This window comes from Bacillus sp. E214, assembly GCF_008087365.1.
GTDB lineage: Bacteria > Bacillota > Bacilli > Bacillales > Pradoshiaceae > Pradoshia.
The window spans coordinates 1-82,216 of the sequence record NZ_VENN01000008.1 but is presented as its reverse complement, the minus strand read 5'-3'; the positions used below and the strand labels follow the sequence as shown (position 1 = coordinate 82,216).

The window sequence follows — 82,216 nt, the reverse complement described above, 5'->3', positions numbered from 1 at the left end:
AGATTCGCTCGACTTGCATGTATTAGGCACGCCGCCAGCGTTCGTCCTGAGCCAGGATCAAACTCTCCGAAAGATGTTTGATCTAGCTAAATTTTAAAGCAAATTGACGAGATTTTAAAAATCTCTTTTTTTTAGACTTGCTTGGCGTTTCGTTTTGTTTAGTTTTCAAAGAACAATCTGTCGTGTTAGCGACTCTTACATTATATCAAGATAACTTGTTGTTGTCAAGCGTTTCTTTTAATATATTTAACTAACAATCTTTCATTTGGTTCGCGTTGCAAAAGCAACTTTATTATCATAGCACCTACATTTTCGAAAGTCAACATTTTTTTGATATTGTTTCGTTCCTGTCTGGTGCTTACTTATAGTAGCACGCTATTAAAGCATACGTCAACCATTAAATTAAAATAAAAATACTCAGACATTCAATTTCATTGTGCTAGATTAACAACAAGACGACTTTGTTATTAATTTTTATAGTATATTAATACTATTGTCGAATACCATCAGTTCTCATCTATATTCAAAGATGACTCCTTCATATACGCTTTTCCTTCTATATAATAACTTCTAACCTTGATCGCTAAGTTTCAACTTAACGCTCCCTACGTGAATCAAGATTTATCCCATTGTCTAACAGCATACAATCGGGAATACCTTAATTATTTGCCATTCAACAGCGAAGCAAATACTTAATCTATAGAAGCTATTGCAAAAATAGGCTCCCGTTGTTCTTCCAGAGAAAGCTTGATCTGGTACGCAATAATTGAAACAAGTCACCCATATCGTCGTTTAACAATACCGTTTTCTTAATTCCTAAGGACTAATTCTCCAATTTGCTGCTGATTCTTTGCACCAATAACTACCGTCTTCGCCAAACCTAGAATATATTCATTTCAGGTTGAACGTTCTCATAATAAGCGTCGGAGATTGTTGAATTTCGTTACCAACTCCAAGATACTATGAGAAAATATTAAGAGTCCTCAAAAGAACATCTCTTATTAAACATTCTTTTCTTTCATATATATTAATGAAAAGCTCGCAACCCTTTCCAGTATAGATAGAGTTGCGAGTTATTATTTACATGATATCAACTATGTGTACTTCTCCTAATTTTACTTTGCCTTGTTTAACCAACTTAATTCCTTCTCCTGCCAGCAGGTTTGTAAAAACAATCGGTGTAATAATGGATGTCGCATTTGACTTAATGAAATTTAAATCAAATTCCATTAATATCTGGCCCTGCGTAATCTTATCGCCATCTTTAACCTTTGTTTCAAATCCTTTACCATTCAACTTTACCGTATCAATGCCAACATGAATTAATAGTTCATGACCACTGTCAGATTTTATAGCAAGAGCATGTTTAGTCGGGAAAATACTTATAATCTCTCCATCAACCGGAGAAGCAACGATTCCTTCACTTGGGATCATCGCAAATCCATCACCCATCATTTTCTCAGCGAACACTTGGTCAGGAACCTCCGAAATCGGAATCAGCTGACCCTCAAGTGGTGCAGCGAATTCTCCCTTTGAGAAATCTGTTTTTAACGCATCCGGATTTACCTCTTCTATTTGTTGTTGTATCTCAGCTTCAACATTATCTGAGGCTGCTTTGGTAGGACGCGGCTTATTCCCTGCCATTATATCCTTCATCTGAGATTTAATCGTTTCGGAACGCGGGCCAAAGATTGCCTGAATATTGTTCCCCACCTCTAGCACACCAGCAGCTCCGAGTGCTTTCAGTTTATCTTTATCAACTTTCGCAATATCGTTAACCTCAACACGCAAACGGGTAATACAAGCATCTAAATGTGCTATATTTTCTTTTTTCCCCATTGCCTCAAGAATATCATACGGAAGCTCATCGACTGAACCACCCTTACCCTGAGCACTTTCATCATCTTCATCTTCCCTTCCCGGCGTTCGAAGATTCCAAGTACGGATTGCAAATCTGAAACCGAAATAATAAATGACTGCGATTACCAAGCCGACCGGAATAACAAGCCACCAGGCTGTTCGATTTGGTACTATCCCAAATAAAATAAAATCTATAACTCCACCGGAAAAGGTCATCCCTATTTTGACGTTCAACAGTTGCATAGTCATAAAGGAGAGACCTGCAAAAATAGCATGGATTCCAAAAAGAACAGGCGCAACGAACAAAAACGAAAATTCCATTGGTTCTGTAATACCTGTTAAGAAGGAAGTTAGGGCTGCTGATCCCATGATCCCGGCTACCAATGTTTTTTTCTCAGGCTTCGCTTCGTGATAAATGGCCAAAGCAGCTGCAGGTAATCCAAACATCATAAACGGATATTTCCCTGTCATAAAAGTACCTGCTGTCAATTTAACCCCATCTTTAATCTGCGCAAAAAAGATTGCCTGATCACCACGAACAATTTCTCCAGCTTTATTTGTGTACTGTCCAAATTCATACCAAAATGGTGAATAGAATATGTGATGAAGACCAAATGGAATAAGCGATCGTTCAATCACCCCAAATATAAATGCCGCTAATGTTAAGTTTGTATCTATCATATTTTGAGATAATGTATTTAATCCGTGTTGAATTGGCGGCCATATCAGTGTCATTAATAGACCTAGAATCAATGCGGAAGCAGCTGTAATAATAGGGACAAATCGCTTACCCGCGAAAAAGCCTAAATAGGAGGGTAACTCAATTCGGAAAAACCGATTATACATATAAGCTGCCAGCAGTCCAACAATAATCCCCCCAAATACTCCGGTTTGCAAAGTGTTAATGCCTAAAACATTAGCATAGGATGGATCATTGGCAGCCATGTCAGCCGTCACATTCAAAACAACCCCCATGGTCACATTCATAATTAGATAACCAATGATAGCAGCCAGGCCGGCGACCCCTTCCCCTCCAGCAAGTCCAACTGCTACACCTACCGCAAATAATAATGAAAGATTGCTAAAGACAATTTGACCAGAATCCTCCATCACAGTTGCAACCTTTTGAATCCACCCAGCATCTAAAAATGGCATTAGGTCCAACAGATTCGGATTATGAATGGCATTTCCAAGAGCTAAAAGAATCCCAGCCGCAGGTAATATAGCGACGGGAAGCATTAAAGCTTTCCCAATTTTCTGCAGGACACCGAATACTTTCTTGAACATAGTACGTCCTCCTTAGACTTATTAACAAAATAAAAGCGACTGATTATTTTCTGCTATCCATAACCAATCTGAATAATTACTTGTTAATATGCCCAAAAGGCACTCAAATACCAAGAAAACATGAATATTATGGAGGCCCTATCCAAAGATGGGATTGCAAACATGTTTCCTATCCATAAAAAAATAGCTGCCGAACTCAGCCGGCAGCCTTTAGAGAACATATTTATGAAAGGAAAATAAAGTAACAAACAAATATAACAAACATTCCATACATGATTGGGTGGATCTCTTTAATACGTCCAGCCACAATCATCGTAATTGGATAGAAGATAAATCCACAGGCAATCCCAGCCGCAATGCTTCCGGATAATGGCATCATGATGATTGTAAGAAATGCAGGCACTGCAATTTCTAATTTTGACCAATTGATATCACCGAGTGAGGAGCACATTAACACCCCGACAATAATCAAGGCCGGTGCTGTAACCGGTGATGTAATAACAGATAAAAGCGGATATAAGAATAGTGATAATAGGAACAACAGTCCAGTTACAACTGCTGCGAATCCAGTTCTAGCCCCTGCTGCGACACCTGCTGTTGATTCAATGTATGATGTCGTTGTAGATGTCCCAAACAATGCCCCTGTCATCGTTGCCAGGGAGTCTGCAAATAAAGCCTTGCCTGCTCTTGGCAATTTATTATCTTTGGTTAATCCTGCCTGGTTGGCAACCGCCATTAGTGTACCGGCTGTATCGAAAAAATCGATAAATAAGAATGTCAGTACAACAACCAGAAATTGGATAGTGAATAAATCTGATTGAATTGGATTGAAATACGGTTCAATCGCAACACCAAAAGTAGGAGCCACACTTGGAATTGCACCGAATATACTGTCAGGAATCTCAATAAGGTTTGCTAACATCCCAATGATGGCAGTAATAATCATTCCATAGAAAATGCCACCTTTAACGCCTTTAACTAAAAAGATAACTGTAATTAATAAGCCTACGATTGCCAATAATGTATTTCCATCCGTGAAATCACCGATTCCAATAAGAGTAGCATCATTATTGACGATAATTCCTGCATTTTTCATACCAACAAAGGTAATAAACAACCCAATACCTGCACCAACAGCATATTTTAATTCTGCAGGAATCGCATTAATAATGGTCTCTCTTAATCCAGTCAACGTTAATATAGCAAAAATAAAACCGGAAGCTAAAACGCCTGCTAAAGCTGTTTGCCAAGGAATACCAAACGTTAGAATTACTGTATAAGCGAAGAAAGCATTCAGCCCCATACCCGGAGCAAGCGCAATCGGATACTTTGCAATTAGCCCCATAAAAATTGAACCAACTGCAGCAGCAAGTGCAGTAGCAACGAATACAGCACCATGATCCATTCTCATTGAATCCGGAAGGTCTGGTACATCTGCCAAAGATAATTGCAATGGATTAACAACTAAAATATACGCCATTGCCAGAAAAGTTGTAATCCCGCCAATAATCTCTCGTTTGTAATTGGTGCCAAGTTCGTCAAACTGAAAGTACTTTTTCAACCTACTTCCTCTCCTTCTTTTCATACGCTTTCGTATAAGTTCCGGATAACCAAAAAACCTCGAACGAATCCGTTCGAGGCTGACTCAAATACAAAGAATAACCTATAAATAGGCAGTATCATTCATATCCGTAGTCAAGCTATTAACGGTAGCTCGGTAGAAACTTATGGGCCATATCCCCATGATTATACGAATTTATATATTTATTAAATTATTAGGTCTTTTGTATTATATCAAGAGAATGGTACTAGGTCAAATAAAAAGCGAACATTATCTAGAGGTTAAGAAGGGTTTGTTCGCATTTACTCCTGATGCTCGATTATATAGTCAGTCCCAGAAACAATCCCATACCTTTCAGGATTTATACTCACTTCCATTCATGATCATACACAAATAACATCCTCTCCATTTTATAGATTATGTTGTAAGTAACCATTAAAGCCTACACAATTGGTATATATTACAACAAGAAGCCTGAATATTGTTGTTGAATTCAGCAGATATTAAAGTATAATCATAATAATATTTGAATTTCAGATTAGTATGTTCGCCAAGCTAGCCTTTCAACTCTATGATATTTATGCAGAAATACTGGTTTTATACTTTACTAAATGTGAATTAAGAAATGGACGCACTTTGAATACACTGACATATTCACCAAAGATTTTGATAAACTGAGGAAATAACTATGGATACCCAAAATTTTATAAATGTGAAAATAGATAAAGAACAATTAGAGTATGCAAAGAATCTACAAAATTTATTATGTAAAAGATTAGATACCAAACAGCCTGTAGAATATGAAATCCCTGATATTATTGCTGAACAGGCGTTGTTTCTGTATATAGATACAATGGAACGATATTATCGTTTAGAGGGTAAAGATTGGGAGGATTTTTACAACAACTTTAGCGGTGTCACAAACGTACCAAGAAAAATAGAAGATTTCAGAGAACAAAATATCAAACCATACAAAAAATAAGGGGATAACCAGTTGGCTATCCTCTTATTTTGGATTTATAACCTACTTCATAATGGAATAAGGACTTTTCGACCTTGGAAGAATTAACAAAAAGCCCTATATGCTCGGTCAATCAAAACAAGGACTTATACAAAATAGGAAAAATAAAGATAGGTCGCCTTCCACCTATACTACAGGCTACTCTACCCTATGTGAGTAATTCTTTCTCAGTTTATAAAATCCTCTTCCGCAATACACAAAAATCACCAAATATATTAAAAACAAAATAGACCAAAATATAATAAATCCCCTATTCCATGAACTCTCAATCCCGCCTAAAGCGATACTCATGGCCGAACAAACTATAAATAATAGAAAAATCCCCAGAAGAGGTACTAATTTTTTCATAAAAATCCGCTTTAGCATGTCCAGTTTTGATTGATCATCACTGAAAATATTTGTATCTCCTTCATCTGTGTTACCTGCTGATTTTCTAAAATAGCTGTATTCATTTATATCCTGCATATATTCCCAGCCATAATCTGCATACATCTGCAAATAACTTTGCTTGTCTTCTGATGTCTGCGGATTGAAATCCAATTTGTAGACTACATCTTCTGGCTCACATAATTCAAAATAATAAAACCCTGGCAGTTTAACTTTCACCAATTTATACCCTTTATTATGCATCTCACGCAAAAATGTCTCTTCTTTCTCGTAATCTGTTAACATAAACCAGCGAAATTCTCTTTTCATATCATTTTCCATCATATAACCCTCCTCTACTATTTTGATATAGTCTCTCAATACGCCTTATTTCAATATTAAGAATTTGCTTGCCTAGTTCAGTGATCATATAGAACTTCCTTTTATTTTCTTCACGAACAAACATAATTAACCCGTCTTTCTCCATTTTTGACAGGCTCCCATACATAGTTCCCGGACTGATTATTATCTCGCCGCCTGTCATTTCCTTCACCTTTTTAGCAATGTTGTAACCATGCATTTCTTCCTGCATGCAAAATAGTATATAAAACCCTGTTTCTGTCATAGGTATGTAAATTCTTTTAATCCGCTCTTCCATACTTCCTCCAATTTATAGCTCTATTTCACATCTACTATATCGTGGTTCGATACATAAAGTATATCGCACTACAATATATTCATCAACCATCTCTTACCAAAAGTGGTTGGTTTTAATTATCCCTTTAGACTTATTTTTGACATAAAAAAAGATCCCCTTTCCCACCCAAATCTCAGGTAAAAAAGAGAGTCACATTTTATTTTTATTCTTATATGCGGGCAAGCTGATGAAAATACAAATCAACTCTGCTCCATCCAACGTTGTGGCTATAACTACAGAACTAAAAATGAAAAATAGAATCTATCTCACTTATAACCTGAAAGTTTTATTCGTTTGCATTGAGCCATTCCTTTAAAAGAGCGATGTATTTTTCTGTGTCTTCTACGAAACATGAATGTCTGCAGTCGCGGAAGAGTTCCCAACGAGAGTTTGGAATATGGTCATACATATATTTTGCGATGTAAGGAGTGCAAAGATCACTACCTCCATTAATTACAAGTGCTGGCTCTTGAATGTCTTTTAGTTGCGCTGTAACATCATAATCTTTTAATGTGCCGAGTGGAGTAAATTCATTTGGTCCCCAACCGACTACATATGCTTCATTTCCTATTTTTCTAGGACGCTTCATACATTCTGGTGAATCTTCTGTGACAGGTCCTCCAGCGTGGCGAATCATGTATTCTTCTTCTGCCGCCAAATAGGCTGGGGCATCGTAGTTACCAGTGCTTGTTGCAATGGCAATGGCTTCTTGCATATCTTTTGGCATGAATTTAATCATACGTTGCTGTTCTTCTCCCCACATCCAAGAAGCTGGAAGAGTGCTAGAAAGGATGATGCTTTTGATTCCGTTTGGTTTGTAATTGCAAACATAATTCAAAAGAAGCATGCCTCCCCATGATTGACCCAGAAGATGGCATTCTTCTAAGCCAAGGTGCTTGCGAAGTGCAATGAGTTCTTCTGTCCAAACTTCTGCGTTCCAGAGGTTAGGGCGATTTTCTACATAAGATTCCCCACAACCGATTTGATCGTACATAATTAATTGGCGTCCATCTTCCTCAACAAATTGATCGAGTACTTCAAAATAGTTGTGAGTGGAGCCTGGTCCGCCATGAAGTAAAATGAGTGGTTTTTTATTACCGGTATTTTCTCCAACGATGCGGTAATACGTTTTAAAATCTAAATATGGCATAAATCCTTCAGTAATTTTCATAGATATCCTCCTAGTGTTATATATCCAATAATTGATCCTTCACAAAATGGAATTTGCTTTACTATTACCAAATAAACGGTATCAAGCGATATTTGACTTTTTGCTTATACTCACGATAACCATCGAGTTCTTTTTCAAGAAGTTTTTCTTCATTTTTAATCCTTTTGGCAATTATAAAGGGATATACAAGAAAAATAAAAAACGAATATATTGAACCTAACACAATCGGCATCGACAAAAACAAAAGTAATGTCACACTATACATTGGATGTCTGACAATACCGTATAGCCCCGTATCGATAACTTTCTGATTTTCCTGTACCTCAATAGTACGACTAAGATATGTATTCTCCCTGAGTACCTCTGCATAAAGAATATATGCTACAAGAAATACCACCGCAGCACAAATTACAACACTCTTTGGTAAGGTGTACCAATCAAAACGAAAACCTAATCCCGCAACAATAAAACCTGCTAAAAACATAAGTCCGCTAAGCTTTACCACAAGACATTGTTCATCTTGCTTCTCTTTTACATTGAGTCGCTTTTTTAACAGTTCTGGGTTTTTGAACATCATCACAATTCCTGCAAGGAACATTGGCACAAATAAAATCCCCATAAATAACCAACCATACGCAAATAATAAAGTACCCGCAGGTAAGAATATCAATAGACCAACTAAAACAACCCCCAATAAAAATTTAGTTAGTGCTTGAATGAATAATTTTGTTGTCATAATAACTCTCCCACAATTCTAATTTACCTCTTCAGTGGAAACTATTGCATACATTGTAACGACTATTCAAAGTTATTTTAATATAATCCCCACAATCTACCAACTCATTTCACTTTCCTGCTTTCTCTCAAAATCGCTCATAGCTTCATTATCTTTTTCTCGAACACTTATAATTGCTTTTTCTACCTGGAAACAGATGTGCAAATCGATAGGTAATTTTTTCTGCTTCGTGGTTCTACACGGGCTCCGGTTGCAAGAGCTAAAAGCTCATGTTTACGAGGAGCTCTGATAAGATCTCGTAATGGAAAGTGTATTCGGGCAACCTATTTTCATTGTTTTTGAATATCTTTTTAGAAACCACGAAAAAAAGGTCTACCTGAAATGATTTATTCAGATAGACCTTTTCGTCTCGTTTATATATCTGCTATCAATTTTCTATCAATCAGCCCAGCCTAAAACCACTTCAAAAACTCAGTGTTTTCAATGGTTCTATCGATTTCCAATTCTATTCCCACTCAATCGTCGCAGGTGGCTTGGACGTGATGTCATACACAACACGGTTGATATGATTCACTTCATTGACAATTCGCACAGATATTTTTTCAAGTACATCCCATGGGATTCTTGCCCAGTCAGATGTCATACCGTCAATAGATGTTACCGCACGGATTCCTATTGTGTAATCATATGTGCGGGCATCTCCCATCACACCTACACTGCGAATATCCGGAAGGACGGTGAAGTATTGCCAAATATCACGATCTAGACCGGCATTTTTAATTTCTTCACGAAGAATCGCGTCTGATTCCCTTACGATTTCCAGTTTGTCTTCCGTTATTTCTCCCAATACACGGATTCCCAGACCTGGTCCTGGGAAAGGCTGTCTCCAAACGATCTCATCCGGAATACCCAGTTCTGAACCAAGTGCACGCACTTCATCCTTGAAGAGTGTATTTAAAGGCTCGATAAGTTGGAATTGCATATCTTCCGGTAATCCACCTACATTATGGTGAGATTTAATGGTTTGCGCAGTAGCCGTTCCACTTTCAATAATATCAGTATAAAGCGTACCTTGAGCGAGATAGTCAATTCCTTCGAGCTTGGTCGCTTCATCATCAAATACGTAAATAAATTCATTTCCAATGATCTTACGTTTTTGCTCTGGGTCACTTACTCCAGCTAATTTCTTCATGAATCGCTCTTTGGCATCTACTTTAATTACATTCATATTGAAGCCTTCACTGAATGTTTTCATGACACCTTCCGCTTCACCTTTTCTAAGTAAACCGTGATCCACGAAGATACATGTCAATTGATCCCCGATGGCTTTATGAATCAATACCGCTACAACTGAGGAGTCTACTCCGCCGCTCAATGCACATAGTACTTGTTTGTCTCCAACTGTTTTGCGGATTTTATCCATTTCCATTTCAATGAAATTAGCCATGGACCAATCGCCTTTACATTTACATGCTCCAAATACGAAGTTTTTCAATAGGTCGTTACCATATACAGAATGTCTTACTTCTGGATGGAATTGAACAGCATATAATTGACGGCTATGATCACTCATTGCCGCGATTGGGCATGATGGATTCGTCGCATCAACTTGGAAGCCCTCAGGAGCTGTAACAACATGGTCACCATGACTCATCCATACCGTTTGTTCAGTAGGGAGCCCATTAAATAATAAACTTTCATGGTTCAGCTTAATTTCGGCTTTTCCATATTCGCGTTTGCTTGCACGTTCCACTTTTCCGCCAAAATGCTGAGTCATTAGCTGCATACCATAGCAAATTCCCATAACTGGAATGCCCATATCAAAAATCCGCTCATCACATGTAAAAGCTGTAGCATCATATACGCTGTTTGGTCCGCCGGAGAAAATAATCCCCTTTGGATTTAGCTTCTGAATTTCTTCCACCGTAATTGTATGGGGATGAAGTTCACTGTAAACTCCAAATTCACGAATTCTCCTTGTGATTAATTGATTATATTGACTTCCAAAATCAAGAACGACAATCATTTCTTGAATCGGGAGATCAGTTGTTTCTATCATCACTTTCACCTCGTCTGATATTTTCGGTTAATTGAGCAACTTCATCCAAAGAGATATTTATCTCTCTTCCCCATATGCTTATAAAGAAATACCAGGTATCAACCTATTAGAATCCTTATCCTTTATGTACTAGCTATTCCACAATTTAGGATTATTCATTCGAATAAAGAAAAACTAGAATCCCTATTTACAATTCAGAGTTCTAGTTAACATTTATATAATTCCTCCATAGTCAAATCATTTTCCGGTGATTTGGTAGGAACTTCCGAACCTTATTTTCGAAATTATATGAAGGGTAGATTGCTTTTTATTAACCGCCATAATTGTAACTTGAGAGAAAAGTGTGGTCAAGCAATAGTTCTTAAAATCATCTTCTCCCATTGTTCTTGAAAATTTCGCCAATCCATTTCAATTTTTTCTCCAGAATAAATGTGTTTTTCATATGCATGCGTTAGCCTATTCATATCTGATGATCCGAAGAAACGATCCACGTAAATCGCATACTCTCTCAGGGTCTGTCCAGGCTTTCTTTTTATTCCATACCGATTTAATTCTCTAAGCAATTGCATATAGGCATTTGAATAATTCGGCTTTTTCATAAGCCTCTTATAATAAAACACCCAAATGTGCGGCATCCATTTTCCTCTGATTCTATATAACAAAACAGCCGCTCCACCTAATACCAAAATCACCACTAGAGCTTTCTTCCAATGTTCCGCTACTTTATCTTTGATTGTTCCAAACGTAAACTGGGAAGCTGTATCCTTTGTTTCGACCGGCTTTTCTGGCTCCTTGTTTTCTGGTTGATTCGTTTCTGGGGTAACCTGCGTTTCCTCCTGATCATTGCTAACTTCCTGAGAAACTGTAAACCGTACTTCAGAACTAAATCCTCTCGTTGGTTCAAAAGGAACCCAACCTACACTGGGAAAATAAACTTCCGGCCAGGAGTGTGCATTATTATTCGTGATCACGTAGCGAGACTCGCCCAACTGCTGATCATAAACTAAATCACCTGCCGTATATCCCTTTACCCAACGCGCCGGGATTCCGAGTGAGCGAACCAATACAACCATGGCACTTGAAAAGTTATCACAGTATCCTATTTGTGTTTCAAATAAAAATTGATCTACATAATCCTGGCTTTCCTCAGGATAAGGAACATCTTCTTTACTATAAGTAAATTGTTCACCTTTTAAATAATCCTCAATCGCTTTGACTTGATCGTACATACTGTTGGATCCTGTCTTTTCTGCAAGCTCTATTGCTAAGCTTGAGACACGCTCCGGAACATAATCAGGAAGACCTAGCGATTGGCTTATTAGTAAATCCATTTCCATTTCATACAAATCATTTATTTCATCCTGTTGGAGTACATCCAGATAATAGGTTGGGCTTCTAAATTGCATGCCCACCTTTTTTAATTCGTTTTTATTCGTATCCTCCTCATATATCGGAGTAATCTCAGAAGAGTCACCTGAATACAATACACTAGAAAAAACTGACTCATCCTCAGGATTCAGGTTATAAATTTGCTCGATAGCCATGGGGCTTGGATAAGGAATATGGCCATGGTCTATCTCAAATTCCAGTTCTGCCGTTGACACTGTATTCGTATTTTCCCCCCTGTAATCGTATAGCATAGTTGGTTCTGATTCTAATATCGTTTGACCCATACCATAATCTGCACCAGTTTCCCATCCTTTGCCCGTATAAACATTTTTATTTTCAATTTTCCAATACGTACGGACAGATGAGGAAGCCCGAAACACTACCCCATCATCGCCAACAAAATCGCCACCTAATTTGCTGTCATCCTTGTCATACCCTATCCTTTTTTGAGTAGATCCAAATTTCTCTGAGGTTGATTTAATAAAGGAAATAGGATCAGGCCATATTGCCTGTGGCTTTGGAGCAAAGAAACCAATGACTACCGCAAATACAATCATGCTGGATAAAGGAATAAGCCAACGGATAGCAGTTCGATTGGTATAATGGATGTTCTCCCCAATTAGCAAACGTACTAACGCGAGCATGCCAAGGATTGCAAATCCAATAACGACTACTCGTACAATCGCTTGATTACTATCATAGGTTGTAAAGGTATCTAGAACTGTTACATAGATAAATGTCATAAACAAAAACAGGAACAATCGCTGTTTCACTTGTACCCAATAATGAATTAAATAGGTAAACATCCATATTAAAATGAAGAAAAGAAACGTTCTGAATTCAGGACTTAACCCTTGCCAATCCGTTGAAAATACAGAGAACAATCCCTCTTTTATATCGATGAAGAAAGCGCGTATCCAACTGTCTTCTGTCAAATAGAATTCAGGACGATAAAAAATCAGATAAAGACTCATACCTATATAAACGGATAAAGCAGGAGTCATGATTTTCCAGGACACTCTGAATGCATACATCACCAATGAAACGGCTGCAAAAATAATAAAATACTTAATTTGGCTTGTGTTTGTCACTTCTCCAACTGGTCTCATCCACTCTATTAGCATAATAAAAGCAAACAGGAATAACAGAAGACGTATACCGGGATGCAGGTTATTCGTTTTCATTTTCATCTGCCGCCCCTCTCTTCAAAAACTCCCCAATCCTCTCGATTTCGAATAATAGACATTTTCGCTCCATGATTTATTCCAAAGGTATAGGCCTCTTGTTCAGCCTTATTGAGTACATGGGAAGATTCACAGAAAAATAGAATATATAAGGAATGGATTCCTCCAGCAAGGTTGGTATATGCTTTTACGAATGGTAAATGTAAAACAGAAGTAACAACAATAAGAGATGCATTTGGCGGTATAAATCTTGTCTGAGGTGTATAAAATCTTGGGGAACTTACATCAATTTTTGGCGAAGCTTTTATTTTAGCCATAAAATTCAAGGCTTTATGAACATATCCTTTTCCTTCCTTTACTTCTAATAGGTTATCCAGTCCACCTCCACCAGCCCAGAGACCCAATTTCATCCCCTTAGTCAAACCAATTTCAGCGATTGATGCACTAAAGGTCACCATTTCTTCAAAAACAGAGTGGTCACTCTCACAATTTATTAAAAGAAAGAAGTCACTGCTGTGTTTTTCTTCAAAGTTTTTAGTTTTGAGCCCGACGCCCCTTGCACTTGATTTCCAGTCAATGACGGTCATACGATCACCCGGAGCATAATCTCGAATACCAGAAACCATCGCTGTTTCATTTCTGATTTTATAGGAATTTGTGCGCTTGCCTTGTTCATAATCACCGAGAACCTGTCTTAATGGCAAAGGAACCGTTGCAGGAAGTACAAGGATTTTTTTATCGGAATCTATCATTCTACTCTTCTCAATTAACCCGAGAATATCTCCTGTTCTTATTTCAAGCTTATTAAAGGTATGCTCTCCTCTTGGCATACTCTTAATGTTATAGGACAATTCTATTCTTTTTCTGAATCCCGGAAAAACGATAGAACTGATTTTTTCCCTTCCGAGTAGGATTTCCAGCCTTTCCGGTAATAGTTCATGAATGAGCAGGTAGGCAATCGGAACCGGCATATTCCTTTTAATAATAATTTTCATAACTACTGGGTCACCGGCCGTTAATTCCTGATCACCTAAGACCCGCTCTACTGTAAAATCACTTAATGGATAGACAAAAATCATTAGAGCATACAAGGCGAACGGAAGAAAACTATAAAAAAGGAACCAGCTGACAAACCCTCCCTGGAACATGGCATATGTGAACGTCATAATTAGTAAAAGCAGGAGAATGACAAATTTCCACCACTTTTCCCATTTATTTAACGTCATTCTTATAAATTTCATTTTTAATTCACTTGCCTTTGTACCGGTACAGGCGTCCTTGCTAAAATTTCATCGAGAATAACTTGAGCATTGAATCCATCATAAACCGATTCAGCCTTCACGATCATACGATGATTAAATACATATGGAAGTAGAAATTGTACATCATCTGGTATACAGTAATCACGATTATGCATAAAAGCCCAAGCCTGCGAAGCCTTCATAAGAGCAACCGTTCCACGTGGGCTTACGCCTAAATAAACTCGATTATCGTTCCTCGTTTTCACAGCCAGTTCTACAATATACCGCGCAATCATATCATCCACATATACAGATTGGATTTCCTCCTGCAGCTTCACCATTTCATCAACAGTAATTACAGGATTTAAATCTTCAACAGAAGCAAGCATTTTTGCATTTGTCAAAATCGCCAATTCATCAGCCATCTCCGGATAACCCATTTTCATTTTAAGTAAAAATCGGTCCAGCTGCGCTTCTGGTAAAGAATAGGTACCTTCATATTCAATTGGGTTTTGGGTGGCCATAACAAAGAATGGATTGGCCAATTTGTGTGTCACGCCATCAACGGTAACTCTATGTTCCTCCATTGCTTCCAGCAAGGATGACTGTGTTTTGGGAGATGTTCGATTGATTTCATCAGCCAATATGATATTCCCCATAATAGGCCCGGGACGAAAGATAAATTCATGCTCTTTCGGATTATAGATGGAAATACCGGTTACATCAGATGGCAATAAATCCGGTGTAAACTGAATACGCTTATAATCAGCCTGAATTGATTTGGCAATAGACTTAACTAACATAGTCTTCCCAACACCGGGTACATCCTCAAGCAATACATGTCCTTTTGCCAAAAGGGCTGTAATGCTTAACTTAGCAACGTCTCTTTTACCGATAATCACTTTCTCTATATTTTGGATAATCTTATCTATCATAGGATTTAGTTTTTCATTCACGCCATATTCCCCCTCTACTTATAACCTTATTGTTATAATATTCTGTATTAACAGTCAATAACTTTATTGTAAATATTTTGTAGAAAAGGGGTTTAATCATTCAAGAAAGAGCGAAATAAGACCCAAAATAAAAAAAGGAGAGATTTTCCCCCCTTTTAATAAAGATAAGCTTTAGTTTTACTACTGATGAGTTTCTACTCAAGTTATGTTTTATGAAGTCTCTTGAATGTAAACCTACCAAATAACATCTTGATTTTTAAACATAAAAACGATTAACAGACTAATTCCGCAACATTTCTTTAGCTTGCAGAACCAGTTCCCTATCCCGCTCATAGTAGAGCTCCAACAAATCTTGATATAGTTCTCTATTATGAACGCTGTTCAAATCTGCTTTAATTGAATCCCACTGGTCTCCGAATGTCGATTTTGAAGCGATCAAGTTTTGGTACATATTCTCCTTCGTATATATGGAGAGGATCTTTTTTATTTTCCTATATTTAAAGAACGATAGCTTATTACGAGATTTCTTCAATTTGTCTAATAGAACCTTATTATTATTAAATTCATCCAATTGGTTTTTGATTTGAAGAAATAGGAGTAAATCCATCATAGCTCCAATAGAGTACATACTTTCTTTATCGTCGATTCTGTCCCCCCGGTATGGCGGAGGCAAACAGTCCAGCATTAAAAACCGTTTCACCAATTTTGGAAAAGGTATCAGCTCCTGCTGAAACTTTCACACTTGTCTCTGCATTACTATTAAATGTATCAGCTGTCTCAATTAGAGAATCTACTGCATTAACCGCTGAAAAGCTGTACTTATCCCGGCTGTCGCGATATTCAACTTTGATAATATCCCCAATGTTGATGCACCAGTACTGCCCGTATTAAGAACGGTTGGAATAATATCGGTAGCTGCATCAGCAGCTGAGGTTGCTCTGGTAGCTAATGTGTATGCCTCAGCAGTATCATAAATCCCAAATCCCATATCAACAGCAGTATTCATATCTTCAACATAATCAAACCAAGTGCCATCTCCAACTCCTAATTTAATTCCATTTACCAGGATGTTTGTTAGATAGTTTGGTCTCCCAAATACACTGCTTGGTTTAAATTGATCACCTTGCTGCAGTACATCTACTGTAAAACTGACTTGCCCATTTATTATAGTATTCCCTACAAAGTCAATGGTTTTCCACGTATCTGGTTCATTACCCTCTATTCCTTCACTCCCACCACTAGGAGCATTGCTGTTTATTGGACCAGGAGAAAGCGAAGAGCCTGGTAATAGTCCGCCCGGATGAGTTGAATTGGAGTCACCACCTATCTTACTGCCAGGTAATATTACGCCTGGATAGGTAGGATTGCCATTTCCATCTGTTCTATTATGATTATGGCCAGGTAAATAATCCGGTACTTTATAAGGCGGTTGGACAGGGCCTATTCCTGGCAGGCCGTTTTCCATATCTGGGATATTTCCCGATTGGCCATTAGGAGAGCCGGACTGCGGCTCTCCACCCGTTCCTATATCTCCATGCCAAGATTTATTCTCCCAAGATTCCCCCTCCCATGGTTCCCCTCTCCATGGTGTTCCGGACCATGCTGCTGAACTGAATGGGATAATGAAAGATTGAAAGAGTATAAAAGCAATCGCCATCAATATGAATACCTTTTGAATAAATAATGACTTATTCAATGATAAACCTCCTAGTTATGAGGAAGCTGATAAGTCCTTAATGTATACACATTCCCATTATTTCAGTTATAAATAAAACCTCCACTTGATGCAAAAGCGGAGGTTACAAGTCTAGTTGAATATTTGATGTAAGGATTATCCACCCTTTGCTCTAATAATATTTAGGTGATTTGTCCTCATCGCTGGAAGAGCAAGTCCAACAATTAGGATCTCATAAGGGAAACCTCCACCAGCAAAGAAGTCAAAAATCGCAATAGGTACAAGAAGGACATAAAAGAAAATCATAAAATATTTATAAAATTTACTCCATCGTTTTTCCTTCTTACTCACCTATAATCATCTCCCATACTTTTATTTGATAAATCAGTAGTTCCCTAAGATATAGATAAAGATGGAATAGAAATTCATTAGCTCCTGATTAAAACTTTACGTTCCTCTAACTCTTTCATTTCATGGTTTTTGTACCTTTGAATGGAGGAATCAAGAAGATTGTAAAATGTTTCTTTAGTTGCTGGATATTGACTCCAATTTAATTCACCTTCATCAAAGATTGATTGAAAGTCTTTTTCAGCATCAGGCCCACAATATTTATAAAGTTTTTCTTTTATATATAAATAATCCTTTGATTTAAATCTTGATTTTGTTTGTTTAACCGTTTTTAATAAATGTCTGTTGGCTTCTAATTGTTCATACTGACGTTTTACTTGCAGATACATAATCAAATCCATTTTAGGCAACAGGTCTAATAGCTGAACTCGATCCTCTACTGTAAATGAACGTTCCTTATCAACTCTCTTACCAAGATCAGTAAATGTCTCATAAAAGTTGTTCTTCATCTCCTGGCACCACAGAATGTATTCAGAAAACCCCTTAAAACTGGTTAATAGTTTCTTTTCCTCTTCATTTTCTGCCCAAATTTCCAATACATTGTTCATTTGTTCCAATGTATTATGAATGGCGTCTGTCGCATTAATCCTCGGCCTAACAATATCTTGGATTTTTAAAACTCCTCCAATAAAGGACAGGTAATGATCAAGCACAAACACCTTCTCATCATAGGAACTTTCCACGCTTGATATAATGACGTAGCCACTTCTTTTTTTACCCGGGAATTTTTTGTATTCTGCAAGCCACCAATTTTTAGATTGATAATTAAAACAATAATTAATAACGGTACATTTCTCTAATAACTTTTTATGTTTTTTTGCGATCTCTTCAGCTTCTGATTTAATCATTTGGATCCCCCTAATTTGTATACAAAAAGCGATGAGTATATAGAGCAAATTCTATCTAAGAAAATACACCTTTAATAGAATTAAACATTGATCCTATTTTTTCCCCGACCTTCTTAACTCCTTTTTTAATTGAGCCATCTGCTATACCTTTAACCAGCTTCGATGCTCCCCATAATACTGCACCACCTGCAACCATATATGCTCCTACTAACTGCCCCCCGGGGATAGCACCTGCCACGACGCCAGAGTTCATTAATACTTCTCCAATTGATGCCGTAGTATCTGCTCCAGCAGCCACCGTTTTAGCAGAACGCCAACCATTTTCCTTTACTGAATCATAGGTACTAATACCATTTTTAACGGTGTCTATCGTGGAAAAGACTGTACTTATTCCTGCAGCACCAACATTAAGTTTAGACAACATTCCAAAAGACGCGGATGGTGGTGGGTTAGTAGAAGAACCAAATATAGAATCAAATGTAGACAAATCTTGCCCGCTTTGAATTAAGTTCCTATATTTCCTTGCATCTGTAATACCATCTATGCCCGTATACACTTTATCAGCGATCTCATATCCACCATGTAAATAATTGTAACCCGATGAATCTCCAACCCCTAATTTTATGCCATTGAGCAAAATGCCAGCAAAACTATTGGGTTTCAATAAACTAAACTTACCGCTTTCTATTTCATATGCTCCTTTTACTTGTCCACCAATAACATCATTCATTATAAATTTTGTCGCTTCATAGGGGTCTATGTCAATTTTATCCTGTCCATTCCCTTCAATCGCAGGTGAACTCCCTTGAATTCCTTCATTCGACCAAGGCTTGCCCGTTTCTGGGTTAATTCCATTGGTTTCACCATTAGTCCATGGCTTGCCTGTCGCCGGATTGATTCCACTAATATCATCACCAGTCCATGGCTTGCCCGTCGCTGGATTAATTCCACTAATATCGTCACCAGTCCATGGCTTACCTGTCGCAGGGTTGATTCCACTAATATCATCACCGGTCCATGGCTTTCCCGTTGCCGGATTAATTCCACTGATGTCGTCACCAGTCCACGGTTTGCCTGTGGCTGGATTTATTCCGTTTATCTTATCACCGGTCCACGGCTTGCCCGTCGCCGGGTCTATCGGACTGACACCATCACCTGTCCATCCATCCTGGTTCCAATTATCCTGATCCCAGCCCTCTTGAGTCCATCCATCACGCTCCCAGCCATCCTGCACCCAGCCTTTTTGCTTCCATGAATCTCCTTTCCAAGTTTCTCCTTCCCATTGCAAATCGTTGCCATTCCATGCGTCGCCTTTCCAAGCATCACCCTTCCATGCATCACCTGTCCAACTGGCTGCTGCTAACGGAATAGAAATTGATTGGAGCAGGACAAAAAATATAGCAAATACAACAAAGAGCTTTTTTACCAACTTATTCCGCATCACCTTATCCCCCTCATTCAATCAGGAAGTGTTGTTTGTTTACGCAAGGTGACTGTTCTTTTCCTATTACTGTGTATTTTGATTGTATTTTTCTAGTCTCTACTTCTTAAAAACCTCAAAAGTTTCCTTATTGCAAGCTGTTTCCCCCATCTGAAGGGAGTTAAGAACTGTACAACCACTCACTGACCCCATATCACTCCATTATCGACTTCATTCGATAGCTGGATCGTTTCATCATTTATCCCATCAAGGTAGGATAAAAAACCGATTTCCGGACCTGCTCCGGTTTGAAATAGCTTTTCTTTAAAGCCATCAAACAACTTCCCTTGTCCTTCAAATTCATTTGCCGCTCTGACATAAATACGATTATCTTTAAAAAGCCGTATTTGTGCCTTTTCCAATTTCCCATCATTAGCGAGAATAACTTCCTTAGCCTTTGCTACTGTACCGGCCTTTATGGAGTGTTCATAGTTATCAATTAGTATCTCTTTCAGCCTTTTTTTGCCCAAGCCACTACTAAGCTCTTCACTCAGAACTTCATCAATCGCCATTATATGAACTTCATTTGTGCTTTTTTCTGGATAGCTGTTAGCCAGTTCAGTTTTTTTTCGTTCAACCATCTCTTTGATCTTTAGTTTAGTAATCGGATTTACCTCAAGAGCATCTTCCGAATCCGGGTCAGGCTGCGGAAGATTTTCTTCATCAGTTCCATCAAACTCTGCCACAAGATTCCACACTCTATCGTAAAACTCTGCTGTTGCCGCCAAACTTGCCTGTTGTGAACTTGTAAACGCTTGTTCTTTGACAGCATAAACTTTGGCATAGTTATACAGAACAATGAACATAATCATCATTACGCTTAACATACCGAGAATAAAAAGTGTCGTACTTCCATCCTCATTCAATCGTTTCCTCATTCAATCACCTTACCGCTCGCTTCACTGGAGAATGCCAGGGAAGGAGCGCCATTTGGAAATAATTTATCCGGGAAGAAGATTAGTTCTATATTTACTGAAACTTTAGCTGTAAATGTATCTGAACTTGTCACTGATGTTTGCGCACTATTAAAGGTAAGATATTTAGCCCCCGTCTGGACTGTTTTCTCCGCTGCAGCTCTTGCCTGATCCCATTCACCTGTTATGGAGTATACCTTAGCAGCCTCATTGACAGCTGACTGTGTGACAATAACTCCATGGACTCCGACAACGAATTGCCAAATAATCAGCATTAGCATAAAAACAAGAGGTACCATACCCAAAAATTCGAGAGTAGCAGAACCATTCTCACGCTGGATTAGAGCCTTCCATTTCATTAAGCCCACTCCTCCTTAGCTGATCGATTTGCCTCCAATGTATAGATTTCTTCTCTCCATTTGATAATAAAACCTGTGATGATAAGTGTGATGATTGGGAAGAAGACCAAATTTAATAGAATATGAGAAAGAATTTGTGCAGCAAAAGAAGTAGTTAATGAGAGAATTAATAGTGTAATTCCTCCAGAAATCATCAATTCAATTAAAGACATCCCTAGAATTAAGAGAAAAAGTTTAAAGAAATGCTTTTTACCTAGCCTAATTCCTGATTTCCAACTCTTCCATATACTTTTATTATCCATTGCAGCTACAAAAGGAATCGGATATAAAAGAGTTAAAATAATCAACCCCGGTAAAAGAAATAGAATAATTCCAACGGTCGTTAAAAAACTAGCAAGAATAGCAAAAACAAAAAATTGAAATCCATTAGCAAAAAAAACAAAATAAGCATTTTTCAAGCTTCCTTCATGTCCCTGGTATTCATTAAACATATATCTTATTAACGGAACTTGAGCGAAGAGCATTAAGAGAACAGTTAGAAATGTGTAGTAAATATCAGATATTATTGTCGTTCCCAACACAGTCGGTGTAACCGCATATATATAGTTTGATAACAAAGCGTGGCCTAGTAGCAGGGGAAGTATAATTGTTACTCCCAACAAGAGTATATGTTCAAATCTGCTGGTGAAAAGAGCAAATGCTTCACGAAAAGGCTTGTCCATTAATCTCCATCCCATCATATTCATTATTTATAATTCCATAATAGAAATTCTTATCTATTAAAATTTTCAATCATAACTAATTCCTTAATAAACGCACCATTTCTTGCAACTTACGCTTATCAATATTTTTATATTTTTGATGTGATGATTCCTTCAATCTTTCAAAACTGTCTATGGTAGCTATTACATCTTTCCAAATCAGCTCATCTTCATTAAACAAGGACTTTTCAAAGTCTTTTTGTGCATTTGAATCACAATATTTTTTTAAATTGGTAACAATATAATAGTAATCTTTTTTATCAAGATTATTTCTATGATTTTTCAAATGGCTCAACAATTCCCGATTCTTATGCAGTTGATCATATTGAGACTTAACTTGCAGATAAATAATTAAGTCCAGCTTACTTCCTATTAGAACTAATTGCTCCCTTTGTTCAACTGTAAACAGATGATTTTCATCAATTTTTTTTGCTATTTTGGAAAATTCATTGTTATATTCATTGGTCTTTTCTTGGCACCATAATATAAAATCAGTAAACTCATTAAACTGATCTTTCAACTTAATTTCTTCTTCACTCTTCACCCACAAATTTAAGATATCGTTCATTTTATTAAGCGTATTATTTATCTCCTCTGTCACTGCAATTCGAGGATGAACGATGGATTGTATTCCTATACAAGTACGGATAAAAGAACCGATATGATCAAGGGCAATTTCCTTTTCGTTGACACTTGAATCGCCTTCTGTAAACACTGCATATCCTTTAGGGGTATTATTAAAGCTATACTCCGCTAACCACCACTTTCTTTTATTATAAGAAAGAACAAAATGAATAATGGTAACTTTCTCAAGAAGCTTTTTATACTTTTTGGCGTATTTCTCCACTGTGGTTCTTTCCATACTTGGAACCTCTCTCTTAGCTATTTTCATATTATGTCTAAAAAAGAATGGGAGGAGGGGTAAAAGTTTTCCTCCCATTTTGAAGATGGTTTATGAAAACGCACCCCTTAATGATTTAAACCAACCTCCGACTTTCTTCTTAGCATTATTAACCCCGCTTTTTATAGAATTCCAATGCTTTGCAGCATATTTAACACCTTTTGAAACGCCCCAAATGCCTGCCCCAACAAGGACCATTGTTGCTCCAACTGCTTGTACACCTGGAAGAGCACTCGCCACAGCACCACTAGACATTAACAAAGAACCAAAGCTTTCTGTTGCACTGGCTACTGCAGTTGTTTTCTCTGTTCCTGATGCTGAACTTTTTAATACATTGATTGCTTTCGAAGTATTTTTAGCAGTATCAATCGTTGAAAAAACTGTTCCTACTACTCCTGCCGCTGCATTAAATTTTGCCAATGTACCAAATTTTGCAGCTGAATTCGCAAGAGAGGCATTCCTGTAGGCTGAGGTAAGTCCCCCCAACCCGGAATTAGCAGCATTCTGAATGGGAGAATAGGTTCTCAGCGTAGTAATTGCATCGTTAACGCTGTTTATATTATCAGCCCATAAATATGATTCATATGCCATATTAAAGGATGAGTTCGATTCACCAAGCCCCAGCCTGAATCCATTCATCATAAGTCCATATATACTATTTGGCTTAGTCAAACTAAACTTCCCATTTTCAATTACATTTACAAATTTGACTTGCCCCGCAATTACATCTTTAGCAATATATTTAGTAAGACCATAAAGGTCAATGTTACCTTCTGAATCTGTACCATTTACCTCATCAACTGAAATACGTCCTGGAGCGTATAAATAAGGAAATCCGGTCTGTGGATTTATAAAACCATTATTTCCACCTGTGATTGAGTTAGCGCCATTGGAAGCATCCGATGACCAAGGCTTTCCTGTTGCCGGATTGATTCCACTGATATCATCGCTACTCCATGGCTTTCCGGTAGCCGGATTAATTCCGTTAATCTCATCACCAGTCCATGGTTTTCCCGTAGCCGGAATAATTCCGTTAATCTCATCGCCGGTCCACGGCTTTCCGGTAGCTGGATTAATTCCGTTGATCTCATCGCCAATCCACGGCTTTCCGGTAGCTGGATTGATTCCGTTGATCTCATCACCGGTCCATGGTTTTCCGGTGGCCGGATTAATTTCGCTGATTTTATCCCCCGTCCATGGTTCTCCTGTCGCAGGGTCTATCGGGCTGACGCCATCACCAGCCCAACCATCTTGACTCCACTTATCCTGATTCCATCCCTCTTGGGTCCAACCATCTCGCTCCCAGCCATCCTGCACCCAGCCTTTTTGCTTCCAAGAATCCCCTTTCCACTTCAAATCGGAGCCATTCCAAGCATCACCCTTCCAGGCATCCCCGGTCCAGCTGGCCGCCGCAAGAGGAATAGAGATGGAATGGAACAGGACAAATAATATGGCAAACATGACAAGGAGCTTTCTTACCAACCTATTTCGCTTCACCTTAACCTCCTTACTCATATCAGGAAGTAGTGTTTAATCAAGGTGTATGACTTTTCCTATTATTGCGTATTTTGATTGTATTTCTCTTCGATTTGTTTTTTGGTATCTTCGAGAGTTTTCGCATTTAAATTCTCGAGATCTTCTCTTATTGTCTTTCTGGCTTCATCCATTTCTTTTGCTAATTCGGATTTTCTTGAAGTTAAGTATTCTTTCTGTTCAGATGTTATAAGGTCTTTGTTTCTCAATCCATTAATAATAAAAACCATATTATTCTGTTGCTTTTGGATATTATTAGAATACTCATTATTCAAACTGTTAGTATCCAAATATCTTTTATTACGGTCTACCTTGGCATCATAATTAGCATTTTCCTTCCATTGTTTCCATTTCTCTAAAGCATTTTTAGCCTTATCAAATTCCGACTTTAGTTGATTACTGTTATGAACATTTGTATAAGTTCCATTCGATGCAGTTGCCATTTCTTTCAATTGTTTCTGTCCTTCTGAATCGACACCAAAACCAATAATATTAATGACAGGTTGCAAATCAGACTCTCCAAGTTTTTTAGCAGCTTCTACAGGGTTCCCATCACAGGTTTCAATTCCATCACTAACCACGTATATCATGTTCGTATTTTTATCACTCTTAAACTCTTTTAAATCATTCTGAGCATCCATCAACGACTGAGCCAAAGGAGTCCAACCAGCAGGTTCAAAGGAACTCAATGCTTGGTTAAACTCTTTTTCCTTGTAGGATCCAAACTTATAAACTAACTCACTGCTATCACAAGATAATTTTTTATCACTGTCCTTACTTGTTCCTTTATGACCATATACTCGAAGGGCAACATTGGCTTTTTCAGGCGCACTCATTAAGAATTGCTGAATCGCTTCCTTCGCTACAACCATTCTTGTTTTACCATTAGTTATATTAGCCATACTCCCACTAGAATCTAAGATAACCTCAATATTGTAATTTTCCTTAAATTGATATCGACTATCTTCTATTTCAGGATCACCAAAGGAACTCACCTTCCAACTATCTATAACCGTTTGTGGGTCTGTAACATCTACAGAAACCTGACTTACTATATAGTTAAACACTTTGTCTAATTCCTCTTCCGTAGCATTCTCTGGAATACCTTCCATCACCTTCAAAAATTCTTGATAGGATTCTGGATTCGAATCGTAGCTGATATCTGCATAAGGTCCTTGAGGTTGGTTAGCTAAATATTCCGGACTCATCTTTACTTCTGGAGCAGCTTCAAATTTTTCAATCCATGAAGTTTCTTCAACTGAGACATTTTCTTTTGGTATAGCATTCTCCGGATCTGTTTCTTCTACACTGTTCACTTCTTCAGTACTATTTTCTTTAGGCTTCTCATTTACTTCTGTTTCTTTTTCTTGATCAGTGCATCCTGATATAAACAAAGCAGCAACTGCTATTAGCACCCATTTTTTCAAGACCCCATACCTCCTAGTTTTTGTTGTATAATTATCAATCAGCAACCATTTTATCTAGAAGGCTAGTAAACTTAGTTTTAACAGTTTCACCAAGGTCTCCCCCAGCAAACGCTGTCGAAATAACCCCAACCAAAATAACAATAACCGCTGCAATCCCAATCCATTCCAAAGTCTGAGATCCTCTTTCGTTTTTCACCAATCCACCTAGCTTAGTTGTTGCCTTTACGTACATTCCTGTTAAATAATTCATTTCCATTCCTCCTATTATTCTTATAATTTTTATTATTTTAAACTCCCTTTGGGAGGGGGTTACTTAAATAAACTTCCAATGCTGTTTTCACCATAAATCATATTTAAGACCATTAATCCTGCAATGATCATAAGTGATACAGGTGCTACTACAAAGGTGGTTACCATTGTTACTTTTGGAGAAGCCTTGGCTGCGAGTTCTTTAATTTTCTCTTCGCGGAATTGCCTCATGTCCTCGGCTTGTACTTTAAATGTCGTTGCGATTGGCACTCCCAGCTTTAATCCTTGTATCAGAGATTTTATTAATCCCTGGAATTCCTTATTATCATTTCTCTCCAACAGACCTCTGTATGCCATCTCACGAGGAACACCTAAATCAATCTCATGGTTAAAACGGGAGAATTCCTCGTGTAGCGGTCCTTCAAAATAACGGATAACCTCACGTAAGGTTTGATCCAGACTGACACCAGCCTGCAAACTGGTACTCACTGTATCTAGGAAGTCAGGTAAATCATGTCTTAATGCTTCCTGACGTTTTCTAGCTGCCTGCTTCAACAGAATAATAGGAGCCATATACCCAATTAGCGGCATAAAGATCGGACCAAATTGAGCCAACGGAAATCCTAGAATTAAAAAGATCAAAGAACCAAAGAAAAGCGTAACAGCCAACCAAATTTTCAGACCCTGGAATCTGTCCAGTGTTAAATTATAGGGACGTCCTGATTTTCTGAGCAAGTCTTCAATATCTTTATTTTCACTAAAGAAGTTTATCCGTTTCCCTAGTTCAGCAAAATCATCCGAATAACTGAGAAGTTTATCAGTAAGTTTTGAGTTCTTTTTCTTCTTTTTAGGAACACCCAAATACCCTTCATGGACCGTTTCTGCAATATGGCCAATGAGTCCCCTTTTCTCATTTAAATAGCGGGAATAATGACGGATCGTTAATGTAAAAAACAACCAAAATAACAGCACACATAAAATAATTAGAGCATCCATAATTTACACCTTTATATTCGTGATTTTTCGAATCAAGAAAAACGAAAGTACAACACCCGCTGCAAACAAAACAAGTAATACAATTCCCGGTCCAGTCCATAGCGGATCTACAAAGCCATCCACTGAAGCGTTCATAATCAAGACGAGAAACACAGGCATTGCCGGAACAATAAATGAAATATATTTTTGCTCGGCTGTCATGGTTTTAATAGATTGATTAAGGATTTTGCGATCCTCAAGTGTGTTGGACATGGATTCTAGGATCGCTGCCAAGTTACCACCAGTTTTCTTCTGAATGAGCAACGTCGCTATAAACAGTTGGAAATCCCGTGATTTATTTTGTTTTTGAATAGAACGCAGGGCGTATTCCAATGGGACCCCCAATTTCAACTCCTGCGAAATTCTTTTAAATTCTTTTCCTGCCGGTGCGGGTGTTTCTTTCGCCACCAAATCGATTCCCTGAGTTAGTGTCATACCCGATCTGGCCGCATTTCCGAGCAAACGACAGATATCTGCCAGTTGGTCATTAAAGCGTTCTTCATATTTATTTTTCCGGACCATGAATAAACCGGAATGGGCACCTAGTAAAATCAATATAGGTATGATTACACTAAGAGGGAAGGGGATTTTAAACATATTTGTAAAGACCAAAACTAGTCCCAGGAATCCAAGCAGATGAAAGCCAAGATATTCAGATGGGGTTAATATAAGATTTGCATTATGTAATTTCTCTGCTAAAACTTTAGCCCGATCTGTTTTGTCGTATTTATCACCCAAACCGACAATAAAGCTTTTACGTTTTTCTTCTGGATACCAGGTTGCCAGCTTCTGTTTCCATTCACGTTTTTGGGCACGGTAGCCAAGATAAAAATAAATGCCAACTATAAAAGCCAACATAGCCACACCAGCAGTGAGAGGGATGTAAAGCATTTCATTCATACACCAATTCCTCCTCCTTTGGCCTAAAGATTACTTCATCCAAGTGAATACCGAATATACGAAGTCTCTCGAGTGCTTTAGGAACTAAGCCTGTTGCAGTATGGTATCCCAATACCTCTCCATTCGCTCCCATACCTGTACGTTTAAAATGAAAGATATCTCTGATTTGAACTTTATTTTGTTCATCAACGCTTACTTCAGATATATGGGTGATTTTCCTTTTCCCATCTGATAAACGCTCAGCTTGAATGATATAATCCAAAGCCCCTACAATATACTCCCTTACAATATGTGACGGTAAATCCATTCCCGCCATAATTACCATTCCTTCAACCCTGCTCAGTGCATCTGATGGGGAATTGGCATGCACAGTCGTCAACGATCCTTCATGACCGGTATTCATAGCCTGCAGCATATCAAATGCTTCCGATCCCCGTACCTCTCCGACAATAATCCTGTCAGGACGCATCCGTAGGGCATTTTTTACTAATTGTCGGATCGTAATTTCCCCACGTCCCTCAACATTTGCAGGTCTTGCCTCCAGTCCGACTACAGATCCCCGATTTAATCGTAGTTCAGCTGAATCTTCTATTGTAATAACTCGTTCATGAATCGGTATGGACTTTGCAACAGCATTCAGAAAAGTAGTTTTCCCACTTCCTGTTCCTCCAGAAATCAGCACATTCATTTTTGCTTCAACTATGGCCTGAAGGAAGGTCGCCATAGTTTCATCTAGAGAATCAAAATTCAATAAATCCTGCATCTCAAATGGTGTTTTACGAAATTTACGGATAGAAACCAATGTCCCGTTTAAACTGATTGGCGGGATAACAGCGTTTACACGGCTGCCATCCGGAAGACGAGCATCGACCATTGGAGAACTTTCATCTATCCTTCTCCCAAGAGGAGCAACCACTCGGTCAATAATATGTCTAACATGGGCTTCGTCTCTAAAATTGACATCTGATCGTTGCAATCTTCCCTTTTTTTCAATAAAAACTTCAGCGGGGCCATTAATGAGTATTTCTGTAATTGAATCATCATTGAGCAACGGCTCTAATGGACCAAAACCCACTGATTCGTCGATAAGCCTAGCTAACATCGTCTCTTTATCGTACCGCGGGATCACAACTTTTTCTTCAGACATAAATGCGCTGATTAAGCGTTCGATTGTGAGCCGCTTTTCGCCTTCAGATAATGCTGTTAGCGTATCTAAATTGGTTTCAGTTAGAAGTCTGGTTTTGTAATGTTCAACCAATTCATCGATAAAGGGATTTGATTGCAAGGAATTATACGTAACCTCTTTTTCAATTGTTACGTCCCTTTTTTTATTAAAAAGTGCCATAATCTGCTCTCCTTCCAAATCGCCATTCGATTATTTCAATAAGCCGGCAACCCATTTTTGAACATCCTTCGCTACTGCAGGGAGCCGCTTTTCCTTAGCTTCTTTTCGAATAGGTTCACCTTTATTAATGGAATGAAGAACACCCTTTATATCCTTTTTAATTTCTGCGGCAATCGGATATTGAATGAATCTACTTAAATCTTTGCCATTTAATTCGCTATCTTTTCCTGTTTTATTGATAATGATTTCCATACGTTCATCTAAATGAATTCCCAGGCGTTTGAAGAGTTCCTCTACACTTTTAAACACACGTATGGAAGGAGTATCAGGTGTAATAACATAGAAGATTTTATCTGCTTCTTCAATTGCAGCAAATGAGGCAATATCAATGTAGCTAGGTATGTCAATAATGACAAAATCAAAACTTCTCTTGCAAGCTCTGATTAGACGTTGAACATAGTCTTCATCTATGGACTCTGCAACTTCTGTGTCTCTTGGACTCAATAAGACTTCAAGTCTCGAAAACTTCTCTTTCTCCGTCACGTTTCGAATATGGCTGTCATTAATCTCTTGTATGACAGGTTTCAAATCGGCAAGTGAACGGTTCGTTTCAATCCCAAGATAAGTTTCAATTCCTCCGTACTGCAAATTTAAATCCAGTAAGATTACTTCCGCAGTTGAATCGAGCTTCAAGGTTTGAGCAAAGGCGGAACTAATGAAGGTCGTACCGCTTCCCCCTTTTCCACTATAAAAAGCCAAAACTTCTCCTCGTCCCCTTGAAAAGATAGACGAATTTACAGCCCCGCTCGCTTTGTTAGTTTTGGTCATTTCTTTTAACGTTTGAAGCCTTTCTGATAATAAATTAATTTCATCGGGGATAACTAAATAATCCAATGCGCCCGCACGCAAAACTTCTCTCACTAATTGAAAATCCTGAATGGAATTCAAAAACATAACCAGCGTTTCAGGACTTGTCCTTTTAATCTTTTGTATGACCTCTATTACTGGCGCTTCCTGTCGATTGAGAACTAAAGCAATATCTATGTGCTCGCCATCTTCTAACTGCTGGATAACACGGCTGGTTGATACCAGTGTAAATTTGGGATACTCAGACAAAATATCCTTTATAGCTGTATAAATACTATTATCTTCATCTCCTATTACCAGCAATGATAATTCTTCATTCATAAAACCTTCCCCCGCCATCTCTAGAAAATAGGTACAAACTAATTTGTTTTTTATTCTTTCTCTTTATCCTTAGATGTATCTTTTCCAGGATCTTCTTCCTTATTTTTTTCATCTTCTTCAGTCTTTTTTACCTCTGGCTCCTTCTTTTCTACCGGTTTTTGCTCAACTACTGCCTCTTCTGTTACCACCGGTTCATTTTTCTTTGCGGCTTCAGGAGTCTCCGTAGCCTGACCTACATTTGATTTAATAATCCGGACACTGTCTGCGTAATTCTGCATATGTATTAATTCCGGAGCCTTGTCCAATGGAATCTCCAGTTGAACACCCTGAAACTTATTATCTTTTTTGGCTATACGGGCTACTTTTACGTCTTTCATAAATATTTTAGTTTGAGCCTTATTCCCTTCCAATTTATCTGAAACGATAATATCTACACGATCCAATGCTTCCAATGCCTCATCGAATAGGACTCTTTCATCCGACATCATCGAAATCAATCGATTATTTTCTTCTAATACTACAGAGGCTTGTTTAAGAATATTCTTAGAGATGACGTCCCCTTTACTTAGCGGAACGACTAATACCTTATTTTCTAAATCACTGACATTTGTAATATGGTATTCCTCCAAATACTTCTTTGGAATATCTTTTGTCGTAATCATAGTAGGCTTTAATTCCTGTCTTGAAGAAATATCTTCATTAGCTGCATAAACGGATACAACTGTCCCTAAATCATTGTTTAAAGCCTTTACCTTCTGCAATACAAAGAATCCGGCCAAAATAGCTAAAAATAAAGATAATAGCATGAATATAATAGCTTTCCTTTTTGACTCTAACATCGGTTCCCCTCAACCCCTCTTTCCTTTACATAAAATCACAAAATATTCACTTTAATAGAAATTATTATAACTTTTTACATAAATTGCAAATAATTTAATAGAATAAGATGTTAATTGGTAAAAAAGTAATATATGACCCCCTCTTTCATATTTTTAAACCTAAATTTGATAATTTTGTGACATTTTTCGTTAAGATATTTTTAAATACCCTTACATTAATTGGATAAACTAGTGCATTTTTACTATTTATTAAAAATAGCATTTGTTTTTTATAGTTATTAAAGTCTAAAAAATTAGGGATTGAATTGTAAATATATTGGGGATTTAATAGCAATCACTTGAAGAGGAGAGCAGAGATATAAAGGTCGTTTACTAATAAAAATAAACAATTTTACCCTTTAATTTTTATATTCGAAAAATAAAACTAGATATGTTGACTCAATAATTTTAACTCAAACTTATTTTCAGCCAGGACTATAGAAGAATCAAAAAAAAGACGTGTCCAACCTGGACACATCTTCCTTTATTTACCTTGAATAGCTTGATCAGCAAGAAGGAGTGAGCCAACTACGCCTGCATTGTCACCCAATCCGGGAGAAACGATATAAGAATCGATGGCTGTATCCAGTTCAGGTAATACAACATATTGATTAAGTAATTTTTTTAAATGGTTATAGATAATCGGGAATACATGCTTTTGCTTCATAACCCCGCCGCCTAAAATAATCTTCTTTGGAGATAGGATTAAAATATATTGCATAAGGGCTTGAGCGATATAAAACCCTTCCATCTCCCAAACTTCTTCCCGCCCTTCCAGGTTAACCGCTTTTTGGCCCCAGCGTGCTTCAATCGCGGGTCCCGCTGCTAATCCTTCAAGGCAGTCTTGATGGTATGGACATTTCCCTTCGTAGGTGTCCATTTCATGGCGTCGAACTAGGATATGCCCCATCTCCGGATGAGATAACCCCTGTAGTAACTTTCCGTGCACAACTGCTCCTGCACCAATTCCGGTACCCACCGTAATATACAAACAGCTGTCCAGTCCTTTGGCAGCACCTAAGGTGGCCTCCGCCAGTGCAGCAGCATTTACATCCGTATTAAAACCAATTGGAACAGATAACCGCTGCCTTAATTCCTTAACAATCGGATAATCTCTCCAGGCAAGTTTCGGTGTTGCGGTAATGGAGCCGTATGTAGGACTATCGATATTTACATCAATTGGACCAAAAGAACCTACACCAATTGCATTTAGCTCATACTTTTCAAAAAAAGCGAATACCCGAGGCATTGTTTCCTCAGGTGTAGTGGTAGGAATCGTTATACGTTCCAGAATAGTTCCTGCCGAGTCTCCTACAGCACAAACAAATTTTGTACCACCCGCTTCAATCCCACCTAATAACATGTGAGCACCTCCCATAATTATCTTACTGCTACTGATATGAATGTAAAACGGTCATAGCGATGCCTGGAAAACGAATACTCGAATGGAATACCAATATCTAGATGACCAATTTGTTCTACTTCTAGTATTGGATCATGTTCACCACAATGGAGATATTTTTGATCCAACTCATTAGATTTAGAGGCTCTTATCTTCCTGTGAGCTCCACCTATCTTTAAATTCAACTTATTTTCAATGTGATGATAAATAGAATCATGCAGTACTTCTTCATTGATATCAGGAATCAAGTTGGAGGGCATATACGTTTCTTCAAGCACATACGGCTCATCCTCCACTATTCGTAAACGGATAATATGATAAACAGGTGTATTCATGCTGACTGAAAGGTTTTTGGCGATTTCTTCAGAGGGGAACTGGATATTAAACTCAATTACTTTACTGACTATTTTTCGATCCTTCATTAAATTGGATAACCCAACAGTCTCATCACTGAGGACATTTACATTGTGATTCTGCATAGAAGATTGGATGATAAATGTACCGTGGCCACGTTTCCGATAAATCATCCCTCCCTGTGCCAAGATATCTAATGCTCTTTTCATTGTCATTCTGCTGCAATTAAATTCGCGGCATAAACTATGCTCATCCGGCATCATTTTATCAACCGGATAATATCCACTTTTAATTCGCTCTCTAATTTCATCTGATATAGTAATATACTTGGACATGCTACACCCTTCTTTTTCTAAACTTGTCTTTTTATAACATTCTCTCTTTCATTATAAAAAGAAGAAGATAGCCAAACAAGACTATCTTCAACTATCTTACTTAAAAACCATTATTTTTAGCTACCTCTTTATACCAATATCCACTTTTCTTAATGGTTCTTTCACCATCTTTATCTAAGTTTACGGAAACAAAACCATAACGATTTTTATAGGCATTTGACCAGGACCAGTTATCCATGAACGTCCATAAATGATATCCTTTTACATTGGAGCCTTCCTGGATTGCAGCATGAACCCATTGAAGATGGCCCTTGATAAAATCAATTCGGTAATCATCCTCAATCATTCCGTCAGCATTACGGAATTTTTCTTCTCCCTCTACACCCATTCCATTTTCAGAAATGAAGCATTCGATATTACCGTAGTTATCTTTCAAATTAATTAGAATATCGTATATTCCTTTTTCATAGATTTCCCATCCACGATGAGGATTCATTTTACGTCCAGGCATAACATAATTATCAAAATAGTGATCCGGCATAAATGGACCATCAGGATTCGGCATATGTTCTTTTGCCTTCACACGGCGCGGCTGATAGTAATTGACTCCAAGCAAGGATACTGTATTATTCTTAATTAACTCCAAATCCCCTTCTTCAATGACTGGCATGAAATCTTTTTCCTTCAGAATTTCAACCAACTCTGCAGGGAATTCACCTTTAACTGTTGGTTCAAGGAATGACCGGTTAAAGAATGCGTCACAAATAACAGAAGCTTTTACATCTGCTGGATGCTGACTTCTCGGATAGGATGGGGTCAAATTCAAAACGATCCCAACTTTTCCATCCAGACCAAGCTTCTTATAGGCTGCAATTGCTTTGGCATTTGAAAGAATGGTATGATATGCGACTTGTACAGCATTTCGAAAATTCACTTCATTAGGATAGTGGAAATCATACAGGTATCCGCCTTCTACAGGTACGATCGGCTCGTTATGCGTAAACCATTTCTTAACGCGATCACCAAATGTTTCGAAACAAGTAATTGCATATTGTTCATAAGCATCAACTACTTTCCGATTTGTCCATCCGCCAATCTCCTGCATAGCCATTGGCATATCAAAATGGAATAGCCCAACAAATGGCTCAATATCATTTGCAATCAGTTCATTAATAACATTGTTATAAAATTCTACTGCTTTTTCATTTACTTGGCCTGTCCCATTCGGAAACATTCGTGACCAGGAAATAGACATCCGGAAGGAGTTGTGCCCAATTTCTTTCATTAATGCGATATCTTCCTTATATTTATAATAAAATTGGGATGTCTTTTCAGGTCCAACTCCATTAAAGAAGCGATTTGGCTCAACTTCATACCAATGGTCCCAAATATTTTTACCTTTTCCATCTACATCAGCCGCACCTTCAGTTTGAGTAGCAGAAGCAGCTGACCCCCACCAGAATCCTTCAGGAAATTGATAGTCTATTTGATCGTTAGTAGTTTTCAAAAAAATCCATCCTCTCGTCTCAAAGTTGATTCGTCTGTGTAGCTTAATGAGTAAGGAGACTAGCAGTAAAAGATATCTCCCTTCACTACTAGTCTTCTATTCAATGATATTTTTTATTTTTGTGCAGATGCTGCCGCTTCCGCTTCTGCCTCTTGTTCTTTTTTCACGTTAACGCGGTCAATGACTTTCAGGAATGGAAGCCATATCGCAAATACAATAGCGAAGTTTACTAGCTGTAAAATAGAACCCGCAATCGAGTTAGTTGCTAAATATCCGCTGAATCCAATTGGTACAGTCCATGGAACCGTTACGCCTGTCGGCGGTGGTACAAGACCAGTACTCATGGCAAAATAGGTAACAGCTGTCACAATCATTGGTGCAAGAACCCAAGGGATTAAGATCAATGGATTCATAACAATTGGAAGACCGAAGATAATTGGTTCATTGACATTGAATACACCAGGCAAACCGCCTAATTTAGCTACCTGTTTCATTTGTTTGGATTTAACAAAGACGAGAATGGCCAATACTACTGCCAAGGTCATACCTGTTCCGCCCATCCCTACTGTAAACGTATCCATAAATGGCTTCGAAATAATATGTGGTAACTCTTTACCTGCATTAAATGCAGCTACATTCTCTAAAGCCAATGTATTCCAGATAGGATCCATGACGGAGTTCATGATAATTTGACCGTGGAGCCCAAAGAACCAAAGGATTTGAATAAAGAATACAACAACTAGGGTTGGAATAATGCCACTGCCTAAGCCAGTAAGTGGTTCTTGAATAATCTTATAAATAACATCATGAAGATTTGTATTAAATGCTAAAGTTACGATTCCTTGTATCGCTAGGAAGAAAGTTAATGTAATAAGTGCTGGAATCAATGCCGCAAAAGATTTGGCTACTGCCGGTGGTACACCTGCTGGCATTTTAATCGTAATATCTTTTTGAACAGCTTTTCGGTAAATTTCACCTGCTACAAAAGCAGAAATCATACCAAGGAACATTCCTTTTGCTCCAAGACGATCTAGTGAGAGAACGCCTGTAATTGTTTCTCCCCCTTGTGTTTCAACCACAAACGGAGTCAGGAATAAAAAGGATGCAAGAGCAACTACTCCTCCAAATACAGCCTCAACATCATAGCTTTTTGATAGATAATATCCGATACCGAATACAACAAACACAGACATAATATTCATGGTTGCACTGCTTGCCACACCAAAAGTATCGCGGAGTGTTGTAATCGTGCCGTCACTTAAAAATGAATCCAAGAATGGTAGGTTTAATAGAACGACTACGATGGAACCGAACACGGTCAGTGGAAACGCTAACATAAAAGCGTCACGTAGGACACCTAAGTACCGGTTGTTATTCAGTTTACCTGCGATTGGCATAAGAAATTGACTAATTTTTTCAAACACGGGTCTTCCCCCTCAATTTAGGAATAATAGTAATAACCTAAAACTTTTTAGCCTTTAGCCTTAAAAATTTCCAGTATTTCTTTTACTAACTCTTTCATCGTTAAAGTAGACATCAAATGATCTTCCGCATGCATTAACAGCATAGAGAATTTCGTTTTTTCTCCTGATGCTTCCTTTTGGACCATTTGAAAATGAATATCATGAGAGATACTAAGATCTGCCTCAGCCTGCTTTAATAAGTCATCCGCTTCTTCAACATTACCTTCCCGGTAAACCCTTAACGACTGAATAATCTTACTCCTTGCATTACCGCTGTGTAAGATAAGCTGAAAGCTAACCTGTTCTTCTGTTAGTTGTTCAATTTGCAATTTTTCCATTACTTATCACCTATAAGGGAAATCGCTTGTTCATATGCTTTTTTACCATCTGCCATTCCATACGCCATCATATCGATTACATCCACTCTAATGCCATGTTTGTCTGCTTCTTTTTGCAGGTCAGCTTTAAGGAAACTCATTTGAGGGCCAATTAATACGACGTCTGCATCTGCCATTTCAGCTTTTGCCTTATCCTGACCTACTGCCCAAATTTTTGCATCCTCACCAATTGATTTGGCATGCTGCTCCATTTTAGTAACCAGTAAACTAGTTGACATACCTGAACTGCAAGCTAATAAAATTTTTCTCATATTTAAAACTCCCTTTATAGTAATATGGTAAAACCGCTTACATTTACTATTATAGACAGTTAGATTTAAATGTCTAGTCATTTGATAAAAAATGAATAAATTTTATGAAATTTCTATACTACTAAATTCACAGAATGTTCACTCTGAATGATATAAGATGAGCTATTAATGAGTGAAAGTACCTGAATTAAAGTGCATATTGTTGAACAGCAATCTAATAAAATAACGAACATCGCCTTTAAGATTCCTTTACAATTATCCAAGAAAAAAGGTATAGAAAAAGGGCATACCTACTTTAGGCATGCCCTTTTTCTATGCAATATTTAGTATTTTCTATTTTAATTCAATTGTTTCATTTATATTCTCTGTATCTGATTCATTCTTTGTTAGCTTCTTATATAAATTAACAATGTTTTTAGTGAGATTTCCGGTTTCCCAATATTCTGCTGCTTCTGCTTCTACCTTAATTAAAATGATATTTGGGTCATCCACACTTGTTTCCAGTAGCTTTTCATAGGCTGCATTCCAGAGTTCTTTTTTCTTGTTAATGTCATTTACAATTTCAGCTTTACCTCGAATAGAAACATAGGATCTACCGGCATACGCTACATTGACTTCCGGACGTTCCAGCACCTCTTTATATTTATCTGTTTCTTTCTTTGTAAAAAACCATAGATCCCCATCAAATTCGACTTCCTGAGTTTTCATTGGACGAGAAATCAATCCTTCACTAGTCTGTGTGGTGAGCATTGCAGTATCTACATCTTTAATTAACTCTCTTAATTTCTCCAACTCTTGTTTGTTCTCATTTTGAACATTTGACATGAAATCACCTCTTTGGATTTTATAGGTATTTTACCCTTCCACTAACCTTTTAATCGTGATATTGGTATTTAACCTGTAATTTACCACCTATTAATGACTCTGGGTTTCAAATAGTTGATGGCAGGGCAATACATCATATCCTATAGAGGACTTACATTAAAAAATCCGAATCTGTGGAACTATGCTCAAGACCCAAGATTTATCTATGTTAAATTACTTTATTTTAAAGCGATATTTTCTTCATCATACTTTAAAAGAACCGAATTTATAATATGAATGGAATCCCATTCTCCTTGTGAAAATTTCGTAATAGGATAGTTTCTTGGGAACAGGGATTCTTTGATTTGATATGGTGTTTTCCCCTCTTTATACTGTGTAATCACTTTTTCCTGAATCTCCAACAAATAATCCAGTTTTCTTTGTAATGCGATACGCCCTTTCTTTAAAAAGCCTGAGTGACAGCAATACACCTCTTCAAAATCATAGGTTAAGACATGCTTTAATGAATGAATGATAGCCGGTACACTTTCCTCCCGTAACACAACCTTTGTCCGAGGCTGACAATATAAATCCCCTGTAAACAACTGTCCGGTTTGCCGATTTAAAAAAGATAGGTGATCCTTTGAATGGCCTGGAGTCTCAATCACGTCCCATATAGCATGACGAGAGGCAAATGTTTTACCGATTTCCGTACCCTCAAATGGTTTTCGTCTGCCCCAAAAAAGTTTGCGATACAATGGATAATCTGCTTTTTTGCGGCAATAATCAATCATCATCTTATTCATAAGAATGGGTACTTGATACTTCTGCTGTAAAAAAGCTGCACAACCTGTATGGTCTTCATGATAATGTGTTACAACAACCTGATCTATCTCCAAATCATTAAAAAATGGCCAAAATTCCTTTTCAATTGATTGAGCACCCGTATCAATTAAAACTCCATCCACACAAAAAACATACACATTCATATGTACATTAAGTAACGAAATGGTTCCATTCCCCGTCTGCACTCCATTTACCATCTCTGTTGTAAAGCTCTTTTTAGCTATCATCCCACTCCTCCTTACCGCGATTATTCGTTAAATATTATCACATAATGAATCATTATTCATTATGTGATTTACATGTGAGGAAAAATGTTTATTAATTTTAGGATTCTATCTTCTGGCATAGGTGTAGGACAGCCATTGAATAGCTGCTTTCCTACTCCTCTAACTTCCCTGTCGTACATCTATGGCTTGATCAAATTATAAATTCTCATTGATAATGAGAATTATTATCAATATAATGTACTTAACTACTAGTTCCATCTTTTGTAATAAAGGAGGGTTTTTAATGCCGGATATTTATGATGTAACGATTGTTGGCGGAGGACCAGCGGGTTTGTACAGTGCGTTTTACAGCGGTTTACGAACCATGAAAACAAAGATTATTGAATCTCAGACAATGCTGGGAGGAAAAGTTAATATCTATCCTGAAAAGATGATTTGGGATGTCGGGGGATTGCGTCCTATGCGTGGGGAGGAATTCGTTAAGGATTTGATATCACAAGGATTAACCTTTGAACCTACCGTATGTTTGAATACTAAAGTTGAATATATTACTAAAGAAAATGGATTATTTACTCTTATAACAGATAATGGCGAGAAGCATATATCAAAAACCGTTATTATGGCAAATGGCGGAGGAATTATCTCTCCACAAAAGCTGGATATAGAAGGTGCATCAAAGTACGAGCTTACTAATTTACACTACACCGTTCAGCGAATAGAGCGTTTTAAGGATAAGCATGTCTTAATTTCCGGTGGAGGAAATGCTGCTATTGATTGGGCTGCAGAATTACTGCATGTCGCAGAGAGTGTGACGGTTATTTACCGTAAAGATGAACTGACTGCACACGAGGCTCAAATCAAAAACTTGCAGGAGAACCATGTAGAAATCATCCTCAATGCTACCATTACTTCTTTAGTAGCAAATAAGGAAAACCATGCGATTGATCAAGTGATTGTAGAGATTAATGGTGATAATAGAGCGATTGCTGTTGATGAAGTTTTAATTAATCATGGCTATAATCGCGAAGCTTCTCTCGAATTTGAAGATGGCTTGCAGCCGGAGATGAAGGATGATTACTATTATATCGGTACACCCAAAGGCGTTCTTTCTACAGAAGGAATCTTTGCAGCTGGGGATATTATATCTTACGAAGGAAAAGTAAATTTATTGGTCGGTGCCTTCCAGGATGCTCTCAATGCTGTCAACAGTGCCAAAGTTTTTATTGAACCTTCAGCATACGATACTGCAATGGTCTCATCGCATAATGAAGTATTCAAAGAACGGAACGAATTATTATTAAAAGAAGAGCTTGGAATTTAATACAGAATCTATTCTGGAATTTAACATTTAACCATACATAAAGCTGGTAAATACGTAATTTTATCGGCTTTATTTAGACTTTTATCAATATCCCCACCTAAAATGAGGATGACAATAGCCATCCCTTTTTTGAAACTAAATCATTGTATCAATTTTACATATATTCACTAAAGGCACAACAACACATCTATTTTTAGACATCATAATGATCGTTTCTGAATCAACTTCCGTAATTAAAACAGTAATGAGAGTAAATGTTCATTTGCTTTACATCCTACCAGTTCTTCTGACGAGTTAAACATCCAGTTAGTAGAGGAAAAGGGCATTTGGAATAACCAAATAAAAAGAAGCAAGAATGCCGTTAATTAGCATTCTTGATTCTTTTTGCTACAGGGAACAGTAGCTTTATTTTCTGAATTAATATTTACACACAGTTAATGAACGCTATCATTTCCATCCCGATAACAAAACAGTAGAAACCTTTGATAATAAGCAGATTCCCAAGGGATATTCGCTTATTTTTTCAATAATAAATACATAAAATAAGGGGCACCGATAAGGGCAACCATAATACCTGCCGGGAGTCCGTTAGGCTCAATTAGATTTCGGCCGATTGTATCAGCGAATAATAATAACCATCCCCCAATCAAAATGGCAAGTGGGATAAATAATTGGTTTCGTGGTCCTACTAGAGTTTTGGCTATATGCGGTGCCATTAAACCGATGAAGGAGATCCCCCCTGTAACCGAGACAGCGGAGGCAGCCAGGGCAACAGCTGTGATCAGTAAAATGATTCTTTCCTTCTCAATCGACACACCTACACTAATAGCTGCAGGTTCACTAATCCCGAGAAGGTTTAAACGATTGGCTTTGAATAAAGTAAACGGAATAAGGATGACTAACCAAGGGAGCAACGCCCAAATAAAAGGCCAATCTGTTCCCCATATATTCCCTGCTAACCATTGAGCAATAAAATCTACTTTTTCTCGTTCTGCCGATGAAATAAGGACAATCATGGCACCGGAGAGGGCCATCGAAAAACCTATGCCTACTAACACGAGCCTTACCGGCTCCAACCCTGAGTTTTTCGTATATGAAAATAAATAGATGAAACATACGGTGAGGATCGCACCGAAAAACGCGACAAGAGGCAGCATATAAACAAATGAACCTGGTTCAATCGAAAAAAATAGAAAGAAGATAGCTACAGCCACACCCGCTCCAGAATTAATCCCAATAATGCCAGGATCCGCTAAATCATTCCGTGTAATACCTTGTAAAATAGCACCCGATAATGCAAGCGCCATTCCAGCCAACACTGTAATCAGTATTCTTGGTAAACGAATCGAAAATAAAACAAACTCTTCTTTAAACGTGCCCTCTCCAAGTAGTGTTGGAATGAGCCGGTCATAAGATAAAGCAGCTGCTCCCATCCCCATGCTGACAACCGCTGTAGCAATAATGAGAGTCAATAAAACAACAAGAAATAGTCGTTGTTTTTTTAGTAAAGGAGGATGAATCATGAGAATGCTTTCCCTCCTTTACGAACAATTATCAAGAAAAATGGCAACCCTATTGTAGCTACAATAGCTGCTACCGGAGTTTCAAATGGTGCATTTATGGTCCGTCCAAGCGTATCCGCAAAAAGCATAAAAACAGCTCCTGCAATGGCAGACATTGGGATAATAAATCGGTAATCCGTTCCGACGATGGCCCGTACAATATGCGGGATCATTAAGCCAATAAAGGTCATATTCCCGACAAGGGCAACAGATGCACCCGCCAGAAGGATAATGACAACATAAAGGATGAATTTTACTTGTGCCGTGTTTTGCCCCAAGCCAACAGCAACTTCTTCATTTAAACTAAGAATCGTCAGCTGTCTTGCTAAAATGAGCGCCACTAGAATGCCAACTATAATAAAAGGAACAATGATCTGGAGCTGGTCCCAACTAGTTCCAACTAACCCTCCTGAAGTCCATGCTGAAACATTTTTAGATACCTTAAAGTAAATACTTACCCCATCCGCAACCGCATAAAGGAAAGCAGATACAGCAGCACCTGCTAATACGATTCGAAGCGGAGAAAACCCTCCTTTTTTCATAAACCCCATACTAAATACCATGATTGTACCAACAGCTGCTCCAATAAAACAGCCAATCATCAACCCAAAATAATTAATAGATGGGAAAACAACCAGCGTAATTGCCAGCGCCGCATTTGCGCCGGCAGTCAATCCTAGTAAACCTGGATCAGCAAGCGGATTTCTCGTCAACCCTTGCATAATAGCGCCGGCAACAGCTAAAGCTGCTCCTACAAAAATGGCTGCAACTTCTCTTGGAAAACGAATCTCTCGCAAAACAAGAGTTTCATCCGTTTTCACGTTAGAGGTAAGAGCGAGCCATACATCTTTGACAGTCGTATCTGCAGCACCAAAAACCATGGCCGCCACAAACATCCCAGCAAGAACAAGCAAACTGGCAATCATTTTATAGACAAAGGGGACAGAACGTTTCATTTCTTTTGTCATCAGTTACTCATCTTCTCTTTCGTCAGAATAGGGGAAAAGGGATTCCAATTAGAATCCCTCCACCCGAAAATTATTCACCAAGAAATGATTTCTTGAAAAAAGCTAAATGCTTCTCTAATGTAACTGGGTCACTAAAGGAAGCACCGTCTCCTTCCATTTCATATACATGTCCATTTTTAACGGCAGGTATATTTTTATAGGTTTCAGTTTCCTGGAATGATACATCAGCAGCTGCGTATTTACTTAAAATCACATAATCTCCTGCGTATTCAGAGAGTACTTCCGTAGAAAGAGTATAGTATCCATCCTTAGATGTCATCTCTTTTACTTTATCAGGCATTTTCAATTTCATAGCTTGGTAAAGGATTTCTGTTCCGCGTGCCCAATTATCACCGTATACATATAAATTTTTATCAAAAGCTTCTATTACAGATACTGTTGCATCCTCACCGATTTTGGCGCGAATCTCTTCTCCGGCTTCCGCAGCACGTGTTTGGAAGTCATCAACCCAGTCCTCTGCTTCTTTCTCTTTACCTAATAGTTTTCCAATTTCCACATGCTGAGCTAAGTAATCCAATTTGCCCCAAGTATAGGTTACAGTAGGAGCAATCTCCTTTAATTTATCAACGTTTTTAACAGTAGATAACGCAATAATGAGATCAGGATTCAATTCAATGATTTTTTCTAGATTATCCTCTGAAACTTCGGCAACATCCTTTAATTCCTTTTCAAAGGTAGGGTTTGTTTTAGACCAAACGTCAACACCAACTAAATTCACATCCAGTTCAATCACGTTCCCAGTGAATCCTGATAGCATGACAACACGCTGCGGATCTGTTGGTACTTCGACTGGCCCTGTTTCTGATTCATATGTAAATGTTTTTGGCGCTTCTTCTTTTTTTGTATCATTTTCCTTCTCTGTAGATGAACTATTGCTGCATGCACTAATAATTAACACTGAGAGCAGCATAAACGGGAATATCCATTTTTTCATGTTTGGGTTCTCCTTTTAATAAGTTATAAGTAAGGCACATTGGTTTATTTGTTCGTGGATCTCTCCCTATTTGGGCATCAATATGGAATACTTTTCTGAGTACAGCGGGAGTAATCACTTCCTCGCAGGACCCGGCTTTTACAACTCGGCCATCTTTTAAGGCAATCATATAATCAGCAAAACGTGCTGCCTGGTTTAAATCATGCAAGACCATCACAATGGTACGTGCTTGTTCTTGATTCAGTTTTTGTAAAAGCTCTAAGACCTCTAACTGATGAGCCATGTCTAAATAGGTGGTTGGCTCGTCGAGAAAGATGATTTCTGTCTCCTGGGCTAGTGCCATGGCAATCCAAACACGTTGGCGCTGACCGCCTGATAGGGCATCTACCGGACGAAACTTGTAATCTATCGTTCCAGTAACCTCAAGTGCCCAGTCAATTACCTCATAATCTTTTTTAGTTAAACGACCAAATCCCTTTTGATAAGGAAACCTTCCATAGGAAACTAGTTCACCTACTGTAAGTCCGCTTGCACTTTCTGGTGACTGAGGAAGGATGGCCATTTTTTGTGCAAGAATCTTTGTATTATTACTTAAGATACTTTTCCCATCCAAAACGACGTCGCCTGATTGATGAGATATAATGCGTGTAATGGCTTTCAATAAAGTTGATTTCCCACACCCATTAGAGCCAATGATTGTCGTTATTTTCCGGTCAGGTATTTCTACACTGAGATCCTTTACAATTAATTCTTCCCCGTACCCAATGTTCAAACGATCTGTATAGAGGCGATTCATAGTAAACCTCCTTAAAAGGATATATAGCCCAATTTAATTGATAATGATTATCAATACGTAGTTAAATATAATTTCTTTTCCTACTTTTGTCAATCTATTTTTTCAGAAATTACCGAATTATTATTTACCTCGAGAAACACCGACTACATCTTATTGATAAAAAAAGACTGCTCCCTTTTTTACAGGAAACAATCTTTTAAATTCACCTTTTTATGTATGTATGAACTTTTTATAGAATATAGGGCTGTTAAACCGTCAATTCTAAAAGATTACCTTATAATCCAGGCAGTCGTGTTAGAAAGCTTATGTGACTGCTGATTATACTGAACATTAACTTTGGACTCTCTTATTGTATGGTAATAAAATAATTCCTTGCGAAAGGTAATAAAAGTTAAACAGTACACTATTACTATTAATTTTATGCTTTTTTCTCGAAAATCCCCTTAGCACAGTATTCTATGATTTCTCTTCTTCTAATAATTCCAATAAAAATGCCTGCGTCATCAATAACAGGGACAAAATTCTGCTCCATTGCCCTTAAAAGAATACTTTCCATATCAGCATCAATATGAATCGGTTCATTATAACGCTTTGGTCTTATGTCCTTCAGTTTCGTTTTATGGGTGTTTTCAAATGATAAGTCAGGGGTGTTTTTCATTTTCCAGAGTAAGTCCCCCTCTGTTAAGGTACCAACATATCTCCCTTGGTTATCGATAATGGGAACTGCAGAGTATTTGTGAAACTCCATTTTTTCCAACGCTTGTCTCATCGTGGACTCATATTTAACGAAGGCTACTTCTCTTTTTGGGATTAGAAAAAAGGCTATATTCACCGCTTACCCCCTCATCAGTTATTCATACTTCCTGCTCTGCTTTAGAATGCCCGACCGATTAGTTTATATGCTTTTCTAAATTTGGCGGTTAACTTAGTCCATCTTTTTATCAGGTTTTTGATCTGCAATGATTAATACATCTAAATGACGGACTAAACGCAATAGCTTTTGGACAACCGAACCTCTTACGATCTCTTCCATTCTTGTCCGTGTCGATTGTCCTATAAACACTTGAGTTGCCTCTTTGTCATTTAATCGTTCTACCAATTCTTCAACAACTTTTCTTCGATGGGATGTTTCGTATAGTTCAAAAAGCCCGCCCAGTCTTTCGGTTAAAAACTGCAAGTTCTTTATTTTGGACTGTTCTTCGTCTGTTAGAACAGAATGCTCCTTTACATAACCCACATACCAGTTAGCCTTCAACCGATAAGCAGTTCGAAAACCACGTCGAATTAAACGCTCACTGTTCCCGCGTAAATTTACACAAACAAAGATAACCTCTTGTTTTCGCCACGGTCCTCTTAAAGTACGGTTACGTTCCAATAATTCTAGTCTCTCATCAACATCATCAGCGACTTCACGAAGGGCGAGTTCTCTTAATGCGATTAAATTATACGTTTTAAAAAAATGATTCAGTGCCTGTTCTACTTTTTCCTTTGCGTATATATTCCCCTCCAGCATACGTTGCTGCAACTCCTTTGGAGAAATATCAATAAGCTCAATCTCATCTGCCATTCGGAGAACTTGATCGGGTACTGTTTCCCGTACCCGCACTCCTGTAATTTGTTCAATACTGTCATTTAAACTTTCTAAATGCTGAATGTTCATGGTTGAGATGACCGAAATCCCTGATTTTATAATCTCTTCAACATCTTCATAACGTTTTTTATGATTGCTGCCTGGTACGTTGGTATGAGCCAATTCATCAACTAGTACCACCTCGGGATTTCTCTTTATAATGGCATCTACATCCATTTCTTCAATCACAACATTTTTATAGTTAATTTTCATTCGTGGCATCATTTCCAAGCTTCCGACTTGATCAAGTGTTTCTTTCCTACCATGTGTTTCAAGCAAACCAATTACGACATCTATTCCGTTTTTCTTCAACTCGTTAGCCTCACGCAGCATCGTATACGTCTTCCCGACACCTGGAGCTGCCCCAATATAAACCTTTAATTGTCCACGCTTCATTTTTCCAATCCGCTCTTCCACTTCTCGATTTGATAAGCGACGGTATGGATTGATTTTATTGTCGTCTCCCAACTTAGCAGGTATTACTCTTTTCCCACTTTTATCTGTTCGGTCAGCTACAACCAAGATATCTATGTTTTGCGTACTTCGCAGAATTTTATTAATGACCGAGCCGTTTATGATTTCTTCCAGGCGGCTTCTTTTAGAATGGCCTATTACAATTTTGGTGATTTTCTTGTCAGTTGCATAGGTGACGATTTCCTCGGCTGCATCCGTTCGAGTAATAGAAAATTCTTCAAATTTACCTCCAACTTTATGAACTAACTTTTTAATGGACCTTCTAAAAGTTTGCTCTTCCTTTGAAAGCTTTCTATCCGGTGAAAGGAAACATACGACTAATAGCTCACCACCCAAACGTTTTGCAACTTGTTGTCCTCTACGTACTAAAATTGAGCCATTCCAGTGATATTGAACGGTAACAAGAATTCTCTCCGATGCTCCGGATGGTCCTATCAGCCCTTGCTGTTCTCGATATTCATCCAGTTCGTCATTTACTTCACCTGCTAAATGGCGTAAGGCAAGCTCGCGTAATACTGCCAAATTTGCTCGTTTAAACAATTTCTCTTCTAATACCCGGTCTATGTTGCCATCCTGTAAACGATTAAGAATTTGGTCAGGTGTTACATCCAAAAGCTTAACCTCATCTGCCATCGCAAGGGTGTCATTCGGTACACAATGATCCACCTGTACTTTAATGCCTAACAGTTTTTCAACAATCTCTCTAACTCCATTTAATTCGTAAATGTTCATCGTTGTAATTACACTAATATTGTGGTTCATTAGCTCTATTACATCTTCAAGTCTTGTCTTATGCGGTGCATCTAAGCGATTGCGATGTGACAAGATATCAACAAGAACAACTTCTGGATTCCTTTCTTTAATGGCTTCAATATCTAAATCCTGTTTAACTATTCCGTTCTCCACCCATTCAATTGGTCGAATCGTCTCCAAATCCCCGATTTGTTCATTTGTTTTAGGACGATTGGATGGACTGATTATTCCAATCACAACATCAATCGATCTCTTCTTCAATACATTCCCATCCAATAACATATGATAGGTCTTTCCCGATCCAGAAACCGCCCCGAGAATAATTTTCAGCCTTCCTCGTTTCACTTCATAAATCGATTGTAAAAATTCTTCGGGAGTTTTTCTGCGAAATTCGACCATGCTTTCACCCCTATCTTTCTACAGACAAGAAAAGGAGAGCTGGTATACGATACTCTCCCTTTCTCCTTCTTCCTTATTTCAATCTATCAAGCTCCATATTTAGCTGTAATACATTTACCCGCGGTTCTCCTAATATCCCATATTGCCTTCCATCCGTATTTTTTATAATAAGGGACACTAATTGCTCTTCATCCATGTCCCTGACATCAGCAATTCTCGGTACTTGAATCTTCGCTGCCATCGGTGAAATATGCGGATCCAAACCTGAACCTGAATTTGTTAAAAGATCTGCCGGAATATCTTCTTTTTGCACATCAGGGTTATTTTCTAAAAATGCCTTTATATCGTTTTTAGTCCGCTCAATCATATCCTCATTAGATGGTGCATAATTTCCTGACCCTGATCCAGAAGCATTATATTCAATAGAAGATACACGGCTCATGAAGTATTTCGCATCCTTAAAACTCTGCCCAATCAATTCAGAACCTACCACATCCCCGTCTTTAGCTTCGATCACACTGCCATCGGCTTTAGCTGGGAAAATCAGCTGTGATACCCCTGTCATCGCCAAAGGATACATGATCCCGCATATAAGAAGTAGTACCAGACTTACCCTCAAATTTTTCAACATGTATACGTCACCTTTACTTTATTAGTTATTTTTAAACAAAATTCATGACCATAAGCAGAGAATCGATTACCTTAATACCGATAAACGGAACAATGACTCCCCCGAATCCAAAAATCGTGAGGTTACGATTTAATAGTTTTGTAGAACTCATCGGCACATATTTAACACCCTTCATTGCCAGTGGTATAAGCAATGGGATGATAATTGCGTTAAAGATGAGAGCGGATAGAATCGCGCTTTGTGGTGTATTTAGATTCATAATATTTAGTGCCCCTATTTGCGGGATTGCTACCATAAACATAGCTGGGATAATCGCAAAGTATTTCGCAACATCATTAGCAATACTGAACGTAGTCAAAGCACCTCTTGTCATTAACAGTTGCTTACCGATGGCTACTACTTCAATGATCTTCGTTGGGTCAGAATCTAAGTCAACCATGTTCGCCGCCTCTTTTGCCGCAATCGTTCCGCTATTCATCGCAAGGCCAACATCAGCCTGCGCGAGTGCCGGTGCATCATTCGTTCCGTCTCCTGTCATCGCTACCAGCTTTCCTTCGGCTTGTTCCTTTTTAATAACGGAAATCTTATCTTCGGGTTTTGCCTCAGAGATAAAATCATCCACCCCCGCCTCACGAGCGATCGTTGCGGCGGTCAGTGGGTTATCCCCTGTACACATGACCGTTTTTATCCCCATTTTTCGTAATTCATCAAACCGTTCCTTCATTCCCGGTTTGACGGTATCTTTTAAATATATTAAGCCTAGAATTTTATTACCTTCTGCTACTGCAAGCGGTGTGCCACCTTCCATTGCGATTGTTTTTGTTTTACTATCAAGATCCTTTGGCACAGTCCCTCCCTGAGCGGTCACATACTCTTTAATAGCATCTACGGCCCCTTTTCTAATTCTCCGTCCATCTGCAAAGTCTGTTCCGCTCATTCGTGTTTCCGCTTTAAATTCAACACCTTCGGAATCAATTTCATGGCCCACAGTTTCTAAAACACCTGATTTTTTTGCCAGCTCAATGATCGAGCGTCCCTCAGGAGTCTCATCATGAAGAGAGCTAGCTTGTGCGGCTTTATTCAGCTCTATTTGATCTGCTTTTCCAACGGACACAAATGCTGTAGCCATCCGGTTCCCATAGGTTATCGTTCCTGTTTTATCGAGAATTATCGTATTAATATCCCCAGCCGCCTCCACTGCTTTACCTGACATAGCAATTACATTAAATTGAGTAACTCGGTCCATCCCGGCGACTCCAATCGCTGAAAGCAGTCCCCCAATCGTCGTAGGAATCAAACAAACAAGTAAGGCTACCAAAGTTGCGATTGGTATAGTCACTCCAACATAGGAGGCGATTGGAACCAGGGTCGTACAAACAATTAAGAATATCAACGTTAAGCTGACGAGCAATGTATTTAATGCAATTTCATTCGGTGTTTTTTGGCGCTTAGCTCCTTCAACCAAATGAATCATACGATCAAGGAAGGATTCACCTGGATCCGTCGTCACTCGAATCTTTAGCCTGTCACTAATTACTCGTGTACCGCCGGTGACTGAGCTGAAATCTCCACCAGATTCTTTAATAACCGGTGCAGATTCACCTGTTATTGCTGATTCATCAACAGAGGCTACCCCTTCTACAATTTCCCCATCGCCAGGAATCAATTCAGTTGCTTTGACAACAACTATATCCCCTTTTCTCAATTCAGTTGATTGGACCATTTTGGTTGATCCATCTTTCAAAAGCAATCTGGCACTTGTATCTTGTTTTGTCTTTTTCAAGCTTTCAGCTTGTGCCTTACCTCTTCCTTCTGCTAAAGATTCCGCAAAGTTAGCGAATAGAATGGTAAGAAGTAAGATTGCACTTACACTCCCGTTGTAAATTGAACTCGCTCCCCCTCCAAATAGGGTGGGGAAAATGGTCAGGATTAGGGTGATAACAAACCCAACCTCTACTACAAACATGACTGGATTTTTAGCCATCAGACGCGGGTCCAGCTTTTTAAAAGCATCTATTAAAGCACGCTTGACTATAGCGTTATTAATCGCCGCTTTACGCTTTGTGTTCATTAGAATACTCCTTTACCTTCTTTTTTCTTTATTAGCGAATCGATAAATACTCCGCAATTGGTCCGAGCGTGATAACTGGGAAGAATGTTAATGCCCCTACGATTAAAACCGTAGTCACCAGAAGAACGATGAATGTGATGTTATCTGATTTAAACGTACCAATCGTTTCCGGAACAGGTTTTTTATTTAGTAACGATCCAGCTACTGCAAGCATGGCAATCATGGAGAAATAGCGGCCAAATAACATCACTAACCCTGTTGATATATTCCAAAATGGTGTATTATCACCTAAGCCTTCAAATCCTGATCCATTGTTCGCCGCAGATGAAGTAAATTCATAGACGACTTGAGTAATTCCATGGAACCCTGAATTCGAAATCGCTGATGACCCCATTTCTGTTGCCAGCGCAATGGCCGATGGAGCCAGAATAATTAGCGGATGTATTAAAATGGTAATGGCGATTAACTTCATTTCTTTCGCTTCGATTTTACGCCCTAAAAATTCAGGTGTTCGCCCAACCATTAATCCTGCTAAGAAAACAGCTAGAATGGCATACATTAAAATATTTACGGTTCCAACACCGTCCCCACCAAATACACAATTCAACATCATTTCCCCCAATGGAACCAACCCTCCAAGCGGGGTTAACGTGTCATGCATATTGTTTACTGTGCCTGTGGTTGCAGCTGTTGTAACTGTTGTAAATAGGGCACTTTGGGCAATTCCAAACCGCACTTCCTTCCCTTCCATACTTCCATCTGATTGAGAAAGGCCGATTTCTCGAAGCGCAGGATTTCCATTTGCTTCACTAAAATAGGCTAATGATAAGAACGCAAGAAACATAATTCCCATCGCACTGAATAAAATCCAACCTTGCTTACGGCTTCTAGCCATATGTCCAAAAGCGATTGGCAGTGAAGCTGGTAGTAAAAACATGGATAAGATTTCAATAACGTTCGTGAGTGGTGTTGGATTCTCAAATGGATGTGCAGAGTTTACACCGAAAAATCCCCCGCCATTAGTCCCTAAATGCTTAATAGATTCCAAAGCTGCAACAGGTCCACGCGCAATCTGCTGTTCGGCACCCTCCAGGGTCGTAGCTGTAATCGTCGGCCCTATTGTTTGCGGAACTCCCTGACCTACTAGCACGATTCCAACCAGGATGGAAAGCGGGATCAGAATACGTGTATGGGCACGGATTAAATCCACATAAAAGTTACCTATGCTTTTTTGCCCTGTCAGGCCTCTCATAAAGGCGATACATAGAGCAATTCCTGTCGCTGGTGTTGTAAACATCAGAAAGATAATAACCATCATTTGTGATAAATAAGATAAACCTGATTCTCCGCTATAGTGTTGTAAATTAGTATTGGTTAAAAAACTTGCTACTGTATTAAAAGATAAGAACGGATCCATTGAAGCAATCCCACTTGGATTTCCCGGTAAAACACCTTGTAGACGAACGATTATATAACATATAGCAAACATTGCTATATTACTGACCAATAAAGCCTTTGCGTATTGCTTCCACTTCATATTCCCCTGCGAAATTCCTGACAGCTTATAAATTATTTTCTCTATTCCGCCAAATACTCGATCAAGCCTTGTCTCTTCCAAAGAGAAAGCACGGGCTATATAACGCCCCATAGGAATAGCAAGCAATAAAAGAACCGCTAATACCAATGCTATTTGTATAAAATCCATTATTCTTTCCCCCATAGTGTTTTAATAAATTAATATCTCTCTGGATGAATTAAGGCATCAACTAAGTAAATCGCAAGTCCACCTACAACGATTCCTATAAAAATCATTTTTCTACCCCTCGTTCCTCAATCACATTGTCACAAAATTTGATAAATCCCCAAAATAGTAGAAATGATCCTACTGCTAATCCAATTGAAATAAGATCCACAAGAATCTTCCTTTCATAAAATTGATTTTTTAATCCACAGCTAAAAGGTTAAAGGTGATTGGTTAACCAACTATATGAGCTGCTTCCAGGTTTACTTATATAAACAAGTTTGGCGCCGAGCTTCTTGTAAAGCTGATAATCCCTGCTGCATTGTGTCGCAACAATGATTTTTCTCGTACCCAATTTAGAAAAGAAGGTAGTCAATTCAAACCCTTCATTGATGGAATCTGAAATAATATAAACCTTGTTATATACCAAAAATTCCTTTTCCATTTCAATTTGGTTATCTATTCTCCTGTTTCCATTTTCCGTGTTGTAAAGAGATTTAAAATATTGCTTATAAGGCAATACATCAAATGCCCTTGTTCTGAAGCTATTACTAGAAATCACTGACGTATAAAGATTGCCTTTGCCGATAATCAGCACGTTTCCCACTTTTAAATCCCCCTTAATCTCATAGAAGGATAAAGCTGCCCTTTCTATATCCCATATATGTTGATCGAATGATAGAAAGGACACCCCTTATTGTCCTTTTATCTAACTTTAGAGAAACCATTCGGATAATATGAAATATTCATCTGGTTATTCTGGTAAACGATTGAACTAGCTCTTCTTGCATTCTCATATCCAGATAACTCATACGAAACATTTGGTTGGTTCCTCCTTATTTTTGTTAAAATTCACCATTCAAAAAGCACAAAAAAGCCCTCTGTATTACACAGTGGGCTTTAAACCAAAGGTAATACCTTCTCTCTTAACGCTTACGAGGTTAGCTGTCGGATTCGGGCCAAAAGAGTAGCCCTACCTTGTTAAGGATTCACCCCAAGTGACAAGAGTCACAAAAGTGGTTCCCCCGCTCTTTAAAAAGACTCAGCGATTTAAGATATTAACGTATTAAATTGTTAAAATTCAAAAAAGACCACAGAGGTCTACCCTGTGGTCGAAATAACTTCTTCGACTCCCCAGTTACACCATCCTCTCCCTTAACGCTTACGAGGTTAGCTGTCGGATTCGGGCCAAAAGAGTAGCCCTACCTTGATTAAGGATTCACCCCAAGTGACAAGAGTCACAAAAGTGGTTCCCCCGCTCTTTAAAGATTCAGCGATTAAGAATGATTTAATTATGAGAGTAATACTACTCCGGTATTTTCCAGTTGTAAAGAGTATGAGTAGCTCATATTCATCCTAAAATACAGAAAAACAGTTAAATATAACCACTTTGATAGCCAAATGATATGAAATCTTTAAATTACTCAGTTATTTACTGTTTTATTTAGAATTAAATTTTATTTTTCTTGATTTTAACAAGATAAAAAGGTGTTTCCTTATGACTCGTTGTCTGGCCCGAACCCATTTTATTATAAATCGAATACTTTAATTTAATAAAAAATAACGATCTATCCAGTACACCCAGGAAAAAGTGTCTAAAGATATTAAAACGGGTAAATAAGTCATATTAAAGAAAATTGGGAGGTATAGAATGGGAGATTATGTGATTAACGTATATGAAAACGAGCAACAAGCAGCAGATGCTATTGAGGAGTTTAAAAAGGAAGGCTATACGACTGATGAAATTTCCGTGATTGCTAACCAGGCAAATGATTTATCCAAGATGTCACAGGAAGTAAAAATATCTACTATGGATGGAGCTATTGCAGGAGCTGCTACCGGAGGGGCACTCGGCATTGCCGGCGCACTCGCAGGATTACCGGCTGTATTGGTCCCAGGTTTAGGGGCAATTTTGGCTGCAGGTCCTGTTTTAACTATGCTCGGCGGTGCGCTAGTTGGAGCCCGATCCAGTGAAGGAGGATTATTAAACTCTCTGATGAATATCGGACTTTCTGAAGAGGACGCTCAACGTTACTCTAATGAAGTCCAGGATGGAAAATTCCTCGTCATACTTCATGCTAAATCTTCCTGATAATAAAAACGGCTTGATGATTCCTACTTGAATCAAGCCGTTTTATATTACCTTAGGAAGTTTAGATCTCTCAGAAACTTTATTTATATTAAAAACTTTTTACTATTTTCGATATAATTTTATTCAACTGATTTTGGTCTTTTTGCCTGTTGAAAATCAAACTGCCTCTAATCGTCCATTCTTAATAGATAGCTGTGTTTTGTAGCTTTCTTTTGGAAATATAAATGTCCATGGCATACTCACTTCATTTGGAATCACAAGCTTAGGTAAGGTAAATTCATTTTCCGCAATAACCTCTCCCTGAATTTTGTATCGTAATCTTGTGTTATTAAATGTAAGCGGCTGATCCGTGAAATTATGGACTAATACGGTCACAAGCAGTGCCTCTTTGTGGTTGATGGCTTCCCGGATAGGAGAGAAAATTACACCTGTGCCGTTTAGATGCTTTGTCTCTACAAATACTTTTTCTATATAGCTTCGGTCCTGGGCAGATAACGCTTTATCCCACGATTTTTCGAACTGCAAATGTTGCATGATTAAACACTCCTATTAGCTCATTGCTCCAAAATCCCACTATAACGAGGGATAAGTTAACCTTAACATAAAAATCCCACCTGTGTTTAACAGATGGGATTATATCATTATCCTCTAAGCATATTACGTCCGCCATTAACCGCGATGATTTGTCCGTTAATATAGCCTGAAATCCTTTTCGTGATTTCCCACTCTTATTTTCTGCCTATGGAAGATGATGTTAATTGGTTTGGTCCGAACCTCGCTTAAAAAGGATGCTAGGCCTAATTGACCTCGCACTCTCTTTCTGTCATTACACCATAATGCTTACGCCTGTAAACACTAAGTACAATTCCTATTAAAAACGCATTCAAAATCGTCGACATCCAGCCATAGCTGATAAACGGTAAGTAGATTGTCATAATCGGGACAAACCCGAATATCATCGCAATATTATAGAAAAATTGTAAAGAAAACAGGGCCAGAGCTCCGATAACAAGTAACTTTCCATATCTATTGCGTGCTCCTATCGCAATATACCCCATTCGAATCACAAATAATAGGAGAATAATCAGAACTGCCACGGTGACAACATACCCGAAATGAGAGGTCAGACCCGCCAATGCATAATCGGAATATGTTCCTGGAAGAACATTACCCTGGCCAGCAGAGCTTCCATACCATTTTGCTTCGGTCATCAGCTCCCTTAGTTGCACATACATATACCCTGAACCATCTGCATACTTCTCGGGATTTATATAGGCTGCTATCCGCTCATTCTGATAACCTTTTAAAGAAGGCAAAACGGCTACCAACCCAATTATGAATGCTGTAATCGTACTTGCGGTTATAAATAATGCAGTTTTCTTACTTAAATGGCTCCACCATAACATAATCAAAACTGTCATTCCATAGATAAATGAGATTGCTAGGTCTGGAACCATTAAGAAAAGATAAAAGGAGTAGATAAACAAAAGAAAAAGCTGCCAAACTTTCAATTTCTTATTCTGAAAAAATTGAGCCCAAGCCAGGAAAAAGAACGGCAATGCAATCCAACAATTGAATGAACCAAGCATTGGTATACCAAAATAAGGTTCCCCATTGATTGTATAAGACGGAATTAGCCGTAACCCATAGAGTATAGCTACACCAACCAGATAAAAGGCCCAACCCCATCTTTGCAGCTTCCGATAGTCAAAGTACATAATCCCAATTGCCAGCGCTATGCCTAGCAGACCAAAAATCACTCTATTCCGCATAAATGAATCCTGTATTTCCACTTGTGACGAATCCATTGATAAAATCGGGAGAAATCCAAGCATTATCACTGCTGCTAACAGGGAAAGAAGCAGCCAATCCACTTTCGGTCGGTATAGCTTGTTCATCTTCTCACCAAGCTTATACGGATCTCCCATTTGCTTAATCGCCTTCTCCTGTGCCTCCGTAGCCGACAGCCCTTTCCCCAGCCAATATTCCTTTGCTTCCTTAAGATGATAATTCAATTCTTTTTCAACACTTACCTTCGCTTCCTTTGAGCGAATTTGCCCGATAACTTCTCCCAAAAAGCGTTCTCTATCATTGACCATTCTGATCACCTCTCCGCCTGTCCTCTCAAGGTAAGACTAGCTAGCCATACTCGTTCATCAGACTTTTCAAGCGCACGTCTCCCCTTGTCGGTCAGCTGATACTTTTTTTCTCCTGATGATCCCCATGAAGCCGTAATGATTCCCGCTAGCTCCTGTTCATGCAAAAACGCATATATAGAACCTTCCTGGTCCTCATACTTTCTTATGCCTCTTACTGCAAGAAGCCTTGTTAATTCAAAGCCTGTCCTTTCCTTTAAAAGAAGCTGGAGGAGGTTAATGAACATATCCTGCTCGCTGAATGATTCTTTTGCGATGGACTTATGAATGCGCTTTTTCATAGTTTCTGAGAAATCTAGCTCCCGCATGCAAGTTTCCTTCATAGCCTTTTTAAGACCCTTCAACCGTTCTTCCATTCGCTATATCCCTCCCAACTATCCTTTAAAAGTGTCTTCGCCCTGCGGAGTCTCGTTTTCACTGTATTGTTATTAATATATAGTACCTGCGCCATTTCACGAATGGGCATCTCCTCAAAATAATGAAGATAGATGACTTCCCGATATTTAATCGGCAGATGCATAACAGAATGCACCAGACGTTCTTCTTCATCTTGCCGAATAACCGCTTGTTCAGTGCTATGCCCACTTTCACCAGAATAAATGTATTCATCACTTGAGAGGAAGACATGGTTTTTGTACCAGCTTTTCAAATAATCCTTGCAATGATTAATAGCTATTCTCCACAACCATGTCCTAATTTTTGATTTACCCTTATATGTATGAAGGGATTGATAGCATTTTACAAAGATATCTTGGGTAAGGTCCTCAGCAAGTTCACGATTCTTCACATAAGAATAGGAGAGTTGTAAAATTTCTTGCCCATATTGGTCCATCAGTTCGTCGATGATGATCTCCTTTTCCTCAATAACGAGGCGTTCCATTGTTATTTCATCCACTATTTCTCCCCCTTCCTAAATATTGACGAGGCTATTCCGTTTCCGGTTTTAATTTTTTAAAATAAAGTTTCTTTCAGTTACTCAGGTTTCGGAGAGTCTGTCGGTCTCATTAATAATTTTGAGATAAATCCGTTTACAAAACCAATAGCAATACTGATTACTTGTCAATAATTAATAGAAATTACAGATATATAGATTTCAAATACTATATACATATATTACCACCTATAATAAATGTCTTTGGGAGATTAGTAACATTTTTATTGTTCATATAAATGGTTCCAAATTGCTCTGGTATATTAATTGTCATAAAATTAAGTATACTTATAAAAATTGGGGTGAATGAGATGAAAGCAGGAGTTTATCATGGCTTAAATGATGTACGAGTTGAAGAGTTACCAATGCCAACAATCGGACCGAAGGATGTATTATTGCGTACATTGCGTTGTGGTATTTGCGGTACAGATATAAATATTGTAAAAGCTGGTGCCGGAAATATGGGCATCCGTTATGAAAAAGAATTTGGGCATGAATTTTTCGGTGAAGTCGCAGAGGTTGGTTCAGAGGTAAAGGACATTCAAGTTGGAATGCGCGTTGGGGTGAATCCGATTACCGCTAAACGAGTTGGTAAGGCACTTTCTTGTGAAGCAGGCGGATTTTCTCAATTTGTGGTCATCGAAGATGCAGCCTTAAATCATAACTTATACACTTTCTCAGATGAAGTAACACCTGAAGAAGCGGCATTAATGGAGCCTATGAGCGTTGGTTTTCATGGTGCTTTCTCAACTAACCCTAAACCAGGTGAACATATCGTAGTACTTGGTGCCGGTCCGATCGGATTATCAGCTGCTGCCGGCTTGATCGGAGAAGGTATTAAAGATGTGGTTGTAGTAGATATCAATGATTGGCGTTTAGCTAAAGCTCAAGAATTAGGTGCGAAAACAATCAATACCACTAAACAGGATCTAGCCACAACACTTGTTGAATATTTCGGCACAGCTGAATACTATGGTTTTCCACTTCCAAATGTGGATGCTTTTATTGATGCTGCCGGTGCTCCTCCATTATTTGAACAAGCATTCAAAATGGCAAAACCTGATGCTCGTTTTGCCATTGTTGCCGTGTACAAACAAGACGTACCAGTAAGTTTCTCGGATATTATGAGTAAAGAAGTAAAAATTATTGGTGCAAGTGGGTATACACATGAAGATATCGTACGTGTCGTCGATCATATTGAGAAGAAAAAAACACCAATCGCAACAATGGTAACGCAAGTCTATAAATTAGACGACCTTTCAAAGGCTTTTGAAACAGCTATCGCTGCCAATGAAACGATTAAAGTTGTTGTAGATCTTACTGATTAATAATTCATCGTGCATTAAAGACACTAAAGACTCTTTAATATTATAAAAATTAAAATCGACATTTTTATGTTAATAACTTAAAAAGAAGTCTCTTAAAAGTGCGTAGCTTTTGAGAGGCTTCTTTGTAATTTTTATTACGTTAACGTAAGCTCATGTTGTAGCCATGAATATTTTGCGCTCATTCTTCTCGCAGATTTCTTCTTTATACCTTCTCCAATAATCTAGTGGTTTGAATATATGTTTTTTAAGGGTATCTTCCACTCGTTCCATCTCTTTATTCTCAATTATAGAAAGTATATTTCTATGTTCAGCAATCATCTGTTCAAAATGATGTTGGCTAAAGTTAATCATTCGGTGATAATCCATATTCATACGTGAAATTGCTTTCCAAGTATTATCCCTATGATGACCTCGGAAGATAATGGAATGAAAGCTATCATCTAATTCATTAAATTGTCTAGTCATCTTTTTTGGACTCAGTATGTTTTGTTGAATCAACAGCATTTCTTGAAGATCAAGATTTCTCCTTAACTGATCAACATTCTCTTCAGAAAAATAATTACATGCTGATTTTAAATATTTCTTTTCTAAGTCAAACCACATAAACGATGCTTCTTCAACCAATTCCAAATTTATTCTTGAAACATATGACCCAACTTGTGGAATAACATCTACAAGATGCTCTTGATGAAGTTTCCATAACGCACTTTTTATAGGCGTACTTGATACTTTTAATACCTCAGTCAGTTCTCCAACACTCAATAACTGTCCAGGCAGTAATTCTAATGATAATATCCCTTCTTTAATTGCTCTATACGAGTAGTTATTATTATTCTCACCTGGTAACCTTGATAACATTTTCATCATACTTAGTCTCACTCCTATTAGAGAAAACACTGCTAGTCTCTGTTCAAAGCTTATATAAGTAAAGAAGATAGTTAAATTCCGTCTAACTATCTTCTTACCTACGGCAGAAATGAAATGATGATTTAAATTACATAATCTAAAAACCTATTATTTATATAAACACTTCATTAAATTCTTGTATCGATAAATCCACAAAATGCATCGACAGGGCTTACACCTTTAAATTCTGAACGTCCTAACAATTTATCAACTATTGCAGATAATGTATGTTCATGACTATCATAGGCATTTATGTATGTCTTAACTTGCGGTACATCTGCTAAATGGAATGGACATTGTAAAGATATAAATATTGTCGGTACTTCATTTACATAGAACGGTATATCTGGAGTTCCCTTTGAAGGATTCCATTGAATACGCTGATCTGTGCTTGGTGGTACGTCTGCTATGTTTATGATTAAATCATAATTACTTGTTAAATCAGATATTGGACGTTTTTGAGCATATACGTTCATGACTGCACCTAACATTTCTTGTGGTGGAAGTTTTAATATCTTATCTATTGCAGATTCATATATTTCAACTTCAAAACCTGCTTTTTCAAGTAATTCCTTCATTAATTCGATTGGCTTTTTCTTACCAACCGACATAGCAGCCATGATTTTACCATAAGCAGATTCTGGTCCTTTTACATCAACAAGTAAAACCCTCTTATTCTTTTCTGGATTGATTGGTAATAATTCCTGCTTATTCTTCACTAATGTGATCGCTTTATCTGATATTTCTGGTGCAACAGCCTTATTTGCTTCTGTTCCGATTTTAGCCATGGCTTCTTCTTTTGGCTGTAAAATTTCAGTTTTAGCTTTTGTGTGTAATCCTAAAGATGCTTTCAATCCTAATATACGAGTTAATGCCTCTTCAAGTCTTTCTTCAGTGATGATTCCTTTTTTATAGCCTTCCATCATCCAGTTGAAGTCTTCCTCCGGGTCATTGAAGAATAAGAATAAGTCACAGCCAGCAGCTATAGCTGTAGGTAACATCTCACTGCGCTTCATAGCAGATGTCATCGCTACCATGTGAGAAGCATCCGTTACGATTACACCATTAAAGTTCAATTTATCTCTTAATAGATTTTGTAAGACGATATTACTTAAACTTGATGGCGTTGCTAACTCTTCAATCGTTGCATCTGGTTTAAAGTGACGTACATATTCCGGTAAAGCGATGTGCCCTGACATGATAGAAGGTAATCCCGCTTCTATTAATCCTCCATATACTTTTCCGAATGTATTATCCCACTCTTCTACTGTTAACGTGTTTGGAGCAAATGATAAGTGATGATCCCTTTCATCTACGCCATCTCCAGGGAAGTGCTTAGCAGCTGGAGCTATACCACTTTCCATTATTCCTCTCATATATTCTAAAGAGTATTCTAAAACTTGCTCTGCTTTATTGGAGTAGCAACGAGTAGATATTACTGGGTTTCTCCAGTTCATATCGATATCAACAACTGGTGCAAAGCTCCAGTTACACCCGATAGCAGCAGCTTCCTCTCCGGATACTCTCCCCATTTCATAAGCATACTTAGGATCATTTGTAGCACCTATTTTTACCTGATGACCTACATATGTACCATCTATACAAGCACCATTTCCACCGCACTCTGTATTTGCAGCTATTAATAGAGGAACCTTACTATTTTCTTGTAAGATTTTATTTTGGTCATATACTTGTTCAGCTGTAGCTGGATTGTAACGAACGGCACCGATATGATAAGTATCTAACATTCCTTTTAAGTACTCTTCATCACGGCTGGCTCCCATGTTTACGAATAACTGACCGATTTTTTCCTCGATTGTCATCTCTGCAATTGTATCTTCTACCCATTTAATATCTTTATCTGTTAAATTAAACGGTTTTGCTTTTAAATCTACCATCATTGTTTTTTCCTTTAAGTCGATCATTAACTAAATCCTCCACCGTAAAATATCTAGAATTGGCTCTAATGATTATTCATACCAATTATTAGAGCCAATAATTCAACCTTAATTCTTCAATTCATTAACTATTTGCATTACGTTTTGCTTCTAATTCTTTACTTAATTCAATTGTTTTTTGCTTGTTTAAAGGATACATGAATAAAACGACTGCAATGATTCCGTATAATACACCTGGCACTAATGTACCTAGCATGTAAATACCATCTAATACTTCTTGTGGTTGCGTACCTAATGTAGCATTATAACCAACAGCGGCGATTGCCACCCCACCGATACCACCAGCTACTGCTTGTCCTATTTTTCTAGACATAGAAACAATAGAATAAACCGTTGCATCTTCTCGTAATGATGTTAGGTATTCATGATAGTCAATAACATCTGAAATGAATGCATAAGTAATAAAACTATAGAAACTCATGCCCATCATAGCTAGTGCTACAATAGCGATAAACGGCATTGTTTCAATACCTTTTAAGAAGAATAGCGCAATGTATATAACACTTGCAAATGCCATTCCGACAATTGAGATTTCCTTTTTACCAAACTTTGCAACTAGTGGCTTAACTAATGGAACTGTAATGAACATTGACGCCATTTGAACAAGTCCAATTATACTTAGCGCTGCTGCATTACCGAAATAATCTTTGAACAAGTACGTATTAACTGCCATAACAATAAAAGATGTTAACATAGTCATGAGTGATGCTGTTAGTACCCATAGGAATGGTTTATTTTTCACTAAGCTTTTCAAAGAACGCAGGAAATCACCCTTCTTCACTTCTTTTGCTGGTGCCTCAATACGTTCTGTTGAAAGTTTGTAGCAACCAATATAACAAGCAATTGCTAACACACCGAAGATACAAGCTGTCATGAACATGCGATCTGCACTAATTTTGTTATCAATAAATACAATCATTGGTCCAAGAACATTAATAATAAGACCTGCTAAGCTAGCACCTACTGTACGCCATGTAGACAATGTTGTTCTTTCAACTGGATCAGCTGTAATAACAGAAGCCATTGATCCATAAGGAATATTAACTGTACTGTATAATGTACCCCAAACAATATATGTCACAAATGCCCATGCTAGATAGAATCCATCTGACATTCCAGGAATGGTTGTGAACATTAAAACACCTGTAAATACTAATGGGAATGACATACGTAATATCCAAGGCTTAAACTTTCCATTTTTTGTTGTTGGTCGTGTATCAATAAAACGTCCCCAAGCTACATCAGCAAATGCGTCCCATAGTCGAGCGACCATAAATAATACCCCTACTGTTGCAGCACTAATATGGAAAATATCTGTATAAAATACCATTAAAAATGTACTAGTTAATAAGAAAAAGAAATCGTTTCCAAAGTCACCTAGTAAATAGCCTACTTTATCTCGTAAGCCGAATGGTCTTACCGCACTAGAGTTAAGTTGTTCCTCCTGCTGGAGTACTGGTTCTCTCATGCTCATTTAGTTATCCTCCTTAATCTATCCAACAAATATAATTTGCTCAGTATTGAGCATAATTAACTAAACATATACCTTCTTTTTCTTAAGATAGAAGGGTGTTTACTCTTATGAACGGAACAGCCTTACATTTGCTCAATATTGAGCATAATTTATTAAAGTTTTATTTATAATTTGGTATGTATATTGTGTTCTTCTTTCTTTGTTACATAAATCGAGATATTGCTCAATATTGAGCATATTCAATCACAGTTACTTATAAATTGGTATGAGTGTTGTTTTCTAACTTTTTTGATATAGAAAATTTAGATTGCTCAGTACTGAGCATAATTAACCAAAAGTTTGTCTTCCTTTCATTTTCCGATAACTAGTTGGTGTCATCCCAATTCTCTCTTTAAAAAAGCGACTGAAGTGGGCGGCACTTCCAAAACCCGTCGAGCGGAATATGTCTTCCAGTGATTGATCAAGCTTCATTTCCAATAAATACTTTACCTGAATCAGTCTGCATTCCATTACATATTCCATGACCGTATAGCCAGTAACCTCTTTAAAGACATGGGATACATAGTATTTATTTAGATTAAACTCTTTTGCAATACGTTCTAAGCTGATTTTTTCGCAATAGTGCTGATTAATCCATGAGAGAATATTCTCAGCATGCTGTTTCTTTTCTGTCTTCTTTTGTTCGACATGCAGCTGTGAACATTGGCTCATTTTATAAATCTTCATCAATAGTTGGAGAAATTCTATTTTCAGTTCTGTTTCTAATATCGAATTTATTTTACCTGTAGATTGAAACTCCTGATCGATTATCTCCAGTTGCTTTGCGAACCATTTAATTTTCTCTGCAACATATTTACCCGAAGCATCAAATCCAGTTCGCAAAATACAGTTATTCAGCTTTTGAAAAGGGTCCAAAAGATTTGGCATGCCCAAAACAGGAAATAACCTCCCTAACCAAGCTGGTGAAAAATGAATGGTACTCCTTACATAGGTATCAGGAGAAACAGTATTTGTCTTATGTAAAGTAAATCTGTCCAAAAGAATGATATCTCCTGGTTGTAAGTCATACATTTTATTATGAATAAAATAATTACACTGCCCCTCTTCAAAGACATAAATCTCATATGTACCGTGTGTTTCAAATTGATTAAATCCAGTCACATCTGTATTTAATCCTTGAAGACGATAAGAAGCCAAAATAGATCCATCTAAAACTTTAGGTTGATAAATATCCTTTGCCCATTTATTCACTACTTTTCACACTCCCGGAAGTCAGCGTTCTTAAAGGGCATTCTTTAGAACACCTACTTATTATACTAGTATATCAATAAATAAAATTCATTACATGAAAGTGCTTACTTTTTTAAGTTTTTTGATTTATTTTGCTAATACGTATTGAGACCTAAAATTATATTGATATAGGAAATATTTATTTTACACAATCCCGTTAAAGGTTAGACATTGAAACATAGACTTGATTGTATAATCTAAGCATGTTGGAAAACCCATCAAATATAAAAAGAGTTACCGTCAGGAAATATTCTTCTGGCAACTCTTTTTATTGGTTAGATTAACCTTTCGAAACTTTTGGGTAGCTTCAACATGATTAAATCGATATATCATCCATTTATATTTGGATATCTTTGTTTTGAGGCTTTTTCAGTTGTGTAATGCTTTCTTTCTCATTTCACTAACACTTTTCTAACATACTTCCTCTTTATATACATTTCTCCAATCATCTATTGGTTGGAATATATGTTTCTTAAGAAAATTTTCCACTCGTTCTATCTCTTTATTTTCAATTATAGAGATGATTTCCTTATGTTCGGCGACCAGATGTTCAAAAGGATGGTTGCTAAAGCTAATCATTCGGTGATAATCCAAGGTCATATGTGAAATTGCTTTCCATGTATTATTTCTTTGGTGACCCTGAAAGATAATAGAATAAAGTGATCATCCAATTCATTAAATTTTCTCGCCAGTTCTTTTTGATTCATTATGTCCTTTTGAGCTAACAGCGTCTCTTGAAGAATAAGATTTTTCTTCAATTGATTCACATGATCTTCAAAAAAAGAACGACACGCTGATTTTAAGTATTCTTTTTCTAAGTCGAACCACATATAGGATGCTTCTTCGACTATTTCCAGATTAATTCTTGAAACATAGGATCCTACTTGAGGGATTACATCTACAAGATGTTCTTGCTGCAGCTTCCATAGGGCAATTTTTATAGGTGTGCTTGAAACGTTAAGAACCTCTGTTAATTCTCCTAAACTCAGTAATTGTCCAGGCAGTAATTCCAACGATTTAATTCCTTCTTTAATTGCTCTATATGCATAGCTATTATTATTCTCACCCGGTAACCTAGATACCATTTTCACCATGGCTAATTCTCACTCCTATTGGAGAGAACATTGTTAACTCTCCATTCAAACCTTTATATAAGTAAAGAAGATAGTTAAGTTCAGTTCAGTTAACCTCACTCTAACTACCTTCTTATTTACTATCATTTTAGATTATGATTCGTATCCCATAATCAACGAATCTTTCATCTAAAAACTCTAATTAAATTTGAGTATCAATAAATCCACAGAATGCATCAACAGGGCTGACACCTTTGAATTCTGAACGTCCTAATAATTTATCAACGATAGCAGTCACCGTATGATCATGACTATCATATGCATTGATGTATGTCTTAACTTGCGGTACATCCGCTAAGTGGAACGGACATTGTAAAGAAATAAAGATAGTCGGTACTTCATTTACATAGAACGGTATATCTGGAGTTCCTTTCAAAGGAGCCCATTGTATACGTTGGTCTGTAGTCGGTGCTACATCTGCTATGTTGATGATTAAGTCATAATTATTTGTCAATTCAGCAAGTGGGCGTTTTTGAGCGTATACGTTCATGATTGCACCCATCATTTCTTGTGGAGGAAGTTTCATCAACTTATCGATTGGTGATTCGTAGATTTCATCCTCGAATCCTGCTTTCTCAAGCAATTCTTTCATTAATTCGATTGGCTTTTTCTTACCAGCAGTCATAGCAGCCATCAACTTACCATAAGCAGATTCCGGTCCTTTTACTTCAACAAGTAAAACTTTCTTATGTTTTTCTGGATTGATTGATAATAATTCCTGTTTATTCTTCACCAATGTGATCGCTTTATCTGGGTCTTGTCAGCTTCGCTTATAGCTATGTTAGTACAATACCTAAGTTTATAACAACCGAAATAACATGCAATTGCCAAAACGCCAAACACAGCCGCTGCCATAAACATACGGTTTGCATCAATTTTATTGTCTACAAACACAATCACTGGTCCAAGAACATTGATAATTAAACCTGCCAAGCTGGCACCTACTGTACGCCATGTTGATAATGATGTACGTTCCACTGAATCAGCTGTCATAACGGATGCCATTGATCCATATGGAATACTAACGGTAGCATACAATGTTCCCCATACGATGTAAGTCACGAAAGCCCATGCTAAGTAGAAACCATCAGTCATACCAGGTATTTTCGGGAACATTAACACTCCTGTGAATACTAATGGGAAAGACTGCGCAAAATCCATGGTTTATACTTACCATGTTTAGTCGCTGGTCTTGTATCAATGAATCGGCCCCAAGCCACGTCTGCAAATGCATCCCATAATCGGGCAACCATAAATAATACCCCGACTGTAGCAGCATTAATATGAAAAATATCTGTATAAAAAACCATTAAGAATGTACTGGCAAGCAAGAAAAAGAAGTCGTTTCCAAAATCACCTAGCAAATAACCCACTTTATCTCGTAATCCGAATGGTCTTACTGAATTAGATCCAACTTGTTCCTCCTGTTGGAGTGCTGGTTCTCTCATACTCATTTGTTTTCCTCCTTAATCCATTAAAGTTTGCTCATCGTTGAGCATATTTAGTGAAAATTTCCCTATTTTTATAGTACTTATATTGTATCGATGTTTCTCTCAAAATCATTACTTTGTTCTTCTAATCTAACATTAATCTTTGCTCAAAACTGAGCAAGATTAATCAAACGTTTGGCTTCTCTTCATTTTCCGAAAACTGGTTGGTGTCATCCCGATTCTTTCCTTAAAAAAGCGGCTGAAGTGTGCAGCACTTTCAAACCCAGTTGATAGAAAAATGTCTTCCATAGTTTGATCAGGTTTCATTTCCAATAAATACTTTACCTGAATCAGCCTGCATTCCATTACATATTGCATGACTGTATAACCGGTAACCTCTTTAAAAACATGGGAAACGTAGTACTTATTTAAATTCAACTCTTTAGCAATACGTTCCAAGCTGACTTTTTCACAGTAGTGTTGATTAATCCACGAGGCAATATTTTCAGCATGTCGCTTTTTTTCCGTTTTCTTCTGTACGACTCGGAGTTGTTGACATTCGCTCATTTTATAAATTTTTATCAACAGTTGAAGAAATTCAACCTTCAGTTCAGTTTCCAATAGGACATTGATTTTACCTGTACATTTATATTCCTCGTCTATAGCCTCTAACTGCTTTTCAAGCCACTTAATTTTCTCAGCCACATACTGACCTGAGGCATCAAATCCTGTCCGCAGTATACAGTTATTCAGCTTTTGAAAAGGATCCAAAAGATTTGGCATTCCTAATACAGACAACATACTCTCCAATTGCCAAAAGATAACGAAAAATAATAATTTTATAAGGCCAGCAAAGATAAATATTAAAAAAAGTAAAAAACACAAGCTCTTTGGACTTGTGTTTTTCTTCACTCTTTCACTTTATTAAATAAATCCATAATATGGGCTTTGGCTATTTGCATAATGTGCCCAGTTAATGAGTGTAATAAAATCATACACAGGCAGCTGCACTGCTTGCTGGATATCAAATGCATAGGGAGGCAGGTCACTGCATTCTAATAAGATGGCTCCGACTTCAGGATGCTTTTCCTTTATCTCAATTGCTTTTTTAACAACCTCATCCCTCAGCTTTTCATTATTAAACGTACCTGCTCCATTCGAAATGGATGAAAACTCTTCTCCCTGGCTCAAATCACCAATGATCAAATTAGATCTGTTTGTAACTCCGCACGTTTTCAAAAGGGAATCCGTCAATCCTTTTTCATAGGCTGTTAATATACCAATTTTTTGTCCTGGCTTTAATCCAACCTGAATCATAGACAGTTGAACAAGGCTAGACAGATAGACAGGAATTTCTAATGCATTTGCTATTTGCTTATGAAAGTTTCCAAAGAACCCACACGCACTTGAAATAACTTTTGCTCCTTCACTTTGAAGTTGCATAGCTGCATCAATAATCCCTTTTTCCAGTGTTCGATCATTATTTAAAAGACGCTGACCCGTACAGCCCGGAACCAGTTTATAATGGACGGGAAAAGGGTAGGTTGAATAATTTGCGACATTGCCGGGAATAACCGGATAGGAATCTTCATCTAGGTATAAAATCCCCACAGAAAATCCTGTTATATAGCGTCCTTTTTTTTGTACGAGCTGGCCAGAGTGTGTACCAGGACCAATATATCCATAATGCATTCAATCTTCTCCCCTTTCTTATCAGAATTAGTCTTTTACAGAAATATGGATTTATGCAAAAAAGACAGCAGAAGAAGCCCGGAAATTTTCACCTTGACCCAATTTAAATTATCCAAAGACTAAGAACAGCGGAAAATAAATTAGGTTTTTGAGATGGCCAATAATCCAAATAAAAAAAAGTTGCCGACAAGACATCATCCTGTGGCAACTCTTTTATTAAAATCAAGCCTTTAATCCGTAATAATTTTTTTTTGCAAACAATAGATCCATAATAACAAGGATAAAACGAGGAAAATCAGCATTGTCATGCTCAAGCCATTAATATAATCTCCCCACTGGAGTGACCCAACCATCATCCCTACACTGCCGATCACTGTAAAGCCAAAGTTCATTAGACTTGAAGCTGCTCCGACATTTGACTTTTGCATAGATAATAGCGTATTTGACACCATCGGTCTGAGATATGTCGTGATAACCGTGAAGGGCACATAGCATACAAGAAATACAAATGGGCTGATGGAACCTACTAAGAAGAGCAGGCAGATAGATATTGTGACAATTACAAAGGCGATATTGATCGATTTTTTTATCGAACCGCCACCAACACGCATATAAAGAAATGGTCCAATCAAACCTATACAAGCTGCACCGGCAAAGTAAAGGCTGAAGGCAGATTCCGAGATGCCAAATCCATCTATATAAATGTATGAAGCGAGTGTTAGATATGCCATAAACGGTGCCATTAAGAGAGCAACAACAAGCAATAGGCTGGTAAACTTCTTATCCTTCACAATACTTGTAAGCCCTAAGATAGATTTAAATGTACTGCCAGATACTCGCTTTTCCTGCGGCAAAGTTTCTTCTAAAAGAAATCCTCCTATAAGTGATACTAGGAATAGAGCAGCTAGAGCAACAAATGTCATCTTCCAGCTGAAAAAGGCTAAAATAACCGCGCCCAAAATAGGCGCTAGCATTGGAGCAAGCAGAACGATCGCCTGCGTGATTGACAAAACATTAGACATCTCTTTTCCTTCGAAGCTGTCTTTAATCAAAGCTGTAGAGATGGCAACCATCCCTCCTGCACCAAATGCCTGAATTGCCCGGGCTGCAATCAAGATCCAAATCGACGGTGAAATTGCACAGATGATACTAAAGGTCAGTGCCACAAGGATACTGCCCAACAGGACTGGCTTTCGTCCGTACTTATCACTCATCGGGCCAAGAATGAGGATACCAATTGCCATAAAAATAAAGAATATCGTCATTGTATAGCTTGTAACTGACGAGGTTGTTTGATAATAGTTTGTCATTTCAGGCAACGAAGGCATATATAAGTCTGTTGCCAGAGGAGGCGTCATCGATAATAGCGCGATGAAAGCAATAAGCCCGCCCTTTTTTAAATATTTTTGTTCCATTGACATCTTCCTATCTTCCTAATGATTACATGGATTATTAAGATTAAATGAAAAAATAATTCAATAAACGCCGTCGTTAGTTTGTTAACGAAAATAATCCACATTATCTTAGGGTAACAGGAAACTGCTGAGCTGGGCGATATGTAAAATATAGAAATATTGAGGAGTAACCCAGAGGACTGTTTCAACTTAATAGGTAATACAACTTGAACCTAATAGTCATCTCTAAATAAAGGAGGACTCTAGTCGAAAATACTTTTATCATAACTATTAAAGATTGCTTGTACTGCATCCTTTTTTATAATTAAAAATTCAAAAAACAACCACAACTCTGGAAAATAACAAAGACTTTTCGCATCCTAACAAGGCTGTTAGATATAAAAAATCGATAAAAATTTGGTGTATACTCCGTTATAGTTAATTAATAGTTTATGAGGTGTTACCATGAATACAATCAAAATTGACAATAAAACTAAATCACAACTTAACATAGAATATATGAACGCTGTATACGCTGTTAGCAGTGCTAAGCATCCAGCTGAATATCTATACAAAGTTACTCAATATAAGAAAGCAAAGCATTATAAACAACTATTAGAAGGCCATTTAAACCAACATCAATGTTCTTAATATTTTTAATATACGTAATGTATATAAAGAAAAAGAAGCGTACCTAGTGTATTGGATCCGTAAGTTAGGACTGCATCGCTACACTAGGAGCGCTTTTTTTATATCATCCTATTCTACTATTTAACGAACGTCGGATTCTAAACATCATAATGGCCGCCCTAAGAATGAAATTGTGTAAAATCTTTAATGAAGTGCGCGAAAAGTACCTTCTATTGAGGTTTCGCTATATTTGAGGTACAACATCTTTAACGGTGATTTTCAGTATTGTATGGGATTACGTTAGCAAAAACTATATCATTACAAGATTTATAATAATTTTAAATGACCAGTTACGTCATCCACTTTCCCTCTCTCGCCAAGTATAGCAAGACACGTATCTGTTTTAACACCGTTGAACATGGTCAATCCGTTATCGGTGATAAGTCTTACAGGTAATTCTTTTTCTTTCGCAAGGTGATAAATCGAATATAATTCATCCAAACTTTCTACATAAACAGTCACTTTTACAAATGTTTCATTAAACCATTTGTTTAAAATTTGTTTGTGATTTTCAGTTCCATTATATTCAATCCACTTCACAACCCCTAAAGAAGCATGACTTCCTTGGGCTACATATTTCCCTTTTGTCATTTGTAAATCTTTTCTCATCACAATAACCATCTTTGTTGTACTTGACTTCTTTTCCAAGTTGATAGCTCCTTTTCGCAAAGAATATGTTGAAATTGTTTACTCAACTCCATTTTATTTTTTTATATACCTATTGGTGCCTAAGTGGAGAAAATTCGATGATTAATAGTTAATGGAAAGTTCTTGAATTCATCCTTTATAAAAGGGACTACAATATTCATTGTTAGTTTCTAAGATATCGTCGCTAATGCTGTTTGCTATAGTGCAGGTTAACTTATGTATTTTTAAATGGTGTCTGTACATCCTTTTTTCACCATTAAAAACCAAAAAAAGAAGCATCCCGCAAGTTTTTCAACTTGTAGGATACTTCTTTAAATGGGGGAAGCAGATTACATCATGCCGCCCATTCCGCCCATACCACCCATGTCAGGCATTCCGCCGCCTGCACCAGCTGGCTCTGGCTTGTCAGCAACAACTGCTTCAGTTGTTAAGAACATAGCTGCAACAGAAGCTGCGTTTTGAAGTGCAGAACGAGTTACTTTAGTAGGATCCACGATACCGGATTCGATCATGTTTACCCATTGGCCATTAGCTGCATTGAAGCCAATGCCGATTTCTTCTTTTTTAAGACGTTCTACAACTACAGAACCTTCAAGGCCTGCGTTGTGAGCGATTTGGCGAACTGGCTCTTCAAGAGCACGAAGTACGATGTTAACACCAGTTTGTGCATCGCCTTCAAGTTCCACAGCAGCCACTTTATTGTACACACTTACAAGTGCAGTACCACCACCGGCTACGATACCTTCTTCAACAGCAGCACGAGTGGAGTTTAGAGCATCTTCAATGCGAAGTTTGCGCTCTTTCAATTCTGTTTCAGTTGCTGCACCTACTTTGATAACGGCTACGCCGCCAGCAAGTTTAGCAAGACGCTCTTGTAATTTTTCTTTATCAAATTCAGAAGTAGTTTCTTCTAATTGGGAACGAATTTGATTGATACGTGCACCGATTTCGCTAGTTTCTCCAGCACCTTCAACGATTGTAGTTGTTTCTTTTGTAACAACAACTTTCGCAGCGCGTCCAAGAGAAGTTAATGTAGCAGATTTAAGGTCACGGCCTAGTTCTTCAGTGATTACTTCACCGCCAGTTAATGCAGCGATGTCTTCAAGCATAGCTTTACGACGGTCACCGAATCCAGGAGCTTTAACAGCTACTGCATTGAATGTTCCGCGAAGTTTGTTCACAACTAGAGTTGCTTGTGCTTCACCTTCAACATCCTCAGCAATTAGCAATAAAGGTTTACCTTGTTGAACAACTTGTTCAAGGACAGGAAGTACTTCCTGGATGTTAGAGATTTTCTTATCTGTGATCAAGATGTATGGATTTTCTAGTACAGCTTCCATTTTATCGGAATCTGTTACCATGTATGGAGAAGAATATCCACGGTCGAATTGCATACCTTCTACTACATCTAGTTCAGTTGTAAATCCTTTGGATTCTTCGATTGTGATAACTCCGTCGTTACCAACGCGTTCCATTGCTTCAGCAATTAGAGCGCCAACTTCTTCGTCAGCAGAAGAAATCGCAGCAACTTGTGCAATGGATTCTTTGCCTTCGATTGGTTTGGAGATTGCTTGTAATTCTTCAATTGCAACAGAAACAGCTTTTTCAATCCCTTTACGTACGCCCATTGGGTTAGCGCCAGCTGTTACGTTTTTCAATCCTTCACGAATCATAGCTTGGGCAAGAACTGTTGCAGTAGTTGTACCGTCACCAGCAATTTCATTTGTTTTGCTTGCTACTTCTGCAACCAATTTAGCACCCATGTTTTCAAACGCGTCTTCAAGCTCGATTTCTTTTGCGATTGTTACACCATCATTTGTGATAAGTGGGGAACCGAATTTCTTTTCAAGAACAACGTTACGTCCTTTTGGTCCAAGTGTAACTTTTACTGTATCAGCTAATGCATCTACCCCACGTAACATAGCGCGGCGAGCTTCTTCACTAAATTTAATATCTTTTGCCATACGTAAATTACCTCCTCGATTTTTTTGTTATGTCTTATTTTTTAATCGACATTTTCGTTAAGCAATAACGGCCAAAATGTCGCTTTCACGTAAAATTAAGTATTCTTTACCTTCGTATTTAATTTCTGTACCTGAATATTTAGAGAAGATAATATGATCGCCTTCAGATACTTCCAATCCTACTCGCTCACCATTCTCAAGGACACGGCCTGTTCCTACCGCTACAATTTTGCCTTCAGATGGTTTTTCTTTGGCAGTGTCTGGTAACACGATGCCGCTTGCAGTTTTTTCCTCTTGTGCGACAAGTTCAATCACAACGCGATCTCCTAGTGGCTTTAACAAGTAAAACTACCTCCTTAAAGTTATCTCCATTTTTATTAGCACTCATCATCGTTGAGTGCTAACACAATTTATAGTTTAAATAAAGAACCAATGATTTGCAAGTAATATTAGTTAAAATTTTTAAATTTTATCACCATTTATTTATCTTACCCAAATAAGGTCTAAATATCCTTTTTATTTCAGTTTGGTAGATGAAGAGAAGGAAAATGTTTCGCAATTGTAACTATGAGGTAAAAACGGTTAAAATTAAAGATATACGCAATCTAATATCTATATAAAAGATTAAGGGAGTTTTTCTATTTGAAAAAATATTACTGGTCAATTCTCATTACCTATATTGCCATGCAATTTTCTTCTATTCTTGGTATCCCAATTATGCTGGTTTTCTTATCGAACACGAATATCCCCGCGGAACGGATAGAAGTATTGGCTGCAGGGTATTGGATTGTTATAAGCTTTATTCTGGCTTCTATCATTACTCTAGTCCTACTGAGATATGAAAAAAATAATAGAAGCTTAGGCGATCAGGCAAGTGTGGGAGCTTCGATCGGCTGGGCAATTGGCGGAGTATTTCTTGCTTTGTTTTCACAATCTATAGCTGGTAATATCGAACGAATTATTGGTATTCCTACCGGGTCTGAAAATACACAGAATATACTCGGTCTCATTGAGGCAGTACCGCTTGTTATGGTAGTCAGTTCTGTACTTGGGCCATTTTTAGAAGAGATTGTCTTTAGGAAAATTATCTTTGGCACATTACACAAGCGATTGAATTTCTTCCTGAGCGCGTTAATCAGTTCACTGATCTTTGCCGTTGCTCACATGGAATTTGTACATATCCTGCTTTATACAGCAATGGGATTCACATTTGCTTATTTATATGTTAAAACAAAGAGAATCCTTGTTCCTATTTTTGCCCACATTACTATGAATACATTAGTTGTAATCGTACAATCACTTTACAAAGATGATATATTAAAAAATATGGAAGAGCTTAATAAAGTTCAAAGCTTTATCGGAGGTTTGTTATGAGACGTTCACCGTTGTATATGGCAACGACTTACTTAATTTTAGGTGCTATTTTTATATTTTTTGCTGTTCAAAATGTATCACGCAGCGGTTGGGATTTCTTTACCTATTTCCTGATCATACTGGCTACACTTGATGTTGGTTCAGGAATCCGCTTGGTGATGATTCATAAGCAAATAAAGAAAATGAAAAGTGAAAAACCAAAAGAATAACAAAAAAAATCTCGGAGGGAAAACCTTCGAGATTTTTTATTCTGTATCTTCCGTATTTCCGGATGGATAATGTTTAAGAAAATATACTAATGATTGCAATTCGACTGCAAGGTCAATATGATGGACACGAATGCTGTCTGGCACATTCAGACGTGCCGGCGTAAAGTTTAAAATAGCCTTAATGTTCGCAGCCACTAAACGATCTGTAATAGATTGGGCAACCTGTGATGGAACTGTTAAAATAGCTACACTAATATCTTGCTTTTCAAGTTTTTTCTCCAGTTCATCCATATGATAGAGCGGAACATCCCCTATAAGGGTTCCTACTTTATCAGGAGAAACATCAAACGCCATTTCAATCTTTGTATTATTATTTTTCATAAAATTATAATTTAAGAAAGCTGTACCTAGATTCCCGACTCCAATTAGAGCTACCTTTGTAATCTCATCTTGATCGAGAGTTTTTCTAAAGAAGGATAATAGATAATTAACATTGTAATCATACCCTTTTTTACCTAAAGCACCAAAGTACGAGAAATCTCTTCGTATAGTAGCTGAATCTACTTTAACAGCTTCACTTAGTTCTGCGGAAGAAACTCGTAGTTTTCCTGACGCGTGTAGATTTTGTATAAAACGATAATATAATGGAAGTCGTTTGGCTGTAGCCTGCGGTATTTTAGTATTTTCCTGCAAAATTAATTCCCTTCTCCCTATTCTTTCTTGTCAATCGTTACTCCATATATCAAAACTGCCTTTGATAATCCCTACTGGTTTTACCCCCCGGTTTTCCAATGAAAATAGTTTCCTTCAATAACCATTGATTTTTCGATTGCTTTGCACATAACATATAAGGTTAATCAAGTATTGCTGAAACAGCTGTTATTTCTTACTTTCGTTTTTAAGATTATACGAATAATTAATCTATTCATATTTTCAGCTTTTTTCCATATAAAATCAATATCTAATCCTTGGAGTGCCCGGGTACCACATAGAAATTATATCAGAAGTTTTCTTCACTACCATAATTCTAACTATCTTAGCTATGTATAATACGCCGCTTTTTTATCAATGATTCGTTAATTTTATATTCGAGCAAAATACTAGGACTAGCGGTTCTGATCGTTTCCAGGTTACCTCCGCGATACCAATCATATGGGATCTTTCCTGATTAATAAAGCACGTAAATTCACTGAAAGTTTATTCTCCTATTCCTATTCTATAATATTTCTATCATTTTTGGTAATTTTTGTGTGAGTATTCACAAATTTTCTATTAAGTTGCGGTGCTTATCAAGAGTAGGCTACACTTAAGGTATGTACTTCTTGAGGTGAGAATATGATTATTTTACAAGTTAATAATGTATCCAAATATTATGGAGCTGAAGCAATTTTATCTACTATTAAGCTCGAAGTTCAAACGAAAGACCGTATAGCACTTGTTGGCAGAAACGGTGCAGGAAAATCCACCCTGCTTAAGATCATTGCAGGTCACCTTTCACATGACAGTGGGGAGATCTATAAGCCAAAAGATGTTTCGATTGGATATTTGGCTCAAAATACCGGTCTCCAATCAGACCGCTCTATTTGGGATGAAATGATCTCTGTTTTTGAAGGCTTACAAAAACAAGAAGATGAATTGAGATTATTGGAAAAATCTATGGCTGATCCTTCTGTCTACAATGATGAACAAAAATATAACCGGGTATTAAAAGATTACGATCGTCTCCAGGAGCAATTTAAAAATTCTGGTGGTTACCAAATGGAAGCAGATGTACGTTCTGTCTTACACGGTCTGCGTTTCTCGGATTATGATTATACTACATCTATTAATTCCTTAAGCGGCGGCCAAAAAACCAGGCTTGCACTAGGTAAATTATTATTAACGAAACCTGATTTACTGATTCTAGACGAGCCGACCAACCATCTTGATATCGATACATTAAGCTGGCTCGAAGGCTATCTTCAATCTTACCCTGGCGCTATCCTAATTGTTTCCCATGATCGTTATTTCCTTGATAAGGTTGTCCATCAAGTAATGGAGCTTTCCCGAACATCAATTAAGAAATATACAGGGAATTACAGCAGATACTTAGAGCAAAAGGCAGAGGAATACGAACGTAATGCAAAGCTTTATGAAAAACAGCAGGATGAGATTGCAAAATTAAAAGATTTTGTCCAAAGAAACATGGCCAGAGCATCTACAACTAAACGAGCCCAGAGCCGGCAAAAGGCCCTGCAGCGTATGGAAGTAATGGATCGGCCCTTGGGCGATGAAAAATCAGCTAATTTTACCTTTGAGATTGAAAAGCAAAGTGGTAATGAAGTTCTTCAGGCAAATGATTTGTCTATTGGATATGAAGCACCTGTTGCCAGCCACTTGAACTTTAGAATCACTAGAGGAGAAAGCATTGCACTGATTGGTCCTAATGGGGTAGGGAAATCTACTTTATTAAAAACATTGATTAACAGAATTCCGGCTTTGCATGGAGATTTTCAGCTCGGTGCCAATGTGACACTCGGATATTATGATCAAGAGCAGGCTAATCTATCGTCCAACAAAACTGTGCTAAATGAGTTATGGGATGACTTCCCTAACCAACCTGAAAAGGATATCCGATCCATATTAGGAAACTTTCTATTCAGCGGAGACGATGTAATGAAAACTGTCTCTACCTTGAGCGGTGGTGAAAAAGCACGGCTGGCTCTTTCAAAATTAATGATGCAAAAAGCCAACCTTTTAATTTTAGATGAGCCGACCAACCACTTGGATTTGGACAGTAAATTAGTGCTTGAAAATGCACTGGTTGATTATTCAGGCACTCTCCTCTTTGTATCCCATGACCGTTACTTTATCAATCGAATTGCCGATAAAGTATTGGAAATGAAAGCAGATGGTACAAATGAATACTTGGGAGATTATGACTACTATATTCAGAAAAAACAAGAACAAGCGGAACTCGCTGAACTGGAAAAACCAGCGGATTCTATCTCCAACAATCGCCCTGTTTCAGATAAAACTACTTATCAGGAGGACAAGGAGCTTAAAAAGAAAGAGCGCCAACGCCAAAGACGTATCGCAGAAATTGAAACTACCATTGAAGAACTTGATACACGGATATCCGATTTAAATACACAATTATGTGATCCGGAAATCTATCAGGACCATGAGAAATCATTGGAAATCCAGACAACTCTTACAGCAACTGAAGAAGAATTGGAAGCATTAATGGAAGAGTGGACTTCTCTACAAGACGAATAAATCAAGATAAAAAACCAAGTTAGGGATGGCTTGGTTTTTATCAACATTTTTATCCACATTAAAAAAGTTATAAAATAAGGTTTATTTTGATTTTTCCACATTATCCACAGATTTCAAATCTTTTATCCACAGAATCTGTTGATAACACGTAGTTATCCACAATTATTCGAGTGCTTTTACTTTTCAATCAATTTTTTTACCAATAAAATAAGGCTGGGACAAAAGGTTTCCAGCAACTAAAAAAGCCGAACTATTATAAAGTGCAGTTTAAGCATTATTAATAATAGTTCGGCTTTTTCTATTTAGTTTAATAAAAATTCAATACATCGTTCGGTTTTGGACACAGCAAATTTAGTTATGTCCCAGCCTCATTTTTTATTCCAATATCAATCCTGGATTTGCATTTAAGTCCATGGCAGCTCGTTTGCCTTTTTCAAATGCAATACTACCTGCTGCAGCAATCATTGCTGCATTATCTGTACATAAATAAAGTGGAGGTATAATCAATTCTACTTCCTTTTTGTCTATAAAAGCTTTTTCTAATTTAGTTCTTAATCCTTTATTGGCAGCAACCCCGCCGGCTAACAGTACTTGTTTCACCTTGAACTCCTCTGCTGCTTTTACGGTTTTAGTTACTAAGACATCAATTACACTTTCCTGAAAGCTGCAAGCCAGATCCTCAGGAGCTAACACTTCACCTTTTTGGTTGGCATTATGCAATGTATTTATAACAGCCGATTTTAATCCGCTGAAACTGAAATCATATGAATCCTCTTCTAGCCATGCACGAGGCAGTTTAACTGTTGGCTGACCTTCATGCGCCAGTCGATCAATATGAGGGCCGCCCGGATAAGGTAGCTTTAGCGTACGAGCTACTTTATCATATGCTTCACCGGCTGCATCATCTCTTGTTTCCCCTATAACGTCAAAAGCTCCATGCTCCTTCATCAACACCAGCTCCGTATGGCCACCGGATACAACCAATGCAAGGAGGGGAAAGGAAAACTCAGTGAGAATTCTGTTTGCATATATATGTCCAGCGATATGATGTACATTAATAAGTGGAATTCCATGAGCAAAAGCCAATGCTTTTGCCGCATTTACGCCTATTAAGAGAGCTCCCACTAACCCAGGACCTTCAGTAACCGCAATTCCATCAAGATCATCCCAAGAGATTTCTGCTTTCTCCAATGCCTCTTCAACTACAAGGGTAATTGCTTCAACATGATGCCTTGAAGCAATTTCAGGAACGACTCCACCAAAACGTTTATGGCTCTCGATTTGAGAAGCTACAACATTTGAAAGAATTTCTCGGCCATTTTTTATTACTGCTGCTGCGGTTTCATCACAGCTGGTTTCTATACCTAATATGATTTGATTTTCTTTATTCACCATAATTCCACCCACATTACTAATGCATCTTCCATATTGTCTGTATAATAAAACTTTCTTATGCCACCGTCTTTAAAGCCCAATTTTCGATAGAGACTTTGAGCAGTTTGGTTTCCGATCCGTACCTCGAGAGTCATTCTTTTCACTCCCATGCTTTGTGCCTTGCCCAACATACGTACCATTAATTCTTCCCCGATTTTTTTGCCTCTCCATTCCGGCAATACGGCAATATTCGTGATATGGCCCTCATCGAGGATGAACCAAGTACCGCAATAACCAATTACTTTCCCCTGGTCCTCTGCTACCAAATAATACGCATATTGATTGTTCATCAGCTCATTATAAAAAGCTTCTTTGCTCCATGGCAAAGTAAAAGAAGCATGCTCTACCTCAATCACACTATCAAGATCCTCTATAGTCATCTTACGAAATGTAATCGTCTGATTCATTACTCTTCCCTCTGTTTCTCTTGAGCCTCTAACCATTTCGCCTCAGCTTCTGCTAAACGTACGTAATTGGGGACAAAGGTGTGGATATCATCATCAGGTAGATTCATGCCATGCATTGCTAATTCACCCGGTCTAGCCTGCTGCAATGATAATGGTGCCATAATAGCCTTATCTCCAAGAATTTCTGTTAGGGCCTCAATATGAATAGGAACATCATTGCCTATGAATAGTATAGGTTGATTGAGTGATTTTAAATGCTCAGCCCACTCAATGGCCAACACATTCTGGTCTTCCTCCAATCTAACCAACTCTCCATTATCCCATTTAAAAAGACTTGTATAAATCTGTCCCCTTCTTGCATCAAACAGTGGACATACCAAACCATTGAAATATCTGCCATTCAGGGCAAGCGCCTCTAAACTTGATACGCCTGATAATTGAATGCCTAGACTCCAGGCCAAAGACTTGGCAATCGTTACGCCAATTCTTACGCCAGTATAAGAGCCAGGACCCTTTGCCACCACTATTTTATCAAGGTCTCCTGGTTTAAGCCCACATTCCTTCAAAATTGCTTCTATGGAAGGCATCGCCCGTACTGAATGGTTTCGTTTTGTAAATGTTATTTGCTCTCCGATAATCCCTTTTTCATTAGCAACAGCCACTCCCAGGACATTCGTAGATGTATCAATTGCTAATACATTCATTAAAATATCTCCTCACATAGCTTTTCATAAAATTCACCTTTTGGTTCAGCTACAATTCTCCGTCTATCATTCCCATCATGATATAAATATAAGGTCAAAAGCTCTTCCGGCAATTGTCCTTTTATCAGATGAGCCCACTCGACGATCGTAATTCCTTCACCTTCAAAATATTCTTCAAACCCGAAATCTTCCTCTTCATTTTCAATTCGATAAACATCCATGTGATAAAGTGGAAATTTCCCTTTATATTCTTTCATAATGGTAAAGGTCGGGCTATTTACATTTCTTGTTACACCAATTGCTTTAGCAATTCCCTTGCTAAATGTTGTTTTGCCTGCACCAAGGTCTCCCTCAAGCGCAATTACAGATCCGGGAATCAGGCGACTTCCAATTTCCTCTGCCAGCTTCCTGGTCTCTTCTTCACTATTACAAATTCTCATATATTCGGTCACAGTCATTCACCATGCTTTATATTTTATTATTAAAGTTTACATTATTTTAGTGTGTAAATCCAATTTCGTTTTTTTAGGTTAGCGCAAGGTTAGAAATATGAATTTGGTAATGGAATATCTGACTCTTTACGTATAGATTTATTGCTTGAGATGAGGTCTTGGCTACTACAGATTTGCTGTATACTTCGCATAGCTTTAATACAGTGTGACACGGCTTCGGTACGACTACGCCGACCTTTAAGGTCCTTGCCTTGGGATAGATCACCGCGGGGCATAGGTCGGGCATAGGTGCCTCATAGGCGGAGCATAGTTGCTTTGCTACACACTTCACCCACCTTTCAACAACCTTTACCTCTGGTATACGTCGGGCATAGGTGTTCCATAGGTGGAACATAGCTGCTTCCCTCCATACTTCACCCACCTTTCAACCACCTTTACCCCCGTATAGGTCGGGCATAGGTGCCTCATAGGTGGAGCATAGCTGCTTTCCTACACACTTCACCTACCTTTTAACCACCTTTGCCCGGGTATAGGTCGGGCATAGGTGTCCCATAGGTGGAACATAGCTGCTTTCCTCCACACTTCGCCTACCTTTCAACCAATCTTTGCCCGGGCTAAGTGCAGTATAGGTGATGGTAGACCCAGAATAGCGCACCTTTCCCATACCTTATTCACGTCTTTAAGATATTCCATTGACTGTGGATTGATCCCGACTCCTCACTCCTCCAGCTCCAACAAGTATCTAAAATCCTCCTTGCTCCCTAAAAAACCGCACAAAAAAACCAGCTCATCAACTGAACTGGTTTCTGATTGCCCGGCAACGTCCTACTCTCACAGGGACTCGCGTCCCAACTACCATCGGCGCTGAAGAGCTTAACTTCCGTGTTCGGAATGGGAACGGGTGTGGCCTCTTCGCCATCATTACCGGACTATTTG

The 82,216-nt window shown here is 37.9% G+C and carries 78 protein-coding genes, 2 rRNA genes and 4 riboswitches; of the genes, 8 read left to right on the top strand and 72 right to left on the bottom strand.

Annotated elements, in window-relative coordinates; translation table 11 throughout:
• The 3 genes from FHY47_RS17725 to FHY47_RS17715 form a co-directional block, all read right to left on the bottom strand.
• Window positions 1-73 (bottom strand): 16S ribosomal RNA (locus FHY47_RS17725); the annotation flags it as partial.
• A 1,007-nt stretch (window positions 74-1,080) separates the two neighbouring features.
• On the bottom strand, window positions 1,081-3,147 hold the full coding sequence (ptsG, locus tag FHY47_RS17720; RefSeq protein WP_066109793.1) for a glucose-specific PTS transporter subunit IIBC: 2,067 nt from the start codon (window positions 3,145-3,147) through the stop codon (window positions 1,081-1,083).
• A gap of 223 nt (window positions 3,148-3,370) precedes the next feature.
• A complete protein-coding gene (locus tag FHY47_RS17715; protein WP_066109795.1) occupies window positions 3,371-4,708 on the bottom strand; it encodes an NCS2 family permease in 1,338 nt (445 codons plus the stop codon).
• 111 nt (window positions 4,709-4,819) lie between these two features.
• Window positions 4,820-4,921: riboswitch (purine riboswitch) on the bottom strand.
• Window positions 4,922-5,396: 475 nt separating this feature from the next.
• Here FHY47_RS17715 and FHY47_RS17710 point away from each other — a divergent pair.
• Window positions 5,397-5,690 carry a hypothetical protein gene (locus tag FHY47_RS17710; RefSeq protein WP_066109798.1) on the top strand — a complete coding sequence of 98 codons (294 nt, stop codon included), beginning with the start codon at window positions 5,397-5,399 and terminating at the stop codon, window positions 5,688-5,690.
• A gap of 177 nt (window positions 5,691-5,867) precedes the next feature.
• On the opposite strand, the gene FHY47_RS17705 is transcribed toward FHY47_RS17710, so the two are convergent.
• From FHY47_RS17705 to FHY47_RS17545, 33 genes are all read right to left on the bottom strand, one after another.
• Window positions 5,868-6,437, bottom strand: coding sequence for a DUF2812 domain-containing protein (locus FHY47_RS17705; protein ID WP_066109802.1), 570 nt, complete (start codon window positions 6,435-6,437; stop codon window positions 5,868-5,870).
• Entirely contained in the window at window positions 6,427-6,753 is a 327-nt protein-coding gene (locus tag FHY47_RS17700) for a PadR family transcriptional regulator (RefSeq protein ID WP_066109805.1), read from the bottom strand. Before FHY47_RS17700 ends, FHY47_RS17705 begins: the two co-directional genes overlap by 11 nt.
• Window positions 6,754-7,078: 325 nt before the next feature.
• A complete protein-coding gene (pepI, locus tag FHY47_RS17695; RefSeq protein ID WP_066109808.1) occupies window positions 7,079-7,963 on the bottom strand; it encodes a proline iminopeptidase in 885 nt (294 codons plus the stop codon).
• Between the two features lie 64 nt (window positions 7,964-8,027).
• Window positions 8,028-8,699, bottom strand: coding sequence for a methyltransferase family protein (locus FHY47_RS17690; RefSeq protein WP_140462281.1), 672 nt, complete (start codon window positions 8,697-8,699; stop codon window positions 8,028-8,030).
• Window positions 8,700-9,204: 505 nt separating this feature from the next.
• Window positions 9,205-10,758 (bottom strand): glutamine-hydrolyzing GMP synthase, encoded by a 1,554-nt coding sequence (gene guaA, locus FHY47_RS17685; RefSeq protein WP_148631306.1) that lies wholly within the window; start codon window positions 10,756-10,758, stop codon window positions 9,205-9,207.
• Window positions 10,759-10,967: 209 nt separating this feature from the next.
• Window positions 10,968-11,070, bottom strand: a riboswitch (purine riboswitch).
• 35 nt (window positions 11,071-11,105) lie between these two features.
• Window positions 11,106-13,337: a transglutaminase domain-containing protein gene (locus FHY47_RS17680; protein ID WP_148631302.1), complete on the bottom strand. Its 2,232-nt coding sequence runs from the start codon at window positions 13,335-13,337 to the stop codon at window positions 11,106-11,108.
• A complete protein-coding gene (locus tag FHY47_RS17675; protein ID WP_187393511.1) occupies window positions 13,334-14,557 on the bottom strand; it encodes a DUF58 domain-containing protein in 1,224 nt (407 codons plus the stop codon). Before FHY47_RS17675 ends, FHY47_RS17680 begins: the two co-directional genes overlap by 4 nt.
• A 17-nt stretch (window positions 14,558-14,574) precedes the next feature.
• The gene (locus FHY47_RS17670; RefSeq protein ID WP_148631312.1) at window positions 14,575-15,507 is read right to left on the bottom strand and encodes an AAA family ATPase; all 933 of its coding nucleotides are present in this window, start codon (window positions 15,505-15,507) and stop codon (window positions 14,575-14,577) included.
• 301 nt (window positions 15,508-15,808) lie between these two features.
• Window positions 15,809-16,228, bottom strand: a complete 420-nt coding sequence (locus FHY47_RS17665) for a hypothetical protein (RefSeq protein WP_187393510.1) — start codon at window positions 16,226-16,228, stop codon at window positions 15,809-15,811.
• 90 nt (window positions 16,229-16,318) lie between these two features.
• Complete coding sequence (locus FHY47_RS17660) at window positions 16,319-17,224, bottom strand: hypothetical protein (RefSeq protein ID WP_148631297.1); 906 nt, start codon at window positions 17,222-17,224, stop codon at window positions 16,319-16,321.
• A gap of 135 nt (window positions 17,225-17,359) precedes the next feature.
• Complete coding sequence (locus FHY47_RS17655) at window positions 17,360-17,554, bottom strand: hypothetical protein (protein WP_066109823.1); 195 nt, start codon at window positions 17,552-17,554, stop codon at window positions 17,360-17,362.
• Between the two features lie 77 nt (window positions 17,555-17,631).
• Window positions 17,632-18,459: a hypothetical protein gene (locus FHY47_RS17650; protein WP_066109826.1), complete on the bottom strand. Its 828-nt coding sequence runs from the start codon at window positions 18,457-18,459 to the stop codon at window positions 17,632-17,634.
• A 55-nt stretch (window positions 18,460-18,514) separates the two neighbouring features.
• Window positions 18,515-19,900 carry a hypothetical protein gene (locus tag FHY47_RS17645; protein ID WP_148631295.1) on the bottom strand — a complete coding sequence of 462 codons (1,386 nt, stop codon included), beginning with the start codon at window positions 19,898-19,900 and terminating at the stop codon, window positions 18,515-18,517.
• A gap of 179 nt (window positions 19,901-20,079) precedes the next feature.
• Window positions 20,080-20,817 (bottom strand): Tad domain-containing protein, encoded by a 738-nt coding sequence (locus FHY47_RS17640; RefSeq protein WP_066109828.1) that lies wholly within the window; start codon window positions 20,815-20,817, stop codon window positions 20,080-20,082.
• Window positions 20,814-21,212: a TadE family protein gene (locus FHY47_RS17635; RefSeq protein ID WP_140462279.1), complete on the bottom strand. Its 399-nt coding sequence runs from the start codon at window positions 21,210-21,212 to the stop codon at window positions 20,814-20,816. The genes FHY47_RS17640 and FHY47_RS17635 overlap by 4 nt, the downstream gene beginning before the upstream one ends.
• The gene (locus FHY47_RS17630) at window positions 21,212-21,934 is read right to left on the bottom strand and encodes a hypothetical protein (protein ID WP_066109834.1); all 723 of its coding nucleotides are present in this window, start codon (window positions 21,932-21,934) and stop codon (window positions 21,212-21,214) included. Before FHY47_RS17630 ends, FHY47_RS17635 begins: the two co-directional genes overlap by 1 nt.
• 76 nt (window positions 21,935-22,010) lie before the next feature.
• The gene (locus FHY47_RS17625) at window positions 22,011-22,835 is read right to left on the bottom strand and encodes a hypothetical protein (RefSeq protein ID WP_066109837.1); all 825 of its coding nucleotides are present in this window, start codon (window positions 22,833-22,835) and stop codon (window positions 22,011-22,013) included.
• A gap of 90 nt (window positions 22,836-22,925) precedes the next feature.
• Window positions 22,926-24,371 (bottom strand): hypothetical protein, encoded by a 1,446-nt coding sequence (locus FHY47_RS17620; RefSeq protein ID WP_140462278.1) that lies wholly within the window; start codon window positions 24,369-24,371, stop codon window positions 22,926-22,928.
• Between the two features lie 59 nt (window positions 24,372-24,430).
• The gene (locus FHY47_RS17615) at window positions 24,431-25,834 is read right to left on the bottom strand and encodes a VWA domain-containing protein (protein WP_066109843.1); all 1,404 of its coding nucleotides are present in this window, start codon (window positions 25,832-25,834) and stop codon (window positions 24,431-24,433) included.
• 34 nt (window positions 25,835-25,868) lie between these two features.
• Entirely contained in the window at window positions 25,869-26,084 is a 216-nt protein-coding gene (locus FHY47_RS17610; protein ID WP_066109846.1) for a hypothetical protein, read from the bottom strand.
• Window positions 26,085-26,143: 59 nt separating this feature from the next.
• The gene (locus tag FHY47_RS17605) at window positions 26,144-27,079 is read right to left on the bottom strand and encodes a type II secretion system F family protein (protein ID WP_066109849.1); all 936 of its coding nucleotides are present in this window, start codon (window positions 27,077-27,079) and stop codon (window positions 26,144-26,146) included.
• 3 nt (window positions 27,080-27,082) lie between these two features.
• The gene (locus tag FHY47_RS17600) at window positions 27,083-28,018 is read right to left on the bottom strand and encodes a type II secretion system F family protein (protein ID WP_077248199.1); all 936 of its coding nucleotides are present in this window, start codon (window positions 28,016-28,018) and stop codon (window positions 27,083-27,085) included.
• Window positions 28,011-29,363 (bottom strand): TadA family conjugal transfer-associated ATPase, encoded by a 1,353-nt coding sequence (locus tag FHY47_RS17595; RefSeq protein WP_148631290.1) that lies wholly within the window; start codon window positions 29,361-29,363, stop codon window positions 28,011-28,013. Before FHY47_RS17595 ends, FHY47_RS17600 begins: the two co-directional genes overlap by 8 nt.
• 30 nt (window positions 29,364-29,393) lie before the next feature.
• Window positions 29,394-30,551, bottom strand: coding sequence for a CpaE/TadZ family protein (locus tag FHY47_RS17590; RefSeq protein ID WP_066109856.1), 1,158 nt, complete (start codon window positions 30,549-30,551; stop codon window positions 29,394-29,396).
• Window positions 30,552-30,601: 50 nt separating this feature from the next.
• Window positions 30,602-31,390, bottom strand: a complete 789-nt coding sequence (cpaB, locus tag FHY47_RS17585; protein ID WP_187393509.1) for a Flp pilus assembly protein CpaB — start codon at window positions 31,388-31,390, stop codon at window positions 30,602-30,604.
• A gap of 523 nt (window positions 31,391-31,913) precedes the next feature.
• Window positions 31,914-32,792: an ROK family protein gene (locus FHY47_RS17580; protein WP_140462275.1), complete on the bottom strand. Its 879-nt coding sequence runs from the start codon at window positions 32,790-32,792 to the stop codon at window positions 31,914-31,916.
• A 17-nt stretch (window positions 32,793-32,809) separates the two neighbouring features.
• The gene (locus FHY47_RS17575; protein WP_066109866.1) at window positions 32,810-33,520 is read right to left on the bottom strand and encodes a GntR family transcriptional regulator; all 711 of its coding nucleotides are present in this window, start codon (window positions 33,518-33,520) and stop codon (window positions 32,810-32,812) included.
• 100 nt (window positions 33,521-33,620) lie between these two features.
• On the bottom strand, window positions 33,621-35,006 hold the full coding sequence (locus FHY47_RS17570) for a glycoside hydrolase family 1 protein (protein WP_148631310.1): 1,386 nt from the start codon (window positions 35,004-35,006) through the stop codon (window positions 33,621-33,623).
• A gap of 134 nt (window positions 35,007-35,140) precedes the next feature.
• Window positions 35,141-36,451, bottom strand: a complete 1,311-nt coding sequence (gene celB, locus FHY47_RS17565; RefSeq protein WP_066109871.1) for a PTS cellobiose transporter subunit IIC — start codon at window positions 36,449-36,451, stop codon at window positions 35,141-35,143.
• Window positions 36,452-36,498: 47 nt separating this feature from the next.
• Window positions 36,499-36,828, bottom strand: coding sequence for a PTS sugar transporter subunit IIA (locus tag FHY47_RS17560; protein ID WP_066109874.1), 330 nt, complete (start codon window positions 36,826-36,828; stop codon window positions 36,499-36,501).
• Complete coding sequence (locus FHY47_RS17555; RefSeq protein WP_066109877.1) at window positions 36,828-37,139, bottom strand: PTS sugar transporter subunit IIB; 312 nt, start codon at window positions 37,137-37,139, stop codon at window positions 36,828-36,830. The genes FHY47_RS17560 and FHY47_RS17555 overlap by 1 nt, the downstream gene beginning before the upstream one ends.
• A 333-nt stretch (window positions 37,140-37,472) precedes the next feature.
• Complete coding sequence (locus tag FHY47_RS17550; protein WP_140462274.1) at window positions 37,473-37,964, bottom strand: pyridoxamine 5'-phosphate oxidase family protein; 492 nt, start codon at window positions 37,962-37,964, stop codon at window positions 37,473-37,475.
• Window positions 37,965-38,182: 218 nt separating this feature from the next.
• On the bottom strand, window positions 38,183-39,016 hold the full coding sequence (locus FHY47_RS17545) for an MBL fold metallo-hydrolase (RefSeq protein ID WP_140462273.1): 834 nt from the start codon (window positions 39,014-39,016) through the stop codon (window positions 38,183-38,185).
• Between the two features lie 283 nt (window positions 39,017-39,299).
• Between FHY47_RS17545 and FHY47_RS17540 the strand changes: the two genes are divergently transcribed.
• The gene (locus tag FHY47_RS17540; protein WP_148631288.1) at window positions 39,300-40,337 is read left to right on the top strand and encodes an NAD(P)/FAD-dependent oxidoreductase; all 1,038 of its coding nucleotides are present in this window, start codon (window positions 39,300-39,302) and stop codon (window positions 40,335-40,337) included.
• A 515-nt stretch (window positions 40,338-40,852) separates the two neighbouring features.
• On the opposite strand, the gene FHY47_RS17535 is transcribed toward FHY47_RS17540, so the two are convergent.
• The 11 genes from FHY47_RS17535 to FHY47_RS17485 form a co-directional block, all read right to left on the bottom strand.
• Window positions 40,853-41,860, bottom strand: coding sequence for a FecCD family ABC transporter permease (locus tag FHY47_RS17535; RefSeq protein WP_148631286.1), 1,008 nt, complete (start codon window positions 41,858-41,860; stop codon window positions 40,853-40,855).
• The gene (locus FHY47_RS17530; RefSeq protein ID WP_140462271.1) at window positions 41,857-42,867 is read right to left on the bottom strand and encodes a FecCD family ABC transporter permease; all 1,011 of its coding nucleotides are present in this window, start codon (window positions 42,865-42,867) and stop codon (window positions 41,857-41,859) included. Before FHY47_RS17530 ends, FHY47_RS17535 begins: the two co-directional genes overlap by 4 nt.
• A gap of 70 nt (window positions 42,868-42,937) precedes the next feature.
• Window positions 42,938-43,861, bottom strand: coding sequence for an iron-hydroxamate ABC transporter substrate-binding protein (locus tag FHY47_RS17525; protein ID WP_066109895.1), 924 nt, complete (start codon window positions 43,859-43,861; stop codon window positions 42,938-42,940).
• A complete protein-coding gene (locus tag FHY47_RS17520; protein WP_066109900.1) occupies window positions 43,812-44,657 on the bottom strand; it encodes an ABC transporter ATP-binding protein in 846 nt (281 codons plus the stop codon). The genes FHY47_RS17525 and FHY47_RS17520 overlap by 50 nt, the downstream gene beginning before the upstream one ends.
• 418 nt (window positions 44,658-45,075) lie before the next feature.
• Complete coding sequence (locus FHY47_RS17515) at window positions 45,076-45,489, bottom strand: CBS domain-containing protein (protein WP_148631284.1); 414 nt, start codon at window positions 45,487-45,489, stop codon at window positions 45,076-45,078.
• Window positions 45,490-45,582: 93 nt separating this feature from the next.
• Window positions 45,583-47,913, bottom strand: coding sequence for a universal stress protein (locus FHY47_RS17510; protein WP_148631282.1), 2,331 nt, complete (start codon window positions 47,911-47,913; stop codon window positions 45,583-45,585).
• 73 nt (window positions 47,914-47,986) lie between these two features.
• Window positions 47,987-48,544 carry a potassium-transporting ATPase subunit KdpC gene (gene kdpC, locus FHY47_RS17505; RefSeq protein WP_148631280.1) on the bottom strand — a complete coding sequence of 186 codons (558 nt, stop codon included), beginning with the start codon at window positions 48,542-48,544 and terminating at the stop codon, window positions 47,987-47,989.
• Between the two features lie 31 nt (window positions 48,545-48,575).
• A complete protein-coding gene (gene kdpB / locus FHY47_RS17500; RefSeq protein ID WP_148631278.1) occupies window positions 48,576-50,615 on the bottom strand; it encodes a potassium-transporting ATPase subunit KdpB in 2,040 nt (679 codons plus the stop codon).
• A gap of 31 nt (window positions 50,616-50,646) precedes the next feature.
• Window positions 50,647-52,320 (bottom strand): potassium-transporting ATPase subunit KdpA, encoded by a 1,674-nt coding sequence (gene kdpA, locus FHY47_RS17495; RefSeq protein ID WP_148631275.1) that lies wholly within the window; start codon window positions 52,318-52,320, stop codon window positions 50,647-50,649.
• Window positions 52,321-52,349: 29 nt separating this feature from the next.
• Window positions 52,350-52,427 carry a potassium-transporting ATPase subunit F gene (locus FHY47_RS19545; protein WP_077248205.1) on the bottom strand — a complete coding sequence of 26 codons (78 nt, stop codon included), beginning with the start codon at window positions 52,425-52,427 and terminating at the stop codon, window positions 52,350-52,352.
• A gap of 149 nt (window positions 52,428-52,576) precedes the next feature.
• Window positions 52,577-52,963 (bottom strand): hypothetical protein, encoded by a 387-nt coding sequence (locus FHY47_RS17485; RefSeq protein WP_148631273.1) that lies wholly within the window; start codon window positions 52,961-52,963, stop codon window positions 52,577-52,579.
• 309 nt (window positions 52,964-53,272) lie between these two features.
• Window positions 53,273-53,414: riboswitch (cyclic di-AMP (ydaO/yuaA leader) on the bottom strand.
• Window positions 53,415-53,499: 85 nt separating this feature from the next.
• Window positions 53,500-53,642, bottom strand: a riboswitch (cyclic di-AMP (ydaO/yuaA leader).
• A 365-nt stretch (window positions 53,643-54,007) separates the two neighbouring features.
• On the opposite strand from FHY47_RS17485, the gene FHY47_RS17480 reads away from it, so the two are divergent.
• Window positions 54,008-54,448: a general stress protein gene (locus FHY47_RS17480; RefSeq protein WP_148631271.1), complete on the top strand. Its 441-nt coding sequence runs from the start codon at window positions 54,008-54,010 to the stop codon at window positions 54,446-54,448.
• A gap of 156 nt (window positions 54,449-54,604) precedes the next feature.
• On the opposite strand, the gene FHY47_RS17475 is transcribed toward FHY47_RS17480, so the two are convergent.
• The 4 genes from FHY47_RS17475 to FHY47_RS17460 all read right to left on the bottom strand — a co-directional run bounded on the left by FHY47_RS17475 (window position 54,605) and on the right by FHY47_RS17460 (window position 57,499).
• Entirely contained in the window at window positions 54,605-54,982 is a 378-nt protein-coding gene (locus FHY47_RS17475) for an SLAP domain-containing protein (protein WP_148631268.1), read from the bottom strand.
• 263 nt (window positions 54,983-55,245) lie between these two features.
• On the bottom strand, window positions 55,246-56,547 hold the full coding sequence (locus FHY47_RS17470) for an FtsW/RodA/SpoVE family cell cycle protein (protein ID WP_148631266.1): 1,302 nt from the start codon (window positions 56,545-56,547) through the stop codon (window positions 55,246-55,248).
• 5 nt (window positions 56,548-56,552) lie between these two features.
• On the bottom strand, window positions 56,553-56,960 hold the full coding sequence (locus FHY47_RS17465) for a PadR family transcriptional regulator (protein ID WP_140462264.1): 408 nt from the start codon (window positions 56,958-56,960) through the stop codon (window positions 56,553-56,555).
• Window positions 56,945-57,499: a sigma-70 family RNA polymerase sigma factor gene (locus FHY47_RS17460; RefSeq protein WP_148631264.1), complete on the bottom strand. Its 555-nt coding sequence runs from the start codon at window positions 57,497-57,499 to the stop codon at window positions 56,945-56,947. Before FHY47_RS17460 ends, FHY47_RS17465 begins: the two co-directional genes overlap by 16 nt.
• A gap of 347 nt (window positions 57,500-57,846) precedes the next feature.
• Here FHY47_RS17460 and FHY47_RS17455 point away from each other — a divergent pair, with 347 nt between their 5' ends.
• Complete coding sequence (locus tag FHY47_RS17455) at window positions 57,847-58,863, top strand: zinc-dependent alcohol dehydrogenase (RefSeq protein WP_148631262.1); 1,017 nt, start codon at window positions 57,847-57,849, stop codon at window positions 58,861-58,863.
• A gap of 150 nt (window positions 58,864-59,013) precedes the next feature.
• Here FHY47_RS17455 and FHY47_RS17450 read toward each other — a convergent pair whose 3' ends face one another.
• The 12 genes from FHY47_RS17450 to FHY47_RS17405 all read right to left on the bottom strand — a co-directional run bounded on the left by FHY47_RS17450 (window position 59,014) and on the right by FHY47_RS17405 (window position 70,161).
• The gene (locus FHY47_RS17450) at window positions 59,014-59,730 is read right to left on the bottom strand and encodes a GntR family transcriptional regulator (RefSeq protein WP_148631259.1); all 717 of its coding nucleotides are present in this window, start codon (window positions 59,728-59,730) and stop codon (window positions 59,014-59,016) included.
• A 167-nt stretch (window positions 59,731-59,897) separates the two neighbouring features.
• Entirely contained in the window at window positions 59,898-61,694 is a 1,797-nt protein-coding gene (locus FHY47_RS17445; protein WP_222861907.1) for a glycoside hydrolase family 3 protein, read from the bottom strand.
• 97 nt (window positions 61,695-61,791) lie between these two features.
• The gene (locus FHY47_RS17440) at window positions 61,792-63,201 is read right to left on the bottom strand and encodes an MFS transporter (RefSeq protein WP_148631257.1); all 1,410 of its coding nucleotides are present in this window, start codon (window positions 63,199-63,201) and stop codon (window positions 61,792-61,794) included.
• A 327-nt stretch (window positions 63,202-63,528) separates the two neighbouring features.
• Window positions 63,529-64,452 (bottom strand): AraC family transcriptional regulator, encoded by a 924-nt coding sequence (locus tag FHY47_RS17435; protein WP_066109945.1) that lies wholly within the window; start codon window positions 64,450-64,452, stop codon window positions 63,529-63,531.
• 450 nt (window positions 64,453-64,902) lie between these two features.
• Complete coding sequence (locus FHY47_RS19060) at window positions 64,903-65,070, bottom strand: hypothetical protein (protein ID WP_187393508.1); 168 nt, start codon at window positions 65,068-65,070, stop codon at window positions 64,903-64,905.
• Between the two features lie 17 nt (window positions 65,071-65,087).
• Window positions 65,088-65,585, bottom strand: a complete 498-nt coding sequence (locus FHY47_RS17430; RefSeq protein ID WP_148631255.1) for a GntR family transcriptional regulator — start codon at window positions 65,583-65,585, stop codon at window positions 65,088-65,090.
• 181 nt (window positions 65,586-65,766) lie between these two features.
• Window positions 65,767-66,357: a hypothetical protein gene (locus FHY47_RS17425; RefSeq protein ID WP_148631253.1), complete on the bottom strand. Its 591-nt coding sequence runs from the start codon at window positions 66,355-66,357 to the stop codon at window positions 65,767-65,769.
• A complete protein-coding gene (locus FHY47_RS19365) occupies window positions 66,354-66,785 on the bottom strand; it encodes an MFS transporter (RefSeq protein ID WP_262366040.1) in 432 nt (143 codons plus the stop codon). Before FHY47_RS19365 ends, FHY47_RS17425 begins: the two co-directional genes overlap by 4 nt.
• Window positions 66,758-67,078 (bottom strand): MFS transporter, encoded by a 321-nt coding sequence (locus FHY47_RS19360; protein WP_262366039.1) that lies wholly within the window; start codon window positions 67,076-67,078, stop codon window positions 66,758-66,760. The genes FHY47_RS19365 and FHY47_RS19360 overlap by 28 nt, the downstream gene beginning before the upstream one ends.
• 159 nt (window positions 67,079-67,237) lie before the next feature.
• Window positions 67,238-67,852, bottom strand: coding sequence for a helix-turn-helix domain-containing protein (locus tag FHY47_RS17415; RefSeq protein WP_187393507.1), 615 nt, complete (start codon window positions 67,850-67,852; stop codon window positions 67,238-67,240).
• Window positions 67,853-67,978: 126 nt separating this feature from the next.
• The gene (locus tag FHY47_RS17410) at window positions 67,979-68,746 is read right to left on the bottom strand and encodes an aspartate/glutamate racemase family protein (protein ID WP_140462261.1); all 768 of its coding nucleotides are present in this window, start codon (window positions 68,744-68,746) and stop codon (window positions 67,979-67,981) included.
• A 230-nt stretch (window positions 68,747-68,976) separates the two neighbouring features.
• The gene (locus FHY47_RS17405) at window positions 68,977-70,161 is read right to left on the bottom strand and encodes a Bcr/CflA family efflux MFS transporter (RefSeq protein ID WP_181162054.1); all 1,185 of its coding nucleotides are present in this window, start codon (window positions 70,159-70,161) and stop codon (window positions 68,977-68,979) included.
• Between the two features lie 444 nt (window positions 70,162-70,605).
• On the opposite strand from FHY47_RS17405, the gene FHY47_RS17400 reads away from it, so the two are divergent.
• A complete protein-coding gene (locus FHY47_RS17400) occupies window positions 70,606-70,791 on the top strand; it encodes a hypothetical protein (protein WP_066109956.1) in 186 nt (61 codons plus the stop codon).
• A gap of 306 nt (window positions 70,792-71,097) precedes the next feature.
• Here FHY47_RS17400 and pth2 read toward each other — a convergent pair whose 3' ends face one another.
• The 3 genes from pth2 to groES all read right to left on the bottom strand — a co-directional run bounded on the left by pth2 (window position 71,098) and on the right by groES (window position 73,784).
• Window positions 71,098-71,478 carry an aminoacyl-tRNA hydrolase gene (gene pth2, locus FHY47_RS17395; RefSeq protein ID WP_217491090.1) on the bottom strand — a complete coding sequence of 127 codons (381 nt, stop codon included), beginning with the start codon at window positions 71,476-71,478 and terminating at the stop codon, window positions 71,098-71,100.
• 329 nt (window positions 71,479-71,807) lie between these two features.
• Window positions 71,808-73,442, bottom strand: coding sequence for a chaperonin GroEL (gene groL, locus FHY47_RS17390; RefSeq protein ID WP_066109987.1), 1,635 nt, complete (start codon window positions 73,440-73,442; stop codon window positions 71,808-71,810).
• Between the two features lie 57 nt (window positions 73,443-73,499).
• Complete coding sequence (gene groES / locus FHY47_RS17385; RefSeq protein WP_066109990.1) at window positions 73,500-73,784, bottom strand: co-chaperone GroES; 285 nt, start codon at window positions 73,782-73,784, stop codon at window positions 73,500-73,502.
• A 300-nt stretch (window positions 73,785-74,084) separates the two neighbouring features.
• On the opposite strand from groES, the gene FHY47_RS17380 reads away from it, so the two are divergent.
• Window positions 74,085-74,816 (top strand): CPBP family intramembrane glutamic endopeptidase, encoded by a 732-nt coding sequence (locus FHY47_RS17380; RefSeq protein WP_066109993.1) that lies wholly within the window; start codon window positions 74,085-74,087, stop codon window positions 74,814-74,816.
• Window positions 74,813-75,025, top strand: coding sequence for a YdiK family protein (locus FHY47_RS17375; RefSeq protein ID WP_066109994.1), 213 nt, complete (start codon window positions 74,813-74,815; stop codon window positions 75,023-75,025). Before FHY47_RS17380 ends, FHY47_RS17375 begins: the two co-directional genes overlap by 4 nt.
• Window positions 75,026-75,061: 36 nt before the next feature.
• Here the strand turns inward: FHY47_RS17375 and FHY47_RS17370 are convergent, their stop codons facing one another.
• On the bottom strand, window positions 75,062-75,721 hold the full coding sequence (locus FHY47_RS17370) for a redox-sensing transcriptional repressor Rex (RefSeq protein WP_148631248.1): 660 nt from the start codon (window positions 75,719-75,721) through the stop codon (window positions 75,062-75,064).
• A gap of 639 nt (window positions 75,722-76,360) precedes the next feature.
• On the opposite strand from FHY47_RS17370, the gene FHY47_RS17365 reads away from it, so the two are divergent.
• Complete coding sequence (locus tag FHY47_RS17365) at window positions 76,361-78,283, top strand: ABC-F family ATP-binding cassette domain-containing protein (RefSeq protein ID WP_148631246.1); 1,923 nt, start codon at window positions 76,361-76,363, stop codon at window positions 78,281-78,283.
• A 375-nt stretch (window positions 78,284-78,658) separates the two neighbouring features.
• Here the strand turns inward: FHY47_RS17365 and tsaD are convergent, their stop codons facing one another.
• From tsaD to rrf, 5 genes are all read right to left on the bottom strand, one after another.
• Complete coding sequence (tsaD, locus tag FHY47_RS17360; protein WP_262366038.1) at window positions 78,659-79,675, bottom strand: tRNA (adenosine(37)-N6)-threonylcarbamoyltransferase complex transferase subunit TsaD; 1,017 nt, start codon at window positions 79,673-79,675, stop codon at window positions 78,659-78,661.
• Window positions 79,672-80,124 carry a ribosomal protein S18-alanine N-acetyltransferase gene (gene rimI, locus FHY47_RS17355; RefSeq protein ID WP_140462253.1) on the bottom strand — a complete coding sequence of 151 codons (453 nt, stop codon included), beginning with the start codon at window positions 80,122-80,124 and terminating at the stop codon, window positions 79,672-79,674. The genes tsaD and rimI overlap by 4 nt, the downstream gene beginning before the upstream one ends.
• Window positions 80,124-80,828, bottom strand: a complete 705-nt coding sequence (gene tsaB / locus FHY47_RS17350) for a tRNA (adenosine(37)-N6)-threonylcarbamoyltransferase complex dimerization subunit type 1 TsaB (protein WP_140462252.1) — start codon at window positions 80,826-80,828, stop codon at window positions 80,124-80,126. Before tsaB ends, rimI begins: the two co-directional genes overlap by 1 nt.
• Window positions 80,828-81,286, bottom strand: coding sequence for a tRNA (adenosine(37)-N6)-threonylcarbamoyltransferase complex ATPase subunit type 1 TsaE (gene tsaE, locus FHY47_RS17345; protein WP_066110012.1), 459 nt, complete (start codon window positions 81,284-81,286; stop codon window positions 80,828-80,830). Before tsaE ends, tsaB begins: the two co-directional genes overlap by 1 nt.
• Before the next feature lie 806 nt (window positions 81,287-82,092).
• A 5S ribosomal RNA gene (gene rrf, locus FHY47_RS17340) occupies window positions 82,093-82,209 on the bottom strand.
• Between the last annotated feature and the right edge of the window lie 7 nt (window positions 82,210-82,216).

Excerpts from the sequence above, each read along its gene's own strand:
- ptsG (WP_066109793.1), bottom strand. The coding sequence starts at position 3,147 with ATGTTCAAGAAAGTATTCGGTGTCCTGCAGAAAATTGGGAAAGCTTTA.
- FHY47_RS17710 (WP_066109798.1), top strand. The coding sequence starts at position 5,397 with ATGGATACCCAAAATTTTATAAATGTGAAAATAGATAAAGAACAATTA.
- FHY47_RS17705 (WP_066109802.1), bottom strand. The coding sequence starts at position 6,437 with ATGGAAAATGATATGAAAAGAGAATTTCGCTGGTTTATGTTAACAGAT.
- FHY47_RS17700 (WP_066109805.1), bottom strand. The coding sequence starts at position 6,753 with ATGGAAGAGCGGATTAAAAGAATTTACATACCTATGACAGAAACAGGG.
- pepI (WP_066109808.1), bottom strand. The coding sequence starts at position 7,963 with ATGAAAATTACTGAAGGATTTATGCCATATTTAGATTTTAAAACGTAT.
- FHY47_RS17690 (WP_140462281.1), bottom strand. The coding sequence starts at position 8,699 with ATGACAACAAAATTATTCATTCAAGCACTAACTAAATTTTTATTGGGG.
- guaA (WP_148631306.1), bottom strand. The coding sequence starts at position 10,758 with ATGATAGAAACAACTGATCTCCCGATTCAAGAAATGATTGTCGTTCTT.
- FHY47_RS17680 (WP_148631302.1), bottom strand. The coding sequence starts at position 13,337 with ATGAAAATGAAAACGAATAACCTGCATCCCGGTATACGTCTTCTGTTA.
- FHY47_RS17675 (WP_187393511.1), bottom strand. The coding sequence starts at position 14,557 with ATGACGTTAAATAAATGGGAAAAGTGGTGGAAATTTGTCATTCTCCTG.
- FHY47_RS17670 (WP_148631312.1), bottom strand. The coding sequence starts at position 15,507 with ATGATAGATAAGATTATCCAAAATATAGAGAAAGTGATTATCGGTAAA.
- FHY47_RS17650 (WP_066109826.1), bottom strand. The coding sequence starts at position 18,459 with ATGATTAAATCAGAAGCTGAAGAGATCGCAAAAAAACATAAAAAGTTA.
- FHY47_RS17645 (WP_148631295.1), bottom strand. The coding sequence starts at position 19,900 with ATGCGGAATAAGTTGGTAAAAAAGCTCTTTGTTGTATTTGCTATATTT.
- FHY47_RS17640 (WP_066109828.1), bottom strand. The coding sequence starts at position 20,817 with ATGAGGAAACGATTGAATGAGGATGGAAGTACGACACTTTTTATTCTC.
- FHY47_RS17635 (WP_140462279.1), bottom strand. The coding sequence starts at position 21,212 with ATGAAATGGAAGGCTCTAATCCAGCGTGAGAATGGTTCTGCTACTCTC.
- FHY47_RS17630 (WP_066109834.1), bottom strand. The coding sequence starts at position 21,934 with ATGGACAAGCCTTTTCGTGAAGCATTTGCTCTTTTCACCAGCAGATTT.
- FHY47_RS17625 (WP_066109837.1), bottom strand. The coding sequence starts at position 22,835 with ATGGAAAGAACCACAGTGGAGAAATACGCCAAAAAGTATAAAAAGCTT.
- FHY47_RS17610 (WP_066109846.1), bottom strand. The coding sequence starts at position 26,084 with ATGAATTATTTAACAGGAATGTACGTAAAGGCAACAACTAAGCTAGGT.
- FHY47_RS17605 (WP_066109849.1), bottom strand. The coding sequence starts at position 27,079 with ATGGATGCTCTAATTATTTTATGTGTGCTGTTATTTTGGTTGTTTTTT.
- FHY47_RS17600 (WP_077248199.1), bottom strand. The coding sequence starts at position 28,018 with ATGAATGAAATGCTTTACATCCCTCTCACTGCTGGTGTGGCTATGTTG.
- FHY47_RS17595 (WP_148631290.1), bottom strand. The coding sequence starts at position 29,363 with ATGGCACTTTTTAATAAAAAAAGGGACGTAACAATTGAAAAAGAGGTT.
- FHY47_RS17590 (WP_066109856.1), bottom strand. The coding sequence starts at position 30,551 with ATGAATGAAGAATTATCATTGCTGGTAATAGGAGATGAAGATAATAGT.
- cpaB (WP_187393509.1), bottom strand. The coding sequence starts at position 31,390 with ATGTTAGAGTCAAAAAGGAAAGCTATTATATTCATGCTATTATCTTTA.
- FHY47_RS17580 (WP_140462275.1), bottom strand. The coding sequence starts at position 32,792 with ATGTTATTAGGTGGGATTGAAGCGGGTGGTACAAAATTTGTTTGTGCT.
- FHY47_RS17575 (WP_066109866.1), bottom strand. The coding sequence starts at position 33,520 with ATGTCCAAGTATATTACTATATCAGATGAAATTAGAGAGCGAATTAAA.
- FHY47_RS17560 (WP_066109874.1), bottom strand. The coding sequence starts at position 36,828 with ATGGAAAAATTGCAAATTGAACAACTAACAGAAGAACAGGTTAGCTTT.
- FHY47_RS17555 (WP_066109877.1), bottom strand. The coding sequence starts at position 37,139 with ATGAGAAAAATTTTATTAGCTTGCAGTTCAGGTATGTCAACTAGTTTA.
- FHY47_RS17550 (WP_140462274.1), bottom strand. The coding sequence starts at position 37,964 with ATGTCAAATGTTCAAAATGAGAACAAACAAGAGTTGGAGAAATTAAGA.
- FHY47_RS17545 (WP_140462273.1), bottom strand. The coding sequence starts at position 39,016 with ATGATAGCTAAAAAGAGCTTTACAACAGAGATGGTAAATGGAGTGCAG.
- FHY47_RS17540 (WP_148631288.1), top strand. The coding sequence starts at position 39,300 with ATGCCGGATATTTATGATGTAACGATTGTTGGCGGAGGACCAGCGGGT.
- FHY47_RS17535 (WP_148631286.1), bottom strand. The coding sequence starts at position 41,860 with ATGATTCATCCTCCTTTACTAAAAAAACAACGACTATTTCTTGTTGTT.
- FHY47_RS17530 (WP_140462271.1), bottom strand. The coding sequence starts at position 42,867 with ATGACAAAAGAAATGAAACGTTCTGTCCCCTTTGTCTATAAAATGATT.
- FHY47_RS17525 (WP_066109895.1), bottom strand. The coding sequence starts at position 43,861 with ATGAAAAAATGGATATTCCCGTTTATGCTGCTCTCAGTGTTAATTATT.
- FHY47_RS17520 (WP_066109900.1), bottom strand. The coding sequence starts at position 44,657 with ATGAATCGCCTCTATACAGATCGTTTGAACATTGGGTACGGGGAAGAA.
- FHY47_RS17510 (WP_148631282.1), bottom strand. The coding sequence starts at position 47,913 with ATGGTCGAATTTCGCAGAAAAACTCCCGAAGAATTTTTACAATCGATT.
- kdpC (WP_148631280.1), bottom strand. The coding sequence starts at position 48,544 with ATGTTGAAAAATTTGAGGGTAAGTCTGGTACTACTTCTTATATGCGGG.
- kdpB (WP_148631278.1), bottom strand. The coding sequence starts at position 50,615 with ATGAACACAAAGCGTAAAGCGGCGATTAATAACGCTATAGTCAAGCGT.
- kdpA (WP_148631275.1), bottom strand. The coding sequence starts at position 52,320 with ATGGATTTTATACAAATAGCATTGGTATTAGCGGTTCTTTTATTGCTT.
- FHY47_RS19545 (WP_077248205.1), bottom strand. The coding sequence starts at position 52,427 with ATGATTTTTATAGGAATCGTTGTAGGTGGACTTGCGATTTACTTAGTT.
- FHY47_RS17480 (WP_148631271.1), top strand. The coding sequence starts at position 54,008 with ATGGGAGATTATGTGATTAACGTATATGAAAACGAGCAACAAGCAGCA.
- FHY47_RS17475 (WP_148631268.1), bottom strand. The coding sequence starts at position 54,982 with ATGCAACATTTGCAGTTCGAAAAATCGTGGGATAAAGCGTTATCTGCC.
- FHY47_RS17470 (WP_148631266.1), bottom strand. The coding sequence starts at position 56,547 with ATGGTCAATGATAGAGAACGCTTTTTGGGAGAAGTTATCGGGCAAATT.
- FHY47_RS17465 (WP_140462264.1), bottom strand. The coding sequence starts at position 56,960 with ATGGAAGAACGGTTGAAGGGTCTTAAAAAGGCTATGAAGGAAACTTGC.
- FHY47_RS17455 (WP_148631262.1), top strand. The coding sequence starts at position 57,847 with ATGAAAGCAGGAGTTTATCATGGCTTAAATGATGTACGAGTTGAAGAG.
- FHY47_RS17450 (WP_148631259.1), bottom strand. The coding sequence starts at position 59,730 with ATGATGAAAATGTTATCAAGGTTACCAGGTGAGAATAATAATAACTAC.
- FHY47_RS17445 (WP_222861907.1), bottom strand. The coding sequence starts at position 61,694 with ATGATCGACTTAAAGGAAAAAACAATGATGGTAGATTTAAAAGCAAAA.
- FHY47_RS17440 (WP_148631257.1), bottom strand. The coding sequence starts at position 63,201 with ATGAGCATGAGAGAACCAGTACTCCAGCAGGAGGAACAACTTAACTCT.
- FHY47_RS19060 (WP_187393508.1), bottom strand. The coding sequence starts at position 65,070 with ATGATTAGCTTTAGCAACCATCCTTTTGAACATCTGGTCGCCGAACAT.
- FHY47_RS17430 (WP_148631255.1), bottom strand. The coding sequence starts at position 65,585 with ATGGTGAAAATGGTATCTAGGTTACCGGGTGAGAATAATAATAGCTAT.
- FHY47_RS19365 (WP_262366040.1), bottom strand. The coding sequence starts at position 66,785 with ATGGATTTTGCGCAGTCTTTCCCATTAGTATTCACAGGAGTGTTAATG.
- FHY47_RS19360 (WP_262366039.1), bottom strand. The coding sequence starts at position 67,078 with ATGAGTATGAGAGAACCAGCACTCCAACAGGAGGAACAAGTTGGATCT.
- FHY47_RS17410 (WP_140462261.1), bottom strand. The coding sequence starts at position 68,746 with ATGCATTATGGATATATTGGTCCTGGTACACACTCTGGCCAGCTCGTA.
- FHY47_RS17405 (WP_181162054.1), bottom strand. The coding sequence starts at position 70,161 with ATGGAACAAAAATATTTAAAAAAGGGCGGGCTTATTGCTTTCATCGCG.
- FHY47_RS17400 (WP_066109956.1), top strand. The coding sequence starts at position 70,606 with ATGAATACAATCAAAATTGACAATAAAACTAAATCACAACTTAACATA.
- groL (WP_066109987.1), bottom strand. The coding sequence starts at position 73,442 with ATGGCAAAAGATATTAAATTTAGTGAAGAAGCTCGCCGCGCTATGTTA.
- FHY47_RS17375 (WP_066109994.1), top strand. The coding sequence starts at position 74,813 with ATGAGACGTTCACCGTTGTATATGGCAACGACTTACTTAATTTTAGGT.
- FHY47_RS17365 (WP_148631246.1), top strand. The coding sequence starts at position 76,361 with ATGATTATTTTACAAGTTAATAATGTATCCAAATATTATGGAGCTGAA.
- rimI (WP_140462253.1), bottom strand. The coding sequence starts at position 80,124 with ATGAATCAGACGATTACATTTCGTAAGATGACTATAGAGGATCTTGAT.
- tsaB (WP_140462252.1), bottom strand. The coding sequence starts at position 80,828 with ATGAATGTATTAGCAATTGATACATCTACGAATGTCCTGGGAGTGGCT.
- tsaE (WP_066110012.1), bottom strand. The coding sequence starts at position 81,286 with ATGACTGTGACCGAATATATGAGAATTTGTAATAGTGAAGAAGAGACC.